Source organism: Pseudescherichia vulneris NBRC 102420 (assembly GCF_000759795.1).
In the GTDB taxonomy this organism is placed as follows: Bacteria; Pseudomonadota; Gammaproteobacteria; order Enterobacterales; family Enterobacteriaceae; genus Pseudescherichia; species Pseudescherichia vulneris.
Genome location: NZ_BBMZ01000002.1, coordinates 57,672 through 171,147, shown reverse-complemented (window position 1 = coordinate 171,147; position 113,476 = coordinate 57,672). Strand labels below are relative to the sequence as shown.

Sequence of the window (113,476 nt, the reverse complement as noted above, 5' to 3'; positions counted from 1 at the left end):
TGCAGCCTCTGAGTTCTACAAAGATGGCAAATACGTTCTGGCTGGCGAAGGCAACAAAGCGTTCACCTCTGAAGAGTTCACCCACTTCCTGGAAGATCTGACCAAACAGTATCCGATCGTTTCCATCGAAGATGGTCTGGACGAGTCTGACTGGACCGGCTTTGCTTACCAGACCAAAGTGCTGGGCGACAAAATCCAGCTGGTTGGCGACGATCTGTTCGTAACCAACACCAAGATCCTGAAAGAAGGCATCGAGAAAGGCATCGTTAACTCCATCCTGATCAAATTCAACCAGATCGGTTCTCTGACCGAAACGCTGGCTGCGATCAAAATGGCGAAAGACGCTGGCTACACCGCGGTTATCTCTCACCGCTCTGGCGAAACTGAAGATGCAACCATCGCTGACCTGGCTGTGGGCACCGCTGCTGGCCAGATCAAAACGGGTTCCATGAGCCGTTCTGACCGTGTTGCTAAGTACAACCAGCTGATTCGTATCGAAGAAGCGCTGGGTGAACAAGCGCCGTACAACGGTCGTAAAGAGATCAAAGGCCAGGCATAATCCCCTGACTTTTCACTCTTAATAGAAAACCCGCTTCGGCGGGTTTTTTTATTGCTGCAATAGCGCAGCTGCTGCACATGACCTGAGGGCAGGGATCTGCGATACTTACCTTTTACAGCCAAACAGAGATGAGTATGCAGTACCCGATTAATGAGATGTTCCAGACCTTGCAAGGTGAGGGTTACTTTACCGGCGTTCCCGCTATTTTTATCCGTCTGCAGGGGTGCCCGGTAGGCTGTGCCTGGTGCGATACCAAGCACACCTGGGATAAGCTCGCCGATCGAGAAGTGTCCCTCTACAGCGTGCTGGCGAAAACCAAAGAGAGCGATAAGTGGGGCCCGGCAAGCAGTGAAGATCTGCTGGCCATCATTGAGCGTCAGGGCTATACCGCTCGCCACGTGGTGATCACCGGCGGCGAACCCTGCATTCACGACCTGATCCCGCTGACGATGCTGCTGGAGAAAAACGGCTTTAGCTGCCAGATCGAAACCAGCGGCACCCATGAAGTGCGCACCTCGACCAACACCTGGGTGACGGTTTCACCGAAGGTGAATATGCGTGGCGGGTATGACATCCTCCAGCAGGCGCTGGATCGTGCGGATGAGATCAAGCACCCGGTTGGCCGGATGCGTGACGTTGAGGCGCTGGATGAACTGCTGGCAACGCTGCACGACGATAAGCCGCGGGTGATCGCGCTTCAGCCGATCAGCCAGAAAGAGGATGCGACGCGTCTGTGCATTGAAACCTGCATCGCGCGCAACTGGCGTCTGTCGATGCAGACGCATAAATATCTGAATATTGCCTGATATAGACCGATACGCCCGGTGGCGCTAACGCTTACCGGGCCTACACGATCGCCTCTCACTCTCCGCGATAGACGCAACCCGCCGTACAGGTTTCTTTGATGGTTACTGCGCTCAGCAGTGGCACAAGCGGCTTCATCTCTTCCCAGATCCACTTCGCCAGCACTTCGCTGGTTGGGTTTTCCAGACCGGGAATATCGTTCAGATAGTAGTGATCCAGCCGGTCGTAGGTCGGCTTAAACGCCGCCTTTAGCTCGGAAAAGTCCATGATCCAACCCGTATGGGGATCGACTTCACCGGTAATTTCCAGGCGCACCATAAACGAGTGGCCATGCAGGCGACCGCATTTGTGGCCTTCGGGCACGTGTGGCAGACGGTGAGCGGCTTCGAAGATGAAATCTTTAAATAACGTGGTAGACATGATGAATTCTCAGACAGGCAAAAACCGCCGCATACTACCGGAATTGACCTTTTTTGGCATTAACTAAAACAGGCAAAAGCGGTAAAGCCTGCACTATAGTCATGAAATTCACATTTTACCTTTTTAAATCAATAGATTAATTAACCTGTTTTACTGTTAATAACTATGACTAAAAGCGGTTAGCGTTTTTAGTTATTTGTTATTTCCATCCCTTCTTTAATTGTTATTATTCACGCCGTTAACCTTACACTCTGTTCTGTTTTTACGCTTTTTTACTCGCTTTGCTTACTGGAACATAACGACGCATGACGACACAGGCCCCACCTTCCGCTTTGCTTCCGCTGAACCCGGAGCAGCTGGCGCGCCTTCAGGCAGCCACCACTGATTTAACACCGACCCAGCTCGCCTGGGTTTCCGGCTATTTCTGGGGCGTGCTTAACCAGCAGCCTGGCGCAGCAGCGATGGCGGCAGCGCCGGCTCCGGCGGCAGAGACGCCGACGATCACGCTGCTCAGCGCATCGCAAACCGGTAACGCCCGTCGCGTCGCAGAAGCACTGCGTGACGATCTGCTGGCGGCGAAGCTCAACGTCAACCTGGTCAACGCTGGCGACTATAAATTCAAACAAATTGCCAATGAAAAACTACTGGTTGTGGTTGCTTCGACCCAGGGTGAAGGGGAGCCACCGGAAGAAGCGGTCGCTCTGCATAAGTTCCTGTTCTCGAAAAAAGCGCCGAAGCTTAACGGGAGTGCCTTTGCCGTGTTTGGCCTGGGCGATACCTCCTACGAATTCTTCTGCCAGTGCGGTAAAGATTTTGACAGCAAGCTGGCGGAGCTGGGTGCCGAGCGCCTGCTGGATCGCGTGGATGCCGACGTTGAGTATCAGACGGCGGCCAGCGAGTGGCGGGCCCGCATCGTTGAGATCCTCAAGGCCCGCGTGCCCACCGAAAGCCCGGCCCAGGCGGCAGTGACCGCTACCGGCGTGGTCAACGAGGTCTTCTCCAGCCCCTATACTAAAGAAGAGCCGCTGGTCGCTACGCTTGCCGTGAACCAGAAGATCACCGGTCGTGACTCCGAGAAAGACGTTCGCCATATCGAGATCGATCTGGGCGACTCCGGTCTGCGCTACCAGCCGGGCGATGCGCTGGGCGTGTGGTATCAGAACGATCCAGCGCTGGTGCGCGAGCTGATTGAGCTGCTGTGGCTGAAAGGCGACGAGCCGGTCACCGTGGATGGCAAAACGCTGCCGCTCTCTGACGCGCTGGAATGGCATTTTGAGCTGACGGTCAACACTGCCAGCATCGTTGAGAACTACGCCAAACTGAGCCGCAGTGAAACCCTGCTGCCGATGGTGGGCGACAAGGCGCGACTCCAGCACTACGCCGCGACGACGCCGATCGTCGACATGGTGCGCTTCTCTGCCGCCCAGCTGGATGCCGAGGCGCTGATTAGCCTGCTGCGTCCGCTGACCCCGCGTCTTTACTCCATCGCCTCATCCCAGGCGGAAGTCGAGAGCGAAGTGCACGTCACCGTTGGCGTGGTGCGCTATGACGTTGAAGGCCGTGCCCGCACCGGCGGTGCATCGGGCTTCCTTGCCGATCGCGTCGAAGAGGACGGTGAGATCCGCGTGTTCATTGAGCATAACGATAACTTCCGCCTGCCTGCTAACCCAGAGACGCCGGTGATCATGATCGGCCCTGGCACCGGTATCGCTCCGTTCCGCGCCTTTATGCAGCAGCGTGCGGCGGACGAGGCACCGGGTAAAAACTGGCTGATCTTTGGCAACCCGCACTTTACCGAAGATTTCCTGTACCAGGTGGAGTGGCAGCGCTACGTCAAAGAGGGCGTGCTGAACCGCATCGATCTGGCCTGGTCTCGTGACCAGAAAGAGAAAATATACGTACAAGATAAGCTGCGCGAACAGGGCGCAGAGTTGTGGCGCTGGATCAACGAAGGTGCGCACATTTATGTCTGCGGCGACGCGACGCGTATGGCGCGCGACGTTGAGCAGGCTTTACTGGAAGTGATTGCCGAGTTCGGTGGCATGGATACCGAAACGGCTGACGAATATTTAAGTGAGCTGCGCGTAGAGCGCCGTTATCAGCGAGATGTCTACTAATGAGCGATAAACACCCAGGTCCGCTGGTGGTCGAAGGTAAACTGACCGACGCCGAGCGTATGAAACGTGAGAGCAACTACCTGCGCGGTACGATTGCGGAAGATCTGAACGACGGGCTTACCGGCGGTTTTAAAGGTGACAACTTTCTGCTGATCCGCTTCCACGGTATGTATCAGCAGGATGACCGTGATATTCGTGCCGAACGCGCCGAGCAGAAGCTGGAGCCGCGCCATGCCATGATGCTGCGTTGCCGTCTGCCGGGTGGGATCATCACCCCGGCGCAGTGGCAGGCCATCGATAAGTTTGCCGAAGAGAAGACTATCTACGGCAGCATTCGTCTGACCAACCGTCAGACCTTCCAGTACCACGGTATTCTGAAGAAGAACGTTAAGCCTGCCCACCAGATGCTGCATGAAGTAGGCCTGGACGCGCTGGCGACCGCCAACGACATGAACCGTAACGTGCTCTGCACCTCTAACCCGATTGAGTCGGAGCTGCACGCGGAAGCCTACGAGTGGGCGAAGAAGCTCTCTGAGCATCTGCTGCCGCGCACCCGCGCCTATGCTGAGATCTGGCACGATGCGGAGAAGGTGGCGACCACCGATGAAGAACCGATCCTCGGGCAGACCTATCTGCCGCGTAAGTTCAAAACCACGGTGGTGATCCCGCCGCAGAACGACGTCGATCTGCACGCCAACGACATGAACTTTATCGCCATCGCCGAGAACGGCAAGCTGATCGGCTTTAACCTGCTGGTGGGCGGCGGCCTCTCTATCGAGCATGGTAACAAGAAAACCTACGCCCGCACCGCGAGCGAGTTTGGCTTCCTGCCGCTGGAGCACACCCTGGCGGTGGCAGAAGCGGTCGTGACGACCCAGCGCGACTGGGGCAACCGTACCGATCGTAAAAACGCCAAGACCAAATACACCCTTGAGCGCGTGGGCGTTGAGACCTTTAAAGCGGAAGTCGAGCGCCGGGCGGGCATGAAATTCGAGCCGGTTCGTCCGTACGAGTTCACCGGCCGCGGGGATCGCATCGGCTGGGTGAAGGGCATCGATAACAAGTGGCACCTGACGCTGTTTATCGAAAACGGCCGTATCCTTGATTACCCGGATCGTCCGCTGAAGACCGGCCTGCTGGAGATCGCGAAGATCCACAAGGGCGATTTCCGCCTGACCGCGAACCAGAACCTGATCGTTGCGGGCGTGCCGGAGAGCGAGAAGGCTAAGATTGAGAAGCTGGCGCGTTCCCACGGTCTGATGGATGCGGTGAAACCGCAGCGCGAGAACTCCATGGCCTGCGTCGCCTTCCCGACCTGTCCGCTGGCGATGGCGGAAGCGGAGCGTTTCCTGCCGAGCTTTGTCGACAAAGTCGAAGCGATTATGGAGAAGCACGGCGTGGGTGACGATCATATTGTGATGCGCGTGACCGGCTGCCCGAACGGTTGTGGCCGTGCGCTGCTGGCGGAGATGGGCCTCGTGGGTAAAGCGCCGGGGCGCTATAACCTGCACCTTGGTGGCAACCGGATGGGGACGCGCATTCCGCGCATGTACCGTGAGAACATCACCGAGTCAGAGATCCTCGACTCTATCGACGTGCTGGTAGGCCGCTGGTCGAAAGAGCGCGAAGCGGGCGAAGGCTTCGGCGACTTCACCGTCCGGACGGGGATCATCCGTCCGGTGCTGGATCCGGCGCGGGATTTCTGGGAGTAATGTGGTCATGCCCGGTGGCGCGTTGCTTACCGGGCCTACAAAATCGTAGGTCGGGCAAACGCAGTGCCGCTCGGCGTAACAGGCAAACGAGGTTCTTATGTCCATACTCGATCTAAATGCCCTTAACGATCTGCCAAAAGTCGAACGCATTCTGGCTTTGGCGGAGACCAACGGCCAGCTGGAAAAACTGAGCGCGGAAGAGCGCGTCGTCTGGGCGTTAGAAAATCTGCCCGGCGAGTATGTGCTCTCCTCAAGCTTTGGTATCCAGGCGGCGGTCAGTCTGCATCTTGTAAATCAGATCAGCCCGGACATCCCGGTGATCCTGACCGATACCGGCTACCTGTTCCCGGAGACCTACCAGTTCATTGATGAGCTGGCAGACAAGCTCAAGCTGAACCTGAAGATCTACCGTGCGGAGCAGAGCCCGGCGTGGCAGGAAGCGCGCTACGGCAAGCTGTGGGAGCAGGGCGTGGAAGGCATTGAGAAGTACAACGAGATCAATAAGGTCGAGCCGATGAACCGCGCCCTGAAAGAGCTGAAGGCGCAGACCTGGTTTGCTGGCCTGCGCCGGGAGCAGTCCGGCAGCCGCGCCACGCTACCGGTGCTGGCAGTTCAGCGCGGGGTGTTTAAGGTGCTGCCGATCATCGACTGGGATAACCGTACCGTTTATCAGTATCTGCAGAAGCACGGGTTGAAGTACCACCCGCTGTGGGACCAGGGCTACCTCTCGGTGGGCGATACGCACACCACCCGCAAATGGGAGCCGGGCATGGCAGAGGAAGAGACCCGCTTCTTCGGCCTCAAGCGCGAATGCGGACTGCACGAGGGGTGATGTAACGCTCCGAACGGAAAATGCTGACTTTAGGGTCGGCATTTTTTTTGGTTTTTGCGCTGAGAGTGGGGGAGTAAGCAATTTAGGATAGGGTCATGGGTGGGGGTGGCGGTAGAATTGGAAAAAGTCGGTGAGAATAGACTATTTATTCATTAAATCAATGAATTAAAGGTTCTCATCATTTACGAGACGAGGAGCAAAACACCGTGCCCTACCATTCACCCCGTGTATTTCACCCCGCTGGTTCTATCGGTATCTTTGGTGTCAATGCACCGGAAGACGTTAGAACGCTACAGAAAATGATGATTGATGCTGGTTACAACCATATCCATGGTCATCATCTTCGTACTACAGGTCAATGTGACCCGGAAACTAATGCAGCGATTATCTGGTATCAACGACTATTGAATATGTCTTCCTCTGGCTTAGTTCACCCACAGCAAGTTTGGTTTTTCTCTATGTTCAGTAAGGCCATAGCGCCACACTGGAGACCTCGTGATACAGGCCCGCTGCACGTGCGTGAAGGTCAGATTACTTTTGATGCTGAAGGAATAGACTATTTGCGAGGACCTGAACCATTTCGCCAGCCTGAGAACTTGAAACTTTTCTCGCGAGTCCTTCACTGGCCTGCTGGTTTATCCGGTGTCACCATAGGACGTGGCTACGATATGAAAAGCCGTAGCGCTGGCGAAATAATGACGCATTTCAGACAAGCCAGAATCGAGGAATATAAGGGAGTTATTTGCTCTAAAGCTGTTGGGCTTGTTGGACGACAAGCCCATGATTTCGTAAAGTCATATGGCCCACTGGTCGGCGAAATCACTCATTTACAACAGGTACGATTGTTTGAAATAGCTTACAAAATAAAACTGTTAGAAGCGAGAAATCTTTATCAAAGAGTATCACATACTATACCAAATGCTCCGCTGTGGGAAAAACTTGACTTAAGAATAAGAGATGTCATTGTTGATATTTTTTATCAGGGCGTACATAACGCACGAAGTCTCTTTGAGGCAGCGATTGCTGGCAAAGAAGAATTAAGATCTTATATCAGAAATGATATATATTATATGAGATTTGAAGAGCATAGACAGAGATTAAGGTATTTGAGATGAAGAAGATAATTTTAATCATTGCTACTTTCATGCTGCATTTTCCTGTGCTGGCTAGCGCTGCACTATATGAAGGCTCAGAGGCAAAAGCATGCTTTGTTCAGCATGCTAATCCGAATCAGCAAGAAAGCTGCCTTCATCAGAAAAAAATTGAAAGCGAATCACAACTGGAAAAAACCATTATAGAAACAAATAAAGGTATTAAAGATAATAACGTCGGTTTGTTTAATGGAAAAGAAGACGCCACAAAAACCTCAGGAGAGGTATACAGTCAACGTTTCTTACATGCTCAAAAACTATGGAAGCAGTATAGAAAAGAGCTATGCTTGGCTGTGGCGACAGAGATTAATGAGGACGCTTACGATTATCAAGCATTCATTGATCAGTGTGAGATTAATCTCAACAAAAGGCATGGTGAAGAAATAAAAATGATGGGTATCCTTCCCGCCTCGTGACTGCTGTTAAGTTTATTGTTAAAGATGGTGCCGAGGTCTTCTCATTTAAGGAGCTATAGAAATGAAATGCCCTATCTGTTGCGGTGCAGAGCTTAAGCACGAAACCCGCGACGTTGAATACGAGCACAAAGGTCGCAAAACGAAGATACTCGCTATTAAAGGCGACTATTGCGATGCATGCGGAGAGAGCATCTTAGGCGATGACGCTGGCGACACGTATATGGCGGCGATCGGCACTTTTAATCGCGATACTCAATAAGCACCCTGAAATTTTTGAAGAGCTAAAGCAAGCCTAACATCCTCGATTGGCTGCAATACTCATCGCCGGGCGGCGCTGCGCTTGCCCGGCCTACCAAACTACGATGGCGTTATGAGTTTTTCTCCGCCTTCGCCAGCTCCTTCATCAGCGGCAGCATAATCCGCATCACGTCGCGGCTGCGGCGCTCGATGCGGCCGGGCAGGGCGCTGTCGATGAACTGCTGGTTATCCAGACGCACATTATGCCAGCTGGTGCCGTCGGGAAACGCTTTGGTTTTTGCCCGCTGCTGGTAGCCATCTTTTTTCCCCAGCGACCAGTTAGTCGCCTCGACGGAGAGCACCGGAATACCCGCGCGATCGAACACTTCGCTGTCGTGGCAGCAGTCGGTGCCTTTCGGATAGTCCGGGTTCAGGCCTGGATTGGTGGTGGCGGTGATGCCGTGCTGGCGAGCGATGGCTAAAGCGCGATCCCGCGTCAGCTTGCGCACGGCGGCAGGCGTGCTTTTGCCGCTATTAAAATAGAGCTTATCGCCAACGATCAGGTTATCGAGGTTGATCACCAGCAGGGTGTTTTTCTTCTCGGCGTCGCTCATGCGCTGCAGCAGATTTTCCGCGCCCAGTCGTCCCTCCTCCTCGCCGCTGGTGGCGATAAAGCGGATGCCGTACTGGGTCTGCATATCCTTCAGCTGGTCAGCCAGCTCCAGCATCACCCCCAGCCCGGCGGCGTTATCGTCGAGCCCCTGTAGCGTCAGGCCGCCAAGGTTGTTATCGCTATCGGCGTCGCTGCGCGGTGCGTAGGTATCGAGATGCGCCATCACAATGATCTGCTGAGCCAGCTTGCCTTCGTGGGCGGCGATGACCGTACTGCCGGTCACGTTGTGCCAGTTCTGGTTCTTATTGCGTGAGGTATAGATGTAGCGGCTGTTGAACTTGCGGATGTCACTCTGGTAACCCATCTGTTCAAACTGCTGGCGCAGATAGTCGGCTGAGAGCATCTCCGCAGGTGTGCCGGTCATGCGGCCTGGGAAATAGGTAGCAATATGGCGAGCCTGCTCGCTGGCCATCTCGCCGGGCTGGTTGATCTTAGCCTGTGCCGGCACGGTAAAGCACACACCGAGCGCCAGAGCCATAGCGAGGTGGCGCAATGCGGGAAACATAGGGAGTCCTTAAAAATGAAGCAAAATTTTTGACCTGCCTAGTATGAAACTGTGATCGGAGTTACACAATTTCAATTAGGCTTAAACGCCCGTATTTTCTCACGTTAAGCACTTTTTGATATTTGCTTTTGCTCAACGTTATTCCATTGAGTAACTACTCATTCCAATTCGTAATTTCATTCGGTCTTAGACGCCCCCTATAGTCCCTCTATCCCTTGTTTTAGCGACGCATGCGACAGATAACAGACGCACAGAACAGATCGTCGCGTGTGGTCAATTTCCCCTTAAGGAACGGTTATGGATCAAAAACGACTCACCCACCTGCGACAACTGGAGGCGGAAAGCATCCATATTATTCGCGAGGTGGCGGCTGAATTCTCCAATCCGGTGATGATGTACTCTATCGGTAAAGACTCCAGCGTTATGCTGCACCTGGCACGCAAGGCTTTCTATCCGGGTACGCTGCCTTTCCCGCTGCTGCATGTCGACACTGGCTGGAAATTCCGTGAGATGTATGAGTTCCGTGACCGTACCGCCAAAGCCTACGGCTGCGAGCTGCTGGTGCATAAAAACCCGGAAGGCGTGGCGATGGGGATCAACCCGTTCGTGCACGGCAGCGCCAAGCACACCGATATCATGAAAACGGAAGGGCTGAAGCAGGCGCTGAATAAGTACGGCTTTGACGCAGCATTCGGTGGTGCGCGCCGCGACGAGGAGAAATCCCGCGCGAAAGAGCGTATCTACTCCTTCCGCGACCGCTTCCACCGCTGGGATCCAAAAAATCAGCGTCCGGAGCTGTGGCACAACTACAACGGCCAGATCAATAAAGGTGAGAGCATCCGCGTCTTCCCGCTGTCGAACTGGACCGAGCTGGATATCTGGCAGTACATCTACCTGGAAAATATCGAAATCGTTCCGCTCTACCTGGCGGCTGAACGTCCGGTGCTGGAACGTGACGGCATGCTGATGATGATCGATGACGACCGCATCGACCTGCAGCCGGGCGAAGAGATTAAACAGCGCATGGTGCGCTTCCGTACCCTCGGCTGCTGGCCGCTGACCGGCGCGGTAGAGTCTGACGCCCAGACGCTGCCGGAGATCATCGAAGAGATGCTGGTCTCCACCACCAGCGAACGCCAGGGACGCGTCATCGACCGGGATCAGGCCGGCTCGATGGAGCTGAAAAAACGCCAGGGATACTTCTAAGGAGCCGCCATGAATACCACTATTGCCCAACAAATTGCTAATGAAGGCGGCGTCGAAGCGTACCTGCACGCCCAGCAGCACAAAAGCCTGCTGCGCTTTCTGACCTGCGGCAGCGTCGACGACGGCAAAAGCACCCTGATTGGCCGTCTGCTGCACGACACGCGCCAGATTTATGAAGATCAGCTCTCCACGCTGCACAACGACAGCAAGCGCCACGGTACTCAGGGCGAAAAGCTTGACCTCGCGCTGCTGGTGGATGGCCTGCAGGCCGAGCGTGAGCAGGGGATCACCATTGATGTGGCCTACCGCTACTTCTCTACTGAAAAACGCAAATTCATTATCGCCGATACCCCGGGGCACGAGCAGTACACCCGTAACATGGCGACCGGGGCCTCGACCTGCGATCTGGCGATCCTGCTGATCGACGCGCGTAAAGGCGTGCTGGATCAGACCCGTCGCCACAGCTTTATCTCCACCCTGCTGGGCATTAAGCACCTGGTGGTGGCGGTAAACAAAATGGACCTGGTGGAGTTTAGCGAAGAGACCTTTGACACGATCCGCCAGAGCTACCTGACCTTTGCCGAGCAGCTGCCGGGCAACCTCGATATCCGCTTTGTGCCGCTGTCGGCGCTGGAAGGGGATAACGTTGCCAGCCAGAGCGCAAGCATGCCGTGGTACAGCGGCCCGACGCTGCTGGAGGTGCTGGAGAACGTTGAGATCCAGCGCGTAGTCGATACCCAGCCGATGCGCTTCCCGGTGCAGTACGTTAACCGTCCGAACCTCGACTTCCGCGGCTTCTCCGGTACCGTGGCCTCCGGCAGTATCAAGGTTGGCCAGCGCGTTAAGGTGCTGCCATCGGGCGTAGAGTCCACGGTAGCACGCATTGTGACGTTCGATGGCGATCTGCAGGAAGCGGGCGCGGGCGAAGCGGTGACCCTGGTGCTGAGGGATGAGATCGACATCAGCCGGGGCGATCTGCTGCTGGATGCGCAGGCGAACCTGCCAGCCGTACAGCGCGCTGCGGTAGACGTGGTATGGATGGCCGAGCAGCCGCTGACCCCAGGCCAGAGCTACGACATCAAAATCGCCGGCAAGAAGACCCGTGCGCGGGTGGACGGCGTTCAGTATCAGGTGGACATCAATAACCTGACCCAGCGCAGCGTCGATGCGCTGCCGCTGAACGGTATCGGTCTGGTTGATCTGACCTTTGACGAGCCGCTGGTGCTGGATAAATACCAGGATAACCCGGTTACCGGCGGGATGATCTTTATCGATCGCCTGAGCAACGTTACCGTCGGGGCGGGCATGGTGAATCAGCCGAACGCTGACGCCGTGGCTGCGCCGTCTGAGTTCAGCGCCTTTGAGCTGGAGCTGAACGCGCTGGTGCGCAAGCACTTCCCACACTGGGGCGCACGCGATCTGCTGGGAGGCAAATAATGGCGGATCATGACGAGAACGTCGTCTGGCACGCGCATCCCGTCACCGCGCAGCAGCGGGAGCAACTCCACGGCCACCGTGGGGTTGTGCTGTGGTTTACCGGGCTATCCGGCTCGGGTAAATCCACGGTCGCCGGGGCGCTGGAGGAGGCGCTGCACCGGCTGGGCGTGAGCACCTATCTACTGGACGGCGATAACGTACGCCACGGTCTGTGCAGCGATCTGGGCTTCAGCGACGACGATCGCAAGGAGAACATTCGCCGCGTGGGCGAGGTAGCCCGGCTGATGGTCGATGCGGGGCTGGTGGTGCTGACGGCTTTCATCTCTCCGCACCGGGCCGAGCGGCAGATGGTGCGCGAGCGCGTAGGCGAGGGACGTTTTTACGAGGTCTTTGTTGATACCTCCCTGGCTACCTGCGAAGCGCGGGATCCCAAAGGGCTGTATAAAAAGGCGCGGGCCGGTGAGCTACGCCATTTTACCGGCATCGATTCCGTTTATGAGGCACCTGAGTTACCCGAGGTGCATCTGGACGGCGAACAATTAGTAACAAATTTAGTGGCTCAATTATTAGATCTACTGAAACGGGACGATATTATCAGATCCTGAGACAACGCCGGGTTTTGCGCCCGGCAAGTCAGGTCACAGGATCCACTATGCGCAATAGCCAGAATATTACTATTACCCCATCTGAAACCGGCGTTGCCAACGAAGAGACGACCTGGTCACTGCCAGGCGCTGTCGTTGGCTTTGCCTCATGGCTGCTGGCGCTAAGCATTCCGTTCCTGCTGTACGGCTCTAACACCCTCTTTTTCTTTCTCTATACCTGGCCGTTCTTTCTGGCGCTAATGCCCGTTGCGGTTATGGTCGGGATTGCTATCCACTCCTTGCTTAACGGCAGGCTGGTTTACAGCAGCCTGGTGACGGCGCTCGCCAGCGTCGCCATGTTCGGTATGCTATTTATGTGGCTGATGGGTTAAAGCACGCCATAATTCAAACCGTAACGCTTTTTAAGACGATGTTTCCAGGTGTGGGCAGTGCCTGGAGCGCGTGAGGTATGGTACATTTGGCAGCGTCGTTACGGCATCGGCTTAGAGTGGAGTCCTGGCGTAAGTTATGGGATGATGATGCCGTTTTACAGGGGGCAGGATGGGTAAATTAACGCTGCTGTTGCTGGCTTTGCTGGTCTGGCTACAGTATTCATTGTGGTTTGGCAAGAATGGCCTCCACGACTTCAGCCGCGTCAGCGATGATGTCACAGTACAGCAGGCAACAAACGCTAAGCTTAAAGCGCGCAACGATCAGCTGTTCGCCGAGATTGACGATCTCAACGGCGGCCAGGAAGCGATTGAAGAGCGTGCACGTAACGAACTCAGTATGACCAAGCCGGGCGAAACCTTTTATCGTCTGGTTCCGGATGCGTCTAAACGCACTCCAGGGTCACCACAAAATAATCGATAACAGGCCCAGGTTTTCTTACATGGCAGCAATAGTTCCGGCCATCTGTGCCGTCGTACCGGCCGCCGGATTTGGCCGTCGTATGCAAACGGAATGCCCTAAACAGTATCTTTCGATTGGCAATAAAACCATCCTTGAACACGCGGTTGCGGCGTTGCTGGCAAATCCGCGTGTTGAGCGGGTGATTATTGCCGTCAGCCCAGGCGACGAGCGCTTCGCCCGGTTGCCGCTGGCGCATCATCCTCAGGTGACCGTGGTGGACGGTGGCGCAGAGCGCGCCGATTCGGTGCTGGCTGGCCTGCACGCTGCCGGCGATGCCGAGTGGGTGCTGGTGCACGATGCGGCCCGTCCCTGCCTGCATCAGGACGATCTCTCCCGTCTGCTCTCTCTTAGCGAAACCAGCCGTACGGGTGGCATTCTGGCCGCCCCGGTGCGCGATACCATGAAGCGCGCCGAGCCCGGCAAGAGCGCCATTGCCCACACCGTGGATCGTAACAATCTGTGGCACGCGCTAACCCCCCAGTTTTTCCCCTTGCCGCTGCTTAAACTGTGCCTGACGCGGGCGCTTAACGATGGGGCAACCATCACCGATGAGGCCTCAGCGCTGGAGCACTGCGGCTATCATCCCGAGCTGGTTGCCGGTCGCGCTGATAATATTAAAGTGACGCGGCCTGAAGACCTGGCGCTGGCAGAATTTTATCTTACCCGTAACGCCTCTATGGAGAACTGATAATGCGTATTGGACACGGCTTTGACGTACACGCTTTTGGCGGCGAAGGCCCGATTATCATCGGCGGCGTACGTATTCCCTATGAGAAAGGGCTGCTGGCGCACTCCGATGGCGACGTGGCCCTGCACGCCTTAACCGATGCGCTGTTGGGCGCGGCGGCGCTGGGCGATATCGGCAAACTCTTCCCGGACACCGATCCGGCATTTAAAGGCGCTGACAGCCGCGAGCTGCTGCGCGAGGCATGGCGTCGTATTCAGGCAAAAGGCTATACCCTTGGCAATGTGGATGTGACTATCATCGCCCAGGCACCGAAAATGCTGCCGCATATCCCGCAGATGCGCATCTTTATTGCAGAAGATCTCGGCTGCCACATGGATGACGTTAACGTTAAGGCCACCACCACCGAGAAGCTGGGCTTTACCGGACGCGGCGAAGGCATTGCCTGCGAAGCCGTGGCGCTGTTAGTCAAGGCGGCTAAATGACCGAGTTTGACGCGCTGACGTACCTGCATGGCAAACCGCTGGGCAGCGGCCTGCTGAAGGCTAACCCGGAAGATTTCGTCGTGGTAGAAGATTTAGGCTTCGCGCCCGACGGCGAGGGTGAGCATATTCTGGTGCGGGTGCTGAAGACCAGCTGCAATACCCGCTTTGTCGCCGACGCGCTGGCAAAATTCCTCAAAATCTCCGCCCGGGAGGTCAGCTTCGCCGGGCAGAAAGACAGGCATGCAGTGACCGAGCAGTGGCTCTGCGCCCGCGTGCCGGGTAAAGCGATGCCAGATCTCAGCGCGTTTCAGCTGGAAGGCTGCCAGGTGCTTGAGTACGCACGGCACAAACGCAAGCTGCGGCTGGGGGCGCTAAAGGGCAACCAGTTTACGCTGGCGCTGCGCGAAGTCAGCGACCGCGCCGACGTCGAGGCGCGTCTTACGGCAATCGCCGAGCAGGGCGTCCCGAACTACTTTGGCGCGCAGCGCTTTGGTATTGGCGGCAGCAACCTGCACGGTGCGTTGCGCTGGGCGCAGAGCGATGCCCCGGTGCGCGATCGCAATAAACGTAGTTTTTGGTTGTCGGCGGCCCGCAGCGCGTTGTTTAATCAGATCGTCAGCGAGCGTCTGAAAAAAGCGGACTTTAATCAAGTTGTTGACGGCGATGCGCTACAATTAGCGGGGCGCGGAAGCTGGTTCGTGGCCACGCCGGAAGAGCTGGCATCGCTTCAGGCGCGCGTCGATGACAAAGCGCTGTTGATTACCGCTGCGCTGCCGGGCACCGGCGAGTGGGGAACCCAGCGCGAGGCACTGGCGCGTGAAGAGGCGGCCATTAGCGATTCGTCTCTGTTACAGTCCCTGCTGGTGCGTGAAAAGGTTGAGGCCTCGCGCCGCGCCGCGCTGCTCTATCCGCAGCAGCTGAGCTGGAACTGGTGGGATGATGTTACTGTTGAACTGCGCTTCTGGCTGCCAGCCGGGAGCTTTGCCACCAGCGTTGTAAGGGAACTTATCAATACATCGGGTGATTATGCGAATATTGCTGAGTAACGATGACGGGATCCATGCGCCAGGCATTCAGACTCTGGCCCATGCTTTACGGGAATTTGCCGATGTGCAGGTTGTCGCGCCCGATCGTAACCGCAGCGGAGCCTCTAACTCCCTGACGCTGGAATCGTCACTTCGTACCTTTACCTTCGAAAATGGCGATATCGCCGTGCAGATGGGGACGCCTACCGACTGCGTCTTTCTGGGCGTTAATGCGCTGATGCGCCCGCGTCCGGACGTCGTGGTGGCCGGGATCAACGCCGGGCCTAACCTTGGCGACGATGTGATCTACTCCGGGACGGTAGCCGCAGCAATGGAAGGGCGTCACCTTGGTTTCCCGGCGCTGGCGGTCTCGCTTAACGGCTACACGCACTACGACACCGCCGCTGCCGTGACCTGCTCCATTCTTCGCGCCCTGAGCCGGGAGCCGCTGCGCACCGGCCGCATTCTGAATATCAACGTGCCCGATCTGCCTCTCGATCAGATCAAAGGCATTCGCGTGACCCGCTGCGGCAGTCGCCATCCGGCGGATAAGGTCATTCCGCAGGAGGATCCGCGCGGCAATACGCTCTACTGGATTGGTCCGCCGGGTGAGAAGCACGATGCCGGGCCGGACACCGACTTCGCCGCCGTAGATGAAGGCTACGTCTCGGTGACGCCGCTGCATGTCGATCTTACTGCGTACGGTGCGCGTGACGTTGTTTCGGACTGGTTAAGCCGTGCCGGGGTGAACACGCAATGGTAAGCAGACGCGTACAAGCCCTTCTCGATCAGTTACGCACCCAGGGCATTAAAGATGAGCATGTCCTGGAGGCTATCGCACGGGTTCCCCGTGAGAAATTTATTGATGAAGCGTTTGAACACAAAGCGTGGGAAAACGTCGCGCTGCCTATCGGCCAGGGGCAGACCATTTCGCAGCCCTATATGGTGGCGCGGATGACCGAACTGCTGGCGCTGACGCCGGACTCCAGAGTGCTGGAGATTGGCACCGGCTCTGGCTATCAAACCGCTATCCTGGCGCATCTGGTGCGCCATGTCTGCTCCGTTGAGCGCATCAAGAGTCTTCAGTGGCAGGCGCGTCGTCGCCTGAAGCAGCTCGATCTGCATAATGTTTCTACGCGTCATGGCGATGGCTGGCAGGGGTGGCAGGCGCGCGCGCCGTTTGATGCCATCATTGTGACGGCCGCACCGCCGGAGATCCCCGCTGCGCTTCTGGCGCAGCTGGATAACGGCGGCATTCTCGTTTTACCCGTGGGCGATGAGCACCAGCAGCTAAAGTGCATCCATCGACGGGGAAGCGAATTTATCATCGAAACCGTGGAAGACGTACGCTTTGTCCCGCTGGTGAAAGGCGAGCTGGCCTGAGACCCGGATTTTTCCTAAAGTTTTCAGCGAGTTTAAGCGTAAGGTGGGGCGGCGTTAATTAACGCCACGGTTTTCAACACGCACAAGCAAATACATTTTTGGGGGATAAATGAGCACGGGAAGCCCAACATTCACCTTAAGCCGGATTGCGGCACTGTCACTGGTTTCGCTCTGGCTGGCAGGATGCTCAAATTCTGGTAATCCACCCGCACCGGTAAGCTCGGTTGACGGCGGCAACGCCTCCGGCAGCAGCACCGAATCCGGGATGTTAATTACCCCTCCACCGAAGATGGGCAGTACGCCGCAGCAGGCACCGCAAATTCAACCGGTTCAGCCGGTTATCGCGCCGCCAACGACCATTCAGCCAGCGACCCCTCAACCGGTGACGTCGCAGCCAGTTCAGACGCAAAATGGTCGAATTGTTTACAATCGTCAGTATGGGAACATTCCGAAAGGTAGCTATACTGGCGGCAGCACTTACACTGTGAAACGCGGTGACACACTGTTTTACATTGCTTGGGTAACGGGCAATGATTTCCGTGATCTGGCCCAGCGGAATGGCGTTGCCGCCCCGTATGGCCTGAATGTCGGGCAAGTTCTCCAGGTCGGGAATTCATCCGGTACGCCAATTACTGGCGGTAATGCAATCACTCAGGCCGATGCTTCCGCGCAAGGAATCGTGACTCCGCCTGCACAAAAATCAACCGTAGTAGTTGCGCCGCAACCGACAATTACGTATTCTGAGGACTCAGGTGAACAGAGTGCTAACAAAATGTTGCCGAACAACAAGCCTGCGACGGTAGTCACAGCGCCTGTTACAGCACCTACGGTTAGTAATTCTGAGGTAAGTACCACCGAACCGACAGCCAGCAGTACGTCAACCAGCGCACCGATTTCAACATGGCGCTGGCCTACTGATGGCAACGTTATCGATAACTTCTCTGCAACCGAAGGTGGCAATAAAGGGATCGATATCGCAGGGTCGAAAGGCCAGGCTATCGTCGCGACCGCAGATGGACGCGTGGTATATGCCGGTAACGCTCTGCGCGGTTACGGTAATCTTATTATCATCAAACATAACGATGATTACCTGAGTGCCTACGCCCATAACGATACGATGCTGGTCCGGGAACAACAAGACATCAAGGCGGGGCAGAAGATAGCTACCATGGGTAGCACCGGAACCAGTTCTACACGTTTGCATTTTGAAATTCGTTACAAGGGGAAATCCGTCAACCCGCTGCGTTATTTACCGCAGCGATAATTTGGCAAAGTCGTTATACTATCTTTGCTTTGCCGTGGCAGCTTGTGCAAAAGCCGCTGCCGCGACTAAGAAAAGGGGTATGGAGATTTTGTTCAGGGATCACGGGTAGGAGCCACCTTATGAGTCAGAATACGCTGAAAGTTCATGATCTAAATGAAGATGCGGAATTTGATGAGAACGGAGTTGAGGCTTTCGATGAGAAAGATAACGGTCCGGAAGACACCACGCAGGACGATGACATGAAGCAGAGCATCGTCAAATGGCTGTTCGAACTGAACGCCAAACAGCGTGAGGTGCTGGCACGTCGTTTCGGTCTGCTGGGCTACGAAGCTGCAACGCTTGAGGATGTGGGCCGTGAGATTGGCCTGACTCGTGAACGCGTTCGTCAGATTCAGGTTGAAGGTCTGCGTCGTCTGCGTGAAATTCTGCAGACGCAGGGACTGAATATCGAAGCGCTGTTCCGCGAATAAGCGACACCATTCCAAAAAAGGCCAGTCATCTGACTGGCCTTTTTCTTTTATGCTTTCGGATTGCAAAGATTTTCACTGAACCCGTAGGCCGGGCAAGGCAGAGCCGCCGCCCGGCATAACCCAAATTAATTGAGCGTATAGTCCAGAGTGATCTCCGCCTTCAGCAGCTGGGAAACTGGGCAACCCGCTTTGGCTTTGTTGATGATCTTATCGAAGGTCTCTTCTTCGATATTCGGCACTTTCACCGTACTGGTCAGCGCGATTTTAGTGATCGCGAAGCCGCCGTCGACCTTATCCAGCGACACATCTGCCGTGGTGTCGATGCTCTCCGGCGTATAGCCCTCTTCACCCAGCATCAAGGACAGCGCCATAGAGAAGCAGCCCGCGTGCGCAGCACCGATCAGCTCTTCCGGGTTCGTCCCGGCCGCGCCTTCGAAGCGGGTGTTAAAACCGTAAGGCTGCTGCTTTAATGCGCCGCTCTCGGTAGAGATGGTGCCTTTACCGCCTTTGATGTCGCCTTCCCAGTGTGCCTGACCTTTCTTATGGATCGTCATGTATTCGCTCCTTTTTTGGATGAAAACCTAAGTATAGAAGCTCAGGCCAGGCCCACAAAAAACTACGCCATATTCTTAAGGCGATAGATCCACTCCAGCGCCTGGCGCGGAGAAAGGGTATCGGGGTCGAGAGTCTCCAACGCCTCAACTGCCGGATGCGTCTCCTCCGGTGCGGCAAGCAGCGACATCTGCGTTCCATCGACCTGGGTGGCCGCTGCGTTTGGCGTAATGCTCTCCAGCTCGCGCAGCTTCTGCCGGGCGCGCTTTATCACCTCTTTCGGCACGCCCGCCAGGGCCGCTACCGCCAGGCCATAGCTTTTGCTGGCCGCGCCATCCTGCACGCTGTGCATAAAGGCGATAGTATCCCCGTGCTCCAGCGCATCAAGATGCACGTTAGCCACGCCCTCCATCTTCTCCGGCAGCTGGGTCAGCTCGAAGTAGTGGGTAGCAAACAGGGTCAGCGCCTTAATGCGGTTCGCCAGGTTCTCTGCGCAGGCCCACGCCAGCGACAGCCCGTCGTAGGTGGAGGTGCCGCGCCCGATCTCATCCATCAGCACCAGGCTATTTTCCGTGGCGTTGTGCAGGATGTTGGCGGTTTCGGTCATCTCTACCATAAAGGTTGAACGCCCGCTGGCCAGATCGTCCGCCGCGCCTACGCGGGTGAAGATGCGGTCGATAGGGCCAATCTCTACCTTCTGCGCCGGGACGTAGCTGCCGATATAGGCCAGCAGAGCAATCAGCGCGGTTTGGCGCATATAGGTACTTTTACCGCCCATGTTGGGCCCGGTAATAATCAGCATCCGCCGCTGTGGCGAGAGGTTCAGCGGGTTGGCAATAAACGGCTCGTTCAGCACCTGCTCAACCACCGGATGACGCCCTTCGCTAATACGGATGCCCGGCTTATCGCTAAAGGTTGGGCAGCAGTAGTTAAGGGTGTAGGCGCGTTCGGCCAGGTTAACCAGCACGTCAAGCTCCGCCAGGGCGCTGGCGCTCTGCTGAAGATCGGCCAGGTGCGGCATCAGCAGGTCAAAGAGTTCGTCATAGAGCTGCTTCTCCAACGCCAGCGCTTTGCCTTTCGAGGTCAGCACCTTGTCTTCGTACTCTTTCAGCTCGGGAATGATATAGCGCTCGGCGTTCTTCAGGGTCTGGCGACGCACGTAGTGAATAGGCGCATGATGGCTCTGGCCTCGGCTGATCTGAATAAAGTAGCCGTGCACCGCGTTATAGCCTACCTTCAGGGTGTCGAGACCCAGCTTCTCGCGCTCGCGGATCTCCAGCTTATCCAGATAGTCCGTTGCACCATCCGCCAGGGCGCGCCACTCGTCCAGCTCGGTATTATAGCCGGGGGCGATCACGCCGCCGTCGCGCACCAGCACCGGCGGGGCATCGATGATTGCCCGCTCCAGCAGCTCGCGCAGCTCGTTAAATTCGCCCATCGTCTCCCGCAGCCGCTGTACCGGCGCGCTATCGACTTCGGCCAGCATCTCTCTTAGGGTGGGGAGCTGCTGGAAGGTATGACGCATGCGAGCCAGATCGCGCGGGCGCGCAGTGCGCAGGGCCAGACGTGCCAGAATACGCTCCAGATCGCCGACCTGACGCAGCACCGGCTGGAGCTCTGCAGTGGCGTCCTGTAGCGCGGCGATGGTCTGCTGGCGCTCGGTCAGCGTTTTAATGTCACGCACCGGCATATGTAGCCAGCGTTTAAGCATGCGGCTACCCATCGGCGTGACCGTGCAGTCAAGCACCGAGGCGAGGGTGTTCTCAATGCCGCCGGCCAGGTTCTGGGTGATCTCCAGGTTACGGCGGGTCGCAGCATCCATAATGATGCTGTCCTGCTGGCGCTCTATAGTGATTGCCCGGATGTGGGGCAGGGAGGTGCGCTGGGTATCTTTCACATACTGTAGCAGGCAGCCCGCAGCGCACAGGCCGCGCGTAGCATTCTCGACGCCAAAGCCCACCAGATCGCGGGTGCCGAATTGAAGGTTCAGCTGCTGGCGGGCGGTATCGATCTCAAATTCCCACAGCGGACGGCGGCGCAGACCGCGACGGCCTTCTATCAGGGCGGTCTCGGCAAAATCTTCGGCGTAGAGCAGCTCTGCCGGATTGGTGCGCTGGAGCTCAGCGGCCATGGTCTCACGATCCGCTGGCTCGCTCAGGCGAAAACGCCCGGAGCTGATATCCAGGGTAGCGTAGCCAAAGCCTTTGCTGTCCTGCCAGATGGCCGCCAGCAGGTTGTCCTGACGCTCGTGCAGCAGCGCTTCATCGCTGATGGTGCCAGGCGTGACGATGCGCACCACCTTGCGCTCAACCGGCCCTTTGCTGGTGGCCGGATCGCCAATCTGTTCGCAAATGGCCACCGACTCACCGAGGCTCACCAGCTTCGCCAGATAGTTCTCCACCGCGTGATGCGGCACGCCCGCCATCGGAATGGGTTCACCCGCCGAGGCACCACGTTTAGTCAGGGAGATGTCCATCAGCTGCGAAGCGCGTTTCGCATCGTCATAGAACAGCTCATAAAAATCCCCCATCCGGTAGAAGAGCAGGATATCCGGATGCTGGGCTTTCAGCTTCAGGTACTGCTGCATCATGGGCGTGTGGGCGTCGAAGTTCTCTTGTGTACTCATGAAGTTATGTCCAGTTCCCTGATTTAAAATGAGGTGCAGATACAGTTGTTGTCGTGGGTATTTGCATGGGGGACATGATAACGGAGATACGCATTCGCTGGAAAGCAGCGATAAAGAACTTCACGAGACGCCTTCCAGTTTTACTAAAGAGGAACGGCGTAGCAACCGAAGATGTTTTAGCACAGGTTAAAGAAGCGTAAGCTCATACCAGAGACGCATGGCGCTACAAAGCCTATTTTCGCCTGTTTATTCTATAAAGATAATTTAGTGCCGCTAAACTATTTAGGGCAATAGTGGAAGAATATATTTAGTTTACTTTTGTCAGGCTTATAGTCACGGTGCGTTATTTACCCGGTGCGTGCCATTAACATTTCCCAGGCGAACGATCGGGTATCTCATATAGGATATTTTATCTTTTTATAAAGATGCCTTAAAAATACAATTAATATTTTTTAATGCTATATTCTGATGATCGGCAATGAATCATTGCTACTAATTATAGTAGTGGTAATTGTAATTATCTTGCGTTATGAGTTAACGTCACAGGTGCCGTTAATAAACCCTATTTATCATGTAGTTATCTAATTAGCTGGAGTCTTTTAAAGCTTTATTGGTGCTTTTTTGCCATGTACACTGTTGGATTCTACTATTAGCACTTATGGTGCTCTGCTGTGCCCTTAAAACAGGTAGCATGCGCCGACGTATATTGAATTGATGGAAACTTGCTTTACAATTGTTTCTCAGTTGTCAAAAAAAGCAGTCGAGAAATGGAACTTACTCGTTAAGTTTCGTGCGGTAGCTATGCCTTTTGCATAGGCAGAGTACGGTAAATTATCATTTTCCTGTAATGATAGCACTTAAGTGAAACTTCACATCTCCTGTTAACGATCTTCAGAATATTGCTACGGAAAAGCATATGAAAAAGCGACTCATTATTTCCCTTCTCTTTGTTATGACGGTTGCAGGGTGTAAAGCACCGACCAAGCCTGCAATGACTGACGATACTCTCGTCACCCACGAGGTGAACGGCGTGACCTTGACCCACCGTAATGCGGTCTCGCCGCCAGCGGAGTTTACGCCGGTAAACGCCTCCTACCGCGCTCTCTACCCCGCCTCGCTAATGACCCGCCCTGACTTTAGCGGCAAGGTCGTGCGTACGCTTGAGACCGGTAAAACCTATGAAGTGCTGGGGCAGGTGGAACACTTCTGGATGGCGCTGGCAGACGAAGGTAAAGACGAGCTGATCGGTTACGTGCCAATGCGCGCCGTGGTTAAAGCGGATCAGTATGAAGCCACCATTCGTAAACCTTCTGTTCGGCCAAAAGCACGGAAAAAAGCCACCTGCGTGAACGTTGATGGCAGCGGTAAAGCCTGCAAAGACAATAATAACGGCACCTGGATCCTGGATTAATAGAGCTTTTGCGAGCGAATCCTCATGAATAAGAATACTTTTTTCGGCAGGGCTTCCCTGGCGTTTTTGCTGTTCATGTTTGCATTGATAAGTGGTTGCGCATCGTCTTCACACAGCGAGCCTTCCCGCTACACCCTGCAGTTTCAGGCCCATCCACAAATCAATGATTCTGCGCCACTCAAGGTCAGGGTATTGCTGCTGAAATCGGATGCGGACTTTATGTCTGCCGATTTCTACTCCCTGCAGAACAACGCGTCAGCTGTGCTTGGCGCAAACCTGTTGAATAGCGATGTGTTCTTCCTGATGCCCGGCCAACTGTCGAAAAGCCTGAGCGGACAAAGCTCTCCTGAGGCGCGATACGTTGGCATCATGGGGGAATACCAGGCGCTGGACGGCAAAAAATGGCGCATGTCACTTCCTCTGCCCGTGCCGGGCGAAAAACATATCTACCAGTTCTGGAAAGGGTCTGCAGAAGAACTGCAAGCCACTCTCTTTTTTGACGTAAACGGGATCCGCGTCATCAGCCAGTAACGCGTTTCTTAACAGGAAAACAGATCATCATGACGAAAGCAGAAAAGGTCGTCTGGACCGAAGGGATGTTTCTGCGTCCGCACCATTTTCAGCGCGCGGAAAGCTACCTGCAAAGCCACATTCGTGAGTGGGGTATGCTGCAACGCGCTTACCTGTGGGGTTTTCTCGATCTGGAGCTCGACGAGGCCATGCTGCGCCAGGGGTGTGTGGCGCTAAGCTACGCCAGCGGACTGATGCCCGACGGGACCTTCTTCCATTTCCGCGACAGCCGTAACGGCCCGCTGCCGCTGCAGATCCCCGATAACCTCTCTGGTGAAAAGGTCGTGCTGGCGCTGCCGGTACGCCGGGGCGAGCGTGAAGAGGTGGTCTTCAGCGAAGAGAAGGCCTCGCTGGCGCGCTTTGTCACGTTTGAAGAGGAGGTGGAAGATGACAACGCCCTGTCGGTAGGGGAGGCTACGGTACAGTTTGGTCGCCTGCGCCTGAAGCTCATGCTGGAGAAAGATCTGACGGCAGAGTGGACCGCGATTGGCGTCGCGTTCGTCAATGAAAAGCGTAACGATAACCACGTCCGGCTGGACAACAGCTACATTCCGCCGATGCTGAACGCCAACAACAGCCATGCTATCTACAGCATGATCAACGATCTGCACGGCCTGCTGGGTGAGCGAAGCCAGCAGATCGCAGGCCGCTTACGTCAGCCGGGTCGCTTCAACACCTCTGAACTGATTGAGTTCACGCTGCTGTCGCTGCTAAACCGTCACCTTGGTGAAGTTTCGCATATCAAATCCCTGCCGCTGCTGCACCCGGAGACGCTCTGGCGTAGCTGGTTGCCTTTTGCCTCTGAGCTGGCGACCTGGAACGCTCACCGCACCACGGAAAGCGTACTGCCGGTGTATAACCATGACGATCTGGCTGGCTGCTTTAGCAAATTGATGCTGCTGCTGCGTCAGGGCCTGTCGATGGTGATGGAAGATCAGGCGATTCAACTGCCGCTTACTGAGCGCTCTCACGGCCTCAACATCGCGACCGTGCCGGAAATCAGCATGGTGCGCGAGTTTGGCTTCGTACTGGCGGTAAAAGCCAGCGTGCCAGGTGAACATCTGCAAACGCATTTCCCGGCGCAGATGAAGGTCGCCCCCGTCTCTAAAATCCGCGATCTGGTGCAGCTCCAGCTGCCGGGTATTGCGCTGCGCGCCATGCCGGTGGCTCCGCCGCAAATCCCATGGCATGCCGGATACAGCTACTTTGAGCTGGAAAAAGGCGGCGAGCTGTGGAACGAAATGGATAAGTCCGGCGCGTTTGCCCTGCATCTGGCAGGCGAATTTCCAGGACTGGATATGGCGTTTTGGGCCATTCGTAGCCCAACAGAATAATAAAGCGAGCACTTAACATGCAGGAACGACAGGCTTCCGGCAACGATGCCGCATTTACCGGAGCGAGCAGCAATAACCTTCTGGTGGCAGCAGCGAATCCGCTGCTCAATGCTATCCCGCAGATCCGTCATTCAGTGTCCCATGACGATCAGGCTGGACTACGTCAGCGTTTAATCGATGAGATCCGGCGCTTCGAAGTGCGCTGTCAGCAGGCAGGGCTACCGTACGAAACCATCGTCGGTGCGCGCTACTGCCTCTGCACGGCGCTCGACGAAGCCGCCGCGCTGACGCCCTGGGGGAGCAGCGGCGTCTGGTCCGGGAGCGGTCTGCTGGTCACTTTCCACAATGAAACCTGGGGCGGAGAGAAGTTTTTCCAGCTGCTGGCGCGTCTGTCGCAGAACCCGCGCGAGCACATTCTGCTGCTGGAGATGATCAACTACTGTCTGCTGCTCGGCTTTGAAGGGCGCTATCGGGTGCTCGATAACGGCCGTACCCAGCTTGAAACCATCAAGCAGCGGCTGTGGCAGATGATCCGTGGCGTGCGCGGCAGCTATCCGCCGCCGCTCTCTCCACACCCGGAAGACCAGCCGGTGCTGCGTAAGCTGTGGCGACCCATGGTGCCACTGTGGGCCTGCGTGGCGCTGGCCGGATTCGCCGCCTGCCTGTTCTACATCATTCTCAACTGGCGGCTGGGCGACAGCACCAATCCGGTGCTGGCCAAGATCTACCAGACGCCGCTGCCCGAAGCGACCATTCAGCAGCCCGCGCAGCGTTTGCCTGCCGTCTTGAATCTGCGTGGCTTCCTCAAGCCTGAGATCGAGGCAGGGCTGGTGGCAGTGAAAGACGAAGCGGACCGCAGCGTGGTGATCCTGAAAGGGGATGGGCTGTTTGCCTCTGCCTCGACGGTAGTGAGAGACCGCTATGACCGGGTTATCGAGCGTATCGCCCAGGCGATGAACAACGTGAGCGGCAAGATCCTGGTGGTGGGCTACAGCGACAACGTGCCGATCCGCAGCGCCCGCTTCGCCTCCAACTACGAGCTCTCTCTTGAGCGCGCCCGGTCCGTGCAAAAGCAGTTGCAGGATCGCCTCTCGCAACCTCAGCGCGTGAAAGCCGAGGGGAGAGGGGAGATGGACCCCATCGCACCCAATACGACGCCGGAAAACCGCGCCCGTAACCGCCGCGTAGAAATTACTCTGCTGGTATCGCCTGAGAATACGCAGGCTGAGCTGAACGGATTGCCGCAAGGAAACTAGGATGCTGACAACACTTCTTTCCATTCTTACCAATCGCCTGCTGTGGGGCTTCCTTGGCGTGACAGCCCTGGCGGCGGTGATCTGGATGATTGGCCCACTGCTATCGATTGTCGATACCCGACCGCTTGAATCAGAGCAGAACCGTGTCATCAGCATCGTGGTGCTCTATTTTATCTGGGCCCAGAGCCACATTGTGCCTCGCCTCTATAACGCCTGGCTCAACCGCAAGCTGATGGATAAGCTCAAAGAGGATACGACCGATCCGCAGTCGGTGGATCCGCAGCAGCGGCTGAATAGCGAAGATCAGATCCTTGCCAGCCGTTTTGATGAAGCGGCGCAGATGCTGAAGAAAGCCCATTTCAGCAAGGCGGGCAACCGCAGCGCGCAGTGGACGCAACGCTTCGGCACCCAGTATCTCTATCAGCTGCCGTGGTATGTGATCATCGGCGCACCGGGCTCCGGTAAAACCACCGCGCTGGCCAACTCCGGCCTCCAGTTCCCGCTGGCGGATCGCTTTGGGAAAACCGCCCTGCGCGGTATTGGCGGCACGCGTAACTGTGACTGGTGGTTTACCAATGAGGCGGTGCTGCTGGATACCGCAGGCCGCTACACCACTCAGGAGAGCGAGCAGGCCCAGGATGCCGGGGAGTGGCTCAGCTTTGTCCAGCTGCTGCGTAAATACCGCCGCCGCCAGCCCATTAACGGCGTCATCATCACCATTAGCATCTCCGATCTGCTGACGCAGTCCGCCGAGGCCTCCCGCCAGCAGGCGGTAAACCTGCGCCAGCGTCTGTCGGAGCTGCACGAGCAGCTGGGCATTCGCTTCCCGGTCTATGTCATGGTTACCAAGGTCGATCTGCTTAAAGGCTTCCGCGCCTGGTTTTCCGATTTCGATAAGGCACAGCGCGACCAGATCTGGGGCTTTACCCTGCCGTGGGAGCAGGCTAAGCAGGCCGATTTTGACCTGATGGGGAACTTCGAGCAGGAGTTCTCCCTGCTTCAGCAGCGCCTGGATGCGGGCCTGCCAGAGACCATGCTGCAGGAGCACGATGCCAAAACTCGCGCTGAAGCCTGGCTCTTCCCGCAGGAGTTCGCTGCGCTCCGTCCGCTGCTGGCTGACTACCTGAGCACGGTGTTTGCTCGCTCCAACTTTGAAACCGAGTTTTCGCCGCGCGGGATCTACTTTGCCAGCGGCACCCAGGAGGGAATGCCGTTTGACCGGGTGATGGGCGAGCTGAACCGGGCGCTTTCACTGCCAGAGGGCAACGAGGCGGACAACTGGGATTCGGTAAGCAAAGAGGCACCGATCCCCGGAGCCAAAGGGCAGAGCTTTTTCATCAAGAACCTGCTGCAAAACGTCATCTTCCAGGAAGCGGGCATCGCCGGGGAGAATCGCTGGTGGGAGCTACGCAACCGGGCGGTGATCTGGTCTGGTTATGCCGCTCTGCTGGCCCTGCTGGTTATTTTGGGCGGCCTGTGGCTCACCAGCTACGGTAAAAACAGCGCCTACCTGAAAGAGGTGCAGGCGAAGGTGCCGGAGGTTGAACAGCAGAGCAAGGCGCTGCAAAACCTTCAGCAGCGTGACCTGTTTGCGCTGTTGCCGCTGCTCAATGGCCTGGTTGAACTGCCGAAAAGCAACGAGTTTGATATCAACGAACCGCCGATCACCCGACGTATGGGGCTGTATCGCGGGTATGACGTCAGCAACGCATCGCAGGCGCTGTATCAAAAAGCGCTGGAGCAAATGCTGCTGCCTGCCGTCGCGATGCACATCACCACCTGGTTACGTAATGACAACGGCAGCGACGTAGAGTACAGCTACGAAGCGTTGAAGGCCTACCAGATGCTCTACCAGCCGAAGCACTACGATGGCAAATTCCTGCACTCGTGGGTAATGCTCAACCTGGAGCGCAACCTGCCGCAAAACATCACTCAGGCACAGCTGCGTGAGCTGGAGTGGCATCTGACCCAGCTGCTGGAGCCGCAGATCCAGGCCTCGCCGTATGCGCAAGACGAGACGCTGGTGGCCCGTGAGCGGGCGCTTATCAACCAGCAGCCGCTCTCTACGCGCGTGTATGGCCGCCTTAAGCGCCTGCTTGAGCATGACGAAAACCTCAAGCCGGTATCGCTGTCGATGCTTGGCGGACCGCAGAGCGAGCTGGTGTTTTCCCGTAAAAGCGGCAAGCCGGTGAGCGAAGGCGTCCCGGGCCTGTATACCCCAGACGGCTACTGGAAAAGCTTCAACGGGCAAATCGATAGCGTCACCAGCGCGCTGCATGAGGATGATGCCTGGGTGCTGGGAAGCACCTCGGCCCAGGAGGATAAGCAGCAGACCGATAACGCCGTGCGTCAGCTCTATATGCGCGACTTTATCGCCAACTGGGACAGCTTCCTGGCCGACATTCAGCTCAACAACAGCGCCGATCTCTCCCAGCGCATTAATACTGCCCGGCTGCTCTCCGGCAGCAACTCGCCGCTGCGTCGTCTGGTGATGAATCTGAGCAAGGTGCTGACCCTTTCTCGTGACACGCCGAGCCCGACAGATGCCGCGCAGGCCAAAGAGCAGAACAATCGCGCCACGCGTACCCTGGAGGCGCTGTTCAGCAATAACGACGGCGCGCCGAAGCAGGGGGCCGTGGTGACCCAAGCTCCGGAGCAGCTGGTGACCGACCACTACGCGCCGATGATTGAGCTGGCGCAGCCCCTGGAGAAGGGCGGTAAAACCATCGTCTTTGATGATTTCCTCAAGCAGGTGGATGAGCTGTACCGCTATCTGACCGCCGTGCAGGATGCAGCGAACAGCGGCATGCCAGCGCCGGGAGGGGAAGCTATCAGCCGCCTGCAGGCCAGCGCGGGTCGCCTGCCGGGCGGATTGCAGACCATGTTCAGCAACATGGCGGTCGGTGCGAGCAGCGATACCCAGCGCCGCGACCTCGATAATGTGCGTAAGCGGATTAATGTCGAAGTGGGCAGCTTCTGCCGTCAGGCTATCGCGGGCCGCTACCCGCTGGTACGCAGCGCCAACAGCGAGGTGACGCCGGACGATCTGGCGCGGATGTTTGCCCCAGGAACCGGCCTGATGGATGCCTTCTTCCGCGACAACCTGACCAATAAAGTCGACACCACCCAGTCGAGCTGGCGCTTTATGCCGGGCATCGATGGCAAAACGCTGCCGGGCAGCGAAGGGCTGCTGCGTCCCTTCCAGCAGGCGCAGTCGATTCGCGATGCCTTCTTTGCCAGCGGTGCCGCGACGCCATCCTATAAGGTCACGGTGCGCACCGTGCGCATGGACAACACGATCCTCAATCTGTCCCTGGACGTAGACGGTCAGATGCTGCGTTACAGCCATGGGCCGCAGGCGGTGCAGATCATGACCTGGCCGGGGCCGGGCGGTACTAACCAGGTGCGTATGCAGCTGGGGCTGGCGAACGGCAGCACCTCGACGCTGGTCACCAACGGTGCCTGGGCACTTAACCGTTTCTTTGATAAAGCACGTATCAGCCCAGGCGGCGGCAGTTTGAGCCGTCAGGCGACGTTTACCGTAGATGGCCATCAGGTCACGCTGGAGTTTGCGCCAAACAGTATTCGCAACCCGTTCCAGCTTCCTCGTTTCTCATGCCCTTAATCGCAAGGATAGCCGTATGACGAATACCCCCGCGACAAGCTGGTACGGAAAATTACCCAGTGCCGGCGATTTTTTACAGCGTCGCTTTCCCGACTCGCTGCAACGCCAGTGGTCGCATTGGTTTCAGGTAGGTCTGCACGCCTGGCAGCAGGAGGAGCTCCGCAGCGGCGAGCGTGACTTCAGCGCCGCGCCGGTGTGGAATTTTGTGGTGCCGCCAATGTTAGGCAGCCAGATGGTGCAGATGGGCTGCCTGCTGCCGGGGCGCGACAGCGTTGGCCGTCGCTATCCGGTGTGCGCCCAGCTCTCTTTTAACCCGACCGAGTGGTCGCCGCGCCTGCTGGCTCAGGCGGAACGCTGGTATCAGCAGCTGGGTCGCGTCCTGCTGCACGCCGTGCGCAACACCTTCTCTGCGGAACAGCTTGATCAGGCGCTGATGGCCATTCCCTCGCCACAGCCCGCAGAGCCGCAGGTGCGCTCTGACATCCTTGACGTCATTGGCTATGAAGGCGAAGAGCGCTGCACGCTAAGCTGGCCGCAGGCGGCAGAGTGTTTTGACCCGCAGCGGCAGACCAGTTTCTGGTGGACCAACCGCAGCGATGGCTATCCGCTCTACACCCACGTTCACAGCGGTAACTTTACCGGACAGCTCTTCACATTGCTGTTCGATCCCGCAGGCGGGGCCAGACCCGGACGTCACGGGCTTTATCCGCCCATGTTTGAATAAGCAGGTATCTGATGAGCATCGATCACTTTCTTACCCCGATAAGCCCGGAGAAACCCTGCGGCGACAATCTGGAATATGACGCTGACTACCAGGCGATGGAGCAGGCCAGCCAGGGGAAAGCCGAGCAGCAGTTTGGCACGACCATTATTCCCGCTGAGCCTGCTGACTGGACCACGGTGGAGAAGCTTGCCTCCGGTCTGCTGGAGCGCACCAAAGATCTGCGGGTGATCATGGCGTTAACCCACGCCTGGACCAAACGCCGCGGGCTAGCGGGCTATGCCGATGGGCTGCTGTTAATCCAGCAGGCGATCTCCCTCTACTGGGAGCCGCTCTATCCGCTGCTGGAGGAGTATGGCGAAACCGATCCCATCTACCGCATTAACGCCCTGGCCGCGCTAAGCGATAAGTCAGAACTCACCGCCGCGTTGCGCAGTGCGCCGCTGCTGCGCTCCAGCGGCGATGAAATTTCGCTCCGCGATGCGCAAGCCTTGCTGGACGGCAGCAAGACCGAGTGCGCCGACTACCCGGGTGGTCGGGCGCGGCTCATTGACGAGCTGGCCCGCGGTGGCCAGCCGGGCATTGAGGCGGTGGTGCAGATCCACGAGCGTCTGCAAACCATCCGAGAACTGCTGATTGGCTACCTGAGCGAAAGCGGCGTGCCGGAGATGGAGCAGCTGCAAAAAACCGTGGGGCTGGTGGCTAACGCCTGCCAGTCAGCCGACGGCGGTGCCGCAGTAGCGCCGCAGGACGCCGCGCCTGCAAGCGAGGAAACACCTACTGCGCCTGCGGCCCAGCCGGTTCAGTACGCCGCCGACTGGCGCAGCGTGCAGGTCACCAGCCGCGCCGACGCTCAGCTGATGCTGGAGAAAGCCAAACAGTATTTCGCTCAGCATGAACCTAGCCATCCTGCGCCGCTGATGATTGACCGGGTGCAGAAGCTAATCGAACTCAACTTTATGGACATCATTCGGGATCTGGCCCCGGATGGCGTGCATCAACTGGAAAACATTTTTGGGCGTCGCGATTGACGCATAACCCTGTAACGGCGTCTGGCCTGATGCTGGTCGCCACATTTTCACAGCGCATCTTTGATGGAGAGCATCATGGCAATGAGTAACAGTGGGCAGAAATTTATCGCACGTAACCGTGCGCCACGCGTACAGATTGAGTATGACGTAGAGATTTACGGTGCGGAGCGCAAAATCCAGCTTCCCTTCGTAATGGGCGTGATGGCGGACCTGGCGGGTAAACCGGTTGAGAACCTGCCTGCGGTTGACGAGCGTAAGTTCATGGAGATCGACCTCGACAACTTCGATGAGCGTATGAAAGCCCTGAAGCCACGCGTGGCCTTCCACGTGGACAACACGCTGACCGGCGACGGCAAGCTGAACGTCGATCTGACCTTTGAAAGCATGGAAGATTTCCTGCCGGATGCGATTGCCCGTAAGGTCGAGCCGCTGAATAAGCTGCTGGAGGCGCGCACGCAGCTCTCCAACCTGCTGACCTACATGGACGGTAAAAACGGTGCAGAAGAGCTGATCGCCAAGATCCTTCAGGATCCGACCCTGCTCAAATCCCTGAGCCAGATGCCAAAAAATGACGATAGCGTAAAAGGTAACGAGGAGTAATCGATGAGCAATCCTTCTCAACAACATGAGCAGCAGGCGGGGCAGGCGTTTAGCCAGGATGAGTTCAGCGCGCTGTTGAACAAAGAGTTCCGCCCGAAGACTGACCAGGCACGTTCAGCCGTAGAGAGCGCGGTAAAAACCCTGGCGCAGCAGGCGCTGGAGAACACGGTTACTTTTTCTAACGATACCTACCGTACCATCCAGAACCTGATCGCCGGTATCGACGAGCAGCTCTCCCGCCAGGTGAACCAGATCATCCACCACGACGAGTTCCAGAAACTGGAGAGCGCGTGGCGTGGTCTGAGCTACCTGGTAAACAACTCCGAAACCGATGAGATGCTGAAGATTCGCTTTATGAGCATCTCCAAGCAGGAGCTGGGCCGTACCCTCAAGCGTTACAAAGGGGTGGGCTGGGATCAGAGCCCTATCTTCAAAAAAGTCTACGAGCAGGAGTATGGTCAGTTCGGTGGCGAGCCGTTTGGCTGCATCGTGGGCGACTACTACTTTGACCACAGCCCGCAGGATGTGGAGCTGCTGAGCGAGATGGCGCGCATTGGTGCTGCGGCACACTGTCCGTTCATCACCGGTACTGCGCCAAGCGTCATGCAGATGGAGTCCTGGCAGGAGCTGGCGAACCCACGCGACCTGACCAAGATTTTCCAGAACACCGAATACGCCGCCTGGCGTTCACTGCGCGAATCCGAAGATGCACGCTATCTGGGCATGGTGATGCCGCGCTTCTTGTCGCGCCTGCCTTACGGCATTCGTTCTAACCCGGTAGATAGCTTCGATTTTGAAGAAGAGACCGACGGCGCGAACCATGACAGCTATTCATGGGCAAACGCCGCCTATGCGATGGCCGCCAACATTAACCGCTCCTTCAAAGAGTTCGGCTGGTGCACCTCTATCCGTGGCGTGGAGTCGGGTGGGGCAGTAGAGAACCTGCCGTGCCATACCTTCCCGAGCGATGACGGCGGCGTGGACATGAAGTGTCCGACTGAGATCGCCATTAGCGACCGTCGTGAAGCCGAGCTGGCGAAGAACGGCTTTATGCCGCTGATCCACCGCAAGAACTCCGACTTTGCCGCCTTTATTGGTGCGCAGTCGTTGCAGAAGCCAGCGGAGTATCACGATCCGGACGCGACTGCCAACGCCCGTCTGGCGGCACGCCTGCCGTATCTGTTTGCCTGCTGCCGCTTCGCGCACTACCTGAAGTGCATCGTGCGCGACAAGATTGGTTCCTTCCGCGAGCGCGAAGAGATGGAGCGCTGGCTGAATGACTGGGTGATGAACTACGTCGACGGCGACCCGGCTAACTCTTCGCAGGAGACCAAATCCCGCAAACCGCTGGCCGCAGCAGAAGTGCAGGTGCAGGAGATCGAAGACAACCCAGGTTACTACGCCGCGAAGTTCTTCCTGCGTCCGCACTACCAGCTGGAAGGCCTGACCGTTTCTCTGCGTCTGGTGTCGAAGCTGCCGTCGCTGAAGAGCAACGATTCTTAAATGATAGCCATGCCGGATCGTGCGATCCGGCATGGCAAGCCGCTTCAATTATTCAGGAGGAATATGATATGTCGCTAAAATGCGTTCTCGCTGCGCCATTAGTTCTGCTTAGCCTCAGTGGAACAGCATGGTCTGCATCGGAATCACAACCAGCGGATGACACATCCAACCTTTTGCGCGATACGGCTTTACTCTCACGAAATGATGTCAATCTAAGCGGTGAGCGCTTTCTCAATGCCTGGCTTTCGAAAACCGATGAGCGAGAGCGCATTAAAGCGAATATGTATTTGCTGGGCGTAATGGATGCCACGGAAGGTACTGCATGGTGCAGCTATAAGCTGGCTTTACCGGGATCACTACGTGAGGGATTATTCGATTATATGAATAAATTGTCCCCCGAGCGAAAAAAAGAGCGAGCATCTGTTCTTATCACTGAGGCATTGGCAAAAGACCTTCCCTGCGGAGAGACCAAACCAAAATGAAACCACTCTATGAGCAATTAAAGAAAAACCATTATTCGGCTAATGAGGTACGTCCTGGATACGTGTCACGAGACCAACTTTTTTCGGAAATTGGTTATGATGCGAGTGCACTCATTAAATCTAACGCTGGTTATCAAAATACCTGTGCTGTACGTATGAGCCTTGCTTTGTTGAAATGTAATGTCAACTTTGAAGGTCGGTTATCGGTTAAGGCAGGCCCTTATAAAGGCAAGAAGATTGAGCCGGGGGCGAAGTTACTCGCAGATCAGCTTTATAAAACAAGCGTGTTTGGTAAAGCTGAGATCTACAGTGATATCCGTCAGGCAGCAGAGAAATTAAGAAATCGCAAAGGCGTGGTGTTCTTCAATAAGATTACCAATTACAACGGTGGCCATATAGATCTGCTGGAGCCAGTTGGCGATAACATGATGCAATGTAACTCAGATTGCTATACAGACTGTAAAGAGATCTGGTTTTGGGAGCTGAAGTAAGCTTGTAAGGGTTTTCGCTTAGGGTGAATACTGGGCTATTTTGCTTCGAATAGCGTTATATCAAAGTAACAGTATCAGTCAGATCCCCGCCAGGGAGGTAAGCGTTGCTATGAATAATAGACTTTTAGGGTTTGTATTGTTTGTCATTTCAGCAACAGCAAATGCAGGTGATGATCCAGTATGGTTTGTAAAAAAGATGCCATACAAGCAAGTCCTTAAAGATATGGTGCTAACCCGCTGCCTTGCACAAGTTGCAGATGATAAGAGTCAGTTTTCACTGGACGCCGCACGCAGCGGTAATGCATTAGTTGAGTGGATGCCTTTCGACGTTGAAAACGGCAATGATAAAATTAACGCTATTATTAATAAGTATAAAAATAGCGCAAATTCGTTTCATTCCGAAAGAATGCCAAAGGTACAGGGCATGACCTTAAATTGTCTACGTCTTTACCATAGCGATGAGCTTGATAGACTGATCCCGCAGTTGATTAGCGGCGATCCGGAACGTACCTGGATTGAAGATAATCCACCGAGTTGAGGGATTAATACTAACTCCTGTTACTTATAAGTGTTGTTAGTTAATGTTGGGTGATTCACTGATTTTTTCGCAGCCGTAGCACTATAACGCAAGTGATGAGGGCACTAATTTTGGTAGTGTTATCCTTTGCATTGATTGCAGTATATTCTTTGGCGGAAAAACAAAGCTGCGGATGTAAGTGCCGCACGAGCAAATTATTACTCATTCGCGTAATAAGCGCGTCTGACCAGATTTAGAGTGGTGGCTATTGCAACCGCTCTGGATGATCTGAACGCGTTAACAGCGTTCAGGCTAGAGGCAGAGGTAAAATATGGACGGTTTTATTCAGCCCCATGCTTTCCTGTTTGCCATATAAGTGCTTTTTTGAAAGCAATAATTTTCAATCACGAAGAGTAGATACTATGGCTATTGATATGTTCCTGAAGGTTGAAGGTGTTACAGGTGAATCGAAAGACTCGAATCACACTGGTTGGACTGACATTAACTCTTTCTCCTGGGGTGCGTCCCAACCGGGTAATATGAGCGTTGGCGGTGGCGGCGGTGCCGGTAAAGTTAACTTTAACGACCTGCACGTTAACGCGCTGATCGACAAATCAACGACTGCTATCCTGAAGCACTGCGCCAGCGGTAAACACCTGACCAAAGTTGAACTGTCTGTTTGTAAAGCAGGCGGTCAGCAGGTGGAATACGGTCGTATCACGCTGGAAGACGTGCTGGTAACGTCCGTTCAGTACACCGGTGCAGACAACGGTGACACTGTTGGTGTGACCTATGCATTCCAGGCTGCGAAAGTGAAACAGCAGTACTGGGAGCAGACTGCTGCTGGTGGTAAAGGTGCTGAAAGCAGCGCTGGCTGGAACATCAAAGAAAACAAAGAAGCGTAATAGCAGTGAGCCCGCAAGGGCTCACTTTATCTTTCCTGGGGCATGATGATGAAAGATAAATGCAGTTTGCTTGCCTTGGGTTGTTTTTTGCTATCTTCGCAAGCGATTGGTCGCATGGAGTACAGCCCAGAAGAGTATTTGAAAAACTATGCTTTGAGCACCTGTCTTGCTCAGGGGTATCAGGCTGATGAAGTGAGAGAAGATGCTTCTGCTGCGGCCAGGGGATATGTTGAGTTTGGTGACTACTCGCTGGAAGCGTATACCGCCGTAGAAAAGCTGGGCAAAACCTTCCTTGATAAGAAATATGGAAGCCAGGCGGGCGTACCCATGACAATGGCGAAGTGTATAGATTTTTATCATAGCAAAGAGTTGGCTGCCCTTATTAAAAAGTATAAAGGTAAGCAAGATAACTGAGCGTCTAAGTAAATACTTAAGCGAATTGTAAAAATGAGCTTTATTAAATCTTTTTTATATGGCTTTTTTATTGCTACACCAGCAATCCTGTACGCTAATGATCTAGTCTCAGGTGTTAATGAAATAAGCGGGCAGTGGCGGGTCATATCTGTACGTTTAGACACTCTGGCAACCACTACCGCTGCCACGACAGAAAACGATCCTCATTATGTAGGAAGAAAGGTCAATTTTGATAATGGTGGAATTCACTCAAATATTGATTCCACGGTAACCTGTTCTAATGCTCATTACGCGGAACAAAGAACACTTTCACTAGATAAACTGATTCAACAAAGTTCCGGAAAACGTTACGCTGAACCACACGATCCCAAAGCAAAGGATTTTGGTCTGTCAGAAAAAGATGTTACGCCAGTACTCATCGACTGCGGGGCAGGTAAGTTTGGCCCGCAAGGTGAAACCATCAGTAACTGGGCGGCATTACTAGAATCTAACTTGTTAATAACTAACTGGTACGATAATAGCTATCTCATAATGCAGCGCATCGGTACGAATGAAAAGATTCAGCCCTCATTTCAATGCGAAGGCACTCTGAACCAGACTGAAAGAACAATATGCGCCGATAATGAGCTAGCCTCTTGGGATAATAGCGTTAATCAAGCTTACAAGATATTGGTGATGCAACAACAAAAAATTATGCCCGATGACAAAGCTACCTTAAACAAGATAAAAGCAACTCAAATGAACTGGCTAAAAAAACGTAACCAATGTAAGGCTGATACAGATTGCATTGAGAAAGCAATGAAAGATAGAGTTGATACCATTACACAGCAGTTTATGTAATAGATTGTACCTGATAGATAGCAATCTTTGTCGCAAATACTTTTAAACGTTGAAGGTAGCGGGTTTGGTTATGAGAATGTTCACTGTCGCTTCGGTAGTTGTTTTTATCAATAGCGGCTGCATCTCTCACCCTGCTCAGTATGAACCGTTATTGGTGACGCTAAAAGAAAACGAGCCATGCTTCAGTATTATCCGTGGCTCAGGTCCCGATAACTCTTTAAGCAGCCATGCACCAACGGTTATGAAACGAGAGGGGGCAGATTGGAGAACGATTTCTGAACCTGCTACCTATTCGCCTGTTGTTAGGTTAGATGTCCATGATTGCCATCAATGGAACGGTATCAACTGGCAGGCTGGTGAGTACGATGTAACTCTTAGGGTTACGGATGGAAATGACGCGGTGCGTTATGCTGCCCGTTTTGAATTACAAGAATATGTATTGGGTCAGTACAGGATTGTCAAAAATGATTTTTAGATTTTTTGTTCCAGCTTTAATACTAGGTACTACATATTCAGTAAATGCATATGCGATACAAGATTGCTCACAAGGCGCTAATGATGCTGAAGTTTTGAATTGCTCAACTGCAAATAAAGCTGAAGCTGAGTCTACCTTAAATAAGGAATACGCCAATACAAAAAAACGTATTGACCAATTGTTTCGCAATGAGCCCGAGGTTAAGAAATCGTATCTTAGTACCTTTCTTGAAGCGCAGCGCTCTTGGCTAAAATTTCGTGATTATCAGTGTGTTCTCAAAGCACACCCAGCAACAAAAGGTACAAATTTACGTCTCGACTTTACGAATGAATGTGTTACTCAGATGGATCTGGATCGCATTAAAACCCTAAAGGAAATGCCTTACGAACAATAAATGAATAGGGCGGCTTATTATAAGGTGTAGCTTAAGAAGTTGCCCTCAATGTGATGTAGTATATTTGTACTATTTTTTAATGCGAGAATGAGCATGTTATGTTGTGATTAAAAAACTAGTGACTTTGTTGGTTTTCTTTCCATTAATGATTTCCTTTTTTGTTTGCGCGCAAACGTTGCCAAAAGTAAACAGCTTTTCTCAGCAGGAGATTTTTAGTAATTGGGTGCAAAACCGTTGCATTAGTAAAATAGCTGACAGTGAGTCTTTAAAGAATGACGCTATGGTCAGCGCAGCTGCGTGGCTTGAAGCCAGTAACGTGTCCACTGAATTGTTCGAAGAGGCAGACAAAACCATTGATAATCAGCTTCAAGAAAAGATCGGTGGTTCACTTCCGGGTGAGTATCAAGTGCTGAAATGTACGCTTATCGCTAATAGCGAAGCCATTAACAAGATCTACGATAAAGGCACTAAATAGCTATTGTAAGTTTAAATAGTACAAGCCGTAATAACGATGGATCGCACAAATACATTACAGAGATTAACCGGTTCGCAGTAGAATCATTTTTACAAACCGTATTTTGAAATTGTTAGCAATGCTACGTCAGGTTACCAGGTGTTCCTTTAACAGGCTGAGCTCATTTCAAAATCATTTTTAGTAAAAATGAGAAGTCGTCTTCTCATGTCGCTTTAAAACAGCAGGCAGAGGTTGCTGTTAAAGCGATTTAACAGGGATTAAAGATGAGAACACAATCTACTGTAGCGCCCGGGTATTGCGTAGTGCAGCAGGCGGGCACCCTGGATTTGCAGGCGCGTTTACTGTTTAACAATCCAAACAGCGAAGCGGCCCGTTACTTTATGCATCTCAACAGGGATATGCGCTGGGTCAAGCCCGGACAGATCCTGATCGTCGCCGACCCGGCGAATCAGAATCAGGTGTATCAGCTTAATCATATAATTATGGCGAAGCAAAAAGTGAACGCAGCCCTGGCAACAACAGATGACAATGTAGCGGCATTTCTGAATAAGCACTATCAGCACATTGCGGCGTTAACCTCCCTGGGCGAAAAAGTTGTCGGAACGGCAGGAGAAGCGGGAGAAAGATATTTTCGCCAGATTGAGTCGATTCTGGTGAAGATAGAGCAGACCTACCAGAACCAGTTCCGTACGCAGGGCACGCTGATTGGCCAGCAGTTCTATACAGAGCGAAACGCGCTGTTTGTCCAGCTTAAGCCGCTGCTAAAAGGCATTGGCCGTCTGTCGTTAAACATAGACCGCTATGACAGCATCAAAAGAGCACTTGGCTTGTCCACACGCTCAATTATTCATGAGTGGAGTACGGTTGGAGTGGGCACCATCCCCGGGTATGCCAGCTACATTATCCGGTCAGCAAAAGCAGCGAGCTTTATGAAGGCGGGCGGATGGGTGGCGTTAGGCCTCTCGTTTATGAATACCACTAACGATGTGTATCATGCCTGTACCACTGGGCGCGAGAGTGAATGTGCGAAAGTGGCGGTTAGAAAGTACAGTAATTTTGTTGGTGGGGTTGCAGGTTCATATGTTGGTGCTAGTGCCGCTATAAGCGGTGCCACAACAGCTTGTGTTGCAGTTGGTGTACCAACTCTAGGAGTTGGTTCAATAGTTTGTGGTGTTGTAGTCAGTACGTTATTAACTGGAGCTACAACTTGGTTTGGCTCCAAGTTGGGCGAATCATTAGGCAAAAAAGCAAATCACCTCATTTTTAGTGGTGACTAAATTGACAATAGACATCATTTTAGTGTCTCTAGCTTATGGCGCTTTAATTGGCACAGCCATTACGGCTTATTTTTATAATAGATTCTACAAAAAATATAACACTCAACTGAAAGAAGCATTTAGACTTCTTCAGCAAAAATCACTAATAAAATTAGAAGATTATTATTTTTATGAACAGATGGGGATGTACGGTTTTGGGTTTCGCGTTTCGCTGATAAAAATAATCATGAAAGGAAAAGCCTTTCAGCTTGAAAAGAACCGTTGGGTTACGCCAGAGGCTAAGCAAGTTTTGATAGAAAATTTCGACTGGGCTTGGGTGAAAGATTTTTATAAATTATTAGCCTGTATAATGGGGCTGGGTCTGGTATTTTTTGTGTCGGGCATAATTATAAAATATAGATAAGAGGTAAATCTTTATCATAATGTGTGGGTGACTGCTTAACTGCATAAATGATCTACGCTATTTAATTTATATCAGGGCGCAAAGAATTGGAAAACATACTGCTTTTTTTAGGGGTTTCATTATTTGTAGTTGCTGTGATAATTGATATTTTTAACAGGTATCAGTTTAAAAAGAATGAGGAGGAGTATAGAAGGTTGCTGGATGAGTACCTTGGACATGGTTTTGATATTGATATAATGACAACTTATGCTGTTTTTTTTGGCTCAATAGCTAATTATCAAAAAATAATTTGGTTTGTGCGTTTATATAAAGGGGTGAAAATGAAATTTACCCGCGAGCGTTACGTCCAGCCAGAAGCATATGCGTTTGTACAGTCCTTACCTGATTCAAGGATCAATTGGATAATCAAATGCCATCGGCTATACATAATCCAAGCTTATATGTTTACTTTTTGGTTGTCTGTTTGTTTTGCTATATTTTTGCTCTATAAATAACATTAATCATGCAGTTAAATCTTAGCCCTTAAAACAATTTGCAACTTATTTTCAAGACGTATTTATTTTCACCGTTAAGCTTTTTCTTAATCAACTTATTCGCTCCCAAACGCAGCCATTCTTCCTTAAGAGCGGCTGCGTTTGAGTGCTAACCATACCAGCAGGAATACGCTATGCGATTCACGATTATTTCGACAAAACCTGGCCATCAGCCACCCCTGAGTAGCTTCGAATTTTATGCGCCCGGTGGCACCATTGGTCGCGGAACGGATAACAATCTGGTGCTGCCGGATAACGACCGCACGATTTCTCGCCTGCAGGCTATTGTCCATGTGGATGCCCAGGGCGAGTGCCACATCACCAACCGGGGCAGCGTGACCCGTGTGGCGCTGAATGATATTCCCCTGGAGCGCGGACGCCAGGTCGAGCTGCAGGATGGCGACATCCTGGGTATTGATGATTACCGCATCGAGGTCACCAGCCTGCAACAGCAGGCTGCGCCGGTAAGTCGTCCGGCAGCAGTGGTTACGCCGCCGCCGCCGAAACCTGCCGCCGCGCCAGCGCCCGCATCGAAGCCGGCCAGCGACTCTGCGCAAACGGACGCCGCACCTACGGCGGTGCCTACTGAGATTTGGGACAGCCTGATGCAGGAGTTCTCTATCTCCGACAGCATCTCAAGCAGCCGCGCCAGACCGCAGCCTGCTGAATCTCACGATCCGTTCTCGCAGCCCAAGGAGCCGGAACGCAACGCCGAGGATCCGCTGGCGATGTTCCAGAACAGCGATCCCCAGCTGGAGCGTAAAAACGTTAATACCGACTCGCTGTTCAGCGACGAGGCGCTGTTTAAAAGCGACAGCATTTTCAATGACGCTACGCCCAGCACGCTGGTGCCGCCTAAAGAGAGCGAGCCTTCGCTGCCAAAAGAGGAGCCGAAGGATGAACTCGATCCGTTGGCGCTGTTCGGCGGCTCTGCCAGCGCACCTGCCGCGCGTAATGACGATCCGCTTGGGCTGATGGGCGGCGCGCCGCTCACCCATCCTGACGATCTCTCTTCGAAAGACGAACTGTCGGCTAAAAACAGTCTGTCGCCCAAAGACGATCCACTGGCTAAGAGCGATGCGCCTGCTGAAGATAACGATCCCCTTGGCCTGATGGGCGGTGCGCCGCTGACCGCTGCACCTGAGCAGAAGCCTGAACCTGAATTGACGTCAAAGCCTGAAACCGTAGCGCCGCTGGCCCAGACGCCTGACGATGCCGATCCACTGGCCAATTCGCCGCTGTTTGCCGCCGAGCCGCTGCCGGAAGCGCCGCATGCTGAACCTGACATGCCAGCCGAAGAGCCAGATCGCCAGGACTACGCGGGCTTTACCATGCCTACGCCGCAGGCGGTTGCGCGCACGCAAATGCAGACGCCAAAAGGCCGCCTGCGTATCGATCCGGTGCAAAACGCCGCCTCTGCGTCCTCGTCCCAGCACCAGCCTGCTCGGGGCGACGTACTGCAGGGCGAATTACTGGAAGCCCTGCTGGAAGGGATGGGCCTTGGCGATATGCAGCCGACGCCGCAGTTCGACCGGGAAAATATGCGCCAGCTCGGGCAGATGCTGAGTATGTTCTCTCAGGGAACGGTGGCGCTGCTCTCGTCGCGATCGATCCTCAAGCGCGGCGTGAAAGCGGACATGACCATGGTGCTGGACGACGCCAACAACCCGTTCAAGCTGCTCCCTTCCGGGAAAACGGTGCTGATGCAGATGTTTGGTACCCGCATGCCGGGCTTTATGCCGCCGAAGAAATCAGTGCGCGATGCGCTGATCGATCTTCAGGCGCACCAGCTGGGCATGATCTCCGGCATCCGCGCCATTATCGCCGCTATGCTGCAATCCTTTAACCCGGAGCAGCTCGAAGAGCAGGCGAAGCTGGATGGCGTGACGTCGCGTCTGTCCCTGCCGGGCAGCCGTAAAGCCGCACTGTGGGACTACTTCGTTCGCACCTACGGCCAGACGGCAGGCGAGATTGAAGATGACTTCCATACCCTGTTTGGCGAAGCCTTCCTGCATGCCTATGACATGGAGGTGAATCAGTACAAAGACTCACAAAGCGGATCGGAAGAAGAATGAATATCGCAACGGCCTCTCTCTCCCGCCAGGGAACGCGCGCCAGTAACCAGGATCAGACGGGAGAAAACATCGGGGAACGCGCGGCCTGCTTCGTGGTGTGTGACGGTATCGCAGGCCTGCCGGGCGGCGACGTCGCGGCTGAGCTTGCCCGCAACAGTATCATCTCGCGCTTCGACGGCGATAAGCACCTGAACGCACAAGAAATTCCCGACTATATTCAGCAGGCGAACCGCGCCATTCTCAGCGAACAGCAGGCGGTGCAGGACTACCGCCGGATGGGCACCACGCTGGTCAGCCTGTTTATCGATCGTGACTACAAGCTGGCCTACTGGGCGCACGCGGGCGACAGCCGCCTCTACCTGTTTCGTCGCGGCTGGCTCTCTCACGTAACCACCGACCACAGCCTGATCCAGCAGATGAAAGATGCCGGGCACCAGACGGATAACATCAACAGCAACCTGCTCTATCTGGCGCTGGGCATAGAGAACGGCGGCCCGGAGGCGAGCTACAGCGACGTCGTTCCGGTCGAGGATGGCGATGTCTTTCTGCTGTGCACCGACGGCTTCTGGCACGGCGTTAGCGAAGAGCAGATGAAGCAGTCGCTGCATATGGTCAACACGCCCCAGGAGTGGCTGACCTTAATGCAGCAGCTCATTCAAAAAAACAGCGAAAGCGAGGGAAGCGCTCAGGATAACTACACCGCCGTGGCGGTATGGATGGGCAGCCCTCAGGACACCACCTTGCTGCATACGCTCTCTGATGCAGCTCAGTTTTTCCCCCTCCGGGATTGATTAGGCACACAAGGACTTATATGAAACTTTGGCTATCGGGTTTGGCGCTTCTGGCTGTCGCGGGCACCGCACAGGCTGAAAACTATCGCATCGTGCAGTCGCCTTCACAAAAGCTGGATATCTGGATAGACGATATCAAGGACAAAACGCCGCAGAGCTGGTGTAAGCAAGACGTCGCGTTACGCATCGTGGCGAACGGCAATAAAGAGGTCTCAATACTCGACAGCTTTATGCCTCGGCTGGGCGCGCTGCTGGAAAACCAGTGCGGCAAGCTGCAGCAGCTGTCGTGGACGCTGAACGATCCTGCGGGTGCCACGCTGGCTCAGGGTACGGCGAATAAAAACAAGGAGTGGGCGGTCACAGTCGCGCAGACGCAGCCGCAGGTAACCGCAGCCACTAACGATGCGCTGGTCCCGCCTGCCGTTAATCCGGAAACGCTCTCGGTCGCGGCGGATCGCACGCCGTGGCAGGAGTTTACGCTGCAAAACGGCTGTCATCTGCGTACCTTCTGGCAGGGCGGTGCGGCCGCACCGGCGCTGTTTATTCCGGCATCCGGCACGGCGAGCTGTGAAAAAGGCAGCTGGCTGAGCGGTCATGCTGTAATGACGCAGGCCAGCAGCAGCGGGCAGCAGGAGACTCCGGTGACCTATGTTCACGGCTTCCCGGTCACTGGCCTGAGCGACAGCGTTAATGCGGACGATGTACTCATCACTTCCGTGAATAAAGAGCGCATGGTTTTCAGCACCAAAGGTAGCGAGCAGAGCTGGATGATCCTGCCTTACGACAGTGCCCTTAACAGCTGGAAGAGCGAGGGTACGGTGGTGGTGCAGGTCTCTCAGGAGCTGGCCAGCGACGATGCGCAACTGCAGACGCGTTTGCAGGCCGTGAAGCAGCTCTGGACCCCGTGGTTGGCCCCTAATGCCACGCTCAAAATTGTCCTGGTCGATGCGCTGCGCCCGCAGCTGCGTGATCCTGCGGTCGGTGCCTGGCGCGCCGCGAACTAAGGAGCCGCTATGAATACGCTTTATCAACATCTGGGTAATGAGTCGATTAATGACGCCCTGCTGCGCCTGGAAACCGAGATCAAATCCCGTCCGGCGGATGCCGATCTGCGCGCCGCGTTTGTTCAGTTTTTGGCCCTGAGCGGTAACTGGACGCGGGCGATAACCCAGCTGAAAAGCTGGCTGGCAATGAAGCCACAGGCGAAGCCTACCGTGACGCTGCTTGAGCAGGCCATGCAGGGGGAACTGCAGCGTGCCCAAGTTATGGCAGGCCTGGCGCGTCCGTCAATGCCGGATACGCAGTGGCCCTGGCTGGCTACGCTCGCCTCGGCGCTGGCTGAAACCGGGGAGCGCGCCCGGACGCTACGCCTTGAGGCGCTGGAGCAGGCAGAGGCCAGCGCTGGCCTGCTTACGTTTGATAACGAAGAGACCCAGGCCTTTGCATGGCTGATGGATGGCGACGCGCGCCTGGGGCCGGTCTGTGAAACTATCCTCAACGGCCGCTATTTCTGGCTGCCCTTTAGCGCCATCGAAGAGATCCGTTTTCAGGCTCCGGCCAGCGTCACCGACCTGGTGTGGCGTCACGCGCTGGTTCGCCTGACCGATGGCACCGAGCAGGTCTGCCAGCTTCCAGCGCGCTATCCGTTTGAGTCCGATGCGGCTGACGACGTCAAGCTGGGTCGGGCGACTGAATGGCTGCCGCTTGATAACGACGGCGTGCTGTATCAGGGGCTGGGTCAGAAGGCGTGGCTTAGCGACCAGAGTGAAAGCCCGCTGCTGTCACTCAGCCTGATTACCTTTACGGCAGGCAGCGAGCATGAATAAGCCCGAAGGCGATCTGCTGCGCAGCGGCTGGCAAGCCCGCAGCAAGCAGGAGAGAGTGGGCGCGCGCGACAAGATGCAGCCCTCGCTGCTGGATCGCCTGACGGACAACGATCCCGGAAAGCAGCGGGAGCCAGCAAACAGCAATTTTATTACCCACTCGGCTTTGCGCCAGCAGGTGCTGCGCGACCTGCAGTGGCTGTTTAATACCATCAACCAAGATTCGTCCCACGATCTCAGCGCCTTGCCGGAAGTGCGCCGCTCGGTGGTGAATTTCGGCGTTGCGCCGCTGGCGGGTAAACGGATGTCGGATATCGAATGGCACGATATCCAGCGCAAGTTAACCGAGGCGATCGTTAACTTTGAGCCGCGCATTATGGCGCAAGGGCTCCAGGTGCGTTGCATATCCGACACGGCGTCACTCGATCTGCACAACGTGCTGTCGATAGAGATCAAAGGACGCATGTGGTGCGTACCGTACCCGTTGGAGTTTCTGTTTCGCACGGATGTCGATCTGGAAAACGGTCATTTCGAACTTAAAGATGCGGGGTAACTATGGAAAGTAAACTGCTTGAGTACTACAACCGCGAGCTGGCCTATCTGCGGGAGATGGGCGCAGAGTTTGCCCAGCGCTACCCCAAGGTGGCCGGGCGGCTGGGGATGCAGGGTATTGAGGTAGCAGATCCGTATACCGAGCGCCTGATGGAAGGCTTTGCTTTTTTGACCTCCCGCGTACAGCTCAAAATGGATGCCGAGTTTCCGCGTTTCTCCCAGCGCCTGCTGGAGATGCTGGCCCCCAACTATCTGGCTCCTACGCCGTCCATGGCCATCGCCGAGCTACAGCCCGACAGCGGGCGGGGCGATTTGAGCAACGGATTTATCGTGCCTCGCGGCACCATGATGGACAGCCTGGCGCTGAAAAAGAGTGGGGTCACCTGTAGCTATACCACGGCGCATGATGTCAACCTGCTGCCGCTGAAAATCGACAGCGTTGAGCTGGGCGGCGTGCCTGCGGATCTGCCTCTTGCCCAGCTTGGCCTCAGCCAGCGGGGGATCACCAGCGCCCTGCGGATCCGCATCGCCTGCGACGGCCCGCAGCACCTGGGTCATCTCAACTTTGATCGGCTGGATTTCTTCCTGAGCGGCCCCGACATCGAAGCGCTGAAGCTGCTGGAGCTGGTTATGGAGCACCACGTTGGCGTTGTCTGCCAGACCGTAGGCCTACACCCGCAGCGTCAGCAGCTGCCGGAAAACGCCCTGCGGCAGGAAGGCTTTGACGCCGACCATGCGCTGCTGCCAGAGGATCTGCGCAACTTTGACGGCTACCGGCTGCTTCAGGAGTACTTTGCTTTCCCGGCGCGCTTCCGCTTTATCAGCCTGAGCGGGCTGGGCAAGCTGATTAGCCGCTGCGAAGCAGAGCATGCGTTTGATATTTTCATCCTGCTGGATAAAACCGACGAGCAGCTGGAGCGGGTCGTGGACGGCAGCCATCTGGCGATGCACTGCACGCCGGTGATCAACCTCTTCCCGAAGGTGGCTTCCCGCCAGAAGTTGAGTGATAACCAGCACGAATGTCATCTGGTGGTCGATAATATCCGTCCGCTGGATTATGAAATCTATGCGGTAAACAAGATTTACGGTAGCGCCGACGGCCAGCGTGACGATCAGACGTTTCGTCCGTTCTGGAGCACCTGGAGCCAGGATGCAGGCAACTACGGAGCCTACTTCTCCCTGCGCCGCGAGCAGCGCGTGCTGTCCGAACATGCGCTGCGCTACGGCACTCGTACTGGCTACACCGGCTCGGAAGTGTTTGTCTCGCTGGTAGATGAGCAGCATGCGCCGTGGCAGGAGAGCCTGCGCTATATCACCGCCGAGGTGCTCTGTACCAGCCGCGATCTGCCGCTGATGCTCCAGCAGGAGCTCGGCCAGTTTATCCTGTCCGATTCGATGCCGGTGAAAAAGCTGAGCCTGCGTAAAGGCCCCACGCCGCCGCGTCCGGCGCTGGCAGAGGGCTTCAGCACCTGGCGGCTCATCAGCCAGCTGCAAATGAACTACCTGAGCCTGATGGACAGCGAAAACGAAGATGGCGCCGCCGCGCTGCGCCAGCTTCTCGGGCTGTATGCGGGCCTGGCCGAAGCGCCCATTGCTCGCCAGATCGAGGGCGTTCGCCACTGCGTGCTGGAGCCGGTGCATCGCCGCGTGCCGGAGCCAGGGCCTATCGTTTTCGCCCGCGGCATCGGCATTACCCTGACGGTGGACGAGCAGGCCTTCTCCGGCTCCAGCCCGTGGCTGTTTGGCAGCGTGCTGGAGCGCCTTTTCGCCCGGCTGGTCTCCATCAACAGCTTTACCGAGTTCACGCTTAAGAGCCAGCAGCGGGGCGAGATTGGCTACTGGGCACCGAGAATGGGCAAAAGGGCGCTGATATGAGTGAAACCGTGACTACGCTACGGCAGGTTCATCGCCTGACGCCGTTGCCGGAGAGGTTCTGGCGCGGGGTGATGGACGCGCCCTGGCGCTACGATCTGTTCCAGCTGCTGAGACGCGTTGACGCCCAGGGGGGCGAGCGTTACCCGCTGGGCCGCGCGCCGCTGCCCAAATTTGAGCCGCTCCGTATCGGCCAGCAGCCCTCCATGAGCTTTGCCCCCTCCACGGTGGCACAGGTTCGCCAGCGTGCGCAGAGCGGATTGCATGAGGTCTCTATCCTGAGCTTCGGCATGTTTGGCCCCAACGGCCCGCTGCCGGTGCATATGACGGAGTACGCCCGGGAGCGTATCCATCACCATCAGGACGATAGCCTGGCCGCGTTCGCCGATCTCTTTCATCATCGTCTAACGCTGCTCTTCTACCGCGCGTGGGCCGATGCGCAGCCCGCCGTGTCGCTCGATCGTCCTGACAATAAGCGTTTTGACCGCTACCTGGCGTCGCTTATCGGCATGGGGCAGCCGGGCCAGATGGCAAAAGGCAGCCTCAGTCCACACGCGCGCTTTACCCATGCCGGGCACTTGACGCGCCACAGCCGCGATCCGGAAGGGCTGGAGAAGATCCTGCGCAACTACTTTAAGGTGCCGGTAAAGCTGGCGATGAACGTGCCGCAGTGGATGCCGCTCTCCACCCGTGAGCAGGCGCAGCTCGGTGCGGGGCGACGCCTGCCCCGGCTAGGCCAGTCGGCGTTTCTTGGCGTGGCCGTCCGGGACGTGCAGCATAAGTTTCGTATCGAAATAGGCCCGCTGAGCGCAGAGGAGTATGACCGCTTTCTGCCTGGCGAAGACTGGGTAACGGAGCTGCGCGACTGGGTGCGCCAGTATCTTGGCCTGGAGTATCAGTGGGATACGCAAATTTTATTACGAGCCGATGCGGTACGCGGCGTGGCGCTCGGGGGAGGAGGTCGGCTGGGGTATAACACCTGGCTTGGACAACAGCCTCTGCCGATACCCCGCGGCGACCTGGTTTTTAGCGCAGAGCTCTGATTTTCGTCTCTGACGTCACACATCAATGTTATCAATGGAACCGAACATGTCAGAAATCAGCCGTGCCGTGCTTTTCGGCAAACTCGATACGCTGTTATTTACCTCGCTGGAAAGCGCTACCGCCTTCTGCAAGCTGCGCGGAAACCCGTATGTTGAGCTGGTGCACTGGCTGCATCAGCTTATGCAGCAGCAGGATGGCGATCTACAGCAGGTGATCCGCCACTTCTCTCTCGATGAGCCGCAGCTCACCCGCGATATCGTCGCCGCGCTGGATGCGCTGCCGCGTGGGGCCAGCTCGGTCTCCGATCTCTCTGAGCATATCGATAGCGCCGTTGAGCGCGCCTGGGTATACGGTTCGCTGACGTTTGGCGTAAGCCGTATTCGAGGCGGGCACCTGCTCATCGGCCTGCTTAAAACCTGGAACCTGGCGAACGTGCTGAAAAGCATCTCCGCCCAGTTTGGCCGTATCAACGTTGAGGTGCTGCTGGAGCAGTTCGACGCCATCTGCGCCCAGAGCAAAGAGACGCAGCAGGCCGCCGCTGCCGCAGAGGCACCCACCGGCGCGGTTCCCGCTGCGCAGGGCACCCTGGCGCAGTACGGTCAGGATCTGACGGCCCGCGCCAGAGAGGGAAAAATCGATCCGGTTGTAGGACGCGATGAGGAGATCCGCCAGATGGTGGATATTCTGATGCGCCGTCGGCAGAATAATCCGCTGCTGACTGGGGAAGCGGGGGTCGGTAAAACGGCGGTCGTGGAGGGGTTAGCGCTGCGTATCGCCGAGGGCGACGTGCCGGAGCCGCTGCAAAATATTCAGCTGTGGCTGCTGGATATCGGCATGTTGCAGGCGGGCGCGGGTATGAAAGGGGAGTTTGAGGCCCGGCTCCAGGCGCTGATCAATGAGGTTCAGTCCAGCGTGACGCCGGTGATCCTGTTCATTGATGAAATTCATACCCTGATTGGCGCTGGCGGCCAGCAGGGCACCGGCGACGCCGCCAACCTGTTAAAACCGGCCCTGGCGCGTGGTCAGCTGCGTACTATCGGCGCAACCACCTGGGCAGAATACAAAAAGTATATTGAGAAGGATCCGGCCCTGACCCGCCGTTTCCAGACGGTGCAGGTGCATGAGCCGGACGAGGCGAAAGCCGTACTGATGCTGCGCAGCACCGTCTCGCCGCTGGAGAAGCATCATCAGGTGCTGCTGCTGGATGAAGCCGTCAGCGCGGCGGTGAAGCTCTCCCATCGCTACATTCCCGCGCGCCAGCTGCCTGATAAAGCGGTCGCCTTGCTTGATACCGCCTGCGCCCGCGTCGCGGTCAGCCAGAGCGCACCGCCGGCGCAGCTTGAAGCCTGCCTGCGCCGCATTGCTGCCCTCGACGTCGAGATCGAGATTGCCGGACGTGAAGCGCGGGTCGGGGTCGGTGAAAGCGACCGGGTTGCGACCCTTCAGGCGGAGCGCGACCAGCAAGAGACCCAGCGCGAGGCGTTAAACCAGCGCTGGGAAGAGGAGCGTGGCCTGGTCAGGGAGATCATCCGCCTGCGCGCGGCGCTGTTTGCCGCCGAGGATGAGGAGACGACCGAACTGCGTAGCCAGCTCGCTGATCAGCAGCAGGCGCTGAAGACCTTGCAGGGCGATGCGCCACTGCTGTTCGCCGCCGTGGATGAGAACGTGGTGGCCGCAGTGGTCTCTGACTGGACCGGCATCCCGCTGGGGCGGATGGTGAAAAACGAGATCGACGCGGTGCTGAGCCTGGCCGATACGCTCAATCAACGGGTGATTGGCCAGCGTCACGGCCTGGAGCTGATCGCTCGCCGGGTACAGACCTCGCGTGCGAAGCTTGACGATCCCAACAAACCCATCGGCGTCTTTATGCTGTGCGGCCCCTCCGGCGTCGGTAAAACCGAAACCGCGTTGGCGCTGGCTGAGTCGCTCTACGGCGGCGAGCAGAACGTCATCACCATTAACATGAGCGAGTTCCAGGAGGCGCATACCGTCTCCACCCTTAAGGGCGCGCCTCCGGGCTACGTGGGCTATGGCGAGGGTGGCGTGTTAACCGAGGCGGTTCGCCGTCGCCCGTACAGCGTGGTGCTGCTGGACGAAATTGAAAAAGCGCATCCGGATGTGCATGAGATCTTCTTCCAGGTCTTTGATAAGGGCTGGATGGAGGATGGTGAAGGACGCCTGATTGACTTCCGCAACACCATTATCATCCTCACCTCCAATGTCGGCACGGATCTGATTAGCGCCATGTGTGCCGATCCGGAGCTGATGCCGGAGCCGGAGGCGCTGGGCGGCGCGCTGCGTCAGCCGCTGCTACAGGTCTTCCCGCCTGCGCTGCTGGGTCGCCTGCTGGTGGTGCCTTACTACCCGCTCAGCGACGATATGCTGGGCCAGATCGTTCGCCTCCAGCTTAAACGCATCCAGCGCCGTCTGGAGGAGAACCACGGCATTCATTCAGAATTTGACGACAGCGTGGTTGAGCAGATTGTTCAGCGCTGTACCGAGGTCGAGTCGGGCGGGCGTATGGTTGACGCCATTCTTACCAATACGCTGCTGCCGCAGATGAGCCAGATTTTACTCACCGCCAGCCGCAGTGATGAGCAGTATCAACGTCTGCGTGTCACCTGTGAGCAGGGCGAGTTTCACTGTCAGTTTGCCGTGTAACGCAATCATCAAGAGAACTGTTAAACATGATGGATAATGATAACAATCGGACTGTCCCAAACGCGCTGCCGGTCGGGTACCGTTTCAATGAGTTTGAGATAAAAGAGGTGATTGGCGGCGGTGGATTCGGCATCGTTTATCGTGCCTGGGACCACCAGCTTGAGCGCACTATCGCCATCAAAGAGTTCATGCCCGCCTCGCTTGCCGTGCGTGGCGATGACATGACCCTGGTGCTGCGCAGCGAGCGCTTCGGTAAGGCGTTTTCTGCCGGGCTGAACAGCTTTATCCAGGAGGCGCGCCTGCTGGCGCGCTTTAACCATCCTAACCTGCTGCACGTTCTGCGCTTCTGGGTCCAGAACGATACTGCCTACATGGGGACGCTGTTCTACAGCGGGACCACGCTCTCTCGTCTGCGCGAGCAGAAACCAGAGATGGTCAACGAGGCGTGGATCCGCCGCATGCTGCCGATGCTGTTTGGCGCAATCAAGACCATTCACGATGAAGGCTACCTGCATCGCGATATCTCCCTGGATAATATTCAGATCCAGGATAACGGCCTGCCGGTACTGCTCGACTTCGGCTCGGCGCGTCGCACCATCGGCAACCTCTCCGACGAGACGGAGACAATGCTGCGCCCGGGCTTTGCGCCAATTGAGCAGTACACCGATGACAACGAGAGCGAACAGGGGCCGTGGACCGATATCTACGCGCTGGGTGCCGTGATCCATACCCTGATCGCTGGTTCGCCGCCGCCGGTGAGCGTGGTGCGCTCGATTCAGGATACCTATAAACCGCTGGCCGAGCTGCAGCCGGCGGGCTATTCGCTCTCTCTGCTCCAGGCCGTGGACCGTGCGCTGATGCTGCGTATGGACGATCGCCCCCAGTCGATTGACGAATTTGCCGCCCTTATCGACATGCCCGTCGCGGGCATTGACGACGTGCTGAGCGCCAAAAAGCCGGGCACCATGCTGGTCCCGGTCGAGGAGACGCCGGAGCCGACCTCCGCCCTGGACTGGCGGCGCTACAAGGTTCCGGCCATTGGTGCCGCGGGAATTATCGTCGGTATCGTGGCGGGCGCGCTGCTGTTCAGCGGCAGCGACGATGAGACGCCCGAAACCGCCAGCGTCGATACCGCCGTCACCGCCCCGCCAGCACCGACCGAGGCTCCAACGGCCGTTACGGCAAATGAGGCTCCGGCCGCTGCGCAAACTCAAACCCCTCCGGCGGTGGAAAGCCCGCCACCGGCAGCGGTTGAAGCCGAGCCAATTGTGCTGGTTTACATTCGCATGCTGGAGGGGGAAACCTTGCAGATCAACGGCGAGTCAAAGGCGCTGCGCCCGGCGACCAACGGCTACGCCTCTCTTACCCTCCCGGCAGGGGAGTTCACTTTTGAACTGCAGGGGAGCGGTAAAACGCGCACGCAGACGCTGAACATTGCCAAGCCCGGCACGTGGCTGGTGAACCCGTAAACGCGGCGGAAGTCAGGGAAGGGTGACAGGACAAAGCCTATGTACAAAATTAAATTTATCTATCTTTATAGTGAAAAAGTGCGGCCCGCAATGTTCGATAAAATTATGCGGCCTTCGGTAGCCGGACAGTGGATTATGTCGGTACCGGAAAACTCGTTACGCTCGCTGTTTACGCGCTACGATCTGCTTCAGTCGATTAGCGGAGCCAACCCGAACCAGCCCGGGCGCAATACGCGAAAGATTATCGTGCGGGATCTGGATTTCGGCAGGCTGGTAGCGATTGATGATAGCACTCGGGGTTGGTCAGCGGCGACGGAGATGTTTTACATCAACGGTGAGGGCGAGCTTACGCTCGCCCCATCGGGGAAGGAGGGGTTGAGCTGGTCGTACTCGGTAAGCACCGTCATCGAACGCTACGAAACCATGGTGCGGACGTATGGAAGACCCCCGGCTACCGTGATCCCTGTCCAGCAGGTGGTAAAATCCAAAGCACCTCAGGTGGGACAGCAGGCAACACCTGGAAAAGACAATCAGACCTATGCCGCACAGCTTCAGGAGATGACCAAGGCCCAGCGCTGGCAGGCGCGAAAAGAGCTTATCGGCCAAGGCATTGCCAGCCCCTATCCAGATGCGCAAATTGCTGCCAAGCGGCTGGCAGCAAACAATATTGCCGTAGAAAAAGCGAAGCTTGCAGAGAACGTCTATAAAACCGTCGACCCGCTGAAAGCGACGCCGGGGGTGCCAGAAGGCTGGACGGATATCAGCAATGATGATGCAGTGCTGAAAAAGTTTGGCCTGGAAAAAGATATGCTTTTTGACAAAAATAAATCTCCAGACTTTCTATCGCGCCTTTATCAGCCGGATCCCAATGTTTTTGGTAATGATATGAACCCTACGCTGGTATTTAGGGGATCAAGGGCACCAGGATTGGCATCTGGAAAGGAGATAGTGACTTGGTTACGCTCTTGGTTCACCGATGAGGAAGGGGGAAAATTAATTGAAAACGGTGCTGACTGGGCGAACAACGGTGCTCAAGGTGTTGGGTTGAATTCTGAATATTATAAAAAAGCCGTACAATTAGGAGATAGATTGGCAAAGTCTGGACAAAATATTGACATTGCTGGACACTCGCTTGGTGGTGGACTGGCTTCGGCAACGTCAATTGCCAGTGGTAAACCCGGATGGACGTTTAACGCCGCCGGGTTAAACAGTGGCACTGTTGAAAAATACGGTGGAACTCTATTAGGTAACCCAGAAAATATCCAAGCCTACCGAGTAAATGGGGAACTCCTGACAAAAATTCAGGAAGTTAATCTTTCGGAGGACGCAGGTATCATCAAGGACTTTGGCCCCGGAGGTCTTCTCCTTAAAGAAGAGATATCAGCTCTAAGCCCAAATGCAGCCGGTATTCCACACGATTTGTCCGGTGGCGCGGGTGGAGCACTTGACCGGCACGGTATCGATCAGGCAATTCACTGCATTGAGCAGCAAAAAGACGAAGATATTTCGATAATTAGGAGCCGTGTGTGAAAACGTTTTTTTCATTCAGCCTCGCGCTGCTCTTTATGTTTATGATGCAAGGGTGTAAGCAGAATATGGATTTAAAATCACAGGATTACTTTAACGGTCAGCAGCTCGTGCTGGCAAAGGCAATTGAGAGCGGCGAAGTCGACGAGGTAAAAAAACTCGCGCCAGAAACCGATCTTAACAAACCGGGGCAAAAGGAGATGACACTTCTGTTCTGGGCGGTTATGAATGCGACATATGATAATAAAACGCCGTCCCAGTTAAAAATCATTACCGAATTGGTAAAAGCGGGGGCAGATCCGCTTCAGCCACGTCCTCAAGGGAAAAGTAGCCCGGCTGAATTTGTACTGCAGGGTGACAGTGCGGACTGGATAAATGCAATGCTTGACGGTGGTTTATCTCCTGACGCGAAAAGCAAAACGTTCAATAAACCTATTATATTTGACACGCTTGAAGCTAAAAATACCGAGACGCTAAAAGCAATGCTAGATCGAGGCGTTGATATCAATATTCCGGATACGTTAGGAAATACATTGCTGATTGATGCATTGGATTTTCACTCATACGAGCATGTCTTATTACTATTAGAACGTGGGGCTAATACGAATAGCCGGGACAGTAATGGCTGGACGATGGGTAATCAACTACAACGCTTTTTGAACCGGGCGAAGCCTGGCAGTGATGAATACCAGATCCTGACGAAGATAAAAGAGAAGCTGATTCAAAAAGGCGGTGAGTGGCCACCTTCGCCTCCCGTTCGACCAGCTGAGTAACTATGTTATTCGTTTTACAGATACTGTGATAACAGGGAGTGGTTAATGAAAGCACTATTTTCAGTGTGCCTCGCACTGATGCTTACTTTCATCGCGCAGGGATGCAGGCAGGGAATGGAGCTGAATCCACAGGATTACTTCAGCGGCCAGCAGCTCGTTCTGGCAAAGGCAATCGAGCGTGGTGAAGTTGACGAGGTAAAAAAACTCGCGCCGGAAACCGATCTCAACAAACCCGGACAGCAGGATATGACGCTGCTGTTCTGGGCCATTAGCAATGCCATAAACGATAAGAAAACAGCTCCCCGGTTAAAAATCATTACCGAGCTGGTGAAGGCGGGGGCAGACCCGCTCCAGCCTCGCCCAGCCGGTGGAAGCAGCCCGGCTGAGTTTGTCTTAAAAGGAGACAGTGGAGACTGGATCAGGGCAATGCTTGATGGTGGATTATCACCTGATGCAAGAGACAAAATTCATCATGAGCCTATTCTGTTCGAAACCATTAAAGCTAAAAATACCGAGACGTTAAAAGCGATGCTCGATCACGGAGCCAATATTAACGTTACAGACTCATTAAATAGTACTCTGCTGTTCGAAGCGTTAAATTATCACTCATACGATCATGTTCTCTTCCTGTTAGACCGTGGTGCGGACCCTGAAATTCGAGCACATAACGGCTGGAAAATGGGCAACCAACTACAACGCTTTTTGAACCGGGCGAAGCCTGGCAGTGATGAATACCAGATCCTGACGAAGATAAAAGAGAAGCTGATTCAAAAAGGCGGTGAGTGGCCACCTTCGCCTCCCGTTCGACCAGCTGAGTAACTATGTTATTCGTTTTACAGATACTGTGATAACAGGGAGTTGTTAATGAAAGCACTATTTTCAGTGTGCCTCGCACTGATGCTTACTTTCATCGCGCAGGGATGCAGGCAGGGAATAGATTTGAATCCGCAGGATTACTTCAGCGGCCAGCAGCTCGTGCTGGCAAAGGCAATCGAGCGTGGCGAAGTTAACGAAGTGAAAAAACTCGCGCCGAATACCGATCTTAACAAACCCGGACAGCAGGATATGACGCTGCTGTTCTGGGCCATTAACAATGCCATATACGATAAAAAGACAGCATCCCGGTTAAAAATCATTACCGAACTGGTAAAGGCCGGAGCAGATCCGCTCCAGCCTCGCCCAGCTGGTGGAAGCAGCCCGGCTGAGTTTGTCTTAAAAGGAGACAGTGGAGAGTGGATCAGGGCAATGCTTGATGGTGGATTATCACCTGATGCAAGAGACAAAATCCATCATGAGCCTATTCTGTTCGAAACCATTAAAGCTAAAAATACCGAGACGTTAAAAGCGATGCTTGATCATGGAGCTAATGTCGATATCACTGATTCACTAGGGAATACCCTATTAATTGAAGCATTCGATTTTGGCGAATACGACCATGTTTTGCTTTTACTGGAGCGTGGAGCCGATCCTGATTTCCGGGGTAAAGGTGGCTGGACAATGGGATATCAGCTGCAACGCTTTTTAGATAGGTCTAAAGCAAATAATGAACACTATCAAGATTTGATCAAAATTAAAGAAAAGCTGATTGAGCACGGTGGGAAGTGGCCGCCCGACCCCATTGAATAAATGAGAAATAAATTATGACCACAAGAGAAAAAGTCTTCTATTTCTGGGGCGTTATGGATGCGATCGGTATTGCCTGGTACATTATGGGGCCGATCTCGTCTCTGGAAAATATGTGGGCATCAGCGGCCGGTAACCTGGCTGTGGTGATCCTCTTTTTTGCCTCTGCCGGTCCCCTGGCGGGGCTGTTTTATCTGGCTTATATCATTACGCCATTTACGTTTTTCATCTCGGCGTGGCTTTTCTTCAAGAGAAGCGGGGCCGCCATCAAATTTGCCCTGGTTCAGGAAGTGCTGCGTTTTTTGACGTTCCGCTGTTCAATTGCGCTCTTCCCCTTACTTGCCGGGAAGGTAGGAATTGCAGGAGGCTGGATGAATATCTCTCTGCTGATCCTCTCTGAGGCACTAAAAATAGGATCGCTCATCTACGTGGCTAAAAAACACCCCATCAAGCGGGACGAGTCTGAATCGAAATAAAATTCAGGTACCAATTTGGGTAGGTTAATCTTGCCAGCACCTTTAATTTACCATCACATCATCTGCATCGCATAAACCGTATGGAATAAAGATTATGCTTAACCGTATCACTGTCCAGCTTCCCGTTGAGGGACTGCTTTTCTGGAAACTCTCTGGCCGTGAGGCGCTCTCAGAGACGTTCGCGCTAACGCTGACCCTGCTCGGTACCGATGCCCGCCTTGACCGCAGTACGCTGCTGGGCCAGCCGGTGACTATCACCATCCCGACGCAGAGCCTGCTGTCGCCGCGTTATATCAACGGCAAAATCACCAAGGTAGGCGTGAGCGCGGTCGAGCTGTCCGGGTCGCGCTATGCGGTATATGAGCTGATCGTTGAACCCGATCTGTGGCCAATGACGCGCGACCGCAACCTGCGCATCTTCCAGGGCCAGACGGTGCCGCAGATCGTTAAAACCCTGCTCGGAGAATGTCAGGTCAATATCGAGGATCGCCTGGTGTCCAGTTACCGGGTGTGGGAGTACTGCGTTCAGTATCAGGAGAGCAGCTTCGACTTCATCAGCCGCCTGATGGAGCTGGAAGGCATCACCTACTACTTTAAGCACGAAGCGGATCGCCACACGCTGGTGTTAACCGACTCCGCCACCCAGCATGAACCCTTTAGCGGCTACGAGATGATCCCGTACCACATGACGCCGTCGGGCGGCAGTACGGATGAAGAGGGCATCAGCCAGTGGGCGCTGGCCGACAGCGTAACGCCAGGCATCTACAGCCTTGACGACTACGACTTCCGCAAGCCGAACGCGTGGCTGTTCAAGGCCCAGCAGAACCCCACCTCGCCGAAGCCGGGCGGTATTGACGTCTACGACTGGCCGGGGCGCTTTGTTGAGCACGGCCACGGGGAGTTCTATGCCCGCATCCGCCAGGAGCGCTGGCAGGTGGAGCACCAGGAGATCCACGCCACCGCGACGGCAATGGGCATCGCGCCGGGCTATACGTTTGCCCTCCTGAATGCCCCCTTCTTCAGCGACAACGGGGAGTATCTCACTACGGCGGTACACTATCAGTTCGAAGAGAACCGCTACGCCAGCGGCGCAGACGGCTTTACCATTCACCGTATCGACTTCTCGGTCATCCCGACATCGGTGGTTTTCCGACCGGCGCAGGCTACACCCTGGCCGCGCACCTTTGGCCCGCAGACCGCACGCGTGGTCGGCCCGGAAGGCGAATCCATCTGGACCGATAAATATGGCCGCGTGAAGGTGAAGTTCCACTGGGATCGGCTGGCGAAAGGGGATGACACCAGCTCCAGCTGGATCCGCGTCTCCAGCGCCTGGGCAGGCCAGGGCTACGGTAGCGTGCAGATCCCGCGCGTGGGTGATGAGGTGGTGATCGACTTTATCAACGGCGATCCGGACCGGCCGATCATCACCGGTCGTGTCTACAACGAGGGCAGCATGCCGCCGTGGACCTTACCCGCTGCCGCCACGCAGATGGGCTTTTTCAGCCGCAGTAAAGACGGGCACAAAGACAATGCTAACGCCCTGCGCTTTGAGGATAAGGCCGGTGCAGAGCAGATCTGGGTGCATGCCGAAAGGAACATGGATACTGACATTGAAAACAGTGAAACCCACAGCGTCGGTGTCGATCGGACAAAAACCATCGGGCAGGATGAACACGTTAAGGTTAAGCGCAATCGCGACGTGAACGTCGGCGTGAACTCAACCAGCAATACCGGAAGCCAGCACAAGATTAACGTCGGTGAAAACCAAACCGTATTAACCATGGATAAAGACGGTAATGCCCTGCTGGAAGCCAATACCTCTATCAAGCTGAAGGTGAAGGATAACTATATTCTTATCACGCCGTCGACCATCGAAATTATCGTTGGTGAGGGTACGCTGAAGGCAGAGAGTATTACCGAAGCCTCCTTCAAAGGGACGGAGATGACCAAGCTGGGTGGCGGAAAAGATGGCGAGCTGAAAGTGAATGACACGCTTAATATCAGCGGAACCAACCTGACCGATATTAAAGGCGCTGTCGTTAAAATTAACAGCTAATTTCAGCAGAAGGATAGTGATTATGGGACAGCCTGCTGCGAGAGCAACAATCGACACCAGCGCGCATACCGGTCCAATACAGTCCGGAAGCCCCGATGTGATCATCGGTGGTTTTCCTGCCGCCCGTAAGGGGGACACCTTGTCCTGTTCAAAGCACGGCAGCGGTGCGATCGTCGCGGGATCCAGCACGGTTCTGGTGAACGGTGTGCCGCTTGCGCGCTTAGGGGATCAGACTAAGTGCAACACCAGCGGCTCGCCTGCACCCGCTGCGCCGAAACCCGCTGCACCGCAGTACTGGGGGGGAACAGCGGCGAAAAAGGCCGGTGAAGATGGCATGATGCATGGCGACAATTACGATGCTCGCGTGCTGGGCGCGTATGCCAGTATGGAGGATAAAAGCCTTAACGGCGATCTTGATACCGGCTCGGTCGGCTTTTCAATGTCCGACATTACCCTCGGTAACATGAAAAGTCAGGATTTGGTAAGAGGCGAGATGCGTAATAAGCTCGCTGTCGGCAATGCCACCGGTTCACTCTATGGCGGCGATAATAGCATTTACGGTTTCAATGCTAATGGCGCTTTGACAGGAGTGCAGTATGGCGGTACCGCCGCTGCCGGTAAAGAGAAGTGGTTATATGGCGGCATTGCGGGAGATGTTACCATCGGTACGGCAGAAGCCAAGGCCGTGCTTGAAGGGTATACCGGTAATAATGGACGATACGGTTTTACCGCCGATGTGGGTGCGGAAGCAAAAGGGATAAAAGCCGAAGGGATGGCCAACGTTGATATTCTCGGCTTTATCATTGCGGATGCAAAAGCCGACGTTAATGCTGGCTCATTTGGGGGATCGTTAGGCGGAAGCTTGTTTTGGGATGCCACCGACTACTCTGCCAATGTAAGGTTGACTGGAGGGGTAGCAACATTCGTCGGACTCAAGGGTGATGCGAGCGTAAAGGTAGTATTTAGTCGTGTCTTCGACCTCATTGACTATATCTGGGGTGACGATGACGAGCCTGCCGCCGCCCCAGCTCCGGTAGACAGCGGTGATGGGACAATCATTACCGGGTGTGTTACTGTTTTGGTCGGCGGTTAAAAAGTATATGGAGAGAGTTGCATAATGAAATGGATAGGCTTTATTTTATTTATAGTCACTACCCTGGTTTATATCTGGAATGGTAGGGATCTTTTTACCAAAAAAGAGTGGCGCGCCTTTGTAGTGAAATTTGTTGCTGTGCTGATCGGAACCTTTGTGTTAGCGATCCTATTGGCACTGCTGGGGAAACACGGGCATTTAATGTCTAAAGAGACAGCGAAGATGCTAACGGTGCTTATCTCTGCCTCATTTATGACGATATGGTTTTCGAAGTTTTTTGTGGTAATGCTTTGTACTATCTTTGATATTATTATGCGCTTTCATAAGCGTTATAACACCGAGAAGAACTATTCAAAGTTATCAGCAATAGTCAATAAATATGGTCCAAAATTGCGCGTGCTGGCAAAATGCCTGGCATCACTTGGCTGTATCCTTATGTTTTACGGTATCTGGTTTGCTACCACGGTTTAAGTTGAAGAGGTTTTATGAACACCGAAAATAACTATCCTTTTCCCGTTGCATCCGCAGCCAGCAACGAAGACATCGAGGCGAACTACTGGAAGTGCCTGTACACTTCTTCCGATAAGAAAATGCTTCAGTACTGGGTGATCCTGCCGAAGCGCGTCAAACCCGCAGAGCTGACCCCGCAGCACATTGCCGAGGTCGGTCTGACTAACCTTGGCCGCTACGTGACGAATGACGCCCAGCCCTATATGGAAGTGTGGGCCGCTTACGAGCGCTGTGAGTGGGAGATGAACCCGGCGGACTGGCTGTTTAATAAGCTGGAGCTGATGGGCGAGAAAGTGCTGAATCAGCGCTTGATTGTCAATCCTGCCGGTAGCGGCGTCTTTGCCGATGTGCTGACGCTTAAAACCCACTCCTCCGGCGACGAAGTGATCTCACGCTTTACCGTGCAGAAGGACTACAACCCTGAAGAGGGCGGCGGCAACTACTTCCTGATTAAAGCGGCCTGTGCATCGCGTGACTATCCGGCGCTGGCCAATGATATGTATTTTACGGTGGTGAACTGGGATCTGCTGCATCGCAGTAATCTGGCCCTCGCTGAACTGCTGAAGACCGTAAGCCTCAGCAATAAAAATAGCAGCGGCTTTAAAATCCCGGACTCCTGGCAGGCTAAGGCGCTGACGGACACGCGGCTGGTGGTTGAGCATACCTTTGGTGATATCAACTACGGCGTGATTAATCTGTGCTTCTATTCGCAGGAGACGCTGTTTAACGCACAGGATGTTTTCATGGTTGCCACCAAGCGTTTCCATGAGCATGAAACTGCCGTCACGCTTACCACTGAAGCGCTGAGCACGGTAAAGAACGCGTTTAACCCCTCGCTGGGAGAAACGCTCTCCACCTGCCAGGGCGAGCTATTCAGCGCCGAGGAAAAGATGCGCGCTATGTACCAGTGTTATATTTTCAGCCTGGGTAAAGCCTGGGGCTACGTAGAGCTGGTCGGCAGGCACCGCAATCACAGCGACTACCACTTCGAGGCGAATAAACGCTGTCTGGAAATCATCCTTTCAACATTCCATATCGAAAAACCTTAGGGCATCACTTAAGTTGACGATACCTGCCAGTTGCTATCATGGTAACTGGCAGGCGTGTAGTAAAGTATTGATTACAGTATATCCTTTAATCAATCATTCATATTACGCCGGGGCGGGGAAAATGGGCTGGTTTGGTTTTATTGTCTTTTTAGGATTAGCGCTATTTCTGATTTGGAATGGAAAAGATCGTTTCTCTAAAAAGCAATGGGTGGGTATGGCTTTACTGCTTGGGCTAATTCTTTTAGGGACATTTGTTATAGGCTTCTTTTTTAAATGGTTGTCCCTGTCACTCTCACTATTTTCAATAGCAACGGCCAGGCATTATACGGCTATCGTTTCCCTGTCACTCTTGTGTTTATGGGGAGTGAAATTGGCGGTTGTTCTCCTTTGCACCATTTTTGCAAAGATCATGGGATCCCATGAAGTGCACAACGCTGAAAATTATCAAAAAATATTATCTGTCTCGAATAAATTGGGCCCGGCTCTGTTGATAGCGGCAAAATGTTCGGTTTCATTCAGTGCGTTCCTGATGTTCTACGGCATTTGGTTTGGTGCCGATGTTTGAGCTAATTAAATTTTTCTTTCCATCCTGCGTCAACTGGCAGATGTGTCAGCGCAATGCAGTTAGAGAGCATCAGGGAGCCTGGGCTCCCTTATTAAACGCTTAAGACGCCGTTCCGGTAATATCTACATACCAGCCATCCTCGCCTCTCGTCACTGACGTAATCTCCCAGCCTTCTGGCGCATCCTCTGCAAGCGATATAATTAAATTATCGGCTCCACCATACTCAATATTCAGCGTTGTCTCGCCGCTCCATGTTGCCGTCGCGCCATCGGCACTTAAGGTACCGTAGCGTAAAGTACAGGCGCTAACATCTGTTTCGAAACTATATTCACTAACGAAACACATCACGCCTGTTTGCACGGCCTCGGGATTATTGGTACAAAATGCTGTGTAAGTTTGTTTTCCGTCTGCGACCCTTACTGAAGTAAAGGTGCTTTCAATCACAAAAGATAACCAGTTCTCTGGTGCATCTGCATTTATTGGCCGTAGGTATACAGGCAGTATGGCAGAGCAATAAACACTACTAACGGGTGATGAACTCTTCTCATCAAAGATGGCCGCAAGAGTAGGGATTGAGGTTTTAGCAACATAACTTCGGTACTGGTTAAAATCATAACCTGTGCCATTTTCAGGATAGTTCGTATATGACCACGATAGCGCATAGGGAAGGGTTGTTATCGATTCGAGTGATTTATAACGCCATATGCCTTCTTCATTACGGAGGTATAAAGTGTAACCTTGAGGAAACGCAATATTATCCCCTGAGTAATCCTCTTTGGCATGTAGAAATGCATTAGTATAAAATCCGGTTGGATTATATTCAAAATGAACAAGGAAGTGAAGTTCATCTAATTTTTCAATTGAGCTTGTGAAGTAAGATGAGTCCAGATTGACATCAATTGAATCTGTCTCAGATGAATAAGAAATGTCAACTGTTATCTCAGAACCAATTTGCGCGGCAACCAGTTCTGCACTATCGAACGTTACCGTTTCGGCATTTAGCTTAACGCTGACGGCAGATAACGCTGCTGTGTTGAGAATGGCAAGTGTTCCCCGGGTAATATCAAGGGTATAATTCTCGTAACACTCGCTAAAGTTATATTCGCCTTGTTTAGGTAGCCAACTAAAAGCCAGCGTCCGGAAGCCACGTTTACTGTTGTGAATATCCATGCCAACAATTATATCGCCTTTACTCATAGGGAATGTGGTTATTGAAAGTATATTTTCAATGCTTTTAAACAACAATGCAAAATCAGGTACATCTTCACTGGTGAATGTTTCTTCACTATTAACAGGATCAAAATCTAACGACGTGGCAAATGCCTTCAGCTTATTGCCATTGAGCTTGGCAGAGCGGTAGTGCCAAACGAAGTCAGATAAAACTGTTCCTAATTCATACAGCGGCACCGTAATGCTGTCGCCCTGATAATCTGTTTCAGTGTATAAAGTAATATCAGCCATAATAAACCTCACGTTTTAATGAATAGATTGAAAAATCATGCTACCCATAAAAAGTGAAGCCACTCTCTCTTTGTTGATTAACACCTATCTATAATTAAGCAATACTAATAAAAACGGCCCTGATGAAACAGAGCCGCTTTTTTATCTCTTAGCAACGCTTACAAACCGCGCTGCGCCATCAGTTTAGCAAGGTCGACCAGACGGTTAGAGAAGCCCCACTCGTTATCATACCAGGCGAGGATCTTGACCAGGTTCCCGCCGATGACCAGCGTAGAGAGGCCATCGATAATTGAGGAGCGCGGATCGCCCTGGTAGTCGCTGGAGACCAGCGGCTCGTCGCTGTAGCCCAGAATGCCCTGCAACGGCCCTTCGGCGGCGGCCTGACGGAAGGCATCGTTGACGTCGTCCACGGTCACGTCGCGCTTCAGGGTCACGGTCAGGTCGACAATTGACACCACCGGTACCGGCACACGTAGCGAGTAGCCAGTGAGGCGGCCTTCCAGTTCAGGAATAACCTTGCCGAGCGCCTTCGCCGCGCCGCTGGAGTAGGGGACAATCGACAGGGCCGCAGCACGCGCCCCACGCAGATCTTTCTCCGGCTGATCGTGCAGCGCCTGACTGTTGGTGTAAGCATGGGTGGTGTTCATCAGGCCATGCTCAATCCCGAAGCGCTGATGCAGCACCTGAGCGGCAGGGGCCAGGCCGTTAGTGGTGCAGCTCCCGTTGCTGACTACAAAGTGCTTCTGCGGATCGTAGCTGTCGTGGTTGACCCCCAGCACGATGGTGAGATCGTCGTTTTTGCCGGGAGCAGAGATGATCACCCGCTTAGCACCGCCGTGGGTGATATGCACCTCGGCTTTTTCGCGATCGGTAAAGAAGCCGGTGGCCTCAATCACAATCTCAACGCCGACGCTGGACCACGGAATATTTGCCGGGTCGCGCTCGGAAAAGACCCGAACGGGTTTTCCATCTACCTTCAATTCACCCTCTGCTGCCTCCACCGGTACGGGGAGCGTCCCCAGCAATGAGTCATGCTTTAACAGATGCGCTAGCGTTTTGCTGTCCGTCAGATCGTTGATTGCCACAATCTGCACGTCTGCATTACCTAACGCGGCACGAAGCACGTTGCGACCGATCCTGCCGAAGCCATTAATACCGACCTTAACCATGATGTACTCCTGTTATGCTGTAACTGGAATCAGAGTAGGCCGCGCCCGTAATGGCGTAAATGACAAAAAAGGATCACTTTACGCCATCTTGCGGCTGTGAAAGCGCTGACGATACTCGCCGGGGGTGAGTTTGAGCTGCTTCTCGAAAATTCGGCGCAGGTTGATGCTGCTGCCAAAACCGGTTGCGACCGCCACGCGCTCCAGCGTATCCATGGTCTGCTCAAGACGGTTTCTGGCGGCGGCCAGACGCGCCTCTGCCACATAGCGTGCAGGGGTGGTGCCCGTTTCGCGGGTAAAGACGCGGGTAAAGTTGCGCGGGCTCATTGCCGCCCGATCCGCCAGCGCCTCAACCGACAGATCGGCGGTCAGGTTCTCCTGGATCCAGCGCTGTACGTCGCCAATCGGGCCGGGGCCGTCGGCATCAAGCAGCTGGAAACGGCTGAACTGCATCTGCCCGCCGGGACGGCGCAGATACATCACCAGATCCTGGGCCACGTCGCGCGCCAGGGTAAAGCCATAGTCCTCTTCCACCAACGCCAGCGTAAGATCGAAGCCGGAGCTAACCCCGGCAGAGGTCCAGATATGGCCATCCTGAATATAGAGCGGCCCGCCTTCCACCTTCACCAGCGGATAGTGGGACTGCATCTCCTCCAGCCGCCGCCAGTGGGTCGTTGCCCGGCGACCATCCAGCAGGCCCGCCTGGGCCAGCAGAAGCGCACCACCGCAGATAGAGACCACCCGACGTGCATGAGGCGCGGCAAGACGCAGCCAGTCCACAACCGCGCCGTTCTCCTGCTCGTTCATGCCCTTGCCGGTCACCATGATGGTATCCCGCGGCTCGGTATAATCGAGATCCACCAGCCTGAAATCCGCTAGCAGGTTTAACCCGGACTGACCATGAATGACCTGGTGAGGCTGGGTAGTGGCGATGTCTATCCGGTAGCGGGCGGCAGAAAACTCTTCCAGATGCAGGCGGTTAGCGTGCATCAGAATATCGGCAATGCCAGCGGCCTCAAATAACATACCGCCATCAGGGACAATTATAAGAAACGTCTTCATGTCCTGAAAAGTAACCTTTTTATAAAATAAGTCAACTTTTAACTGCACAGATAAAAGCGCCGTTGTTTGCCTGTTTTTTGCTATACGGCAAGATTAAATGCCAAAAGTATTAGAAAAAGTGGTGTTAAAATTTTCTTTTTAACGTGACTTGTTTAACAGTGATGGCAAAAAAAATATTCCGCTGCTAACGTTTGCACACATCGAGATCTTATTATTAAAACGTGCCTTAATACACTCTGGAAACTGTTGAAATACGAAGAAAGTAGTAATTGAAATTAATTTTTCGTGAAAGCTAATAAATTACCGTGATGCGCGGGGATGCCCCTCGCATATTGCAGCAGCATATTAATGATAATGCTTATTTATTCCGGCATAAGGAAATAAGGACAGCACAGCTATGTTCAGCATTCACCGACGTAACAATTTAGTAAGACGCTTTCGTTCCGGCACGTGCTTATTTACTGCAAGCATCATGCTGCCGACGTTCGCGTACGGAGCCTCTCCTGAATACGATGCCCTGATTGTGCAGGCGCGGGAAGGGGAGCGAGCGCCGCTGCTAAATTACTTAAAGGCTCAGGAACAGCAGACGCCGCTCACGCCCGATCAGGTCGCTGACTGGCTGCAGGTGACCGCCTGGGCAGATGACAATGCCGAGACGGTTCGTATCTGGCAGCGCTATCAGGATCGCCTCCAGGTTCCACCCCGTGGGCGAATCGCTGTCGCTCGCGCGCTGCGTAACCAGAAAAATTGGAATGCCTCGCTGGCTGTCTGGGAGAACGTCCTCAAGGACGATCCAAAGAGTGCTGATGCGCGTACCGGCTGGATCATGACGCTGGCCGACGCCCGCCGTAACGAGCAGGCGATCACCGAAGCTAACAGATGGGCTGCGGAGGAGCCGGGGGCCGAGCGTGATGCGCTGGTGGCCTACGTCTACCATTCGCAGGGTAAAAACTGGGATGCGCTGCTGGCGACCAGCCGTGCCGAGGCGCTGGATCCGCAGAACAAAAGCGTCCAGTCCACCAAGCTGGCGGTGCTCTCTGCCAACCGTATTGCCGGTCCGGCGCTGGATCTCACCCCGCCCTCTGTGGCGTCAGGCCCCCTTGAGCGGCGGCTGGAGCTGGACGCGGTTGCCCAGACCGTGCGCTCGGCGTTTACCCCTACCCGTAACGAAGAGGAGCGCTTCCTCGTCGCCGATAAAGCCATCGCCCGCTACGACGCGCTGCTTACCGCCTGGAAGGACGATCCGTCGGCACAGGCCGACGTGCGCCGCGCTCGCATTGACCGCCTGGGCGCGCTGGTGATCCGCAAGCGTACCAAAGAGACCGTGAAGGAGTATGAGTCGCTCTCTGCGGACGGCCAGCCGATCCCGGACTACGCCAAGCGCTGGGTGGCCTCTGCCTACCTGGCGGAGAAGGATCCACAGACAGCCGAAAAGATGCTGATGGCGATCTACTACCCCAACGGCCCGATCCCGGCGACGCCGCTGACCGAAGACGATCAGCAGGATCTCTTCTATGCCCATATCGACAGCGGCAACTACCCGGCGGCGAAGCGCCAGGTCGACGATCTGGTTAAAAAGAGCCCCTACCTGATGCGGGTTCTGGGTTCCCCCGTGCCGCAGCCTAACGATAGCTGGCTGCTGGGCCAGAGCCTGCTCACCCAGTATGAGATTGAGACCAACGATCTGCCGGAGGCCCAAAAGCATGCGGAGTGGCTGGCGCGTACCGGCTCCGGCAACCAGGCGCTGCGTATTACCTACGCCTCGGTGCTGCTCGCCCGTGGCCTGCCGCGCCAGGCTGAACGCGAGCTGAAGCTGGCTGAGGTGATCGAGCCAAGCAACCTTGAGCTGGAGAAGCAGCAGGCCTGGAACGCCCTTGAGTTGCAGGAGTGGCGGCAGGCGGACGAGCTGACCAACGACGTCATCGCCCGCAGCCCGGATGATGAATCCTCTCTGCGCCTCGCCCGCGCCCGTGAGGTACACCACAAGAGCGAGCTGCGGATCAACGGTTCACAGGGGATCTCCTCTGATAGCCCGGTCAGCGGCCAGCACGACTTCATCTTTAACGCGGCGCTCTATAGCCCGCCGATCGCCGATAACTGGCGGCTCTTTACGGCCTATAACTTCGCCAGCGGCGAATTTGAAGAGGGTAAGGGGATCAACCGCGATCTCGGCGTCGGTACCGAATGGACGGCGCGGGACTACTGGGCCGAAATGGAAGTGTCAACGCGTAACTACGGCGACGGGCAGAAGACTGGCGGACGTCTGTCGGCGTGGCATGACTTCAACGACAACTGGCGGCTGGGCGGCTCTGCGGAGCGGCTGTCGCGCAATACCCCGCTGCGCGCTTTGCGCAACAACGTCTATGCCAACAGCGGCGATCTCTATCTGCGCTGGCACCAGACCGAGCGCCGGGAGTATCAGCTCTCCTTCGCCGCCTCGCACTTCTCTGATGATAACGATCGCATCGAGTACGGCCTGAGCGGCAAAGAGCGGCTGTGGACCACCCCGCGCTTTACTCTCGACTTCACGCCGGGCATTAGCGGCAGTACCAACACCAAGGAGGATGTCTACTACTACAACCCGAAACGCGATCTCTCTGTGGTGCCGGCGCTGACCGCCGAGCATGTGATGTATCAGCACTACGACACGATATGGAAACAGGAGATTGCCGCTGGGGCAGGGGCCTACTGGCAGAAAGGCCACAGCGTTGGGGCAATAAATCAATTTGGGTATGGACAACGGGTTCAGTGGAACAACGTCGTGGACGGCGGATTGATGCTGACCTGGGATAAACGTCCCTACGACGGTAAGCGTGAGCGGAATATCTCCCTCGCATTTGATTTGAATGTCAGGTTCTGAGGACAGGTCATGTTTAAGAAATGGCTGCGAGCCGCAACACTCATCGCCGGATGGATGCTCATCACCGCCTGTAGCAGTGCTGAGAAGCCGGGTTATCTTCCACCTTCTGCCAGACCGCCGCTGAACGCGGACAGCGCCTGGCCAAAAAACAGTTTTCTGGTCCTGGGGTATCACGACGTTGAGGATGGCGCTGCGGACCAGCGCTATCTCTCGGTGCGCACCAGCGCATTAAACGATCAGATCGCCTGGCTGCGTGACAATGGCTATAAACCGGTTTCCGCGCAGCAGGTGCTGGATGCGCACGACGGTAAAATCACGCTGCCGGAAAAGGCGGTCATGCTGACCTTTGACGATGGCTACAGCAGCTTCTACACCCGCGTCTGGCCGATCCTCAAAGCCTACAACTGGCCTGCGGTCTGGGCCCCGGTGGGCAGCTGGGTGGATACACCTGCCAACCAGCCAATCGACTTCGGCGGCTTAAAAACGGCGCGTGACAAGTTCGCGACCTGGCAGATGGTCAAGGAGATGGGCGAGTCACCGCTGGTTGAGGTGGGGGCACACACCTGGGCGTCCCACTATGGCATCCAGGCGAACCCGCAGGGTAGCAAGGAGCCAGCCATTGCCAACCGTGGCTACATCAAAGCCACCGGCAAGTATGAAACCGACGAGGAGTATGAGGCGCGTATCAACAAGGACCTCGATCTGGTGACCAATAAAATCACCGAGGTCACCGGTAAAGCGCCACGCGCGTGGGTCTGGCCCTACGGAGCGGCAAACGGTACGTCGCTGAAGCTGATCCATCAGCACGGCTATCGCATGGCCTTTACCCTCAACCAGGGTCTGGCTAACGCGGCGAACCTGGAGGATATCCCGCGCATCCTGATCACCAACAACCCGTCGCTGAAAACCTTTGCCAGCCAGGTTGCCCAGGTGCGTGAGAAGCAGAATATGCGCGTGATGCATATCGATCTCGACTACGTCTATGACAAGGATCCGGCGCAGCAGCGACGCAACATCGACATGCTGATCCAGCGTGTGTACGACATGAAGATCTCCCATGTCTTCCTGCAGGCGTACGCCGATCCCGAGGGCGACGGCAACATCCGCGAGCTCTACTTCCCGAACCGCTGGCTGCCGATGCGCGCCGATCTGTTCAACTTTATCGCCTGGCAGCTACAGAGCCGCGGCGGGGTGAACGTCTATGCCTGGATGCCGGTACTGGCTTTCCAGATGGACGATCCGCTCCCACGCGTCACGGCCTGGAACCCGGATACCAAGCGCAGCGCGGTGGAGCGCAAGCAGTACGTGCGCCTGTCGCCGTGGAACCCGGAGGCCCGCAAGCGTATCACCGACATCTATGAAGATCTGGCGAAAGGGGCCGCCTTCAACGGCGTGCTGTTCCACGATGACGCCTTCCTGAGCGATTTCGAGGATGCCTCGCCGGATGCGCTGCGCGCTTACAAGGCAGCAGGTTTCCCGGGCAGCATCGAGGAGATCCGCAGCAATCCAGAGACCTTTAAACGCTGGACGCGCTTCAAGAGTAAGACGCTGATCGACTTTACCCGCGATCTCACCGCGTCGGTACGCGCCATTCGTGGGCCGCAGGTGCAAACCGCCCGCAACATCTACGCGCCGCCGATCATGGAGCCAGAGAGCGAAGCGTGGTTCGCACAGAACCTCGACGATTTCCTGGCTACCTACGACTGGACTGCGCCGATGGCCATGCCGTGGATGGAGGGCGTGCCGGAGGGCGAGGACAAAGCCTGGCTGGACAGAATGGTGAAAATTGTGGGCCAGCGCCCCGGTGCGCTAGATAAAACCGTCTTTGAACTGCAGGCGCAGGACTGGCGTGCTGACGCGAAAGAGAAAGACATCAGTGGCAAACAGATGACCGAGTGGATGCGCCAGCTCAAGTTGAGCGGTGCGGACAGCTACGGCTACTACCCTGACGATTTCCTTAACGATCAACCCGAGATGTCTGAGATCCGCTCTGCCTTCTCATCATACTGGTATCCGCAAAAATGACCGATCGCATTGTAGCGTTTCTCATACTGTGCCTGATGTTCAGCTTCCCGCTGGGGGTCGCGGCGATTTTCACCGGCGATATGATCCTGAACTTCGTCTTCTTCTGGCCGCTGTTTATGTCCGCGTTATGGATCAGCGGCGGGCTCTACTTCTGGTTCCATCGGGAGCGTCACTGGCCCTGGGGGCCAAACACGCCGCCGCCGCAGCTGGAGGGGAACCCGCTCATTTCCATCCTGATCCCTTGCTATAACGAGGGGCTGAACGCGCGGGAGACCATTGAGGCGGCGCTGGCCCAGCGCTATGAAAATATCGAGGTGATCGCCATCAACGACGGCTCAAAGGACAACACCGGCGAGGTGCTGGATCAGCTGGCGATTGAGTATCCGCGTCTGCGGGTGATCCATCTGGCGGAGAACCAGGGCAAAGCGGTGGCGTTGCAGACCGGCGCGGCCTCGGCGCGGAGCGATTTCCTGGTCTGTATCGATGGTGATGCATTGCTGGATCGCGACGCGGCGGCCTACCTGGTGGCACCGCTGCTGCAATACCCTCGCGTCGGTGCAGTCACCGGCAACCCGCGGATCCGCACCCGCTCTACGCTGGTGGGCCGCGTGCAGGTTGGCGAGTTCTCCTCAATCATCGGCCTGATCAAGCGCACCCAGCGCGTCTACGGTCAGGTGTTCACCGTCTCCGGCGTAATTGCTGCCTTCCGCCGTCGCGCGCTGTCGGAAGTGGGCTACTGGAGCCCGGATATGATCACGGAAGATATCGACATCAGCTGGAAGCTGCAGCTGCGTCACTGGACCGTATTCTACGAGCCGCGTGCGCTCTGCTGGATCCTGATGCCGGAGACCATGAAAGGTCTGTGGAAGCAGCGCCTGCGCTGGGCCCAGGGCGGGGCAGAGGTGTTTATCGTCAACATGCGCCGCCTGTGGGCCTGGGAGTATCGCCGCATGTGGCCGCTATTCCTGGAGTTTTGCCTCTCGACCGCCTGGGCGTTTGCCTATGCGGTAACGATCCTGCTGTTCCTCGTTGGGCTGGTTTTCCCCATGCCCAGTTCTCTCCATGTACAACATCTGTTCCCACCGGCTTTTACCGGGCTCATGCTCGGCGTGGTTTGTCTCCTGCAGTTTTTGGTGAGTTTGATTATTGAACGACGCTATGAGCATGGTATCGGCGCGTCGCTTTTCTGGATCATTTGGTTCCCGGTGGTTTATTGGATGTTGAGTTTGTTCACAACGTTGGTCGCCTTCCCCAAAGTGATGCTGATGCGCAAGCGCAGCAGAGCGCGCTGGGTAAGTCCTGACCGTGGTATAGGAAGAAATGATCCATGAAACAACCGCTGATTTTTACTGAACTGCGTATTATGCCGCGTATTTTTGACGTGGCCCTGACCCTGATTGCCTGGCTGGGGTTCTCTTACCTCGTCTATGCAGGACTGATCAACGCGCTGGCCAACGCGCCGTTTATTGGCTTTGGCCCGCTCTTTTCTACCGTCAATACGGTGACGTTCTACCTGATGGTCGCCCTGATCAACGCGGCGGTGCTGATTGGCTGGGCCAAATATAACCAGATCCGCTTCCGCGTCGAGCGCCGCAAGCGTCGTCCGGGACTGGGTCGCGATGAACTGGCAGCCAGCTTCCGCATCGCCCCGGCGCTGGTGCAGGATCTGAGCAACGGCCGTGTGCTGACCGTGTTTCACTACGATACCGGTGCGATCAGCCGCGCGGAGGTAGACAAAGGCCTTATCGCCAGCGTTGCCTAACGCCGTTTAGCGCCTTGCCCAGAACGCGGGAGAGCGACCTGGGCAAGGTACTTCATCATAAGTTCGCAGACAGCGTGGCGGTATTTGCTTATAATAGTATTCTATTTGAGCTGCTCAGGAGATACCGTATGGATAGCGTTAAAAACGGGAATGTACCCTACAAGAAACCTTCGCGTGAACAGCTTACTCGGACCGTCGTGACGTCAACGGCCATCGAAACAGGGCAATCATCGCAGTCTATTGAAGCTTCCTTAAAAATCCAGCGTAAGAAGTTTGCCCATCTACGTTTAGCCATCTAATCCTCTAGCGCCTTTATAACCCATTGCGCCATTGGGTTATAGTTCATCACCATACCAGCATGAATAGCAGCAATATAGCGCGCTTTATTATGCTCCCAGCTTTGATAATTCAACGGTTTACGCCCGCCCTGAACGGCCATCACATCGGCCAGCAGCCGTGCCAAACGGCCATTACCTTCACGGAATGGATGGATAAGTATTAATTCTACATGTACAACAGCGATGGCCTCTGCAAGATGAGCGATATCCATTCCATGGCATGGTGTATATGTCGCGAGGTAATTTTTATCGAAGCTGCTTATCAATTTTTGTAACTGAGCTGCGGGAGCAAACATAAATCCTCCCTTACTAATGTTTACCGCTCTTATCTGCCCAGCCCATTCATATATATTTCCTAACCAAATGCGATGCCAGTGCTTTATCATAGAGAAAGATATTTTACCGGTTGGGAATTTCTCTTCAAAAACAGTTTGATAGAGCTTCTCTAATAGTACCAATTCTGCGCCATCCATCTCTTTAGCACAGGTGATACCTAACTTATTTTGTAAAACCAGCTCGTCGGACCCACTGGCATACTTTCCTTCGCTATGTGAAACGCTGTATCGGCTCATCGCAAAATCCCTTTGTCATGTTCGTTCTGTGCCGTACATCATTCCATTCTCTACTGTCTGGCGGCATGATCGGCGTCAAACCTACCAAAACTGCACTTCTCGGTTATATTGTTTAAAACCAGAGAGGGCGTCTATGAAATTTCCCGGTGTACCTGCTAATGAAAAAGAGCGCTTAAAATCGCTCTATATGATGGATTTACTTGATAAAAAAGACGATGAGCGGCTGCAACGCCTTACCCGGCTGGCAAAAGCGACCTTTAACGTGCCCATTGCGCTGATCACCCTGTTGGACCGGGATCGGCAGTGGATGATCTCCTGCGAGGGGTTCAATATGCGGCAATCCTCGCGCAACGTCTCCTTCTGCGCCCACGCGATCCTGCTGCAGGGCATTATGATCGTTAAAGATGCGCTGAAAGACGACCGCTTCGACAATAACCCGCTCGTACACGATGAACCCTTTGTGCGTTTCTATGCGGGCTGTCCGGTGCGCCTGCCCGATGGATCGATCGCCGGGACCATCTGCCTGCTGGATAATAAGCCACGGGAGTTCAGCTCCGACGATATTAATCTCCTGCTCGATTTAGGCGCGATTGTGGAAGATGAGCTGGTGATTATCGGCATGGCGATGACCGATAAGCTGACCGAGCTGCCTAACCGCCGTGGTTTTTTCCAGATTGGCGATAAACGCTTTGTCGAGCTCACCCGGGACGCAACGCCGTTTACGCTGCTCTATTTCGTGGTCGAAGACTTGCACTCTCTTAATGATATTTGGGGGCATGCTGAGGGAGATAATGCTCTACGTGCCTTCGCCAAATGTCTTAATAGCTGCATGAAAAGTGGCGACGTCTGCGGGCGCGTGGACAGTAGCGCTTTTGCCGTGCTGCTGGCGCATAATGGACAGAATGATGCCGACGCGTTTTTATTCAATCTGCAAACTAAAATAGATGACTGGTATAGTCATGTAGGTAAGAAATATCCGTTAAATTACGCCTACGGCATGCTGGAAAATAGCACGGAAAAATATGACGATCTCGTGGATATGCTAAAGGATGCCGATACGGTGATGTATTCTGAGAAGCGCAAGGGGCGTTAATTGAGAGAGGGTGGAGGGGGCAATAAAAAAGCCCCCGTAGGGGCCCTTCTATTAATGAGGCACTTCAGAGACCTTCTGAACTTCGGACTGGTTTATCTGCTGCTTAACGCCGTTGGCATCTTTATAGCCTAACAGGCCTGCATCGGTCTGCTCAGGTTTGCCATCGGTGATGATGGTCCGGCCATCGTTGGTATGAATCGCATAGCTGGTACGGGTACAACCAGACAGGGCCGCTGCGCCAAGTAAAATTGCAACAGGTAAAACGATCGCTTTTTTCATTAGACTCTCCTGATTGTCAGTTGAATATTAAAGACCTCATCAAAACGTGATTAAAATCGAAGCCTTGGAAATAAGTGTAGAAGATTTTTTTAATTCTACAACTTTCTCATGAGTTCAGGTGACCTGCCAATAAAGGGGGGTGCCATAAACCTCGACAAAATAATCGATAACCGCACGTACTGTTAAAGGCGGATGTCGGGTGTTGGGATAAATCACGGCAATATGCTGCGGCCCGGCATTAATTGTAGGGTGATAGTCAGCTAATAGCTCAACTAATGTTCCCTGCCGCAGGCAGCTGCCCACCATCCAGTCCGGAAATAACACAATTCCCATGCCGCCCAGCGCAGCGGTAAGCAGCGTCTCAGCATTATTTGAGCTGAGGTGGGCCGCTACCGGGTAGTGCACCCACTCGCTGCCCTCGGCGTTAAATAGCCAGCGGTTAGGGCCGGAGGAGCCACTGTAGACCAGGCAGCGATGCTGATTCAGTTCCGCTGGCGTCTGCGGCACGCCGTGTTTTGCTACGTAGTCCGGTGACGCGGCCAGGTAGTAGCGCTGGGTGCCTAAAATACGCGCATGAAAAGAGGAGTCGGTTAGGGTGCCAATGCGAAAGATCAGATCGGCAGCGTCGCGATGGGGATCGATATAGTCGTCGGTCTGGTTCAGCTCAATCTGTAGCTGCGGATAGCGCGCCACCAGGTCGCTGAGCCAGGGAGCGATATGGTGCTGACCAAAGAACACCGGGGCATTGATACGCACCAGCCCGGCGGGCACGGCGGCGCGGTTTTGCAGCTCCGTCTGCGCGCTGTGCATGTTTTCCAGCATGGCGCGAGCGTGCACCATAAACAGATGACCCGCTTCGGTAGGGATCACCGCCCGGGTATTGCGATAGAAAAGCTGCTGCCCCAGCACGTTCTCCAGCTGGATCACAGTGCGAGAGATCATCGAGGCGGAGACGCCCTCCCGGCGCGCCACTGCTGAAAAACTCTGTTTATCGTAGACGGCAACAAAAAAGCGCAGCGCGCGCAGAGTGATCGAGCCTGTATCGTTCATTAGTGCAGAACCTGCAAAGGTGTTTCCCGCATTATAGCGTTTTTTAATATTGAAGGTTGCTTTAGGCTGCTGCGCTTCTGTTCTTAAGGGAGACGTAGTCATGCAATTCTTACTGATTTTACTGGTGATCGTGGGCGGCATGGGGCTGTCGGTAGAGGCTGGCATTCTCGGCCCGCTGGGGGGCGAGGTAGGGCACCTGTGGGCCACCTTTAGCATCTTTGGCGTCGGGGCCGCGCTCACCTTCCTGCTGATGCTCTTCTTCAGCCCGCGCACCAGCCCCTCCTTTTTCAGCCAGCCCGGCTGGCAGCTGCTCGGCGGTGTGCTCGGCCCGGTTTACGTGGTGATCCTCACCTTGGCCGCGCCGATTGTTGGGGTAGCCATGTGCATGATCGGCATCCTGGCCGGACAGGTGTTTAAAAGCCTGGTGATCGATCACTTTGGACTGTTTGGGACCGGGCGCAGACAAATTGATGCAAAGCGCCTGTGGGCACTGGTTTTCATCATCGCCGCACTGGCGCTGGTGGCAAAAGGATAACGAACAATGATCCTACTGATGATTATTCTCTCCGTAGTGGGCGGCGCACTGTTAAGCGTGCAGGCCGCGATCAACGGCCAGCTGGGCAGCAAGGTAGGCGTGTTTCGCAGCGCGTTTCTCACCTTCTCGGTAGGAGCGCTGATTACCGCCCTGCTGATCTTCTTCTTCGAGACAAAGCATGCGGTCACCCTGCTGGAGGTGCCGAAGTGGCAGCTGCTCGGCGCGCTGCTGGGCGTACCCTATATCGTGATTATGGTGCTGGCGGTGCAGCGTATCGGCACGGCGGTGGCCACCGTGGCGGTGATCTTCGGCCAGCTGGCGATGAGCATGCTGATCGATAACTTTGGCTGGCTGCATAACGAGGCGATCCCCTTCTCCGCTACCCGACTGGGGGCAGTAGTCTGCCTTGGAATTGCCCTCTGGTTTATCTACTCCGGCAGTAAAAGCCAGGCGGAAGAGTAGGATCCGGCCGTATTGCACCATCACATAGCACTGCCCAATTTTGGGGCGCACTTTTCGCCTGCTGCGCTCGCAGCAGGCACCGTTTGCGGGCGTTAGCGCCTGGCATAGCTTTTGCACTGTTCTATCCAGAAGGCAGCGCAACACAACGTATCTGTACAAAATGGCTGGCTAGGGTTCCGGTTCATCGCTGATGAATGCTGGTCCGAGAGCTGGCGACCTCTCTGAGGTTACACGGCGGGACAAAAGCCCGGGAGACAGCAGCACCAGAGGGTGTCGCGCTGCTCCCTGTTTTTGTGCCAACCCGAGGTCAGATAATGAAAAAACGTTCCTTTCTCCGCACGCTTGCTCTGTCGCTGGCCCTGCTTACCAGCGTTCCCTCATTCGCGGCGGCTAAAAAAGAGTTCAACGTCTGCTGGACCATCTACGCGGGCTGGATGCCGTGGGGCACCATCAGCAGCGAGAAGATCATCGACAAATGGGCGAGTAAGTACGGCATCAAAATCAACGTCGTCCAGCTCAATGACTATATCGAATCCATTAACCAGTATACCGCCGGTCAGTTTGACGGCTGCACCATGACCAATATGGATGCGCTGACCATTCCGGCCGCAGGCGGGGTCGATACCACGGCGCTGGTCCTCGGCAGCTACTCCGAAGGCAACGACGGCGTGGTGCTTAAGGGCGAACGCAAAAAGCTCGCCGACCTGAAAGGGATGAAAATCTACCTGCCGGAGCTGTCTGTCTCCCACTATCTGCTGGTGCGCGGTCTGGAGAAGGCCGGGTTGCAGGAGCGTGACGTGACGGTGGTGAACACCTCCGATGCTGACATCGTCTCTGCGTTCGCCACCGATGACGTCCAGGCGGCGGTGGCGTGGAACCCGCAGCTCTCCACCATCAAGGCGACGCCGAAAACCACCGAAGTATTTAGCTCTACCGCCGTACCGGGCGAGCTGATCGACATGATGGTGGTCAATACCGAAACGCTGAAGGATAACCCGGCGCTGGGCAAGGCGTTGACCGGAGCATGGTACGAAATGATGGGCCTGATGAAAGCCCAGGATGCGAAGGCGCTGAACGCCATGGCGGCAGCCTCCGGCACCGATCTGGCGGGCTACCAGGCGCAGCTAAAAACCACCCATCTCTTCTATACCCCGGCGGATAACCTCGCTTTCACTACTTCGAGCGATCTGGCGAAAACCATGCAGCGCGTAGCGCAGTTCTCCTTCGACAAGGGGCTACTGGGTGATGGGGCGCAGAGCGCGGACTTTATCGGCATGGCCTTCCCAGGCAACGTGACCCAGGGCGATGCGGGCAACGTCAAGCTGCGCTTTGACGACAGCTTCGTGAAGCTGGCCGCCGACGGCAAACTTTAAGACTAACGGAGCCTGTGCATGCGACAAATTAACCGCCACCCACAGCCTGGTATGCGCCTTATGCTGGTGCTGCTGCCGTTTGTCCTGTTGCTGGCGGCCTACTTTCTTGGCTCCGCGGTACGCCTTGAGGCCAACCCGCACGACAAGCTGCTGCCGGGCCTCGACGGCATGCTGGCCGCCATTGATCGGATGGCTTTCACGCCGGACAGGCGCAGCGGCGACTACCTCTTCTGGCTGGATACCCTGGTGAGCCTGGCGCGCCTGCTCACCGGGCTGGTTATCGCCTCGCTGATCGGGCTGTGCATCGGCATCACCGCCGGGGTCTTCCCAATGTGGCGGGCATCGCTGTCGCCCCTGATGACCGTGCTGTCGATGATCCCACCCCTGGCGATCCTACCGGTGCTGTTTATTGTCTTCGGTCTTGATGAACTGTCCAAGATCATGCTGATCGTTATCGGCATTACGCCGATGCTGGCCCGCGATCTTGAGCACCGGGCGCGGGAGATCCCGCAGGAGATCCTGATTAAGGCCCAGACGCTGGGGGCCAGCAGCTGGACGCTGGTCCTGCGCGTCGTACTGCCGCAGCTGCTGTCGCGCCTGCTTACCTCTCTGCGGCTGCTGCTCGGATCTGCGTGGCTGTTCCTGATCTCCGCCGAGGCGATCTCCTCCACCGCCGGGCTGGGCTACCGCATCTTTCTGGTCCGCCGCTATATGGCAATGGACGTCATCATTCCGTACGTCGTCTGGATCACCCTGCTGGCCTGGCTGATGGATCTGGCGCTGCGGGCGCTGCACAGAACCTGTTTTCCCTGGGCGGAAGGAGGGAAGGCATGAGCTTTATCGATATCAACAACATCTGGCAAGAGTACGGCAACCACGTGGTGCTGGAGCGGGTCAACCTGCAAATCCAGCAGGGGGAGTTTTGCTCCATGGTCGGGGCATCGGGCTGCGGCAAATCAACCTTCCTGCGCCTGCTGCTGGGCCAGGAGCGCCCCACCCGGGGCAGCATTACCCTTGACGGCCAGCCGCTGGCGGCGGAGCCGGATCGCAGCCGTGGCGTAGTGTTTCAGCGCTACTCGGTGTTTCCGCACCTTAACGTGCTGGATAACGTCGCTATCGGCCTCGAACTGCCGACCAGTCCGCTGCTAGGCCGCCTGTTCGGCAGCCGTAAAAAAGCGGCCCGCGAACAGGCGGCGCAGATGCTGGAGAAGGTCGGTCTTGGTCATGCCCTGACTAAGTATCCAGCCCAGCTCTCGGGCGGGATGCAGCAGCGGTTAGCCATCGCCCAGGCCTTCATTATGCAGCCGCGGGTGCTGCTGCTGGATGAACCGTTTGGCGCGCTCGATCCGGGCATCCGCAAGGACATGCACGCTCTGCTGCTTCAGCTGTGGAGCGAAACCCGGATGACCGTTTTTATGGTCACTCACGATCTCTCCGAGGGGTTCAACCTCGGCACGCGCTTGCTGGTTTTCGACAAGGTGCGCATCGACCCCCACGAGCCGAACGCTTACGGGGCGCGGATCACGTACGACATCCCGCTGAACGAGGCGCGCATGGCGGAGGTCATGACCCCGCCGCCCGCTAACGTCATTTCTTTAAGGAGCTAATTCGATGACGCACTCTCTGCATACCGCAACCGCCATTCGCGAGGAGACCGTTCCCGGCGGCGGTCACGCCTCTTTTATTCTCAAGCGTGGGCAGATCCTGCGCCTCACCGACAGCGAGGGCGGGGCGAACGTCAGCATGATGATGCTCAACGCTCACGAGAAGAGCGAGCGTCTGAACCTGCCGGATACTCTCAAGGGCCAGCACACCGCCAGGCTCACCGCCGGGCACTGCTTCTACTCCGACATGGGGCGCGTGCTGGCGGGCATCGTGGCGGATACCTGCGGCTGGCACGATCCCTTTGGCGGGGTGCTGAACGCCGAGGAGACCGCCGAGAAGTATGGTCAGGGCCGTTATCAGGAGCTGCGCAACGGCTTCTACCGCAACGGCATGGATAACCTGCTGGTGGAGATGGGCAAATGGGATCTCAATCTTGAGGATCTGCTGATGGTGGTGAACTTCTTCAGCAAGGTCAGCGTTGACGAGCAGGGGGCCTTTACCTTCCACAGCGGCTTCTCAACGCCGGGAAGCTATGTCGAGCTGTATGCCCCGATGGACACTCTAATCGTCCTGACCGCGCTGCCACACCCGATGGATCCGCAGCCCGAGTACGCCCCGCGTCCGGTGGCGCTGGGCTGGTTCGAGGCCACCGACAACGAGGCCGCCGTTAATGCCCTGCTGACCCGTCCCGAAAACGGTCGCGCTTTTACCAACACCCAGCTGTTTGCCCTGTAAGGAGCCGAAAAATGTCTCTTGTTGAAAGCCAAAAACATCCGGCAGAAGCGGTGTTCCGCCATACCATTCCGGCGGGTGAGCACTACCTGTTTGAAGTGAAGAAGGGGCAGACCCTGCGCCTGCACGATCTCGAAGGCAACCAGGCCATCGATACCCTGTTCTATAACGCCGATAACCCGCGCGAGCGCTACGATCCCCAGCGCACCCTACGTCGCCAGAACAACGCCTACCTGACCACCGGGAGCGTGCTGTGGTCGGGGCTGGGCAATCCGCTGCTGACCATCGTGGCCGATACCTGTGGCCGCCACGACACCCTCGGCGGAGCTTGCGCCCAGGAGAGCAACACCGTGCGCTATTCGCTCGACAAGCGCTACATGCACAGCTGCCGGGATAACTTTCTCTGCGCCTGCCTGCACGATGGCCGTCTGCACAAGCGCGATATCGGGGCCAACATCAACTTCTTTATGAACGTGCCGGTAACGCCGGAGGGTGGGCTGACCTTTGAAGACGGCATCTCCGCTGCGGGTAAGTACGTTGAGCTGCGCGCGGAGTGCAACGTCATCGTGCTGATCTCCAACTGTCCGCAGCTTAACAACCCGTGCAACGGCTGGAATCCGACCCCTGCGGAGGTGCTGGTATGGAACTGAGCCGCCTGCGCCTCATGCTCTACCGCCTGTTTACGGTAAGGGCCAATCGCCTGACGCTTGACAATAAGCCGCAGAAATAACTGCCTTTTCCCCCTGGACGACCAGGCGGCGAGATTATTCCCGGCGGGACGACCCGCCACGGTTCGGGTCTGGATCATGTTTACTAAATTACTCATTGCTAACCGGGGCGCTATCGCCTGCCGTATCCTGCGCACCCTGCGGGAGATGAACGTGAAAGGGGTGGCGGTCTGGTCGGAGTCCGACGCCAGCAGCCTGCATATTCGCGAAGCCGACGAGGCGATCAGCCTGGGCGAAGGCCCGGCGGCGCAAACCTACCTGCAGGTGGAAAAGATCCTCGCCGCTGCCCAAGAGAGCGGGGCGCAGGCTATCCATCCCGGCTACGGCTTCCTGTCGGAAAATGCCGCCTTTGCCGACGCGTGCGAGGCCGCCGGGATCGCCTTCGTTGGCCCAACCCCCGAGCAGCTGCGCATCTTTGGCCTGAAACATACCGCTCGCGCGCTGGCGAAAAGCCACGGCGTGCCGCTGCTGGAGGGCACCGAGCTGCTGGCCGACGTCGCGGAAGCGCTGGTCGCGGCAGAAAGCGTCGGCTACCCGGTGATGCTCAAGAGCACGGCGGGCGGCGGCGGGATCGGAATGCGCGTCTGCTACAGCCCGGCAGAGCTGGCGGAGGCCTTCGATGCGGTGCAGCGGCTGGGGAAAAATAACTTCAGCGATGCGGGCGTTTTTATTGAGAAGTACATTGAGCGCGCCCGCCATCTGGAAGTACAGATCTTTGGTGACGGTGAAGGAGAGGTGATTGCGCTCGGCGTACGCGACTGCTCGGTGCAGCGGCGTAACCAGAAGGTGCTGGAGGAGACCCCCGCCACGGCGCTGCCTGAGGGAATGGCCGAGGCGCTCTGCCAGGCGGCTATCGAACTGGGCAAGGCGGTGAGCTACCGCAGCGCCGGCACGGTGGAGTTTGTTTACGACAGTAGCGCGCAGCAGTTCTACTTCCTGGAGGTCAACACCCGGTTGCAGGTCGAGCACGGTGTCACCGAGCAGGTGTGGGGCGTGGATCTGGTTCAGATGATGATCGCCCTGGCGGCAGGGGATCTGCCGCCGCTGGCCGAGATCGCGGCTGGCTTAAGCCCGTGCGGGCATGCGATCCAGGCCCGCGTCTATGCCGAGGACCCGGGCCGTGAGTTCCAGCCCTCGCCGGGCCTGCTGACCAACGTGAATTTTCCGCAGCAGGATCGCACCACGCTGCGGATCGACACCTGGGTAGAGTCCGGCTGCGAAGTACCGCCGTTCTTCGATCCGTTGCTGGCTAAGATCATTACCTACGCCGCTACCCGCGACGAAGCCATCGATCGGCTGGACAGCGCGCTGGAAGAGACGCGCCTCTATGGCGTAGAGACTAACCGCCAGTACCTGCGGCAGATTCTGCGCGACGCGCCCTTTGCCAGCGGCCAGCCGTGGACCCGCTGCCTTGAGAACCTGAGCTATCAGGCGGCGACGCTGGAGGTGGTCAGCGCCGGGACGCAAACTACGGTGCAGGACTATCCGGGACGGCAGGGGTACTGGGCGGTGGGCGTCCCGCCATCCGGGCCGATGGACGATCGCGCTCTGCGCCTTGGCAACCGTCTGTTAGGCAATGCCGACGATGCGGCAGGGCTGGAGATCACCGTCAGCGGCCCAACCCTGAAGTTTAATACCGATGCGGTGGCGGTCGTCACCGGCGCAGCGATAAGCGTCGAACTGGACGGCCAGCCGCAGGCAATGAACTGTACTTTCTTCATTCGGGCGGGCACCACGTTAACCCTGGGAGATACCCTGGAGGCGGGCGTGCGCAGCTACCTCTGCCTGCGCGGCGGTCTCGACGTGCCGGACTATTTAGGCAGCAAGAGCACCTTTACCCTCGGCCAGTTTGGCGGCCACGCCGGGCGCGCTCTGCGCACCGGAGACGTGCTGCACCTTGCGCCGTTAACCGATACCCGCTGCGGCGCGGCCCTGCCTGCGGCGCTGCATACGTCCCTCGGGACGGTACGCGAGCTGCGGGTGATCTACGGCCCGCACGGCGCGCCGGAGTACTTTACGCCCGAGTGGATCCCGACCTTTTTTGCCACCGAATGGGAGGTGCACTTCAACTCCAGCCGCACCGGCGTGCGCCTGATTGGCCCGAAACCGGAGTGGGCGCGCGACAGCGGCGGCGAGGCGGGTCTGCATCCCTCAAACATTCATGACAACCCCTATGCCATCGGCGCGGTGGACTTTACCGGCGATATGCCGGTGATCCTCGGCCCGGATGGCCCAAGCCTCGGCGGCTTTGTCTGCCCGGTGACGGTCATCGAGGCGGATCTTTGGCAGCTCGGCCAGCTTAACGCCGGGGATCGGGTGCGCTTCGTACCGGTGGACATCGACACCGCCCGCCTGCTGGCGCAGGGGCGCAGCCAGGAGCTGGCGAGCCTGCAACCGGTGGCAATCAACTGGCAGATGCAGCCGCTCACCTCGCCGGTGGTGATGGAGACCGGCGCGGCAGACAAGCGGCTGGTGGCGCGCCTCTCGGGTGATACCCATCTGCTGCTGGAGATTGGCGATGCCGAGCTGGATCTGGTTCTGCGCTTTCGCGGCCACGCGTTGATGCAGGCCCTGGAGGCGCTGGCCCTTGACGGGGTGATTGACCTGACGCCGGGCATCCGCTCGCTACAGGTGCACTATCAGCCGGAGGCGTTGACGCTGTCGCACCTGCTGGCGATCGTACGCGAAGTGTGGCACTCGGTATGTCAGCAGGAGGATCTGCAGGTGCCGTCGCGTGTGGTCTGGCTGCCGCTGTCGTGGGACGATCCGGCCTGCCAGAAAGCCATCGACAAGTACATGACCACCGTGCGCCGGGATGCGCCCTGGTGTCCAAGCAACCTGGAGTTTATCCGCCGCATCAACGATCTCGACAACATTGACGAGGTTTATCGCACGGTGTTTGACGCCAGCTATCTGGTGATGGGGTTGGGGGATGTCTATCTCGGCGCGCCGGTGGCGACGCCGCTCGATCCGCGTCACCGGCTGGTGACCACCAAATATAACCCGGCGCGCACCTGGACGGCGGAGAACTCGGTTGGGATTGGCGGGGCGTATCTCTGCGTCTACGGCATGGAGGGGCCGGGGGGGTATCAGTTCGTCGGACGCACGCTGCAGATGTGGAATCGCTATCATGCGGTCGAGGATTTTGGCGGCAAGCCGTGGCTGCTGCGCTTCTTCGACCAGATCCGTTTCTACCCGGTCTCTGCCGAAGAGCTGCTGACCATTCGCCGCGATTTCCCGCTCGGACGTTATCCGCTGCGCATTGAGCAGAGCACGCTGCGGCTGGCAGAGTACCAGCAGTTTCTGACCGAGGAGGCGACCAGCATTGATGCCTTCCGCCACCATCAGCAGGCGGCGTTTAATGCTGAAAGAGAGCGCTGGGTGGCCTCTGGTCAGGCGCACTTTGACAGTAATGACGCTATGCCGGAGGTGGGTGACGATGCGCCGCTCCAGGCGGGTCAGCGTGGCATCGACAGCCCTATTGCCGGTAATCTCTGGCAGGTGCTGGTCAAGCCGGGCGACAGGGTCAAGGAGGGGGACGTAATGGTGATCCTGGAGTCAATGAAGATGGAGATCCCGTTGCGGGCCACCTGCGATGGCATCGTGGATCAGGTTCGGGTGCAGCCGGGATCGTCGGTGCGGGCCGGGCAGTGCGTGGCGGTGGTTAACGCCGAGCGCGCCGTGGTTTAGCGCACGCGGGCGCTCTTCGGCGGGCTGGCCTTCAGCGGGGCGTTAACCGGCATCTCGTCGGCCCACTGGGTGGCTGAGGACATCATCTCAGCCACCATTCCGCGCGTCAGCCCCAGTCGGTAAGCATGCTGGCTGGCCTCCTCCCACTTCCGCTGCTCGTACAGCTCGGCCAGAGCAACAAACTGGTGCAGCAGACCCCGGTGCTGTTGCAGGGCCATGCGGACGTCCTGAGAAATCACTACCTGCCCAATCAGCTCCTCCAGCGGGATCTCGAATACGGCATCCAGCAACGAGAAGAGTCCCACCATGAACGCGTCGTTGGCCGAGACCCTGCCACGCAGGCGGGCCGCCGCCAGCTCGCAGAACTTGGCGCGGATCAGGCTTTGATAGTAGGTTTCATTGGTTTTAACGTCTTTCATCGAGCTGAGGCAGGTGACCAGCACAAAGCGCCGCAGCTCTTTGGCGCCCAGATAAACCACAATATCCTTCAGCGAGTGGCTGCGCGTCCCCTTAATGCCCCGGGTGTTATAGAGAATGTTCTGCGCATAGCGCATCACCTTATAGGAGAGGGCGACGTCGTGCTTGAGCAGATCCTCGATACGCTGCAAATTGGGCGCATCGGAATTCACCTCCTGAATCAAATTCAGAGAGACGATATGGTTCTGCACCAGCTTATTGCTTTTGTAGACCACCGGCTTGCTAAAGAAATAGCCTTGAAAAAGGGTAAAGCCGGCGTTTTTAAAGAGTTCGTATTCGTCGAAGGTTTCGATCTTTTCCGCCAGCAGCAGGGTATTTTTCAGCAGCGCCTCGCGACACAGCAGGTAGTCCTGAATTTCCGGCCAGCTATTTTCTCGAATATCGAATTTGATAATGCTGATGTAGGGAATAAAGATATCCCAGTCGCTGCTGAGGGAAAAATCATCCAGCGCAACGCGAAACCCTTGCTGATGCAGTCTTTTAATAGTGGCGAGTAGGGCCCCGGTCGGCTCGGCAGTTTCAAGGATCTCAATGACCACCCGATCTTTAGGCAGCGTTTCCGCCAGCCCCTGGAGCAGCAGTTCATAGGGAAAGTTAACAAATACCGTACCCGACTCTTTCTGGCCGTCGCTGGGCGCACCAAAGAATTGCTCTTCAATGAGCTGGGCGGTGGCGTGTTCAGGTGAAACGTTGGGGAAACGGTTAGCCATACTGTCCCGGAACAGGAGCTCGTAGCCAAAGGTCTGCAAATTTTCATCAAAAATCGCCTGTCTGGCGACAAAAGAAAACATTCTCTATCCTCACCCCAGCGCTTTAGCTTGTCACTATGCCGCGTAATGCGCGGGCTGACTAATACTTTTCACAAATTATCCCTTATTTGTAAAGTTTCGTCACAAAAAAAGTGTGTCTGTTTATCTTTTAAAAACAGTTGCTTGACAGGTGGGGTTATTTTTAGAACTAAGAGAAGGGCGGGAAAATAGAGCGCGCCGCTCAGGCCAGAGGCCCGAACGGCGCAGAAACTGCAGTTACGCGGTCTGCCAGGAAGATTTCACTTCTTCCGAGTTCTTGTTGAGAACCACGTTGTTACCGTCAACTTTTTCAACCCAGCTTAGAGGGATATAGTGGTGCACACCGCCAGAAGCCGAATCACTTTTTGCCAGTTTGATCTTGTCTTCGCCTTCGAGGTGGTCAACGGTGCCAACGTGGGTACCACAGCTGGCGATAACCTGAGCGTGTTCACGAATTTCACTTTTATTAACCATACATCCTCCTTTGTTGTGATGAAGTTTGAGTATAGTCGACGTTTTTAACTCTGCAGGGCAGAACAATCTGAACTCTTTGAGCCGCTCGTGCAGAAGATGTATTATAAATGCCTCTTTCTTCCCCCAGGAGCGTCTTCTATGGCTGGCCCTCGCATCGCCCGTGAAAAACTCACTATCCGCAGGATGATTGCCCTCTATCAGCGCGGCGCGCCCGCTGCCTCCACGGAAGAGGGGCACTACGATGCGCTCTTTGCCTATGCGGAAAAACGCCTGGATAAGTGCGTATTTGGTGAGGAGAAGCCGGCCTGTAAGCAGTGCCCGGTGCACTGCTACCAGCCGGCGAAGCGGGAAGAGATGAAGCAGATTATGCGCTGGGCCGGGCCGCGTATGCTGTGGCACCACCCGATCCTCACCGTGCGCCATCTGATTGACGATAAGCGCCCGGTGCCGCCGTTGCCCGAGAAGTATCAGCGCAAGAAATAATTTATCCCAACATCGTTTTATCAATGCCCAATCTTTTCATCCGTGAGAGCAGGGTGGTGCGCTTGAGGCCCAGACGCTGGGCGGCCCCTTTCGGCCCGGCGATGACGCCGTTGGTCTCCCGCAGCACCCGCAGGATCAGCTGCGTTTCCTCTTCACCGTCCTGGGCGACCGCTACCGGCGTGGTCGCGGCAACGGCAATCTCCGGCAGCGACAGCTGCAACACGCTGCCGCGCGTAAGTAGCACCGCCCGCTCAATCACGTTCTCCAGCTCGCGCACGTTGCCCGGCCACTCCATGCTGGAGAGGGTGCGCAGCGTTTCAGCAGGGATGCTGTCGATATTGCGTCCCAGCCGCCGGGCGATTTTAAAGGTGAAGGCCTTCACCAGCAGGGGGATATCCTCCGGACGCTCACGCAGGGGCGGGATATGGATCGGGAAGACGTTGAGCCGGTAGTAGAGATCGCTGCGGAACTCGCGATCCTGCACCATCTGCCGGAGATCCCGATTGGTAGCGGCGATCAGCCGGACGTCGGTCTGGATCAGCTTGTTGCTGCCGAGGCGCTCAAACTCCTGCTCCTGTAACACGCGCAGCAGCTTGGGCTGCAGCTCCAGCGGCATATCGCCTACCTCGTCCAGGAAGAGCGAGCTTTTATCCGCCAGCTCAAAGCGTCCGATGCGCTGGGCGCTGGCCCCGGTAAAGGCCCCCCGCTCGTGACCAAAGAGATCGCTCTCTAACAGGCCAGCAGGCATCGCCGCGCAGTTCATCTTGACCATCCGCCGCGTGTTGCGGCCGCTCAGGTTGTGGATCGCCCGGGCGATCAGCTCTTTGCCGGTACCGGTCTCGCCGAGGATCAGCACCGTGCTGTTGCTCTGGGCCACCATCTCCACCTGCTTGAGGACGCTGAACATCGCCTCGCTGCGGCCAATGATCTCCCCAAACTCACCCTCGACGTTGTTTAGCTGTTCGGTCAGGGCGAGGTTCTCATCCACCAGCCGCTCCTTGAGGCGCTGGATCTCCTGGTAGGCAAGGGCGTTGTCGACGGCAATCGCCACCCGCTCGGCAATCTGACGCAGCAGCTGCAAATTGGCGGTGGTGAAGACCTTCTCCTCACACTGGGCCAGCTTAAGCACGCCCAGCAGATTGTCGCCGGACATCAGCGGCAGCAGGCAGAGAGTCTGGATCTGGTTGCCCCAGGTCTCAAACAGCCGCCGCTCGTAGGGGGCTAGCCGGTCGCGCTCGTGCAGGTTGAGCAGCAGCATCTCTTTGCTCTTAAATACCCGCTCGGAGAGGGTGCCTGTCTCGTCAACCTCGCTCTGCTCGTGCAGGGGTGCACGCTCGTTGAGGTAGTGAGTGGAGTAGATGTTCAGCTTGCCCTTGCGGCTGCTGCGCAGCACGATGCTGATGGCGTCGATATCGAAATAGCGGTGGATCTCTTTGGCAATCTCGCCCACCAGCTCGTCCATATCAAGGCGGGAGAGCACCGCGTTGGTGATGGCAACCAGAATGCGAAAGTTGTCGCGCTCGCGACACAGGAGATCGTAGTCCGGGCCGCTGTCGACCCGGCTCTGGATCTGCTCCACCACCACGCCAACGATCTGGGTGAAGGTGTGCAGGCGCTCCATCTCCTGGGCGCTCCAGGGCCTGTCATCACGGCGGATAAACTCGCAGCCGCCGAAAATCTGCCCCTCTGCCGCCAGCGGCAGCAGTGCGTAGTGGCCAAAGGCGGGGTAGAGATGGCTTTCCGCAAGCTGCGGCCAGGCCGCGCTAAAATCCTGGTAGCTGCAGTGCAGAGCCTGCGGACGAGAAAGAATGCGGCGCACCGGGCCATGGGCCAGGGCGGTTTCATCCTCATACGCCACGGGCGTGCCGTCGGGGCCGGAGGCGTAGTAGCTGGCCCGGCGATCCCCGGCGCGCCAGAGAACAATTCCGGCGCGATCCGCCAGCGCCGCCTCCCTGACCAGCCCGGTCAGGGTCTGTGCCAGCGCGGCGAGATCCGGCTGCTGTAATAGAGTCCGGGTGACATCGAACAGCCCCTGCTGTCCGAGATCGCCCATCGGTGTATTCGACATTGTGCTAATCCAGAAAGGCACCGAACGGGGTGCCAAAAGCCTAATCGTTTTTTATCTTGCCTGCAAAATGCCTTAGCAAATGCGCGGCAGGGGTTCAGAGTGGGGTAGATCCAGGGTGCGCTTCACGCCGTAAAGACCACTCAGCCGTACCCCTTTACGGGCCACGACCTCACCAATAATTGCCGCATCACCACCCAGCGGATGCTGGCGCAGTCGTTCAACCGCAGCTTCGGCGGCCTGACGCTCGGCGACAATCACCAGCTTGCCCTCGTTGGCAAAGTTGAGGGCGTCAAGGCCCAGCAGCTCGCATACGCCACGTACGGCGGGCTTCACCGGCAGGCTGGCCTCGTTAAGCTCAATGCCGCAGCCGCTGCTGGCGGCAAACTCATGCACCACCGCGTTAACCCCGCCGCGCGTGGCGTCACGCAGGGCCTTAATGCCGTTAATCGCGCGTAGGGACTGGATCAGCGGCGTGAGTACCGCACAGTCGCTCACCAGTTCGCCGTCCAGCCCAAGCTGCTCGCGCAGGTTGAGAATGGTCGCCCCGTGGCAGCCCAGCGTGCCGCTCACCAGCACGACGTCTCCCGGCTGCAGCGTCTGCGCGCGCCAGTTCAGGCCGGTGGGGATCGCGCCAATGCCTGCGGTGTTAATAAACAGCTTATCCGCCGCCCCGCGCTGCACCACCTTGGTGTCGCCAGTGACGATGGCGATATCTGCCGCCTTCGCCGTGGCCGCCATGCTGTTGACCACCGCCTGCAGGGTCGTCATCGGCAGCCCCTCCTCGAGGATAAAGCCGCAGGAGAGATAGCGCGGGATCGCACCGCTGACCGCAATATCGTTAGCGGTGCCGCACACCGCCAGCTTGCCGATATCGCCCCCTGGAAAGAAGAGCGGATCGATCACATAGCTGTCGGTGGAGAAGGCCAGCCGATCGCCGCCTGCCGCCAGGTCAGTCAGATCGAGACGGGCCTGATCCTCCTGCTCCGCCAGCCAGGGGTTATCAAAGGCCTGCATGAACAGGGCGTTAATCAGCTGCTGCATCGCCTGGCCTCCGCTGCCGTGGGCCATTTGCACCGTACTCATACTTCACACTCCTGGGCGCGATAGTGATACCAGGCGGCGCACGCCCCTTCAGAAGAGACCATCAGCGCGCCGAAGGCGGTTTGTGGATTGCAGGTTTGACCAAACAGCGGGCACTGGTGCGGCTTACAGCGACCTGTCAGTACCTCGCCGCAGCGGGCGCGCGGATCGTCGTAGGTCTGCTGCGGACAGAGCTGAAAATGCGTTTCGGCATCGAAGCGCCGGAACGCATCGCTGAGACGCACCCCGGAGTGGGCAATCACGCCCAGCCCGCGCCACTCGCTTTCGCCCTCAACGGTAAACACCCTGGCGATAGCCTGCTGCGCCAGCGGATTGCCGTTGTCGGGCACCACCCGCCGATATTGGTTCTCTACCCGGCTACAGGCTGCTATTTTCTGCTCAACCAGCATCATCACGCCTTGCAGTAGATCAAGTGGTTCGAATCCAGCCACCACTAATGGACGCTGAAACTCATCGGCGATGAAGCCGTAGGCCGCCGTGCCGGTCACCATGCTGACGTGGCCGGGGGCCAAAAAGGCGTCGATGCTGTTATCCGGCTGCTCCAGCAGGCTGCGCAGCGTAGGGCCGAGGGTAATATGCTGGCAAAAGAAGAAGAAGTTGGTGAGGTTGCGGGCACGAGCCTGCTCCAGGGTCACGGCGGTGGCGGGCATAGTGGTCTCAAATCCCAGCCCAAAAAAGACCACCTTGCGATCGGGATTGGCTTCGGCAAGCTTCAGTGCATCCATCGGCGAGTAGACCATGCGCACGTCGGCCCCGCGTGATTTCGCCGCCAGCAGCGAGCCATTTTTTCCCGGAACGCGAATGGCGTCGCCAAAGGTACAGAAGATCACCTCCGGACGGCTGGCAATCTCCACGCAGGCATCGATGCGCCCCATCGGCAGGACGCAGACCGGGCAGCCGGGACCGTGAATAAACTCGATGTTTTCCGGCAGCAGCTGGTCGAGGCCAAACTTAAAGATGGCGTGCGTATGTCCCCCGCACACCTCCATAATCCGTAGCGGGCGCGCCGGGGTGTAGTCGAGACGGCGGGCACGGTCGCGTAAGCGTTCAAGCAGCTGCATCACCGCTTCCGGAGCGCGATACTCATCAACGAAGCGCATCAGGCACTCTCCCCATACAAAAGCGCGCCGACGTCTGGCTCGACCTCAAACATGTTTTGCAGCGCCGCCAGGGTGTCGCGGGCCTCGGCTTCGTCGATCACGCTCATGGCGAAGCCGACGTGGACCAGCACCCACTGGCCGAGGCGGGAGCAGCCGGACTCATCCACGCTGCCCACCAAGGTTAAATCGACGTCGCGCTGGATGCCGCACACCTCAACCTTCGCCTGTAGCCCGTCGATGGCGCTGATCTGTCCGGGTACGCCTATGCACATGGCTGCGCCTCCAGCCAGGCCAGCCACTGGTCCATGCCTTCGCCGCTGGTGGCGGAGAGCTGGATAATCTCAATGTCCGGGTTCACCGCCCTGGCGCTGGCGAGGCATTTTTCCACATCAAAGTGGAGGTAGGGCAGCAGGTCGATTTTGTTAAGCAGCATCAGCGAGGCGGCGGCAAACATATGCGGATATTTGAGCGGCTTGTCTTCGCCTTCGGTGACCGACAGCACCGCCACCTTATGGCGTTCGCCAAGATCGAAACTGGCCGGGCAGACCAGGTTGCCGACGTTCTCGATAAACAAAATCCCGCCGTTGGCCAGCGGCAGGCGCGGGGCGGCGTCGGCGATCATCTGCGCGTCCAGATGGCAGCCTTTGCCGGTATTGACCTGGATGGCCGGGGTGCCGGTGGCGCGAATGCGTGCTGCGTCGTTGACGGTCTGCTGATCGCCCTCGATCACCGCACAGGGAACGTTACCTTTCAGCCGCAGCAGCGTTTCGCTCAGCAGGGTGGTTTTACCCGCGCCGGGGCTGGAGACCAGATTAAGCACCAGCTGCTGCTTCGCGGCAAAGCGGGCGCGGTTGCGGGCGGCAAGGTGGTTGTTTTTGGCTAAGACGTCGATCTCGATCTCCAGCATCCGCCGCTGGCTCATGCCCGGCGCATGGGTTCCGGCAACGCCGTGGCCGTAGTGGAGATCGCCTTCCGGCGTCCGGGCGGGGGTAAAGGATGACGTTTTCACCCCGGTAATCGCCTGGCCGCTGCGCAGGGCAGGGGCGAAGGGGGCGCTGCGAAATGGCGAGTGAGGGCGGTGCTCATCGCCCTCTATATAGAGATTGCCTTCGCCGCAGCCGCAGGTACTACACATAGTCTACTCCTGTTCAATTTCGAGTCGCTGGATCTGCAGGCCGTCGTCGGCCACGATCTGCAACATGTTGCTCTGGCACTGGGGGCAGCGACGCACCCGCTGGCTCAGCAGGGTCACATACTGCTGGCAGTTTTCGCACCAGCACTCCGCCTGCTGCTCATCGAGATGCAGCGTGCAGCCTTCCGCCAGCGTGCCCCGGCATACCAGCTCAAAGCAGAAGGTGAGGGCGCTGCTCTCCACGCAGGAGAACGCGCCTATCTTCAGCCATACGCCGGTCACCCGCCGTGCGCCATGCGCCGCCGCCTGCTGCTCAATAAGCTCCAGCGCCCGCTGGCATAGGGTTATTTCGTGCATAGGGCCTCCCGTTATTCACAGCGCCGATAATGCAATAACGGTGCCAGCCAACGAAAACGACGTTACTGACGATGTCGACGCTGACGAAATGACACTGCCATTCAGTTAATTTTAATAAAAATCAATAATTTAAAAAATGGCATGAAAAGTGCTATATCGGCTGGTCACAACTAACCGGGTAACCTGAAATGACCATTTGGGAAATTAGCGAAAAAGCTGACTTCATTGCCGAACGGCACCATCGCCTGCAAGAGGAGTGGCAGGCTTACTGCAACTCGCTGGTTCAGGGCATTACGCTCTCCAAAGCCCACCTGCATCACGGCATGTACTGCGCGCCGGAGCGGGATCTCTGCTTTGTGCTGTTCGAACACTTCCTTATTACCGTCGCCCTGGCGGACGGCTTTAACAGCCACACCATCCACTATCGGGTGGAGAGCAAAAACGGCGGCGAGCAGCTGCTGATTGCCGAGGCCCAGCTGGCGCAGGACGGCCGCATTGATGGCCGGATCAACAACCGCGACCGCGCCCAGGTGCTGGAGCACTACTTAGAGAAGATCGGTCCAGTTTACAACGGCCTGTATTCAGCTATTCAGCAGGACACGCCGGTGGATCTCCGCCAGCTCGTCAATCAATCCGCCCAGGCCTCGGTGGCCTGAATGCCTGCCGTGTCGAGGAGTGTCGAAATGACAGGCCGTCGGCACGATTTCGTCAAAAATGACCACCTGAGGAGTGTCCGGTGAATCGTTTTGTTATTGCTGACGCCACGCTCTGTATCGGCTGCCACACCTGTGAAGCCGCCTGCTCAGAGACGCACCGCCAGCACGGGCTGCAATCGATGCCCCGCCTGAGCGTGATGCGCAGCGCCAAAGAGTCTGCCCCGCAACTTTGTCACCACTGTGAGGATGCGCCCTGCGCCGGGGTCTGCCCGGTCAATGCGATCAATCGCGTGGACGGCGCGGTACAGCTCAATGAGAGCCTGTGCGTGAGCTGCAAGCTGTGCGCAATCGCCTGTCCTTTCGGCGCGATTGAGATGAGCGGCAGCCGTCCGCTGCATATTCCGGCTAACGCCAACTCACCGAAAGCGCCCCCCGCGCCGCCTGCCCCTGCTCGCGTCAGCTCCCTGCTCGACTGGGTGCCCGGCATACGCGCCGTGGCGGTGAAGTGCGATCTCTGCGATTTCGATGAGAACGGCCCGGCCTGCATCCGCACCTGCCCAACCGGCGCGCTGCGGATGGTAAATTCGCTGGATATCGCCCGGGCCAGCAAACGCAAGCGCGAGCTGACCCTCAACGGCGACTATGGCGACCTCTCGCTGCTCAACCTGCAAGGAGGCGCGAAATGAGCGCATTTATGCTGATCGACCTGGCCGTCCTGCTGTTTGTTGCGGCGGCGGTGCTGGCGTTGCTTTTTTCGTTTCACCGCGGCTTAAGCGGCCTGCTGGCCGGCGTTGGCGGAGCGGTGGCCTGCGGAATGGTGATCGCCGTGGCTGCCGGGCTGTTAACCGGCAGAACCGCAAGCGGGGAGAGCGCGGTGCTCTACCTGCCTCAGCTGATCCGCCTGACGCCGCTCAACGCCGTCTGGCTGCTGGCGATCGCCCTGCCGGGGTTTTTTATCAGCCTCTATAACGTGGCGTGGCACCGACATGCGCAGGTGAAGGTTAACGGCCTGCTGGTCAATCTGCTGATGGCGGCGGCGGTCTGCACTATCGTCGCCAGCGATCTGCTTACCCTGGTGGTGATGGCAGAGATCATGGCGCTGTGCGGCGCGTTTCTTACTGGCTGCGCGCAGTCCGGCAAGCTGTGGTTTACCCAGGGCCGCATCGGAACGCTACTGCTGGCTGCGGCCTGCTGGCTGCTGTGGCAGCGCTACGGCACGCTGGAGATTACTGGCCTCGCCGCGCGCTTCGTTGATGAGGGTCCGGGAACGGCGATCTGGCTGCTCTGGCTGGTGGGATTCGGCATGCTGGCGGGAATTATCCCCTTGCACGGCTGGGTACCGCAGGCGCATGCCGGGGCCGATGCCCCTGCCGCCGCGCTCTTCTCCGGCGTGGTGATGAAGGTCGGGCTGTTTGGTCTCTTTGTCCTGCCGCTGCTGGCCGGGCAGGCCATGCCGCTGTGGTGGGGGCTCGGCCTGCTGCTGCTCGGAGCGGTGACCGCGTTTGTCGGCGGCCTCTATGCCCTGATGGAGCACAACATCCAGCGCCTGCTGGCGTACCACACTCTGGAAAATATCGGCATTATTCTGCTGGGTCTCGGCGCTGGCCTGACCGGGGTCGCCCTCGGCCAACCGGCGCTGATTGCGCTGGGCCTGGTGGGTGGCCTCTATCACCTCATCAACCACAGTCTGTTTAAAACCCTGCTGCTGCTGGGTGCGGGCAGCGTCTGGTTCACTACCGGCCATCGCGATATTGAGAAGCTCGGCGGCATCGGAAAACGGATGCCGGTTATCTCTCTGATGATGCTGGTGGGGCTGATGGCGATGGCCGGGCTGCCGCCGCTGAACGGCTTTGCCGGTGAGTGGGTGATTTACCAGGGCTTCTTCTCCCTGAGCAGCAGCGACCTCTTTATCGCCCGCCTGCTCGGCCCGCTGCTGGCGGTAGGACTGGCGATCACCGGCGCGCTGGCGGTGATGTGTATGGCCAAGGTCTACGGCGTCACTTTCCTTGGCGCACCGCGTACGCCGGAAGCCGCCAATGCCCGTCGCGCGCCGTGGCTGATGACCGCCTCTGTTGTCGGGCTGGCTGTGTGCTGTCTCATCGGCGGCATCGCTTCGCCGTGGCTGCTGCCGCTGCTCTCCGCCGCGGTGCCGTTACCGCTCACTACCACAAGCGTCGTTTCGCAGCCGATGATTGCCCTGCTGCTGATCGCCTGCCCGCTGCTGCCGTTCATCATCATGATGCTGTTCAAAGGTCACCGCCTGCCGTCGCGCTCGCGCGGTGCGGCCTGGGCGTGCGGCTACGAGCATGAACAGTCGATGGTGATCACCGCGCACGGTTTCGCAATGCCGGTGAAAGAGGCCTTTGCGCCGGTGCTCGGCCTGCGTAAGCGGCTCAACCCGGTGGCGCTGATGCCGGTCTGGCAGCACGCTGCTCCGGCGCTGGTTCGTCGCCTGGCGCTGGTCGAGCTGGCGGTGCTGGTGGTTATTGTTATTTCACGAGGAGCCTGAACATGAGCGTTCTCTATCCGTTACTTCAGGCGCTGGTGCTCTTTGCCTTTGCGCCGCTGCTGTCCGGGATAAGCCGCGTGGCCCGTGCCCGCCTGCATAACCGCCGTGGGCCAGGGGTACTGCAAGAGTACCGGGATCTGATCAAGCTGCTGGGGCGTCAGAGCGTCGCCCCGGCGGATGCCAGCTGGGTATTCCGCCTGATGCCTTTTGTGATGATCGGCGTGATGCTGACCATCGCCACCGCGCTGCCGGTGGTGACCGTGGCCTCGCCGCTACCGGCGCTGGGGGATCTCATCACCCTGATCTACCTCTTCGCCATTGCCCGCTTCTTCTTTGCCATCGCCGGGCTCGATACCGGCAGCCCCTTTACCGGCCTCGGAGCCAGCCGTGAGGCGATGCTCGGCGTATTAGTAGAGCCGATCCTTCTTCTCGACCTGTGGGTCGTGGCGCTGGTGGCGGGCTCGACCCATATCAGCACCATGACCGCCACGCTCTGGTCCTGGCCCGTTGGGCGTAGCATTCCGCTCCTGCTGGCGCTCTGCGCCTGCGCCTTCGCCACCTTTATCGAAATGGGCAAGCTGCCGTTCGATCTCGCCGAAGCCGAGCAGGAGCTGCAGGAAGGCCCGCTGACCGAGTACAGCGGCTACGGCTTTGCCCTGCTGAAGTGGGGCATCAGCCTCAAGCAGCTGGTGGTATTGCAGCTGTTTGTTGGCCTCTTCCTGCCGTGGGGGCAGATGGTGACCTTTAGCGCGGGCGGCCTGCTGCTGGCGCTGGTGGTGGCCGTCGTCAAGCTGGTGCTGGGCGTGCTGGTAATTGCCCTGTTTGAGAACAGTATGGCGCGGCTGCGCTTCTGCGCGACCTCCCGCGTGACCTGGGCCGGGTTTGGCTTTGCATTTTTAGCCTTCGTCTCCTTGCTGGCGGCGTGATGAAAGAGAGTTTGAACATGTCTGAAGAAAAATTGGGTCAGCACTATCTCGCGGCGCTGCATCAGGCCATTCCCGGCGCGGTGCTGGATGAGGCCTGGCAGACCCGCGATCAGCTGACCATTACCGTGAAGGTGAACGCCCTGCCAGAGGTGGTGGAGTATCTCTACTACCAGCAGGGAGGCTGGCTGTCGGTGCTGTTTGGCAACGACGAGCGCCAGCTTTGCGGCCGCTATGCCGTCTACTACGTGCTGTCGATGGAGCAGGGCACTAAGTGCTGGATCACCGTGCGCGTAGAAGTTGATGCCAACACGCTGGAGTTTCCCTCGGTCACGCCGCGCGTGCCTGCCGCCGTCTGGGGCGAGCGTGAGGTGCGCGATATGTACGGCCTGATCCCGGTTGGCCTGCCGGACGAGCGTCGTCTGGTGCTGCCGGACGACTGGCCGGATGAACTCTATCCGCTGCGTAAAGACAGCATGGACTACCGTCAGCGTCCCGCGCCGACCACCGACAGCGAAACCTACGAGTTCATTAACGAACTGGGCAGCAAAAAGAACAACGTGGTGCCGATTGGCCCGCTGCACGTCACCTCCGATGAACCGGGCCACTTCCGCCTGTTTGTCGACGGCGAAAACATTATCGATGCCGACTACCGCCTCTTCTACGTCCACCGCGGCATGGAGAAGCTGGCGGAGACCCGCATGGGCTACAACGAGGTGACCTTCCTGTCGGATCGCGTCTGCGGTATCTGCGGCTTCGCCCACAGCACCGCCTATACCACCTCGGTGGAGAACGCGATGGGCATCGTGGTGCCGGAGCGCGCCCAGATGATCCGCGCCATTCTGCTGGAGGTGGAGCGCCTGCACAGCCACCTGCTGAACCTCGGCCTGGCCTGCCACTTCGTCGGCTTCGACTCCGGCTTTATGCAGTTCTTCCGCGTGCGTGAGACCTCCATGAAGATGGCGGAGATCCTCACCGGGGCACGTAAAACCTACGGCCTGAACCTGATCGGCGGCATTCGTCGCGACATGCTGAAGGATGACATGATCCAGACCCGGCAGCTTGCCCGCCAGATGCGCCGCGACGTGCAGGAGCTGGTCGATGTTTTGATGAGCACGCCGAATATTGAGCAGCGCACGGTAGGGATTGGCCGTCTCGATCCGCAGATCGCCCGCGACTTCAGCAACGTCGGCCCGATGGTGCGCGCCAGCGGCCACGCCCGGGACACCCGCGCCGATCACCCCTTTGTCGGCTACGGCCTGCTGCCGGTAGAGGTGCACAGCGAGCAGGGCTGCGACGTTATCTCCCGCCTCAAGGTGCGCATCAACGAGGTGCTCACTGCCCTGAATATGATCGAGTTCGGGCTGGATAATCTGCCCGGCGGCCCGCTGATGGTGGAGGGCTTCACCTATATCCCTAACCGCTTCGCCCTTGGCTTTGCCGAAGCGCCGCGCGGGGATGATATTCACTGGAGCATGACCGGGGATAACCAGAAGCTCTATCGCTGGCGCTGCCGGGCGGCGACCTACGCCAACTGGCCGACCCTGCGCTATATGCTGCGCGGCAACACCGTCTCCGACGCGCCGCTGATCATCGGCAGCCTCGACCCCTGCTACTCCTGCACCGACCGTATGACGGTAGTGGACGTACGCAAGAAGAAGAGCAAGGTCGTGCCTTACAAAGAGCTTGAGCGCTACGGCATTGAGCGTAAAAACTCGCCGCTGAAATAAGGAGTCGTCATGTTTACCTTTATCAAAAAAGTGATCAAGACCGGCACGCCTACCGCGTCCTATCCGCTTGCGCCTATTGAGGTGGATAAGCACTTTCGCGGCAAGCCGCAGCACGATCCCCGCCAGTGCATTGGCTGCGCGGCCTGCGTCAACGCCTGCCCCTCGAATGCCTTATCGGTAGAGACCCTGCTGGCGAGCAGCGAGCAGGCCTGGCAGTTTAACCTTGGGCGCTGCATCTTCTGCGGGCGCTGCGAGGAGGTCTGCCCCACGGCGGCGATTACCCTCTCCCAGGAGTATGAGCTGGCGGTGTGGAAGAAAGAGGATTTTTTACAGCAGTCGCGTTTTGACCTGTGCCACTGCCGCGTGTGCGAGCGGCCTTTTGCGGTGCAGAAAGAGATCGACTACGCCATTGCGCTGCTGGCGCATAACGGCGACAGCCGGGCGGAGCATCACCGCGAAGGCTTCGAAACCTGTCCGGCGTGCAAGCGGCAGAAGTGCCTGGTATCGTCCGATCGCATTGAACTTACCCGCCATATGCAGGAGGCCAGCTGATGAGCAATTTACTGGGACCGCGCGATGCCAACGGCATTCCCGTGCCGATGACGGTGGAGGAGTCCATCGCCAGCATGAAGGCCTCGCTGCTGAAAAAGATCAAGCGCTCGGCCTATGTCTACCGCGTCGACTGCGGGGGCTGCAACGGCTGCGAAATCGAAATCTTCGCTACCCTGACGCCGCTGTTTGATGCCGAACGCTTCGGCATCAAGGTTGTGCCCTCTCCGCGTCACGCCGACATTCTGCTGTTCACCGGGGCGGTGACCCGAGCGATGCGCTCCCCGGCGCTGCGGGCCTGGCAGTCGGCTCCCGATCCGAAAATCTGCATCTCCTACGGGGCGTGCGGCAACAGCGGCGGCATCTTCCACGATCTCTACTGCGTCTGGGGCGGCACCGACAAAATCGTCCCGGTGGATGTTTACATTCCCGGCTGCCCGCCGACGCCCGCCGCAACGCTTTACGGCTTTGCCATGGCGCTGGGTCTGCTGGAGCAGAAAATTCACGCTCGCCTGCCGGGAGAAGAGGACAACCAGCCGGCGGCGCTGCTGCATGAGGATATCGTCCAGCCCCTGCGGGTGCGTGTCGATCGCGAGGCGCGGCGGCTGGCGGGCTACCGCTACGGGCGCGAGATCGCTGACGACTACCTGCGCCTGCGGGCGCTGGGTGAGAACCAGGTGGCGCGCTGGCTGGCGGCAGAGGACGATCCGCGCCTGAACGAAATTGTGGCGCACCTTAACACCGTCGTCGATGAGGCGCGGATCTCATGAGTGAATCCGTGGTCTTCAGCCAGCTGAGCCGGAAGTTTATCGATGAGAACGACGCCACGCCCGCCGAGGCGCAGCAGGTGGTCTACTACAGCCTCGCCATCGGTCACCACTTGGGGGTGATCGACTGCCTGGAGGCGGCGCTGACCTGCCCGTGGGACGACTACCTGGCGTGGATCGCCACCCTGGAGGAGGGAAGCACTGCCCGACGCAAGATGGCGGGCGTGCCGAAGTATGGCGAGATTGTCATCGACCATTCACATATCGCGATGCTGGCAAGCGCCTTTGACCGGGCGCTGGCGGTTCAGACCCCGCAGCAGCAGACGTGGAGTCGCGTACTGCTCAGTCTGCTGCATGATATTCATCAGGAAAGCGCCATCTATCTGATGGTGAGGAGAGTCCGTGACTGACGTTTTACTCTGCGTAGGCAACAGCATGATGGGTGACGATGGCGCAGGCCCGCTGCTGGCGGAGATGTGCGCCGCCCGGCAGCCGGGCACGTGGCAGGTCATTGACGGCGGCAGCGCGCCGGAAAATGACGTGGTGGCGATCCGCGAGCTGCGCCCGGATCGCCTGCTGATCGTCGACGCCACCGACATGGGACTCAATCCCGGCGAGATCCGTATTGTCGATCCCGACGATATTGCCGATCTGTTTATGATGACCACCCACAATATGCCGCTGAACTATCTGGTGGATCAGCTCAAAGAGGATGTGGGGGAGGTGATCTTCCTTGGCATCCAGCCGGATATTGTCGGCTTCTACTACCCGATGACGCCGCCGGTTAAAGAGGCGGTAGAGACGGTGTATCAGCGGCTTGACGGCTGGCAGGGGCAGGGAGGGTTTGCGGCGCTGTAAAATAACCCCAGAGGTCGGGCAAACGGCACCGTGCCCCGTAGGCCGGTGCAAGCGCAGCGCCGCCCGGCGTTGCCGCATCGACATAGATACGCCCGGTGGCGCTGCGCTTACCGGGCCTACAAGTTACTCTAAATCCGCCCCGTTGCTGGCGATCACCTTCTTATACCACCAGAACGACTTCTTGCGGACGCGGTCCAGCGTGCCGTTGCCCTGGTCGTCGCGGTCAACGTAGACAAAGCCGTAGCGCTTGCTCATCTCCCCGGTTGACGCCGCCACCAGATCGATGCAGCCCCAGGAGGTGTAGCCGAGCAGGGGAATGCCGTCCGCCACCGCCTCGCCCATGGCGCGAATATGCTCCCGCAGATAGCTGATGCGGTAGTCGTCGTTAATCTCACCGTTAGCATCGAACTCATCCCGCGCCCCCAGGCCGTTTTCTACCAGGAACAGCGGCTTCTGGTAGCGGTCATACATCATGTTCATGGTGATGCGCAGGCCGAGAGGATCGATACCCCAGCCCCACTCGCTGGCCTCGATCCAGGGGTTTTTCAGGGACTTAACAACGTTAGCCGCGCTGGTGTTGCCCGCGTTCATCTCCGCCGAGGCGCAGCGGGAGGCGTAGTAGCTGAACGACACAAAATCGACGGTGTGCTTGAGGATCTCCTCGTCACCGGGCAGGATCTCAATGGCGATCCCCTTCTCGCGGAACATACGCCCCGTCCACGCCGGATAGGCCCCGCGCGCCTGAACGTCAATAAAGAACAGGTTTTCGCGATCCTTCTCCAGCGCCGCCCAGACGTCCTCTGGCTTGCAGGAGTAGGGATAGAAGTTGCCGCCTGCCAGCATACAGCCGACCTGGTTGTTCGGGTTCACCTCGTGAGCAATCTGGGTGGCCAGCGCGCTGGCGATCAGCTCGTGGTGCGCCGCCTGGTACTTGACCCACTCCGGGTTCTCACCCTCCTCGAACACCAGCCCTGCGCCCGAGTAGGGGCTGTGCAGCATGATGTTAATCTCATTGAAGGTCAGCCAGTACTTCACCAGCCCGTCGAACGCCTCGAAGCAGGTGCGGGCGTAGCGGGTGAAGAACTCTACCATCTTACGGTTACGCCAGGAGCCATACTCGCGCACCAGATGCATCGGCACATCGAAGTGGCATAGGGTCACCAGCGGCTCGATGTTGTACTTCCGGCACTCCTCAAATACTGCCTTGTAGAAAGCGATCCCGTCGGGATTGGGCGTCAGCTCGTCGCCGTTGGGGTAGAGGCGCGCCCAGGCGATGGAGGTGCGAAACACGGTGAAGCCCATCTCCGCCATCAGGGCGATATCTTCCCGGTAGCGATGATAGAAATCGATCGCCTCGTGGCTGGGGTAGAACTCATCGTCGCGCAGGGTAAAGCGCTTCTCCAGGCCCAGCTTGACCGGCAGACGGTTTGCGCCGTGCGGAATGGTATCAACGGTGGTCAGCCCCTTGCCGCCTTCGCGATACGCTCCCTCCGACTGGTTGGCGGCCAGTGCGCCGCCCCATAAAAATCCCTCTGGAAATACAGACATAGTTTACCTCTTGTTAAATCAAGCTCTGGCCGCTGCCGCGGGCTTTGCCGCCTGCAACGCACGCGCTTTGGCTGCCTCATCCTCGACGGGCAGATCCTCAAAGCCCAGCAGCAGGGTGAGCACAAACGACAGCACCACCGCCAGCGCCATTACGGCAAAGACCCAGACAATGCTCATTGGATTAGCGGGGTCGAAAAATTGGACGCTGGTAAAGAGTCCCGGTGCGGCCATCGAGTGGCTGGCAAGCCCGGCGATCCCGGCCACCGCGCCGCAGATAAAGCCGCTGATCAGGCTGGCGATCAGAGGACGCTTCAGGCGCACCGCCACCCCGTACAGCGCAGGCTCGGAGATACCCGCCAGAATGGCCGAGGCCGCCGCCGCCAGCGCCGTCTGGCGCAGCTCCGGGTTTTTGGTTTTCCACGCCACCGCCAGCGACGAGCCGCCCAGCGACAGGTTCGCGCCAATTTCGGACGGCATCACCATGCCCTCTTTGCCGGTCTCGGCGATGGTCTGGATGATGGTCGGGGTAAAGACGCGGTGCATGCCGGTCATCACCAGCAGCGGCCAGAGCGCGCCCATGATCGCCACCGACAGCCAGCCTAAGTAGCTGTGAATGGTGTAGACCAGCGCGGAGATGGCGCTGCCGATCCAGATCCCGATCGGCCCGATCAGCAGAATGGCGAGCGGGGCGGCGATCAGTACGATCAGCATCGGCTTAAGGAAGTTTTTTGTCACCGCCGGGGTGATGCGATCCACCCAGCGTTCGATGTAAGAGAGGCACCAGGTCATCACCAGCGCCGGGATCACCGTGTAGGTGTACTTCACTGCCGTTACCGGAACCAGGGCGAACTCCACCTGCTGGCCCTGAGCCGCCTTCGCCATCAGTTCGATAAAGCTCGGATGCACCAGCACCCCGGCGATGGCAATCGCCAGCGACATGTTGGTTTTAAACTTCACCGCCGCCGAGGCCGCTACCATCAGCGGCAGGAAGAAGAAGGCCCCGTCGCCGATGACGGTGAGGATCGTCAGGGTAGAGGAGCCTTTCTCCAGCACGCCGGTCATCTCAAGGATCATCGCCAGCAGCTTGACCATCGAGCCACCGATGATCGCCGGGATCAGCGGTGACATGGTGCCGATTAGGGCGTCGAGAATGCCTGCGCCAATGCGCCGGAGGGTCAGCTTCTGCGGCCCGCTGTCGACCACCGGCTGCATATCGGCCGGCAGCAGGCGCACCACTTCGGCATAGGCCTGCGACACCGTATTGCCGATGATCACCTGGCACTGGCTGTCGCTGCGCACCACGCCCATCACGCCGGGAGTGCTTTTCAGCGTGGCGCTGTCGATTTGCGTCTCATCTTTCACCACAAAACGCAGGCGCGTCATGCAGTGGGTGACGGCGGCGATATTGTCCGCCCCGCCCAGCGCGGTGACTACGGTCGTCGCCAGCGCAGCATAGTTTTTGGCCATCGGATTTTTATCCTGTTTTAGTATGGGGTTACGGCTGCACCGCGAGCAGTGAGACGTGATGTAGGAAACCGGTTCCACAAAAGCATGCTGAGTTTCATTTTTATATTCAATGATGGATGTTTAGATCCGTGAGGACGATCACCATGATCGCTGCTGGGCAAAGCGCTGCAAATCCGTGCCGGGTGCAGTAAACTGCGGATAGACAAATGAAAGGAAAGCAAATATGACCACGATGCTGGAGGTAGCGAAGCGGGCAGGGGTATCGAAGGCGACGGTGTCCCGCGTGCTGTCAGGCAACGGCTACGTTGGCCAGGAGACCAGGGAGCGCGTATTTAAAGCTATTGAGGAGAGCGGCTACCGGCCAAACCTGCTGGCGCGTAACCTGGCGGCGAAAACCACCCAAACCCTCGGGCTGGTGGTGACCAATACGCTCTATCACGGGGTCTATTTTAGCGAGTTGCTGTTTCATGCGGCGCGGATGACGGAGGATCGTGGTCGCCAGCTGATCCTTGCCGACGGCAAACACAGCGCTGACGAAGAGCGGCAGGCGATCCAGTATCTGCTCGATCTACGCTGCGATGCGATTGTGATCTACCCGCGCTTTCTCAGCGTCGACGAGATCGACACGATCATCGACGGCCATACCCAGCCCATTATGGTGCTCAACCGGCGGCTGCGAAAAAACAGCAGCCACTGCGTCTACTGCGACCAGAAAAGCACCAGCCTGGCGGCGGTAGAGACGCTGCTGGCCCAGGGGCATCGGGACATCGCTTTTATCACCGGCTCCCTCGACTCGCCTACCGGCAACGAGCGTCTCTCCGGCTATAGAGAGGCGCTGGAACGGCACGGCGTGGCGGTGCGTAACGAACTGATCGTCGAGGGGAAGTGGACGCCTGCCAGCGGCTCGGCGGGCGTCGCCACGCTGCTGGAACGCGGGGTGCGCTTCAGCGCGCTGGTGGCCAGCAATGACGATATGGCGATAGGGGCCATTAGCCAGCTGCACGGCAGCGGCATTGCTGTTCCGGAGCAGGTCTCGGTGATTGGCTTCGATGACATTGCCATCGCCCCCTATACCGTCCCGCCGCTGGCCAGCGTCAAAATTCCGGTGACGGAGATGATCAAAGAGACCATCAACCGCCTTATCTTTATGCTCGATGGCGGGGAGTTCACTACCCAGCCGGCCTTTATCGGCGAGCTGATCCTGCGCGGCTCCGTTAGCCATGGCCCGCATATCTGATGTCGACAGCTGTCATCGTCACAAGTGTCGATGACAGTTTCTCCTTATTTTAAAAGTCATATAAATCAATTAAATAAACTCTGGCACGATTCGTGAATACTCCGGCACACTACCGTTAATGCTGGAGAATTTGATGAACCGTTTCATCATGGCTGATGCCAGTAAATGTATTGGCTGCCGTACCTGTGAAGTTGCCTGCGTGGTCTCCCATCAGGCGCAACAGGATTGTGCCTCTTTAACCCCCGACACCTTCCTGCCGCGTATTCACGTTATTAAAGGCGTGAACATCTCTACCGCGACCCTTTGCCGTCAGTGCGAGGACGCCCCGTGCGCCAACGTCTGCCCCAACGGCGCCATCAGCCGGGACAAAGGCTTTGTTAACGTGATGCAGGAGCGCTGCATCGGGTGCAAAACCTGCGTAGTTGCCTGCCCCTATGGTGCGATGGAGGTCGTTGTGCGTCCGGTGGTTCGCAACAGCGGCGCGGGCCTGAACGTGCGGGCGGAGAAAGCCGAGGCCAACAAGTGCGACCTCTGCCATACCCGCGAGGCAGGCCCCGCCTGCATGGAAGTCTGCCCCACCGAGGCGCTGGTCTGTGTTGACAGAGCGCGTCTGGAGCAGCTCAGCGCTGAGAGACGCCGCCGTGCGGCACTCGATACCGCTGCTTCACTCCTCTTTTAACTGAACAGCATTTCAACTTTTAACAGGTCTGTTACTGATGAAAAAAATTACGAGCGTTTGTCCATACTGCGGCGCAGGCTGCAAACTGAAGCTGGTGGTCGATAACAACAAAATTATTCGTGCCGAAGCGGCGGAAGGCGTCACCAACCAGAATCAGCTCTGCCTGAAGGGCTATTACGGCTGGGATTTCCTTAACGATACGAAACTCCTGACGCCGCGCCTGACCCAGCCGATGATCCGCTACCAGAAAGGCGGCAAGCTAACGCCCGTAAGCTGGGATGAAGCCATTCGCTACACGGCAAAACGGCTGGGGGAGATCAAAGCCCAGTATGGCGGCCGGGCGATCATGACCACCGGCTCCTCGCGCGGGACCGGCAACGAAACCAACTACGTGATGCAGAAGTTTGCCCGTGGCGTGCTGCACACTAACAACGTCGACTGCTGCGCCAGGGTCTGCCACGGCCCGTCGGTAGCGGGTTTGCAGGAGGCGCTGGGTAACGGAGCGATGAGCAACTCCATCGGCGATATTGAACACTCCCGCTGCCTGCTGGTGTTCGGCTACAACTGCGCCGACTCGCACCCCATCGTTGCCCGCCGGGTGATCAAAGCTAAACAGAACGGGGCGAAAATCATCGTCTGCGATCCGCGACGGATCGAGACCGCGCGCATTGCCGATCAGCATCTGCAAATCAACAACGGCTGCAATATGGCGCTGGTCAACGCCTTTGGCTACGTGCTGCTGGAGGAGGAGCTGTACGACAGAGAGTATGTAGCCAGCTTTACCAGCGGCCTCGACGCCTACCGCGAGGTGGTCAAAGACTATGCGCCCGAAGCGGTTGAGCACCTGACCGGGGTCAGCGCCCAGCAGATCCGCCAGGCGATGCGTACCTACGCCGCAGCACCGTCGGCCACCATCATGTGGGGCATGGGCGTTACCCAGTTCGGCCAGGCGGTGGACGTGGTGAAAGGTCTGGCAAGCCTGGCGCTGCTCACCGGCAACCTTGGCCGGGAGCACGTCGGCGTCGGGCCGGTGCGCGGACAGAATAACGTCCAGGGGGCGTGCGATATGGGGGTGATCCCCAACCAGTTCCCTGGCTACCAGGACGTGGTGGATCCGGCGGTGCGGGAGAAATTCGCCAGGGCCTGGGGAATTAACGCTGCGGATATGGACGACCAGGTCGGGGTACGCATTACCGAAGTGCCGCATCTGGCGCTGGAGGGCAAGGTCAAAGCCTACTACATCATGGGTGAGGATCCGCTCCAGACCGAAGCCGACCTGGGCCTGGTGCGCAAGGGCTTTGAGGCGCTCGACTTCGTGGTAGTGCAGGATATCTTTATGACCAAAACCGCCGAGCAGGCGGATGTCCTGCTGCCCGCGACCTCATGGGGCGAACACGGCGGCGTCTTTACCTGTGCCGATCGCGGCTTCCAGCGGTTCGAGAAGGCGGTGGACGCGCAGTACAACGTCAAGCGCGACTGGGAGATCATCAGCCTGATCGCCACCGAGATGGGCTACCCGATGCACTACGACAGCAACCAGCAGATCTGGGACGAGCTGCGCGAGCTGTGCCCGCTCTTCTACGGCGTCACCTACGAGAAGATGGGCGATATGGGACACGTACAGTGGCCCTGTCCGACGCTGGATCATCCGGGAACGCCCTATCTTTACCAGGGTAACAAGTTCGATACCCCGGACGGCAAAGGGCACCTGTTTGCGGCGCAATGGCGTGCCCCAGCCGAAGTGCCGGACGCCGACTTCCCGCTAGTGCTTTGCACGGTGCGCGAGGTGGGGCACTACTCCTGCCGCTCGATGACCGGCAACTGCGCGGCGCTGCAAACTCTCGCCGACGAGCCAGGCTTTGTGCAGATCAGCCCGGACGATGCCCAGGCGCTCGGTATTCATGACCGGCAGCTGGTGTGGGTGGAGTCCCGGCGCGGGAAGGTAATCAGCCGTGCCGACGTGAACGAGCGCATTAATCGCGGCAGCGTCTACATGACCTACCAGTGGTGGATTGGGGCCTGCAACGAGCTGACCCAGGACAACCTTGATCCGATCTCCAAAACGCCGGAGACCAAGTACTGCGCAGTGAAGGTCAGCACCATTGCAGATCAGCCCTGGGCGGAAAACTATACCCAGACCACCTATCAGGCGATGAAAACCCGCCTGCGCGACGCGGCGGTATAGGGCATGAGTGATAGCGGCGTCCTTATCCGCGTGCGGGGCAAAGTTCAGGGGGTGGGCTTCCGCCCCTTTGTCTGGCAGCTGGCGCAGCGGCGCCAGCGTACCGGCGACGTCTGCAATGACGGGCAGGGCGTGGTGGTGCGGCTCTGGGGAGAGGAGGCCGGGTTTATGGCGCAGATGCGGCAGGCCTGCCCGCCGCTGGCGCGCATCGACCAGATCGAGGCTGTGCCGTTTCACTGGCCGCAGCGTCCTGTGGCGTTCACCATTCTGCCCAGCGCGGGGGGCGGCATGGATACCCAGATCGTGCCGGATGCGGCAACCTGTCCGGCCTGCCTGGCAGAGATGAACGATCCCACTGATCGCCGCTATCGCTACCCCTTCGTCAACTGCACCCACTGTGGGCCGCGGGTGACCATTATCCGCGCTATGCCCTATGACCGCCCGCAGACCGCCATGGCGGCATTTCCGCTCTGTCCGGCCTGCGAGGCGGAGTATCGCAACCCGGCGGATCGCCGCTTTCACGCCCAGCCGGTGGCCTGTCCTGAGTGCGGCCCGCAGCTAGCGTGGCACGCGGCGGGTGAGACGCTGGCGGAAGAGGCAGCGTTGACAGCGGCGCTGGCCGTGCTGGATGCAGGCGGCATCGTGGCGGTGAAGGGCCTCGGCGGCTTTCATCTCGCCTGCGACGCGCTTAACCCGCAGGCGGTGGCGCGTCTGCGTCTGCGCAAGCGGCGTCCAGCCAAGCCGCTGGCGGTGATGATCGCCAATGCGCAGAACCTGCCTGAGGCGGCCCGCGCGGCGCTGGAGACCCCGGCCGCGCCGGTGGTGCTGGTGGATAAAACCCTCCTGCCCGAGTTGGACGCGGCTATCGCGCCGGGACTCAACGAGGTGGGCGTGATGCTGCCCGCCAATCCTCTCCAGCACCTGCTGATGCAGAGCCTTAAGCGTCCGCTGGTAATGACCTCCGGCAACCTCAGCGGTAAACCGCCCGCGTTAACTAACCACGAGGCGCAGCGGGATCTCGCCGCCATCGCCGACGGTTTCCTGCTGCATAACCGCGATATCGTCCAGCGGATGGACGACTCGGTTATGCGGGCCGACGGAGAGGTGCTCCGGCGCTCGCGTGGTTTTGTGCCGGACGCGCTGCCGCTGCCGCCGGGCTTTACCGATGTGCCGCCGCTGCTCTGCATGGGTGCGGACATGAAAAATACCTTCTGCCTGGTGCGCGGCGGGCAGGCGGTGATGAGCCAACACTTCGGCGATCTCGGTGACGAGGGCGTCGAGGCGCAGTGGCGACAGGCGCTGGATCTGATGCAGTCCATCTATAACTTCTCTCCTCGCCAGATTGTCTGCGATGCCCATCCGGGCTACCGATCCAGCCAGTGGGCGGCCGAGAGCGGACTGCCGGTGATGCCGGTGCTGCATCACCATGCTCATGCGGCGGCCTGCCTGGCCGAGCACGGCTGGCCGTTGTCGGGCGGGGACGTTATCGCCCTGACGCTGGACGGGATCGGCATGGGCGCCGATGGCGCGCTGTGGGGAGGGGAGTGTCTGCGGGTGAACTACCGCGAGTGCGAACATCTGGGCGGTCTGCCCGCCGTGGCGCTCCCAGGTGGCGATCTGGCCGCGCAGCAGCCCTGGCGGAACCTACTGGCTCACTGCCTGGCGTTTGTCCCGGAGTGGCAGCGCTACCCTAAAACCCAGCCGGTGCAGGCGCAGAACTGGCCGCCGCTGGCGCGGGCAATCGAGCGGGGGATTAATACGCCGCTGGCCTCCTCCTGCGGGCGTCTGTTTGACGCCGTGGCCTGTGCGCTGGGGTGCGCCCCGACGACCCTGAGCTACGAGGGGGAGGCGGCCTGTCGGCTGGAGGCGCTGGCCGAACGCTGCGCAGGCGTGGCGCATCCGCTCATCCTGCCGCTGCACGAGGGCAGGCTCGATCTGGCGCGCTTCTGGCAACTGCTGCTGGGCTGGCAGGCGGAACCGCACGAGCGGGCATGGGCTTTTCATGACGCTCTCGCCCACGGACTGGCCGATCTGATGCGCCAGCACGCCGACGCGCGTGAGATCCGCACGCTCTGCTTTAGCGGCGGGGTGATCCATAACCGGCTCCTGCGCGCGCGCCTCGCGTTTTACCTTTCTGATTTTACGCTGCTGTTTCCCCGCAGACTGCCTGCGGGGGACGGCGCACTTGCCTTTGGGCAGGCGGTGATTGCCGCTGCCAGACGCTTATAACTAAGGAATTGATGATGTTGATGCGAATTTTACGCAGCGAGCCGCGTGCGGCGCTGCTGATGCTGGGGCTAACGATGGCTAACCTGCTGGCCTGGGGCTGGGCGTGGCACGCCTTTGCCAGTAGTCCGGCGCTAATGGCCGCTAGCCTGCTGGCGTGGGGCTACGGGCTGCGCCACGCGGTCGATGCGGATCACATCGCCGCTATCGATAACGTGACGCGTAAAATGATGCAGCAGGGCAAACGCCCGTTTGGCGTCGGGGCCTGGTTCTCGCTGGGCCACTCCAGCATCGTCGTGCTGGCCTCTGTGGCCATTGCCGCCACGGCGGCGGCGTTCCAGCACCGCATGGCGTGGTTTCACGAAACCGGCGGCATGATTGGTACGGCGGTGTCGGCCATCTTTCTGCTGGCAATGGCGCTGGTGAACCTGGTGATTTTGCGCGGCGTATGGCGCTGCTTCCAGGCCCTGAAACAGGGTAAGCCGGTGGATGCCGAAAGCGCCACGCCGGGTGGGGTGATGCACTGGCTGTTTAGCGCCGCCTTTCGCCTGGTCGGCAGGAGCTGGCACATGTATCTGGTGGGCTTTCTCTTTGGTCTGGGGTTCGATACCGCAACGGAGATTGGCGTGCTGGGGATCTCTGCTGCCAGCGCCTCTAACGGCATCTCTATCTGGTCGATTATGGTCTTCCCGGCGCTGTTTGCCAGCGGCATGGCGCTGGTAGATTCGCTGGATAATTTGCTGATGGTCAACGCCTACGGCTGGGCCTTTGCTAAACCCCAGCGCAAGCTCTACTACAACATGACTATCACCGGTACGTCAGTGGTGGTGGCGCTGTTTATCGGCGGGCTGGAAGCGCTGGGGCTGCTGGTGGATAAGTTCGCCCTGAGCGGCGGCGTATGGGATGCTATCGCCACGCTGAACGATAACCTCGGCGATACCGGTTTTATCGTGGTGGCGATTTTTATCCTTTGCTGGCTAGCCTCGATTGTTAACTACCGGATACGGGGCTATGACTCGCTGGCGGGAGCTGCTTCAGCAGAGTAAACGCCTCTTTCATGCGATCCTCGCTAATCGCAAAGGCGCAGAGCTGACCGCCTTCATCAAACCCCTGAGCGACCATCCCCGCAGCGCTGGTTTCCATCTGCCAGCGCAGATCGCGTCGTCCGGAGTCGCCCGCCAGCTGTAAGGGCAGCTCAGGGGTTTTGATCTTTACCAGCATCGCGGGCAGCTTAAGTGGAACGCTGGCACCGAGCAGGTTTTTCGCCAGGTACATGGCGCTAAGCTGAATCGGCTGGAGGAACGGCAGGACGTTGTCGTTGATCTCCGCACAGTCGCCAAGCGCATAGATATCCGGCTGCGTGGTTTGCAGGTAGCTGTCGACCTTCACTCCGCGATGCGTTTCTGCTCCGGCGCGCTGCGCCAGGGCGGTTTCCGCCCGCAGGCCGGTGGCAGCCACCACCGCATCTACTTCAACGCTGCGGCTGCGATCCAGCTGAACGCGGATACCGTCAGCGGTTTCCTCCAGCCGCTGCAGCTGCGATTTCAACAGCAGCTGCACGCCCATATTGGTCAGGCGATGCTGTAAGCGACTGCTTACTTCTGGTGGCATCAGCGTCGGCAGAATGCTGGCTGCCCGGTCGATGAGGGTAACCTCTTTTCCGGCGCGGCAAAAATCCATCGCCAGCTCGGTGCCAATTAGACCACTGCCGATAATCATCACCCGCTGCGCGTCGCGAAGCGCGGTTTCACAGGCGCGATACTCCCGCTGGCTGTTGAGGGTAAGCATCAGCTCACGTCCCTCAACCGGCGGCACAAAGGCGGATGCGCCCGTCGCCAGCACCAGCTTATCGTACTGCCAGGATCGATCGCCCGCTTTCACCACGTGCGCGGCGGCGTCAATATCGGTCACCCAGGTGTAGGGAAACAGCCGCAGGTTAAACTGTTCGGCAAACTCCCCCGCCGTCTGGCGGGTGAGGTCGTCTGCACGCTGGCTCTGGCTGATCACGTGGCTTAAGTCCGGTTTGTTGTATTCATCGATACTGTCGGCTGCAATCAGCGTCACCGGCACGTTCGCATCAAGCTTACGGATATTCTTCACC

General features: G+C 57.2%; 109 protein-coding genes, 1 pseudogene and 1 riboswitch (2 of these 111 only partly in view). Of the genes and pseudogenes, 89 read left to right on the top strand and 21 right to left on the bottom strand.

Going from position 1 to position 113,476, the window contains the following annotated elements; all coding sequences use genetic code 11:
* Positions 1-559: the final stretch of a phosphopyruvate hydratase gene (eno, locus tag EV102420_RS00975; RefSeq protein WP_042387848.1), read on the top strand. The gene continues 740 nt to the left of window position 1, outside the view; the window shows 559 of its 1,299 coding nt (coding positions 741-1,299); the start codon falls outside the window, past its left edge; its stop codon occupies positions 557-559.
* 134 nt (positions 560-693) lie between these two features.
* Entirely contained in the window at positions 694-1,365 is a 672-nt protein-coding gene (gene queE / locus EV102420_RS00970) for a 7-carboxy-7-deazaguanine synthase QueE (protein ID WP_042387845.1), read from the top strand.
* A gap of 55 nt (positions 1,366-1,420) precedes the next feature.
* Here the strand turns inward: queE and queD are convergent, their stop codons facing one another.
* Positions 1,421-1,783: a 6-carboxytetrahydropterin synthase QueD gene (gene queD / locus EV102420_RS00965; protein WP_042387843.1), complete on the bottom strand. Its 363-nt coding sequence runs from the start codon at positions 1,781-1,783 to the stop codon at positions 1,421-1,423.
* A 305-nt stretch (positions 1,784-2,088) separates the two neighbouring features.
* Here queD and cysJ point away from each other — a divergent pair, with 305 nt between their 5' ends.
* The 6 genes from cysJ to EV102420_RS00935 all read left to right on the top strand — a co-directional run bounded on the left by cysJ (position 2,089) and on the right by EV102420_RS00935 (position 8,270).
* Entirely contained in the window at positions 2,089-3,900 is a 1,812-nt protein-coding gene (cysJ, locus tag EV102420_RS00960; protein ID WP_042387842.1) for an NADPH-dependent assimilatory sulfite reductase flavoprotein subunit, read from the top strand.
* On the top strand, positions 3,900-5,612 hold the full coding sequence (gene cysI / locus EV102420_RS00955) for an assimilatory sulfite reductase (NADPH) hemoprotein subunit (RefSeq protein ID WP_042387840.1): 1,713 nt from the start codon (positions 3,900-3,902) through the stop codon (positions 5,610-5,612). The genes cysJ and cysI overlap by 1 nt, the downstream gene beginning before the upstream one ends.
* A gap of 97 nt (positions 5,613-5,709) precedes the next feature.
* Positions 5,710-6,444 (top strand): phosphoadenosine phosphosulfate reductase, encoded by a 735-nt coding sequence (gene cysH / locus EV102420_RS00950; protein WP_042387838.1) that lies wholly within the window; start codon positions 5,710-5,712, stop codon positions 6,442-6,444.
* Between the two features lie 206 nt (positions 6,445-6,650).
* A complete protein-coding gene (locus EV102420_RS00945) occupies positions 6,651-7,559 on the top strand; it encodes a DUF8812 domain-containing protein (protein ID WP_042387836.1) in 909 nt (302 codons plus the stop codon).
* Positions 7,556-8,011 carry a lysozyme inhibitor LprI family protein gene (locus tag EV102420_RS00940; protein WP_072015163.1) on the top strand — a complete coding sequence of 152 codons (456 nt, stop codon included), beginning with the start codon at positions 7,556-7,558 and terminating at the stop codon, positions 8,009-8,011. The genes EV102420_RS00945 and EV102420_RS00940 overlap by 4 nt, the downstream gene beginning before the upstream one ends.
* A gap of 61 nt (positions 8,012-8,072) precedes the next feature.
* Positions 8,073-8,270: a type II toxin-antitoxin system MqsA family antitoxin gene (locus EV102420_RS00935; protein WP_052512308.1), complete on the top strand. Its 198-nt coding sequence runs from the start codon at positions 8,073-8,075 to the stop codon at positions 8,268-8,270.
* A gap of 109 nt (positions 8,271-8,379) precedes the next feature.
* Here EV102420_RS00935 and EV102420_RS00930 read toward each other — a convergent pair whose 3' ends face one another.
* Positions 8,380-9,426, bottom strand: coding sequence for an aminopeptidase (locus tag EV102420_RS00930; RefSeq protein WP_042387834.1), 1,047 nt, complete (start codon positions 9,424-9,426; stop codon positions 8,380-8,382).
* Positions 9,427-9,723: 297 nt separating this feature from the next.
* On the opposite strand from EV102420_RS00930, the gene cysD reads away from it, so the two are divergent.
* From cysD to EV102420_RS00870, 12 genes and pseudogenes are all read left to right on the top strand, one after another.
* Positions 9,724-10,632 carry a sulfate adenylyltransferase subunit CysD gene (gene cysD / locus EV102420_RS00925; RefSeq protein ID WP_042387833.1) on the top strand — a complete coding sequence of 303 codons (909 nt, stop codon included), beginning with the start codon at positions 9,724-9,726 and terminating at the stop codon, positions 10,630-10,632.
* 9 nt (positions 10,633-10,641) lie between these two features.
* Positions 10,642-12,069, top strand: a complete 1,428-nt coding sequence (gene cysN, locus EV102420_RS00920) for a sulfate adenylyltransferase subunit CysN (RefSeq protein WP_042387831.1) — start codon at positions 10,642-10,644, stop codon at positions 12,067-12,069.
* Positions 12,069-12,674, top strand: coding sequence for an adenylyl-sulfate kinase (gene cysC / locus EV102420_RS00915; protein WP_042387827.1), 606 nt, complete (start codon positions 12,069-12,071; stop codon positions 12,672-12,674). Before cysN ends, cysC begins: the two co-directional genes overlap by 1 nt.
* Before the next feature lie 47 nt (positions 12,675-12,721).
* A complete protein-coding gene (locus tag EV102420_RS00910) occupies positions 12,722-13,045 on the top strand; it encodes a DUF3561 family protein (RefSeq protein WP_042387825.1) in 324 nt (107 codons plus the stop codon).
* A 169-nt stretch (positions 13,046-13,214) separates the two neighbouring features.
* A complete protein-coding gene (gene ftsB / locus EV102420_RS00905) occupies positions 13,215-13,526 on the top strand; it encodes a cell division protein FtsB (protein ID WP_042387824.1) in 312 nt (103 codons plus the stop codon).
* A gap of 19 nt (positions 13,527-13,545) precedes the next feature.
* The gene (gene ispD, locus EV102420_RS00900) at positions 13,546-14,253 is read left to right on the top strand and encodes a 2-C-methyl-D-erythritol 4-phosphate cytidylyltransferase (protein ID WP_042387823.1); all 708 of its coding nucleotides are present in this window, start codon (positions 13,546-13,548) and stop codon (positions 14,251-14,253) included.
* Between the two features lie 2 nt (positions 14,254-14,255).
* Positions 14,256-14,735, top strand: coding sequence for a 2-C-methyl-D-erythritol 2,4-cyclodiphosphate synthase (gene ispF / locus EV102420_RS00895; RefSeq protein ID WP_042387822.1), 480 nt, complete (start codon positions 14,256-14,258; stop codon positions 14,733-14,735).
* Positions 14,732-15,781 carry a tRNA pseudouridine(13) synthase TruD gene (gene truD / locus EV102420_RS00890; protein ID WP_042387821.1) on the top strand — a complete coding sequence of 350 codons (1,050 nt, stop codon included), beginning with the start codon at positions 14,732-14,734 and terminating at the stop codon, positions 15,779-15,781. The genes ispF and truD overlap by 4 nt, the downstream gene beginning before the upstream one ends.
* The gene (gene surE / locus EV102420_RS00885; RefSeq protein WP_042387819.1) at positions 15,762-16,523 is read left to right on the top strand and encodes a 5'/3'-nucleotidase SurE; all 762 of its coding nucleotides are present in this window, start codon (positions 15,762-15,764) and stop codon (positions 16,521-16,523) included. The genes truD and surE overlap by 20 nt, the downstream gene beginning before the upstream one ends.
* Entirely contained in the window at positions 16,517-17,143 is a 627-nt protein-coding gene (locus EV102420_RS00880) for a protein-L-isoaspartate(D-aspartate) O-methyltransferase (protein WP_042387818.1), read from the top strand. Before surE ends, EV102420_RS00880 begins: the two co-directional genes overlap by 7 nt.
* Before the next feature lie 109 nt (positions 17,144-17,252).
* Entirely contained in the window at positions 17,253-18,407 is a 1,155-nt protein-coding gene (gene nlpD, locus EV102420_RS00875; RefSeq protein ID WP_042387815.1) for a murein hydrolase activator NlpD, read from the top strand.
* Positions 18,408-18,601: 194 nt separating this feature from the next.
* Positions 18,602-18,877 (top strand): annotated as a pseudogene (locus tag EV102420_RS00870) (sigma factor-like helix-turn-helix DNA-binding protein); the annotation flags it as partial.
* 125 nt (positions 18,878-19,002) lie between these two features.
* Here the strand turns inward: EV102420_RS00870 and EV102420_RS00865 are convergent.
* Together EV102420_RS00865 and mutS are read right to left on the bottom strand one after the other, a co-directional pair.
* Positions 19,003-19,431: an OsmC family protein gene (locus EV102420_RS00865; protein WP_042387814.1), complete on the bottom strand. Its 429-nt coding sequence runs from the start codon at positions 19,429-19,431 to the stop codon at positions 19,003-19,005.
* A 62-nt stretch (positions 19,432-19,493) separates the two neighbouring features.
* The gene (mutS, locus tag EV102420_RS00860; RefSeq protein ID WP_042387812.1) at positions 19,494-22,055 is read right to left on the bottom strand and encodes a DNA mismatch repair protein MutS; all 2,562 of its coding nucleotides are present in this window, start codon (positions 22,053-22,055) and stop codon (positions 19,494-19,496) included.
* Positions 22,056-22,971: 916 nt separating this feature from the next.
* Between mutS and EV102420_RS00855 the strand changes: the two genes are divergently transcribed.
* The 40 genes from EV102420_RS00855 (at position 22,972) to EV102420_RS00665 (ending at position 63,271) form a co-directional block, all read left to right on the top strand.
* Positions 22,972-23,466 (top strand): hypothetical protein, encoded by a 495-nt coding sequence (locus EV102420_RS00855; protein ID WP_042387810.1) that lies wholly within the window; start codon positions 22,972-22,974, stop codon positions 23,464-23,466.
* 24 nt (positions 23,467-23,490) lie between these two features.
* Positions 23,491-23,997, top strand: coding sequence for a type VI secretion system lipoprotein TssJ (gene tssJ, locus EV102420_RS00850; protein WP_042387808.1), 507 nt, complete (start codon positions 23,491-23,493; stop codon positions 23,995-23,997).
* Positions 23,998-24,026: 29 nt separating this feature from the next.
* Positions 24,027-25,370, top strand: a complete 1,344-nt coding sequence (tssK, locus tag EV102420_RS00845; protein ID WP_042387806.1) for a type VI secretion system baseplate subunit TssK — start codon at positions 24,027-24,029, stop codon at positions 25,368-25,370.
* Between the two features lie 17 nt (positions 25,371-25,387).
* Positions 25,388-26,626 (top strand): DotU family type VI secretion system protein, encoded by a 1,239-nt coding sequence (locus EV102420_RS00840; protein ID WP_042387804.1) that lies wholly within the window; start codon positions 25,388-25,390, stop codon positions 26,624-26,626.
* A gap of 1 nt (position 26,627) precedes the next feature.
* Complete coding sequence (gene tssM / locus EV102420_RS00835; protein WP_042387802.1) at positions 26,628-30,251, top strand: type VI secretion system membrane subunit TssM; 3,624 nt, start codon at positions 26,628-26,630, stop codon at positions 30,249-30,251.
* Between the two features lie 16 nt (positions 30,252-30,267).
* Positions 30,268-30,975, top strand: a complete 708-nt coding sequence (tagF, locus tag EV102420_RS00830) for a type VI secretion system-associated protein TagF (protein ID WP_042387800.1) — start codon at positions 30,268-30,270, stop codon at positions 30,973-30,975.
* Positions 30,976-30,986: 11 nt separating this feature from the next.
* Positions 30,987-32,003 carry a type VI secretion system protein TssA gene (tssA, locus tag EV102420_RS00825; RefSeq protein ID WP_042387799.1) on the top strand — a complete coding sequence of 339 codons (1,017 nt, stop codon included), beginning with the start codon at positions 30,987-30,989 and terminating at the stop codon, positions 32,001-32,003.
* 75 nt (positions 32,004-32,078) lie between these two features.
* Positions 32,079-32,603 (top strand): type VI secretion system contractile sheath small subunit, encoded by a 525-nt coding sequence (gene tssB / locus EV102420_RS00820; protein ID WP_042387797.1) that lies wholly within the window; start codon positions 32,079-32,081, stop codon positions 32,601-32,603.
* 3 nt (positions 32,604-32,606) lie between these two features.
* The gene (gene tssC / locus EV102420_RS00815) at positions 32,607-34,106 is read left to right on the top strand and encodes a type VI secretion system contractile sheath large subunit (protein ID WP_042387796.1); all 1,500 of its coding nucleotides are present in this window, start codon (positions 32,607-32,609) and stop codon (positions 34,104-34,106) included.
* A 68-nt stretch (positions 34,107-34,174) separates the two neighbouring features.
* Entirely contained in the window at positions 34,175-34,588 is a 414-nt protein-coding gene (locus EV102420_RS00810) for a Rap1a/Tai family immunity protein (protein WP_042387794.1), read from the top strand.
* Positions 34,585-35,079, top strand: coding sequence for a T6SS effector amidase Tae4 family protein (locus tag EV102420_RS00805; protein WP_042387791.1), 495 nt, complete (start codon positions 34,585-34,587; stop codon positions 35,077-35,079). The genes EV102420_RS00810 and EV102420_RS00805 overlap by 4 nt, the downstream gene beginning before the upstream one ends.
* A gap of 109 nt (positions 35,080-35,188) precedes the next feature.
* Entirely contained in the window at positions 35,189-35,617 is a 429-nt protein-coding gene (locus tag EV102420_RS00800) for a T6SS amidase immunity protein Tai4 family protein (RefSeq protein WP_042387790.1), read from the top strand.
* Between the two features lie 401 nt (positions 35,618-36,018).
* Complete coding sequence (locus EV102420_RS00795; RefSeq protein ID WP_042387788.1) at positions 36,019-36,501, top strand: Hcp family type VI secretion system effector; 483 nt, start codon at positions 36,019-36,021, stop codon at positions 36,499-36,501.
* A 48-nt stretch (positions 36,502-36,549) separates the two neighbouring features.
* Positions 36,550-36,915 carry a T6SS amidase immunity protein Tai4 family protein gene (locus EV102420_RS00790; RefSeq protein WP_370678333.1) on the top strand — a complete coding sequence of 122 codons (366 nt, stop codon included), beginning with the start codon at positions 36,550-36,552 and terminating at the stop codon, positions 36,913-36,915.
* Positions 36,916-36,948: 33 nt separating this feature from the next.
* Positions 36,949-37,755 (top strand): lysozyme inhibitor LprI family protein, encoded by an 807-nt coding sequence (locus EV102420_RS00785; RefSeq protein ID WP_042387784.1) that lies wholly within the window; start codon positions 36,949-36,951, stop codon positions 37,753-37,755.
* Between the two features lie 70 nt (positions 37,756-37,825).
* Positions 37,826-38,230: a hypothetical protein gene (locus EV102420_RS20975; RefSeq protein WP_072015162.1), complete on the top strand. Its 405-nt coding sequence runs from the start codon at positions 37,826-37,828 to the stop codon at positions 38,228-38,230.
* Complete coding sequence (locus EV102420_RS00780) at positions 38,220-38,624, top strand: lysozyme inhibitor LprI family protein (protein ID WP_042387782.1); 405 nt, start codon at positions 38,220-38,222, stop codon at positions 38,622-38,624. Before EV102420_RS20975 ends, EV102420_RS00780 begins: the two co-directional genes overlap by 11 nt.
* 103 nt (positions 38,625-38,727) lie before the next feature.
* Complete coding sequence (locus EV102420_RS00775; protein WP_370678331.1) at positions 38,728-39,099, top strand: T6SS amidase immunity protein Tai4 family protein; 372 nt, start codon at positions 38,728-38,730, stop codon at positions 39,097-39,099.
* Between the two features lie 263 nt (positions 39,100-39,362).
* Complete coding sequence (locus EV102420_RS00770; RefSeq protein ID WP_042387780.1) at positions 39,363-40,376, top strand: hypothetical protein; 1,014 nt, start codon at positions 39,363-39,365, stop codon at positions 40,374-40,376.
* Between the two features lies 1 nt (position 40,377).
* Positions 40,378-40,779, top strand: a complete 402-nt coding sequence (locus EV102420_RS00765) for a hypothetical protein (protein ID WP_042387778.1) — start codon at positions 40,378-40,380, stop codon at positions 40,777-40,779.
* Positions 40,780-40,865: 86 nt separating this feature from the next.
* Positions 40,866-41,273, top strand: a complete 408-nt coding sequence (locus EV102420_RS00760; protein ID WP_042387776.1) for a hypothetical protein — start codon at positions 40,866-40,868, stop codon at positions 41,271-41,273.
* A gap of 173 nt (positions 41,274-41,446) precedes the next feature.
* Positions 41,447-43,387 carry a type VI secretion system-associated FHA domain protein TagH gene (gene tagH / locus EV102420_RS00755; RefSeq protein ID WP_042387774.1) on the top strand — a complete coding sequence of 647 codons (1,941 nt, stop codon included), beginning with the start codon at positions 41,447-41,449 and terminating at the stop codon, positions 43,385-43,387.
* Positions 43,384-44,178: a PP2C family protein-serine/threonine phosphatase gene (locus tag EV102420_RS00750; protein ID WP_042387772.1), complete on the top strand. Its 795-nt coding sequence runs from the start codon at positions 43,384-43,386 to the stop codon at positions 44,176-44,178. The genes tagH and EV102420_RS00750 overlap by 4 nt, the downstream gene beginning before the upstream one ends.
* Positions 44,179-44,198: 20 nt before the next feature.
* The gene (locus EV102420_RS00745) at positions 44,199-45,182 is read left to right on the top strand and encodes a hypothetical protein (protein ID WP_042387770.1); all 984 of its coding nucleotides are present in this window, start codon (positions 44,199-44,201) and stop codon (positions 45,180-45,182) included.
* Positions 45,183-45,191: 9 nt separating this feature from the next.
* On the top strand, positions 45,192-46,004 hold the full coding sequence (locus tag EV102420_RS00740; protein WP_042387767.1) for a type VI secretion system accessory protein TagJ: 813 nt from the start codon (positions 45,192-45,194) through the stop codon (positions 46,002-46,004).
* Complete coding sequence (tssE, locus tag EV102420_RS00735; RefSeq protein WP_042387766.1) at positions 45,997-46,554, top strand: type VI secretion system baseplate subunit TssE; 558 nt, start codon at positions 45,997-45,999, stop codon at positions 46,552-46,554. The genes EV102420_RS00740 and tssE overlap by 8 nt, the downstream gene beginning before the upstream one ends.
* Positions 46,555-46,556: 2 nt before the next feature.
* The gene (gene tssF, locus EV102420_RS00730; protein WP_042387763.1) at positions 46,557-48,428 is read left to right on the top strand and encodes a type VI secretion system baseplate subunit TssF; all 1,872 of its coding nucleotides are present in this window, start codon (positions 46,557-46,559) and stop codon (positions 48,426-48,428) included.
* Positions 48,425-49,468 carry a type VI secretion system baseplate subunit TssG gene (gene tssG / locus EV102420_RS00725; protein WP_042387761.1) on the top strand — a complete coding sequence of 348 codons (1,044 nt, stop codon included), beginning with the start codon at positions 48,425-48,427 and terminating at the stop codon, positions 49,466-49,468. Before tssF ends, tssG begins: the two co-directional genes overlap by 4 nt.
* A gap of 46 nt (positions 49,469-49,514) precedes the next feature.
* Positions 49,515-52,130, top strand: a complete 2,616-nt coding sequence (gene tssH, locus EV102420_RS00720) for a type VI secretion system ATPase TssH (RefSeq protein ID WP_042387759.1) — start codon at positions 49,515-49,517, stop codon at positions 52,128-52,130.
* Positions 52,131-52,156: 26 nt separating this feature from the next.
* Positions 52,157-53,599 carry a serine/threonine protein kinase gene (locus EV102420_RS00715; protein ID WP_042387757.1) on the top strand — a complete coding sequence of 481 codons (1,443 nt, stop codon included), beginning with the start codon at positions 52,157-52,159 and terminating at the stop codon, positions 53,597-53,599.
* 39 nt (positions 53,600-53,638) lie between these two features.
* Entirely contained in the window at positions 53,639-55,129 is a 1,491-nt protein-coding gene (locus EV102420_RS00710) for a Tle-like phospholipase domain-containing protein (RefSeq protein WP_042387755.1), read from the top strand.
* 35 nt (positions 55,130-55,164) lie between these two features.
* On the top strand, positions 55,165-55,899 hold the full coding sequence (locus EV102420_RS00705; RefSeq protein ID WP_042388579.1) for an ankyrin repeat domain-containing protein: 735 nt from the start codon (positions 55,165-55,167) through the stop codon (positions 55,897-55,899).
* 45 nt (positions 55,900-55,944) lie between these two features.
* Positions 55,945-56,718 (top strand): ankyrin repeat domain-containing protein, encoded by a 774-nt coding sequence (locus EV102420_RS00700; RefSeq protein ID WP_042387753.1) that lies wholly within the window; start codon positions 55,945-55,947, stop codon positions 56,716-56,718.
* 45 nt (positions 56,719-56,763) lie between these two features.
* Positions 56,764-57,525 (top strand): ankyrin repeat domain-containing protein, encoded by a 762-nt coding sequence (locus tag EV102420_RS00695; RefSeq protein WP_042387751.1) that lies wholly within the window; start codon positions 56,764-56,766, stop codon positions 57,523-57,525.
* A gap of 14 nt (positions 57,526-57,539) precedes the next feature.
* Positions 57,540-57,998: a hypothetical protein gene (locus EV102420_RS00690; protein WP_042387750.1), complete on the top strand. Its 459-nt coding sequence runs from the start codon at positions 57,540-57,542 to the stop codon at positions 57,996-57,998.
* A 94-nt stretch (positions 57,999-58,092) separates the two neighbouring features.
* Positions 58,093-60,054, top strand: coding sequence for a type VI secretion system Vgr family protein (locus tag EV102420_RS00685; RefSeq protein ID WP_042387748.1), 1,962 nt, complete (start codon positions 58,093-58,095; stop codon positions 60,052-60,054).
* 22 nt (positions 60,055-60,076) lie between these two features.
* Positions 60,077-61,147 (top strand): PAAR domain-containing protein, encoded by a 1,071-nt coding sequence (locus tag EV102420_RS00680; RefSeq protein WP_042387746.1) that lies wholly within the window; start codon positions 60,077-60,079, stop codon positions 61,145-61,147.
* A gap of 24 nt (positions 61,148-61,171) precedes the next feature.
* Positions 61,172-61,618, top strand: coding sequence for a hypothetical protein (locus EV102420_RS00675; RefSeq protein WP_042387744.1), 447 nt, complete (start codon positions 61,172-61,174; stop codon positions 61,616-61,618).
* A 14-nt stretch (positions 61,619-61,632) separates the two neighbouring features.
* On the top strand, positions 61,633-62,706 hold the full coding sequence (locus tag EV102420_RS00670; protein WP_042387742.1) for a hypothetical protein: 1,074 nt from the start codon (positions 61,633-61,635) through the stop codon (positions 62,704-62,706).
* 121 nt (positions 62,707-62,827) lie between these two features.
* On the top strand, positions 62,828-63,271 hold the full coding sequence (locus EV102420_RS00665) for a hypothetical protein (protein ID WP_042387740.1): 444 nt from the start codon (positions 62,828-62,830) through the stop codon (positions 63,269-63,271).
* A gap of 99 nt (positions 63,272-63,370) precedes the next feature.
* Here EV102420_RS00665 and EV102420_RS00660 read toward each other — a convergent pair whose 3' ends face one another.
* The 3 genes from EV102420_RS00660 to EV102420_RS00650 form a co-directional block, all read right to left on the bottom strand.
* Positions 63,371-64,732 (bottom strand): hypothetical protein, encoded by a 1,362-nt coding sequence (locus EV102420_RS00660; RefSeq protein WP_042387738.1) that lies wholly within the window; start codon positions 64,730-64,732, stop codon positions 63,371-63,373.
* Between the two features lie 158 nt (positions 64,733-64,890).
* Entirely contained in the window at positions 64,891-65,901 is a 1,011-nt protein-coding gene (gene gap / locus EV102420_RS00655; protein ID WP_042387736.1) for a type I glyceraldehyde-3-phosphate dehydrogenase, read from the bottom strand.
* Positions 65,902-65,979: 78 nt separating this feature from the next.
* Complete coding sequence (locus EV102420_RS00650; RefSeq protein WP_042388576.1) at positions 65,980-66,960, bottom strand: GlxA family transcriptional regulator; 981 nt, start codon at positions 66,958-66,960, stop codon at positions 65,980-65,982.
* Between the two features lie 397 nt (positions 66,961-67,357).
* Here EV102420_RS00650 and pgaA point away from each other — a divergent pair, with 397 nt between their 5' ends.
* From pgaA to EV102420_RS22450, 5 genes are all read left to right on the top strand, one after another.
* Positions 67,358-69,820, top strand: coding sequence for a poly-beta-1,6 N-acetyl-D-glucosamine export porin PgaA (gene pgaA, locus EV102420_RS00645; RefSeq protein ID WP_042387734.1), 2,463 nt, complete (start codon positions 67,358-67,360; stop codon positions 69,818-69,820).
* Between the two features lie 9 nt (positions 69,821-69,829).
* Positions 69,830-71,845 (top strand): poly-beta-1,6-N-acetyl-D-glucosamine N-deacetylase PgaB, encoded by a 2,016-nt coding sequence (pgaB, locus tag EV102420_RS00640; RefSeq protein ID WP_042387732.1) that lies wholly within the window; start codon positions 69,830-69,832, stop codon positions 71,843-71,845.
* Positions 71,842-73,176 carry a poly-beta-1,6-N-acetyl-D-glucosamine synthase gene (gene pgaC, locus EV102420_RS00635; RefSeq protein WP_042387730.1) on the top strand — a complete coding sequence of 445 codons (1,335 nt, stop codon included), beginning with the start codon at positions 71,842-71,844 and terminating at the stop codon, positions 73,174-73,176. Before pgaB ends, pgaC begins: the two co-directional genes overlap by 4 nt.
* Positions 73,173-73,607: a poly-beta-1,6-N-acetyl-D-glucosamine biosynthesis protein PgaD gene (pgaD, locus tag EV102420_RS00630; protein WP_042387729.1), complete on the top strand. Its 435-nt coding sequence runs from the start codon at positions 73,173-73,175 to the stop codon at positions 73,605-73,607. Before pgaC ends, pgaD begins: the two co-directional genes overlap by 4 nt.
* Positions 73,608-73,735: 128 nt before the next feature.
* Positions 73,736-73,906 (top strand): hypothetical protein, encoded by a 171-nt coding sequence (locus EV102420_RS22450; protein ID WP_165570640.1) that lies wholly within the window; start codon positions 73,736-73,738, stop codon positions 73,904-73,906.
* Here the strand turns inward: EV102420_RS22450 and EV102420_RS00625 are convergent.
* Positions 73,903-74,517, bottom strand: coding sequence for a Fic/DOC family protein (locus EV102420_RS00625; protein WP_042387727.1), 615 nt, complete (start codon positions 74,515-74,517; stop codon positions 73,903-73,905). The genes EV102420_RS22450 and EV102420_RS00625 overlap by 4 nt on opposite strands.
* Positions 74,518-74,650: 133 nt before the next feature.
* On the opposite strand from EV102420_RS00625, the gene EV102420_RS00620 reads away from it, so the two are divergent.
* Positions 74,651-75,610, top strand: a complete 960-nt coding sequence (locus tag EV102420_RS00620; protein ID WP_042387725.1) for a sensor domain-containing diguanylate cyclase — start codon at positions 74,651-74,653, stop codon at positions 75,608-75,610.
* 51 nt (positions 75,611-75,661) lie between these two features.
* Here the strand turns inward: EV102420_RS00620 and EV102420_RS00615 are convergent, their stop codons facing one another.
* A complete protein-coding gene (locus tag EV102420_RS00615; protein WP_042387723.1) occupies positions 75,662-75,889 on the bottom strand; it encodes a YgdI/YgdR family lipoprotein in 228 nt (75 codons plus the stop codon).
* Between the two features lie 114 nt (positions 75,890-76,003).
* Positions 76,004-76,939, bottom strand: a complete 936-nt coding sequence (locus EV102420_RS00610; RefSeq protein ID WP_042387721.1) for a LysR family transcriptional regulator — start codon at positions 76,937-76,939, stop codon at positions 76,004-76,006.
* 100 nt (positions 76,940-77,039) lie between these two features.
* Between EV102420_RS00610 and EV102420_RS00605 the strand changes: the two genes are divergently transcribed.
* The 8 genes from EV102420_RS00605 to uca all read left to right on the top strand — a co-directional run bounded on the left by EV102420_RS00605 (position 77,040) and on the right by uca (position 86,064).
* Complete coding sequence (locus tag EV102420_RS00605) at positions 77,040-77,474, top strand: DMT family transporter (protein WP_042387720.1); 435 nt, start codon at positions 77,040-77,042, stop codon at positions 77,472-77,474.
* 6 nt (positions 77,475-77,480) lie between these two features.
* Positions 77,481-77,936, top strand: a complete 456-nt coding sequence (locus tag EV102420_RS00600; RefSeq protein ID WP_042387718.1) for a DMT family transporter — start codon at positions 77,481-77,483, stop codon at positions 77,934-77,936.
* Positions 77,937-78,093: 157 nt separating this feature from the next.
* Positions 78,094-78,192, top strand: a riboswitch (guanidine-I (ykkC/yxkD leader).
* 58 nt (positions 78,193-78,250) lie between these two features.
* Positions 78,251-79,309, top strand: a complete 1,059-nt coding sequence (locus EV102420_RS00595; protein ID WP_042387716.1) for a putative urea ABC transporter substrate-binding protein — start codon at positions 78,251-78,253, stop codon at positions 79,307-79,309.
* Positions 79,310-79,327: 18 nt separating this feature from the next.
* Positions 79,328-80,143, top strand: coding sequence for an ABC transporter permease (locus tag EV102420_RS00590; RefSeq protein WP_042387713.1), 816 nt, complete (start codon positions 79,328-79,330; stop codon positions 80,141-80,143).
* On the top strand, positions 80,140-80,916 hold the full coding sequence (locus EV102420_RS00585) for an ABC transporter ATP-binding protein (RefSeq protein ID WP_042387712.1): 777 nt from the start codon (positions 80,140-80,142) through the stop codon (positions 80,914-80,916). The genes EV102420_RS00590 and EV102420_RS00585 overlap by 4 nt, the downstream gene beginning before the upstream one ends.
* Positions 80,917-80,920: 4 nt before the next feature.
* On the top strand, positions 80,921-81,649 hold the full coding sequence (locus EV102420_RS00580; RefSeq protein WP_042387711.1) for an urea amidolyase associated protein UAAP1: 729 nt from the start codon (positions 80,921-80,923) through the stop codon (positions 81,647-81,649).
* Positions 81,650-81,660: 11 nt separating this feature from the next.
* A complete protein-coding gene (locus EV102420_RS00575; RefSeq protein ID WP_042387709.1) occupies positions 81,661-82,296 on the top strand; it encodes an urea amidolyase associated protein UAAP2 in 636 nt (211 codons plus the stop codon).
* Between the two features lie 156 nt (positions 82,297-82,452).
* Positions 82,453-86,064: an urea carboxylase gene (uca, locus tag EV102420_RS00570; RefSeq protein WP_042387707.1), complete on the top strand. Its 3,612-nt coding sequence runs from the start codon at positions 82,453-82,455 to the stop codon at positions 86,062-86,064.
* Here the strand turns inward: uca and EV102420_RS00565 are convergent.
* Together EV102420_RS00565 and EV102420_RS00560 are read right to left on the bottom strand one after the other, a co-directional pair.
* Positions 86,061-87,332, bottom strand: a complete 1,272-nt coding sequence (locus EV102420_RS00565) for an EAL and HDOD domain-containing protein (protein WP_042387705.1) — start codon at positions 87,330-87,332, stop codon at positions 86,061-86,063. The two genes, uca and EV102420_RS00565, sit on opposite strands and share 4 nt — an antisense overlap.
* A gap of 234 nt (positions 87,333-87,566) precedes the next feature.
* Complete coding sequence (locus EV102420_RS00560) at positions 87,567-87,803, bottom strand: DUF2171 domain-containing protein (protein ID WP_042387703.1); 237 nt, start codon at positions 87,801-87,803, stop codon at positions 87,567-87,569.
* A 138-nt stretch (positions 87,804-87,941) separates the two neighbouring features.
* On the opposite strand from EV102420_RS00560, the gene EV102420_RS00555 reads away from it, so the two are divergent.
* Entirely contained in the window at positions 87,942-88,286 is a 345-nt protein-coding gene (locus tag EV102420_RS00555) for a nitrous oxide-stimulated promoter family protein (protein ID WP_042387701.1), read from the top strand.
* A 1-nt stretch (position 88,287) separates the two neighbouring features.
* Here EV102420_RS00555 and flhA read toward each other — a convergent pair whose 3' ends face one another.
* The 6 genes from flhA to hypA all read right to left on the bottom strand — a co-directional run bounded on the left by flhA (position 88,288) and on the right by hypA (position 94,044).
* Positions 88,288-90,354, bottom strand: a complete 2,067-nt coding sequence (gene flhA, locus EV102420_RS00550) for a formate hydrogenlyase transcriptional activator FlhA (RefSeq protein WP_042387699.1) — start codon at positions 90,352-90,354, stop codon at positions 88,288-88,290.
* Between the two features lie 72 nt (positions 90,355-90,426).
* Entirely contained in the window at positions 90,427-91,437 is a 1,011-nt protein-coding gene (gene hypE / locus EV102420_RS00545) for a hydrogenase expression/formation protein HypE (RefSeq protein WP_042387697.1), read from the bottom strand.
* Complete coding sequence (gene hypD / locus EV102420_RS00540; protein WP_042387696.1) at positions 91,434-92,555, bottom strand: hydrogenase formation protein HypD; 1,122 nt, start codon at positions 92,553-92,555, stop codon at positions 91,434-91,436. Before hypD ends, hypE begins: the two co-directional genes overlap by 4 nt.
* Positions 92,555-92,827, bottom strand: coding sequence for a HypC/HybG/HupF family hydrogenase formation chaperone (locus tag EV102420_RS00535; RefSeq protein WP_042387695.1), 273 nt, complete (start codon positions 92,825-92,827; stop codon positions 92,555-92,557). Before EV102420_RS00535 ends, hypD begins: the two co-directional genes overlap by 1 nt.
* The gene (gene hypB, locus EV102420_RS00530; RefSeq protein WP_042387694.1) at positions 92,818-93,690 is read right to left on the bottom strand and encodes a hydrogenase nickel incorporation protein HypB; all 873 of its coding nucleotides are present in this window, start codon (positions 93,688-93,690) and stop codon (positions 92,818-92,820) included. Before hypB ends, EV102420_RS00535 begins: the two co-directional genes overlap by 10 nt.
* 3 nt (positions 93,691-93,693) lie before the next feature.
* On the bottom strand, positions 93,694-94,044 hold the full coding sequence (hypA, locus tag EV102420_RS00525) for a hydrogenase maturation nickel metallochaperone HypA (RefSeq protein WP_042387693.1): 351 nt from the start codon (positions 94,042-94,044) through the stop codon (positions 93,694-93,696).
* Positions 94,045-94,232: 188 nt separating this feature from the next.
* On the opposite strand from hypA, the gene hycA reads away from it, so the two are divergent.
* The 9 genes from hycA to hycI all read left to right on the top strand — a co-directional run bounded on the left by hycA (position 94,233) and on the right by hycI (position 102,036).
* Positions 94,233-94,700 (top strand): formate hydrogenlyase regulator HycA, encoded by a 468-nt coding sequence (gene hycA / locus EV102420_RS00520; protein WP_042387690.1) that lies wholly within the window; start codon positions 94,233-94,235, stop codon positions 94,698-94,700.
* Positions 94,701-94,780: 80 nt separating this feature from the next.
* Positions 94,781-95,386 (top strand): 4Fe-4S dicluster domain-containing protein, encoded by a 606-nt coding sequence (locus EV102420_RS00515; RefSeq protein WP_042387688.1) that lies wholly within the window; start codon positions 94,781-94,783, stop codon positions 95,384-95,386.
* Positions 95,383-97,209, top strand: a complete 1,827-nt coding sequence (hycC, locus tag EV102420_RS00510) for a formate hydrogenlyase subunit 3 (RefSeq protein ID WP_042387685.1) — start codon at positions 95,383-95,385, stop codon at positions 97,207-97,209. Before EV102420_RS00515 ends, hycC begins: the two co-directional genes overlap by 4 nt.
* A 2-nt stretch (positions 97,210-97,211) precedes the next feature.
* Entirely contained in the window at positions 97,212-98,135 is a 924-nt protein-coding gene (locus EV102420_RS00505) for a respiratory chain complex I subunit 1 family protein (RefSeq protein ID WP_042387682.1), read from the top strand.
* Positions 98,136-98,152: 17 nt separating this feature from the next.
* Positions 98,153-99,862 carry a formate hydrogenlyase subunit HycE gene (gene hycE / locus EV102420_RS00500; protein WP_042388574.1) on the top strand — a complete coding sequence of 570 codons (1,710 nt, stop codon included), beginning with the start codon at positions 98,153-98,155 and terminating at the stop codon, positions 99,860-99,862.
* Positions 99,863-99,871: 9 nt separating this feature from the next.
* Positions 99,872-100,414, top strand: a complete 543-nt coding sequence (locus EV102420_RS00495; protein WP_042387680.1) for a formate hydrogenlyase complex iron-sulfur subunit — start codon at positions 99,872-99,874, stop codon at positions 100,412-100,414.
* Positions 100,414-101,181: an NADH-quinone oxidoreductase subunit B family protein gene (locus EV102420_RS00490; RefSeq protein WP_042387679.1), complete on the top strand. Its 768-nt coding sequence runs from the start codon at positions 100,414-100,416 to the stop codon at positions 101,179-101,181. The genes EV102420_RS00495 and EV102420_RS00490 overlap by 1 nt, the downstream gene beginning before the upstream one ends.
* The gene (locus EV102420_RS00485) at positions 101,178-101,588 is read left to right on the top strand and encodes a formate hydrogenlyase maturation HycH family protein (RefSeq protein ID WP_042387677.1); all 411 of its coding nucleotides are present in this window, start codon (positions 101,178-101,180) and stop codon (positions 101,586-101,588) included. Before EV102420_RS00490 ends, EV102420_RS00485 begins: the two co-directional genes overlap by 4 nt.
* Entirely contained in the window at positions 101,581-102,036 is a 456-nt protein-coding gene (gene hycI / locus EV102420_RS00480) for a hydrogenase maturation peptidase HycI (protein WP_042387675.1), read from the top strand. The genes EV102420_RS00485 and hycI overlap by 8 nt, the downstream gene beginning before the upstream one ends.
* Positions 102,037-102,159: 123 nt before the next feature.
* Here hycI and EV102420_RS00475 read toward each other — a convergent pair whose 3' ends face one another.
* Complete coding sequence (locus EV102420_RS00475) at positions 102,160-103,584, bottom strand: 6-phospho-beta-glucosidase (protein ID WP_042387673.1); 1,425 nt, start codon at positions 103,582-103,584, stop codon at positions 102,160-102,162.
* An 18-nt stretch (positions 103,585-103,602) separates the two neighbouring features.
* Entirely contained in the window at positions 103,603-105,051 is a 1,449-nt protein-coding gene (gene ascF, locus EV102420_RS00470) for a PTS cellobiose/arbutin/salicin transporter subunit IIBC (RefSeq protein ID WP_042387671.1), read from the bottom strand.
* A gap of 223 nt (positions 105,052-105,274) precedes the next feature.
* Between ascF and EV102420_RS00465 the strand changes: the two genes are divergently transcribed.
* The 5 genes from EV102420_RS00465 (at position 105,275) to EV102420_RS00445 (ending at position 112,421) form a co-directional block, all read left to right on the top strand.
* Positions 105,275-106,288 carry a LacI family DNA-binding transcriptional regulator gene (locus EV102420_RS00465; protein WP_042387669.1) on the top strand — a complete coding sequence of 338 codons (1,014 nt, stop codon included), beginning with the start codon at positions 105,275-105,277 and terminating at the stop codon, positions 106,286-106,288.
* A gap of 133 nt (positions 106,289-106,421) precedes the next feature.
* Positions 106,422-106,967 (top strand): electron transport protein HydN, encoded by a 546-nt coding sequence (hydN, locus tag EV102420_RS00460; protein ID WP_042387666.1) that lies wholly within the window; start codon positions 106,422-106,424, stop codon positions 106,965-106,967.
* Between the two features lie 37 nt (positions 106,968-107,004).
* Positions 107,005-109,152, top strand: a complete 2,148-nt coding sequence (gene fdhF, locus EV102420_RS00455; RefSeq protein WP_042387664.1) for a formate dehydrogenase subunit alpha — start codon at positions 107,005-107,007, stop codon at positions 109,150-109,152.
* Positions 109,153-109,155: 3 nt separating this feature from the next.
* Positions 109,156-111,378, top strand: coding sequence for a carbamoyltransferase HypF (hypF, locus tag EV102420_RS00450; RefSeq protein WP_042387662.1), 2,223 nt, complete (start codon positions 109,156-109,158; stop codon positions 111,376-111,378).
* A gap of 14 nt (positions 111,379-111,392) precedes the next feature.
* Positions 111,393-112,421, top strand: coding sequence for a HoxN/HupN/NixA family nickel/cobalt transporter (locus EV102420_RS00445; protein ID WP_042387659.1), 1,029 nt, complete (start codon positions 111,393-111,395; stop codon positions 112,419-112,421).
* Here the strand turns inward: EV102420_RS00445 and norW are convergent.
* Positions 112,366-113,476: the 3' portion of an NADH:flavorubredoxin reductase NorW gene (gene norW, locus EV102420_RS00440; RefSeq protein WP_042387658.1), read on the bottom strand. Its footprint extends 50 nt past the window's final position; the window shows 1,111 of its 1,161 coding nt (coding positions 51-1,161); its start codon lies off the right edge, out of view; it ends in the stop codon at positions 112,366-112,368. The two genes, EV102420_RS00445 and norW, sit on opposite strands and share 56 nt — an antisense overlap.

What these genes read in the sequence shown, in the direction of transcription:
- queE (WP_042387845.1), top strand. Translation starts at nt 694, where the DNA reads ATGCAGTACCCGATTAATGAGATGTTCCAGACCTTGCAAGGTGAGGGT.
- queD (WP_042387843.1), bottom strand. Translation starts at nt 1,783, where the DNA reads ATGTCTACCACGTTATTTAAAGATTTCATCTTCGAAGCCGCTCACCGT.
- cysJ (WP_042387842.1), top strand. Translation starts at nt 2,089, where the DNA reads ATGACGACACAGGCCCCACCTTCCGCTTTGCTTCCGCTGAACCCGGAG.
- cysI (WP_042387840.1), top strand. Translation starts at nt 3,900, where the DNA reads ATGAGCGATAAACACCCAGGTCCGCTGGTGGTCGAAGGTAAACTGACC.
- cysH (WP_042387838.1), top strand. Translation starts at nt 5,710, where the DNA reads ATGTCCATACTCGATCTAAATGCCCTTAACGATCTGCCAAAAGTCGAA.
- EV102420_RS00940 (WP_072015163.1), top strand. Translation starts at nt 7,556, where the DNA reads ATGAAGAAGATAATTTTAATCATTGCTACTTTCATGCTGCATTTTCCT.
- EV102420_RS00935 (WP_052512308.1), top strand. Translation starts at nt 8,073, where the DNA reads ATGAAATGCCCTATCTGTTGCGGTGCAGAGCTTAAGCACGAAACCCGC.
- EV102420_RS00930 (WP_042387834.1), bottom strand. Translation starts at nt 9,426, where the DNA reads ATGTTTCCCGCATTGCGCCACCTCGCTATGGCTCTGGCGCTCGGTGTG.
- cysD (WP_042387833.1), top strand. Translation starts at nt 9,724, where the DNA reads ATGGATCAAAAACGACTCACCCACCTGCGACAACTGGAGGCGGAAAGC.
- cysN (WP_042387831.1), top strand. Translation starts at nt 10,642, where the DNA reads ATGAATACCACTATTGCCCAACAAATTGCTAATGAAGGCGGCGTCGAA.
- cysC (WP_042387827.1), top strand. Translation starts at nt 12,069, where the DNA reads ATGGCGGATCATGACGAGAACGTCGTCTGGCACGCGCATCCCGTCACC.
- EV102420_RS00910 (WP_042387825.1), top strand. Translation starts at nt 12,722, where the DNA reads ATGCGCAATAGCCAGAATATTACTATTACCCCATCTGAAACCGGCGTT.
- ftsB (WP_042387824.1), top strand. Translation starts at nt 13,215, where the DNA reads ATGGGTAAATTAACGCTGCTGTTGCTGGCTTTGCTGGTCTGGCTACAG.
- ispD (WP_042387823.1), top strand. Translation starts at nt 13,546, where the DNA reads ATGGCAGCAATAGTTCCGGCCATCTGTGCCGTCGTACCGGCCGCCGGA.
- ispF (WP_042387822.1), top strand. Translation starts at nt 14,256, where the DNA reads ATGCGTATTGGACACGGCTTTGACGTACACGCTTTTGGCGGCGAAGGC.
- truD (WP_042387821.1), top strand. Translation starts at nt 14,732, where the DNA reads ATGACCGAGTTTGACGCGCTGACGTACCTGCATGGCAAACCGCTGGGC.
- surE (WP_042387819.1), top strand. Translation starts at nt 15,762, where the DNA reads ATGCGAATATTGCTGAGTAACGATGACGGGATCCATGCGCCAGGCATT.
- EV102420_RS00880 (WP_042387818.1), top strand. Translation starts at nt 16,517, where the DNA reads ATGGTAAGCAGACGCGTACAAGCCCTTCTCGATCAGTTACGCACCCAG.
- nlpD (WP_042387815.1), top strand. Translation starts at nt 17,253, where the DNA reads ATGAGCACGGGAAGCCCAACATTCACCTTAAGCCGGATTGCGGCACTG.
- EV102420_RS00865 (WP_042387814.1), bottom strand. Translation starts at nt 19,431, where the DNA reads ATGACGATCCATAAGAAAGGTCAGGCACACTGGGAAGGCGACATCAAA.
- mutS (WP_042387812.1), bottom strand. Translation starts at nt 22,055, where the DNA reads ATGAGTACACAAGAGAACTTCGACGCCCACACGCCCATGATGCAGCAG.
- EV102420_RS00855 (WP_042387810.1), top strand. Translation starts at nt 22,972, where the DNA reads ATGAAAAAGCGACTCATTATTTCCCTTCTCTTTGTTATGACGGTTGCA.
- tssJ (WP_042387808.1), top strand. Translation starts at nt 23,491, where the DNA reads ATGAATAAGAATACTTTTTTCGGCAGGGCTTCCCTGGCGTTTTTGCTG.
- tssK (WP_042387806.1), top strand. Translation starts at nt 24,027, where the DNA reads ATGACGAAAGCAGAAAAGGTCGTCTGGACCGAAGGGATGTTTCTGCGT.
- EV102420_RS00840 (WP_042387804.1), top strand. Translation starts at nt 25,388, where the DNA reads ATGCAGGAACGACAGGCTTCCGGCAACGATGCCGCATTTACCGGAGCG.
- tssM (WP_042387802.1), top strand. Translation starts at nt 26,628, where the DNA reads ATGCTGACAACACTTCTTTCCATTCTTACCAATCGCCTGCTGTGGGGC.
- tagF (WP_042387800.1), top strand. Translation starts at nt 30,268, where the DNA reads ATGACGAATACCCCCGCGACAAGCTGGTACGGAAAATTACCCAGTGCC.
- tssA (WP_042387799.1), top strand. Translation starts at nt 30,987, where the DNA reads ATGAGCATCGATCACTTTCTTACCCCGATAAGCCCGGAGAAACCCTGC.
- tssB (WP_042387797.1), top strand. Translation starts at nt 32,079, where the DNA reads ATGGCAATGAGTAACAGTGGGCAGAAATTTATCGCACGTAACCGTGCG.
- tssC (WP_042387796.1), top strand. Translation starts at nt 32,607, where the DNA reads ATGAGCAATCCTTCTCAACAACATGAGCAGCAGGCGGGGCAGGCGTTT.
- EV102420_RS00810 (WP_042387794.1), top strand. Translation starts at nt 34,175, where the DNA reads ATGTCGCTAAAATGCGTTCTCGCTGCGCCATTAGTTCTGCTTAGCCTC.
- EV102420_RS00805 (WP_042387791.1), top strand. Translation starts at nt 34,585, where the DNA reads ATGAAACCACTCTATGAGCAATTAAAGAAAAACCATTATTCGGCTAAT.
- EV102420_RS00800 (WP_042387790.1), top strand. Translation starts at nt 35,189, where the DNA reads ATGAATAATAGACTTTTAGGGTTTGTATTGTTTGTCATTTCAGCAACA.
- EV102420_RS00795 (WP_042387788.1), top strand. Translation starts at nt 36,019, where the DNA reads ATGGCTATTGATATGTTCCTGAAGGTTGAAGGTGTTACAGGTGAATCG.
- EV102420_RS00790 (WP_370678333.1), top strand. Translation starts at nt 36,550, where the DNA reads ATGAAAGATAAATGCAGTTTGCTTGCCTTGGGTTGTTTTTTGCTATCT.
- EV102420_RS00785 (WP_042387784.1), top strand. Translation starts at nt 36,949, where the DNA reads ATGAGCTTTATTAAATCTTTTTTATATGGCTTTTTTATTGCTACACCA.
- EV102420_RS20975 (WP_072015162.1), top strand. Translation starts at nt 37,826, where the DNA reads ATGAGAATGTTCACTGTCGCTTCGGTAGTTGTTTTTATCAATAGCGGC.
- EV102420_RS00780 (WP_042387782.1), top strand. Translation starts at nt 38,220, where the DNA reads ATGATTTTTAGATTTTTTGTTCCAGCTTTAATACTAGGTACTACATAT.
- EV102420_RS00770 (WP_042387780.1), top strand. Translation starts at nt 39,363, where the DNA reads ATGAGAACACAATCTACTGTAGCGCCCGGGTATTGCGTAGTGCAGCAG.
- tagH (WP_042387774.1), top strand. Translation starts at nt 41,447, where the DNA reads ATGCGATTCACGATTATTTCGACAAAACCTGGCCATCAGCCACCCCTG.
- EV102420_RS00750 (WP_042387772.1), top strand. Translation starts at nt 43,384, where the DNA reads ATGAATATCGCAACGGCCTCTCTCTCCCGCCAGGGAACGCGCGCCAGT.
- EV102420_RS00745 (WP_042387770.1), top strand. Translation starts at nt 44,199, where the DNA reads ATGAAACTTTGGCTATCGGGTTTGGCGCTTCTGGCTGTCGCGGGCACC.
- EV102420_RS00740 (WP_042387767.1), top strand. Translation starts at nt 45,192, where the DNA reads ATGAATACGCTTTATCAACATCTGGGTAATGAGTCGATTAATGACGCC.
- tssE (WP_042387766.1), top strand. Translation starts at nt 45,997, where the DNA reads ATGAATAAGCCCGAAGGCGATCTGCTGCGCAGCGGCTGGCAAGCCCGC.
- tssF (WP_042387763.1), top strand. Translation starts at nt 46,557, where the DNA reads ATGGAAAGTAAACTGCTTGAGTACTACAACCGCGAGCTGGCCTATCTG.
- tssG (WP_042387761.1), top strand. Translation starts at nt 48,425, where the DNA reads ATGAGTGAAACCGTGACTACGCTACGGCAGGTTCATCGCCTGACGCCG.
- tssH (WP_042387759.1), top strand. Translation starts at nt 49,515, where the DNA reads ATGTCAGAAATCAGCCGTGCCGTGCTTTTCGGCAAACTCGATACGCTG.
- EV102420_RS00715 (WP_042387757.1), top strand. Translation starts at nt 52,157, where the DNA reads ATGATGGATAATGATAACAATCGGACTGTCCCAAACGCGCTGCCGGTC.
- EV102420_RS00710 (WP_042387755.1), top strand. Translation starts at nt 53,639, where the DNA reads ATGTACAAAATTAAATTTATCTATCTTTATAGTGAAAAAGTGCGGCCC.
- EV102420_RS00705 (WP_042388579.1), top strand. Translation starts at nt 55,165, where the DNA reads ATGTTTATGATGCAAGGGTGTAAGCAGAATATGGATTTAAAATCACAG.
- EV102420_RS00700 (WP_042387753.1), top strand. Translation starts at nt 55,945, where the DNA reads ATGAAAGCACTATTTTCAGTGTGCCTCGCACTGATGCTTACTTTCATC.
- EV102420_RS00695 (WP_042387751.1), top strand. Translation starts at nt 56,764, where the DNA reads ATGAAAGCACTATTTTCAGTGTGCCTCGCACTGATGCTTACTTTCATC.
- EV102420_RS00690 (WP_042387750.1), top strand. Translation starts at nt 57,540, where the DNA reads ATGACCACAAGAGAAAAAGTCTTCTATTTCTGGGGCGTTATGGATGCG.
- EV102420_RS00685 (WP_042387748.1), top strand. Translation starts at nt 58,093, where the DNA reads ATGCTTAACCGTATCACTGTCCAGCTTCCCGTTGAGGGACTGCTTTTC.
- EV102420_RS00680 (WP_042387746.1), top strand. Translation starts at nt 60,077, where the DNA reads ATGGGACAGCCTGCTGCGAGAGCAACAATCGACACCAGCGCGCATACC.
- EV102420_RS00675 (WP_042387744.1), top strand. Translation starts at nt 61,172, where the DNA reads ATGAAATGGATAGGCTTTATTTTATTTATAGTCACTACCCTGGTTTAT.
- EV102420_RS00670 (WP_042387742.1), top strand. Translation starts at nt 61,633, where the DNA reads ATGAACACCGAAAATAACTATCCTTTTCCCGTTGCATCCGCAGCCAGC.
- EV102420_RS00665 (WP_042387740.1), top strand. Translation starts at nt 62,828, where the DNA reads ATGGGCTGGTTTGGTTTTATTGTCTTTTTAGGATTAGCGCTATTTCTG.
- EV102420_RS00660 (WP_042387738.1), bottom strand. Translation starts at nt 64,732, where the DNA reads ATGGCTGATATTACTTTATACACTGAAACAGATTATCAGGGCGACAGC.
- gap (WP_042387736.1), bottom strand. Translation starts at nt 65,901, where the DNA reads ATGGTTAAGGTCGGTATTAATGGCTTCGGCAGGATCGGTCGCAACGTG.
- EV102420_RS00650 (WP_042388576.1), bottom strand. Translation starts at nt 66,960, where the DNA reads ATGAAGACGTTTCTTATAATTGTCCCTGATGGCGGTATGTTATTTGAG.
- pgaA (WP_042387734.1), top strand. Translation starts at nt 67,358, where the DNA reads ATGTTCAGCATTCACCGACGTAACAATTTAGTAAGACGCTTTCGTTCC.
- pgaB (WP_042387732.1), top strand. Translation starts at nt 69,830, where the DNA reads ATGTTTAAGAAATGGCTGCGAGCCGCAACACTCATCGCCGGATGGATG.
- pgaC (WP_042387730.1), top strand. Translation starts at nt 71,842, where the DNA reads ATGACCGATCGCATTGTAGCGTTTCTCATACTGTGCCTGATGTTCAGC.
- pgaD (WP_042387729.1), top strand. Translation starts at nt 73,173, where the DNA reads ATGAAACAACCGCTGATTTTTACTGAACTGCGTATTATGCCGCGTATT.
- EV102420_RS22450 (WP_165570640.1), top strand. Translation starts at nt 73,736, where the DNA reads ATGGATAGCGTTAAAAACGGGAATGTACCCTACAAGAAACCTTCGCGT.
- EV102420_RS00625 (WP_042387727.1), bottom strand. Translation starts at nt 74,517, where the DNA reads ATGAGCCGATACAGCGTTTCACATAGCGAAGGAAAGTATGCCAGTGGG.
- EV102420_RS00620 (WP_042387725.1), top strand. Translation starts at nt 74,651, where the DNA reads ATGAAATTTCCCGGTGTACCTGCTAATGAAAAAGAGCGCTTAAAATCG.
- EV102420_RS00615 (WP_042387723.1), bottom strand. Translation starts at nt 75,889, where the DNA reads ATGAAAAAAGCGATCGTTTTACCTGTTGCAATTTTACTTGGCGCAGCG.
- EV102420_RS00610 (WP_042387721.1), bottom strand. Translation starts at nt 76,939, where the DNA reads ATGAACGATACAGGCTCGATCACTCTGCGCGCGCTGCGCTTTTTTGTT.
- EV102420_RS00605 (WP_042387720.1), top strand. Translation starts at nt 77,040, where the DNA reads ATGCAATTCTTACTGATTTTACTGGTGATCGTGGGCGGCATGGGGCTG.
- EV102420_RS00600 (WP_042387718.1), top strand. Translation starts at nt 77,481, where the DNA reads ATGATCCTACTGATGATTATTCTCTCCGTAGTGGGCGGCGCACTGTTA.
- EV102420_RS00595 (WP_042387716.1), top strand. Translation starts at nt 78,251, where the DNA reads ATGAAAAAACGTTCCTTTCTCCGCACGCTTGCTCTGTCGCTGGCCCTG.
- EV102420_RS00590 (WP_042387713.1), top strand. Translation starts at nt 79,328, where the DNA reads ATGCGACAAATTAACCGCCACCCACAGCCTGGTATGCGCCTTATGCTG.
- EV102420_RS00585 (WP_042387712.1), top strand. Translation starts at nt 80,140, where the DNA reads ATGAGCTTTATCGATATCAACAACATCTGGCAAGAGTACGGCAACCAC.
- EV102420_RS00580 (WP_042387711.1), top strand. Translation starts at nt 80,921, where the DNA reads ATGACGCACTCTCTGCATACCGCAACCGCCATTCGCGAGGAGACCGTT.
- EV102420_RS00575 (WP_042387709.1), top strand. Translation starts at nt 81,661, where the DNA reads ATGTCTCTTGTTGAAAGCCAAAAACATCCGGCAGAAGCGGTGTTCCGC.
- uca (WP_042387707.1), top strand. Translation starts at nt 82,453, where the DNA reads ATGTTTACTAAATTACTCATTGCTAACCGGGGCGCTATCGCCTGCCGT.
- EV102420_RS00565 (WP_042387705.1), bottom strand. Translation starts at nt 87,332, where the DNA reads ATGTTTTCTTTTGTCGCCAGACAGGCGATTTTTGATGAAAATTTGCAG.
- EV102420_RS00560 (WP_042387703.1), bottom strand. Translation starts at nt 87,803, where the DNA reads ATGGTTAATAAAAGTGAAATTCGTGAACACGCTCAGGTTATCGCCAGC.
- EV102420_RS00555 (WP_042387701.1), top strand. Translation starts at nt 87,942, where the DNA reads ATGGCTGGCCCTCGCATCGCCCGTGAAAAACTCACTATCCGCAGGATG.
- flhA (WP_042387699.1), bottom strand. Translation starts at nt 90,354, where the DNA reads ATGTCGAATACACCGATGGGCGATCTCGGACAGCAGGGGCTGTTCGAT.
- hypE (WP_042387697.1), bottom strand. Translation starts at nt 91,437, where the DNA reads ATGAGTACGGTGCAAATGGCCCACGGCAGCGGAGGCCAGGCGATGCAG.
- hypD (WP_042387696.1), bottom strand. Translation starts at nt 92,555, where the DNA reads ATGCGCTTCGTTGATGAGTATCGCGCTCCGGAAGCGGTGATGCAGCTG.
- EV102420_RS00535 (WP_042387695.1), bottom strand. Translation starts at nt 92,827, where the DNA reads ATGTGCATAGGCGTACCCGGACAGATCAGCGCCATCGACGGGCTACAG.
- hypB (WP_042387694.1), bottom strand. Translation starts at nt 93,690, where the DNA reads ATGTGTAGTACCTGCGGCTGCGGCGAAGGCAATCTCTATATAGAGGGC.
- hypA (WP_042387693.1), bottom strand. Translation starts at nt 94,044, where the DNA reads ATGCACGAAATAACCCTATGCCAGCGGGCGCTGGAGCTTATTGAGCAG.
- hycA (WP_042387690.1), top strand. Translation starts at nt 94,233, where the DNA reads ATGACCATTTGGGAAATTAGCGAAAAAGCTGACTTCATTGCCGAACGG.
- hycC (WP_042387685.1), top strand. Translation starts at nt 95,383, where the DNA reads ATGAGCGCATTTATGCTGATCGACCTGGCCGTCCTGCTGTTTGTTGCG.
- EV102420_RS00505 (WP_042387682.1), top strand. Translation starts at nt 97,212, where the DNA reads ATGAGCGTTCTCTATCCGTTACTTCAGGCGCTGGTGCTCTTTGCCTTT.
- hycE (WP_042388574.1), top strand. Translation starts at nt 98,153, where the DNA reads ATGTCTGAAGAAAAATTGGGTCAGCACTATCTCGCGGCGCTGCATCAG.
- EV102420_RS00495 (WP_042387680.1), top strand. Translation starts at nt 99,872, where the DNA reads ATGTTTACCTTTATCAAAAAAGTGATCAAGACCGGCACGCCTACCGCG.
- EV102420_RS00490 (WP_042387679.1), top strand. Translation starts at nt 100,414, where the DNA reads ATGAGCAATTTACTGGGACCGCGCGATGCCAACGGCATTCCCGTGCCG.
- EV102420_RS00485 (WP_042387677.1), top strand. Translation starts at nt 101,178, where the DNA reads ATGAGTGAATCCGTGGTCTTCAGCCAGCTGAGCCGGAAGTTTATCGAT.
- EV102420_RS00475 (WP_042387673.1), bottom strand. Translation starts at nt 103,584, where the DNA reads ATGTCTGTATTTCCAGAGGGATTTTTATGGGGCGGCGCACTGGCCGCC.
- ascF (WP_042387671.1), bottom strand. Translation starts at nt 105,051, where the DNA reads ATGGCCAAAAACTATGCTGCGCTGGCGACGACCGTAGTCACCGCGCTG.
- EV102420_RS00465 (WP_042387669.1), top strand. Translation starts at nt 105,275, where the DNA reads ATGACCACGATGCTGGAGGTAGCGAAGCGGGCAGGGGTATCGAAGGCG.
- hydN (WP_042387666.1), top strand. Translation starts at nt 106,422, where the DNA reads ATGAACCGTTTCATCATGGCTGATGCCAGTAAATGTATTGGCTGCCGT.
- fdhF (WP_042387664.1), top strand. Translation starts at nt 107,005, where the DNA reads ATGAAAAAAATTACGAGCGTTTGTCCATACTGCGGCGCAGGCTGCAAA.
- hypF (WP_042387662.1), top strand. Translation starts at nt 109,156, where the DNA reads ATGAGTGATAGCGGCGTCCTTATCCGCGTGCGGGGCAAAGTTCAGGGG.
- EV102420_RS00445 (WP_042387659.1), top strand. Translation starts at nt 111,393, where the DNA reads ATGTTGATGCGAATTTTACGCAGCGAGCCGCGTGCGGCGCTGCTGATG.